Below are 115,343 nucleotides of genomic sequence, written 5' to 3'. Positions count from 1 at the left end.
GCATCGTTGTAACCGTAGGAGATGTTTTCACTCCAAGTATGAGGATACAAGCCCTGTTTATGGATTCGTTCTCCTGTATTCCCGTGTCCGACCCCGCCGCCCGGTCCTTGTACGTTAACCCATTCTTTTGCCGCAAGCGTTAGTTTTTTGCTGGGTTGCAGCGCTTTTAGTGCTTTCGTATCTTTCATTTCAATGATGCATTCTTTCATAGCTTCGCTTGCGCTGCCGTCTTTAACAGAAGGCAGCAAATACAGCGCGGCATAGGCGCGCGGATCGGTACGAGCTTTATTGATTTCAAGAAGGACATCTTTTTCCAAAGTAGAAAGATAATCTACCGTACGGGCGGTGTCGACAGTATTTAAGTTCCATGCAGTTGCTTCATTATAGGTTCCCAAATCATCAAAATTATATTCCGCCATATTTCCGCACGATACCGATATCGCCGCGAGCAGCAAAGCGGCAGTAGAAATTTTAATAATTTTTACGATATACGCAGTTCGCATCTTTTTTATAAACATATACATATTTCCTCCATGTATTTTATTTTTTTATTTTCGAGGCGATCATCGCACCGCATGCGAGTACAAATAAAAGCGCAAGATAGATGACGACGATGTATGCCGCCGCGTCGGGTGCAATAAAGAACATGATACCCGTTGCGATAGTGAGAACCCCGAGCGCGAGCGATGCGCGTCCCGCAGCTTTTCCGAGCCGCTTTTTGTCGCCGAGGGACGCGAGGTATTTTTTCGAAAGCATATAGGCTCCGGTTACGGTAAACGCCGCTCCCGCTCCGATAAAGAGCACGAAGAACACAAGCAGTTTCGTGTGTGATACAATCATACTGTTACTATATAGTATTTTCAGCTGAGACGCCATATCGGACGGAATTTACACATACTCTTTGAGCACGCTTTGGAATATTGCAAGCCCTGCGTCCATCTCTTCGTCCGTGATCGTAAGCGGCGGCAAAAAACGGATCACGTTTGCACCCGCCGTCGATACGCACAATCCTTTTTCAAGGCAGCGCTTTTCCACATCGAAGGGTTTTATCGTTCCCGCAATTTCCGTGCCGATCATGAGGCCGAGCCCGCGCACGTCGGTGACGATCGGAATCTTCCAGCCGGAAATACTGTTTCTGATATAATCGCCTTTCCGATTTACGTCGTCCAAAAATCCGGGAGCGGAAAGCGTTTTGAGCACGACACGGCCTGCACTGCACGCAAGCGGATTTCCCGCAAAGGTCGATTGATGGTCGCCTGCGGAAAACACTTTGTCGGCTTTACCGCGGAAAAGACAGGCACCCATAGGAATACCGCCTGCGATTCCCTTTGCAAGCGTGACGACGTCGGGACAAAAGCCGAGCCGTTCGCTTGCCAAAAGCGTACCGCATCTTCCCATGCCGGTTTGCACTTCGTCGGCCATAACGATCGCTCCTGCTTTGCGCGCGGCGTCGGATGCTGCACACGCCCATTCGGCATCGACGAGGTTTACGCCGCCTTCGCCCTGCACGCATTCTATGAGCAGCGCGGCTGTCGTATCGTCGAACGTCGTTTCGACCGCGCTCCAATCGTTCGCTTTGATCGTTTTAAAATCGGCGACATAGGGAGCAAAATACGGCGGATGAAATTTTTCCTGTCCCGTCGCAGTGAGCGTCGCAAGCGTTCTGCCGTGAAACGATTGTTCAAGCGTATAGATCGTGCGGCGCTTCTCCCCGCCGTTCATATAGCCGTATTTCCGCGCAAGCTTGATCGCAGCTTCGTTCGCTTCCGCGCCGCTGTTGCCGAAAAAGCCTCCGGAAAATCCCGTTGCCGAAAGCAGTTCGTCCGCAAATGCGACACCCGCATCCGACAGATAATAATTCGAAATATGGATTTCACGCGCAGCCTGTTTTTGCACGGCTTCGACGAGCGGCGCGTAGTTGTGCCCGAGAGAGTTTACGCCGATGCCTGCGATAAAGTCGATATATCGCTTTCCTTCCGCGTCGAAGAGAACCGCCCCTTCGCCTTTTACAAAGACGACGTCAAAGCTTCCGTAATTATTAACAATTTTTTTCTCCATAATCCGCTCCTCAATTTACTATTATCAATAAATCATTGTGCCGATACCGCGGTCGCTGAACATTTCGATGAGGAGCGAATGCGGCACCCGTCCGTCGATGATATGCGTCCGTTTTACTCCTCCCGCGAGCGCCGTTATGCAGCACTCCACTTTCGGTATCATGCCGCCGGCGACGGTGCCCTCATTTACAAGTGCTTCGACTTCCGCCCTCGATACGCGGGCGATGAGAGAAGACGAGTCGCCGGTGTCGCGCAAAATGCCGGGCACGTTCGTAAGCTGTACGAATTTTTCCGCATGCAGCGCGACGGCGATTTTGGCGGCGGCGGTATCCGCGTTGATATTGTATCGAATCGTGTCCCCGTCTTCTCCGACCGCGACGGTCGAAATGACGGGGATAAATCCTTGAGACAAAAGGGAAGCGACGATGTCGGGACGCACTTCCGTCACTTCGCCAGTATAGCCGTAATCGATTTTATCGTTATTGATTTTTTTTGCGCGGATCAAACCGCCGTCAACGCCGCTCAAACCGACGGCTTTACCGCCTTCGCGCAGCAGCATACCGACGATCTCTTTATTGAGTTTTCCGGACAGAACCATTTCGACGATTTCCATCGTGTCGGCGTCGGTACAGCGCAAGCCGTCGACAAATTTGCTTTCTTTTCCGACGCGATCGAGCATTTTGTTGATTTCGGGACCGCCGCCGTGTACGAGTACGACGTGTACGCCGATCGTATTGAGCAGCACAAGGTCTTTCATAACCGCTGCTTTCAGTTCGTCGTTGAGCATCGCGTTGCCGCCGTACTTTACGACGACGACTTTGCCGACCCACTTTTTAAAATACGGCATAGCCTGTACGAGCACATCCGCCCAGTGCGCATTGTCGAGCGGGCGCTCGCGATTTTCACCGTACTGTCGTTCATCTGTCGAATTGTTTGCCGTATCGGTCGTCATAGCTTCCTCTCTTTCACCTCGCGTGCGCACCGTCGGGTGCACCGCGCTTTCGTTTGCGGCGTTTGAACTGTACCGCGCATTTTCGCTCATGTCCGATAATCGCCGTTTATTTTAACATAATCGTAAGTTAAGTCGCATCCCCACGCGCGGCCTTCGGCTTTTCCGTCTTGCAGTTCGACGAGGATTTCGACTTCTTTTTCACCGAGTATTTTTTTTGCGAGCGCTTCGTCGAAGTTTAAGGGAACGCCGTTTTCAAATACGGCGATCTTTCGGCTGCCCCCCGCTTCGCCGCCCGCCGCATCACATTCGCGCGGATTCGATGAGGATTTTGCGCCGGGCGCGCTCGAAAAATATACCGACGTTTTTTCCGCCGTAAATTCCGCGCCCGAATAGCCGAGCGCGCACAAAACCCGCCCCCAATTCGCATCGCGGCCGAACATCGCAGCTTTTACGAGATTCGATGAAATCACGCTCTTTGCGAGCGTGCGCGCCGTATCGACATCTTTTGCGCCTGTAACCGTGCATTCGATGAGCCGGCTCGCCCCTTCGCCGTCGGCTGCAATCTTTTTTGCCATAACCGTGTTCAATGCGGTGAGCGCCGAATAAAATACGTCGTAATCGCCGCCCTCCCGTTCGATCGGAGCGTTGCCCGCCATACCGTTTGCCAAAATCGCAAGCGTGTCGTTCGTACTCGTGTCTCCGTCGACGGACACGCAATTATACGTTGCGTTCGCGCTTTCGAAAAGCGCTTTATGAAGCATCGCTTGAGAGACGGCGCAGTCGGTCGTGATAAAGCCGAGCATCGTTCCCATATTGATATGAATCATGCCGCTGCCTTTACACATGGCGCCGATCGTCACCGTTTTTCCGCCGAGTGTAAATTGTACGGCACATTCTTTATACTGCGTGTCGGTCGTCATAATCGCTTCGCGCGCCTTTTCGTGATTTTTTTTCGAAAGACCGTTTTTCAGCTCATCGATTTTCGCTTCGATTTTTTCGACGGGAAGCTGCCTGCCGATAACGCCGGTCGAACACACGATCACGTCGCGCACCTCAATGCCGAGCGCATTTGCGGCGGCTGAAGCCATGCACTGCGCGGCTCTCGCACCCTGATCGCCCGTGCACGCGTTCGCGTTTCCGCTGTTTGCGATCACCGCCTGCGCAAACCCCGAAGCGATATGTTCTTTTGTTAATTTTACACATTCGGCCTGCACGCGGTTTTGCGTAAAAACGGCGGCGGCAGTGCAGCGCGTTTCGGAAAAGATAAGCGCCGTATCGGGAGTTTTGCGGCTCGCTTTTATGCCGCACAAAACGCCGTTTGCCGTAAAACCCTGCGGAGCGGTCACTCCGCCGTCGACAAAACACATATCGCTCGGTTGGTTTGATTGCATATTTATACACTCCTAGTACATAAATATACAATCAGTATAGCACCGCGCAGCGATTAGAGCAAGCGTTTTTTTATACGTTTTATTGGATGAATGTGCGAGATTTATTCGTGCGGAGGCTTTAATACCCCGGCGCCTTGCGTCGTAATAAAGGGTATTAAAGCCGACTGCAACCACCTTATGAGAACAACATACCCCGATGCTCTGCGTCGGGGTATGTTGATTCAACGGCCTTTTGTGCCGCAAGCTGCGCGTGAATTTTCGCGGTATCGAAAACGGGAATATCCGAATCTTCCTGCGAAATAAGCAAGCCTATTTCGGTGCAGCCGAGGATAACGGCTTCGGCTCCGCGCGATTTCAAATCGGCTATGATATGGAGATACTCTTTTTTCGATTTTTCGGAAACGATGCCGAGACACAGTTCATCGTAGATGACCGCATTGACCTGCTCGATTTGCGCCGGCTCGGGAACAAGCACATCCAAACCTTTTTCAGCGATGCGGTCTTTATAAAAATCCTGCGTAAGGGTGTATTTCGTGCCGAGAAGGCCGGTTCGTTTTATTCCGTTTCGAATCAGCGCTTCCGCCGTCGCGTCGGCGATATGCAAAATCGGAACGGAAATACGCGCTTGAATCGCGGGAGCTGTTTTGTGCATCGTATTGGTACAGATGACAATAAAATTCGCGCCCGCTTTTTCAAGCGACGCAGCGGCTTCGGCAAGTATTCGACCGCTTTTTTCCCAATCCCCGTTCGCCTGACACGCTTCGATTTCCGCAAAGTCGACGCTGTACATGACGATTTTTGCCGAATGGAGGCCTCCGAGTTTTTCTTTGACGGTTTCGTTGATTATACGGTAATACGTTACCGTACTTTCCCAACTCATTCCGCCCAATAATCCGATCGTTTTCATTGTATCTCCCGCAGCGATTTTATTAATAGAATGTGTGCCCGACCAAACAATACGGCACTCTTATGGAAACCGTATAATCAACACCCCCGACGCAAGCGTCGGGGTATTAAACCCTCCGCACGAATAAAATATCACGATAACGAGCACATGTCCATCGACAAGTTTTACGACAGGGTACGTAAAAACGAGCACCGGCGAAGAATGCCGGAAAGCGCACTTGCGGGCAAGGGAAAACACATTATGCGTTGTGAAAAATTATTAAAAGGTTCAATTTCGAGTTTTTTAAAACTCGAAATTTTCCATCAGTTTCGTGTAATACCGGAATGGCGAGTTTTGAAAAACGAATAAAAATGTGCGAAGGCGAGGTTCCGGCTGCGTGCCGTTTCGAGCGTTAGGCTTGCGGAAGCCTGCTCTAAAAGCTCGACCGCGGCTAAGCGGACGGGTTCTCGCCGAAAGCATAGCTTTATTCACGCATACTTTCAAAACTCGACATTCGACCTAAAAAATATATTTATTGTACGCGATCCGCGTACGCCCGCGTGGAGCACCGCGAAGCGTCCGCGCGAGAGCGCGGATGAGGGTTACCGAAGTGCGGAAGGCGGGTTCTTCCGATAAGCTCCGTCCGAAAAAAGAATGTATTTATTATAATAAAAAAGCGTCGGCTTCCCTTTCAGCTGCCGGCGCCCTTTCTGCATAGCGTTCTTTAATCCGAAGATTTACTCGCCGTACGATTTTAATGAAGTTTTTTGTGGCAAAACCAGAAGTCGTAGCCGTCGTATTCGGAAAGGCGCTTGTCGGCTTCGGCTTTGCTTCCCGGCGGCGGAATGATGACGCTGTCGCCGATCAAACCGTTTTCAGGCCAATCGGCAGGCATCGCGACACCGTTCGCATCGGAAATCTGGAGCACTTTGACGGCGCGCAAAACTTCTTTCATATTGCGGCCGACTTCCTGCGGATAATAGAGGACGAGGCGCACTTTGCCGTTGGGATCGCCGATAAAGACCGCGCGCACGGTGTTCGTGCCTTTTCCGGGATGCAGGAGTCCGAGTTTATTCGCAACCGTATCGTTCGCCGCGATGACGGGGAAGGTGATTTCGATTCCGAGTTTTTCTTTGATCCATTCGATCCACTTCAGATGGCTTTGCAGCTGATCGATTGAAAGGCCGATCAATTTGACGCCGAGCTTTTCAAACTCGGGAACGAGCTTTTGAAACGCGGCAAATTCGGTCGTGCAGACGGGTGTAAAATCGGCGGGGTGGCTGAACAGCACAAACCAGCTGCCTTTCAAATCGCCGGGAATATTCATTTTGCCCAGCGTCGTCGTTACGCTCAATTCGGGAAAATCATCGCCCAAGAGGGGCATGTGCATTGTCGTTTGTTCCATAAAATCTCCTAAAATTATGATAATATAAATTAAAGTAATTATATAATTGTAATAATTACATAAATGAAATATAGGCTATAAATTGAGTTTTGTCAAGAGGGAAAAGTGAAAAAAATGGAAGAGAATACGACAGCACTGAATGGGCGCAGTGTCGAATTTTGTCATAAAAATAATTATCATTGCATTATAACTAAAGGCGGTACCGGCCGCACAAAATAAAAACTCCGAAATTGCAACATTTCCGCGATATATATACGGAGGTATTTCATGCCAAAATACAATCGCCGGTATAAAGACTCGGTCTTTGTCGATCTCTTCGGAGAAGACAAAAATGCGAAAGAAAAGTTCCTTTCGCTCTACAATGCGCTTCACGGCACAACGTTTGATGCGGCTACAAAACTCGAACCGCTTCGTCTCGAACAGGTCATGTACATGGCATTTTGCAACGATGTCGCCTGCCTCGTCGACGGTAAAATCATCATACTTGCGGAGCACCAGTCTACAATCAACGCAAATATGCCGCTAAGATTTTTGCAGTACGTTGTACGCCTCTACGAGCGCATCCAAAACCCGCGCGACCGCTATCTGAGGCGTCTGAAAAAGATTCCGACACCTGAGTTTTACGTGTTCTACAACGGCGAAGAAGAGTATCCCGAACGGGTGACATTAAAACTGTCAGATGCTTTCGTACAGCCTGCAAAACCGAGCCTCGAACTCGTTGTCAGCGTGATAAATATCAATTATAATAAAAGCAGTAAATTGCTGAGTGCCTGTAAACCGCTGAAAGAGTACACGCTGTTCGTAGAAACCGTGCGGAAACATACGAAGCTCGACAGCGAAAACGGTTTTAAGAACGCGATCAAAGAATGCATACAAAACGACATCCTGCGGGAATACTTGCAAAGAAAAAGCAGGGAGGTGGTGAATATGTTAATTGCCGAATACGATTACGACGTGGACATCGCCGTACAGCGAGAAGAAGAGCGGGAAATCGCATTGAAAGAAGGCGAAGCACAAGGATTTTCCGCCGGTGCGCATCAAAAAGCGCTCGAAGATGCACGGAACTTCAAGCGGCTCGGTGTTTCCGTAAGTATTATCACGGAAGCTACCGGTCTCTCAAAAGAAGAAGTCGAAAAACTGTAAGCCGACTGTAACCACTTTATGAGAACATACAGTGCGAAATGTTGAGCACTGTACCCGATGCTTTGCGTCGGGGTTGTTGATTAAGCAATATTATTGATATCCATATTTCTAAATAAGGCGGCGCGTTTTTCAAATACGCGCGGCAGCCGCGGCCGGCGGCCGTCAACCGAGCGCTTCCCGTATCATATAACAGGCGCCGAACAAAACGACGCGGTCGTTCATAATCGAATAGCGTACCGACTCGTCGTCTATCGGCTGGATGGAATACGCGCGCAAAGTCCGCATCAGAGCTTCGTGAAAATAGCGTTTTGATTTTGTGACGCCGCCGCCCAAAACGAAAACGTCGGGATCGAAAAGGTTGAAGATATGAGCGATGCCGAAGCCGAGCAGTTCCCCTTCTTTTTCGAACAGTGACAGCGCATACTCATCGTTTTCGGCTGCAGCCCGGTCGAGGATTTTTCCGTTGACTGCGTTTTCATCGTATTCGGCAAATTCGAAAACGCGGCTCCGTATACCCTTGCGCATATCTTCTCTCATGATCCGATTCATCGCGCTCCCCGATGCATACAGTTCAAAGCATCCTCTGCTGCCGCAGGGACAGGGTAGGCCGTTCTTGTCGATAGAAACGTGTCCCACTTCTCCGGCACCGTCGTGTTTGCCGTGATGGATTTTTCCTCCGATAACAAGCCCGCCGCCGCAGCCGGTGCTCACGGTCATATAGGCGACGTTTTGCAGTCCCTTTGCGACGCCGCAGCGCTGTTCGGCGAACGCACCCAAGTTGCCGTCGTTATCGATCAAGACATCCGTATGAAAATCGTTTTTTAATCGAGCGACGATCGGAAAATTTTTCCAACCCATCAGCGGCGCATGGATAATGATACCGCGCTTCGAATCGAGCGGGCCGGGACTTCCGACGCCGATGCCGCGGACGTCGTTTACGGACAGTGAAAAATGTTCGAGTACCGTTTCCAAAACGTTTTTCGTATTTTGATAGACGGCTTCTTCGCCCTTAAACGTTTGGGACGGAGCGGTGTATACATAGTCGTCTACGAGTTCGCAGTTTTCGGTAAACAGCGCGCCCGACGTTTTCGTACCGCCGATATCGAGTGCAAGAAAATACGCGCTCATAAGCTTACGCGTTCTTTTTCTTCTGCGCCATATCGAGGATGACGGCGAGCAGGATGATCGAGCCGATAACGACTTTTTGCCAATACGACGAAATGTGCAGCAGGTTCATGCCGTTGTTGATGACGGCGATGATGGCAACTCCGAACATGGCGCGTCCGACGGAACCGCTGCCTCCGGTTAGACTCGTACCGCCCAACACGGTCGATGCGATCGCATACATTTCGTAGCCTTCGCACGCGGCCGGCTGACCGTTTTGCAGTTTGGAGGCGACGAGTACGCCGCCGAGCGCCGCCGTGACGGAACACAGGATATAGCCTGTCAGCGTTACCCGCGCGATATTGATGCCGCTCAAATGCGCGACGTTCACGTTCGAGCCGACGGCATAGACGTGGCGGCCGAAAACGGTTTTCGACAACAGCAAGTGAAAGATGACGACGACGACAATCGTAAAAATCGAAACGATAGGGATGATACCGTTCGGGTTGCCGATCGATTTAAACAACCGCCCCGCGCCGAGCCACGAAAAAGACGCTGGCAAACCGAACACAGCGACTCCTCCGGTGATGATGTATGTAATACCGCGCGCAATCGTCATCATCGCAAGGGTTGCGATCATCGGCACGACTTTGAATCTCGTTATCATGATGCCGTTGAATGTGCCGCAAACACCGCCGATAACGATCGCCGAACCGAGCAGAACGATGACACCCGAAGCGGTGTTCAAGTTCGGAATCCGCAGACCTATCATCGCAGCGCATACGCCGGCGAGAGCGGCGACGGAACCGACGGAAATATCAATACCGCCTAAGATGATGACATAGGTTAGACCCGTCGCAAGCAGCGCGTTGATTGACATCTGCGACGTTAAGTTAAATATGTTTTTCGACGTCAAAAACGTTTTATTCAACAGACCGAACACCGTACACATAAAAATCAAAAATATAAAAACGATATTCTTTTTTATCCACGATTGCACTTTGACCTTATCCATCTTTTGCCCCTTATTAAAAACTTTGTATTGCAGCCGATACGTCTGTACGGTTTTTTATGCGGTTTGCATACCGCCTTTTACGCTCGCAAAAGTCATGATCTTTTCTTCCGTCGCTTCCGTATAATCGAGTTCGCCGCTCACATGCCCCTCGCACATCACCAAGATTCTGTCGCTGATGCCGATGATCTCCGGCAGCTCTGAAGAAACCATGATGATCGCGCCGCCCTGCGCAACGAATTCGTTCATCAAGCCGTAGAATTCCGACTTCGCGTTTACGTCGATGCCGCGCGTCGGTTCGTCGAGAATAAGAATTTTCGAATTGGCAAGCAGCCATTTTGCCAAAATGACTTTTTGCTGATTGCCGCCGGAGAGCGTCGATATGACCGTATGAATGCCGGGTGTTTTGACGGCAAGTTTGTCGACGTATTTTTTACTCGATTCCGTTTCCCACTTCAAATCGAGGATGCCGAATTTTTTGTGGTGCGCGGGCAAACTCGGCAGCACCGTGTTGTCCTTTATCATCGCGTTGAGCATCAAACCCGTCCTGCGGCGGTCTTCGGTAACCATGCCGATCTTCGCATCGATCGCCTGTTTCGGCGAAGTAAACGCGCACTCTTTTCCTTCGACGAATATTTTCCCCGATGTAGGTTTTCGCGCGCCGAAAATCGTTTCCATCACTTCAGTACGCCCCGCGCCGATAAGCCCCGAAATGCCGAGTATCTCTCCGGCATGCACGGTAAACGAAATATCGGAAAACTCTCCGTCGCGCGACAAGTGTTCGATCCTCAAAAGTTCTTTTCCCGGCGTATGCTTTTGCCGGTTGTAGTAATCTTTCATTTCGCGCCCGACCATACTCGTCACGAGCGTTTTTTCATCGACGTCTTTCATCGAAAACGTGTTTACTTTGCAGCCGTCGCGCAGGACGGTTACGCGGTCGGCGATTTCAAACAGCTCTTTCAGGCGGTGCGTTATATATATGATCGCGATATTGTTTTTTTGCAGAATCCGTATCTGCTTAAATAGCGCGTTGATTTCGTGTTCGGAAAGCGATGAAGTCGGTTCATCCATGATGACGACTTGCGCATTTTTTGAAATGACTTTTGCTATTTCGACCATCTGCTGCTGTGCGGCGGTCAAATGCCGGGCGACTGCCGTCGAGCGGATATCGACTTCCATAAAATCGAGGATGGCTTGCGCATCGGCTTCCATTTTTTTCCTGTCGAGAAAAAAACCGTTTTGTATCCGCGGTTCGCAGCCGAGATAGATATTTTCGGCGACGGTTAAATCGTTTGCGATGCTCAGTTCCTGATGTATGACGACGATGCCCCGATCGAGCGCTTGGCGCGGATTGTGAAAGCGGCACGCTTTGCCGTCGAGCAAAACGGAACCGGAGGTCGGCGCGTATACGCCGGAAATTATCTTTATCAGTGTCGATTTTCCCGCTCCGTTTTCGCCGAGCAGCGCGTGAACTTCGCCTTTATTAAAATCGATCGAAATATCGGTCAGGGCTTTAACACCGGCAAATTCTTTCGAAATGTTTTTTACCTGTAAAAAAGGCGCCATACATTTTCTCCCTTGCAAGCCGGACGGATCGCATTCGTCCGGCTTTGCAAAAAAATCAATATTCCGCTATACGGTTATGATATGCGAGAACGCACACGTTCCCTTATTTACCGACATTTTCTTTGGTAATGATATACGGAGCGATCATGATAACCGGCTGATCGACTTTGCCCGTCGTCAAATACTTCGTAATCTGTTTCGTTATTTCGGAACCGATTTTTTCGGGATTTTGCGCAATTTCGGACACCCAGAATTTTCCGTTGGTCGCATCGCGGATCGCGTCTTTCGCTTCGGGATTTCCGTCGAATCCGATGATCTTCGTCGAAGCACCGGCAACTTTGATTGCGGCAAGCGCGCCCGCAGCGGCAGGATCGCCGACGCAGAACACGACCGCCAAATCGGGATTCGCCGTCAAAGCGTCCGTCATCAGCTGTTCCGCTTTCGACGCATCGCCGGCGTAATTTCCGATTTCAACGATTTTAAGTTTTTTATCCGAAGCTTTGACGATTTCTTCCCAGCCCTTTCGCCGATCGATGCACGACTGCGGTTCGTCGAAATTGATAAGGCCGACTTTATCGCCCTTGTTCGCAAGGCGCACCGTTTCTTTGCCGCCGAGCCGTCCGCCTTCGACGTTGTCGGTACCGACAAAACATTTGATGACTTTCGTCGTCCGGCTTGTGCAGTCGAACGTAAATACCGGCACTCCGTCTTTATCGGCCGCTTCCATCGCCGGCGTCGTTCCGCCCGGATCGTTGCACGAAAGCGCGATCGCTTTGCAGCCTTCGGCGACGAGATTGTTGATGTGATCCGACGTAACGTTTCCGTCCAATTCGCCGTCGAGGACGATCGCATTGATACCCTGCGCCTGAGCTTCGGCTTTTATACCTTTTTCGATCAGGGTATAAAAAACGTGCTGGCGAGAACCGACGATAAACCCTACCTTTTGCTTATCGCTGCCGCCTGATGCAAAGACAGAGGAAGAGGCAAGGGTTAATCCTAAAAGAACAAAAAAAACTTTTACTGCGTTTTTCATATTCTTTCCTCCTGAAAATAATCTGGGGATAACATACGTTATCCGCCTATAAATTCGGCACCGCTGCCGATTTATCACCGTTCATCAAAGCCGCTGTACCGCTGCGCGCGGAAACAGCTCGTCGAAATCTTTTTTCAAACACAACTGCGTACCCGGCAGCATGATCGAAGCGCTCGCAGCAGCCGTCGCATAACGGAGATAGTCCTCTTCGGCGGCTCCGTCCGTGATCGCCGCGCACAGTCCCGCCACAAGGGAGTCGCCCGCGCCTTGGATCCCCGCTTCTTCGATATCCATCGCAGGAGCTTTAAACGCGCGATTTCCGCTCACGAGGATGCAGCCCTCTTTTCCGAGCGAAACGCACACATAGGCTATCCCCGCTTCGCTTATCTTTTTCGCTTCGGCGATGACCTCGTTTTCGCTTTCGATTTTTTTTGCCGCGATAGTCTGCAATTCGTCGATATTCGGTTTTATTAAAAAGGGTTTTTCGCGTATCCCTTCGAGCAAAAATTCTTTCGACGCATCAAGGATAACGCGCACTCCCGCATCGCCGCACTTTCGTATAAGCTCCGCGTATATCGTTTTCGGAAAGCCCGGCGGAACGCTGCCGCTCAGCACGACAAGGGATGACGACGCAACGGCGCTTTCGATTTTTTTCATAACCGCCCGCACGGTTTCTTCGGCGGCGACGCTTCCTTTTTCGTTGAACTCGGTCATCGTTTTTGCGCTTTCGTCGAATATCTTTATGTTTTCCCGAACGCTGCCCGGCACTTCGACAAAATCGCTTCGGAGTTTTTCGTCGGCAAAAAATTTATTAAAATCCTCTTTGCCTTTCGAATACATGAGTCCCATGCATACAGTATCGTAGCCCAAGTGATTTAAGACGGTACTCACGTTGATTCCCTTGCCCGACGTATCCCGCTGAACGGACAGCACCGCATTCGTTCCGCCGTATTCGAATCGTGCGATGTTCACCGTTCTGTCGTAACACGGATTTAAGGTAACTGTGATAATCGGTTTACGCTGCATAGTTTTGTATCCACTCGCTCATCGCTTGAAAAATTATCCGAACGGACACGGCGCCCGGATCCTGTAAGCCTATCGATTTGTCGCCGTAATATTTTGCGCGGCCGAATTTCGCTCGAACGGTTTTCGTGTATTCGGCACCCGCTTCCGCTTTTTGTGCCGCAAGCGCAAATCCGTCGGCGAGGCTCCGCCGTTTTGCCGCCGCTTCTTCCAATCCGCAGACGGCGGGTTCGAACGCGTCGATCATCGTTTTGTCGCCGACCTTCGCTTTGCCTCGCTTTTTGAGCGCGTCGAGCGACTTTCTGAAAATTTCTGCAAAATCGCAGAGATCGAGCGTTTCGTGTTTTTCGCGATCGACAATCCCGCTGATGAACATCGTGCCGAACAACACGCCCGAGGCGCCGCCCATCGTATCGATCAAAATCAAACCTACGGAGGAAACGACGTCTTCCGCGCTCTCGCATTTTTTTTGCGGCAGCTCTTTGATGACGTACGAAAAACCGAGCGCCATGCCCGTGCCGTGATCACCGTCGCCGATGACCGAATCGATTTCCGTCAAATACGGTTCGCTGTCCACGATCTTTTGCGCCGTAAAGAGGAACATCTTTTTGAGATCGGCCGCGTTCAAATCGTTTTTCATATTACCGGCTCCGTGCAAATGCTTTATAAAACGGCGAACAGGCAGGCATCGCATACAGCGCTTTCAACTCGTCGTCGAGTTTTAAAATACTCACCGAAAAACCGCCCGTCCCCTGCGGGCAAAACAATTCGTCGATGAATATATCGTATATGCGCACGCCGTGCTCGTCCAAAAGCCGCTTGATCGCCCGCCCCGCAATGCACAATTCAAGGCGCGACGTAAAACCGAAACCGTTGACCATCACCGCAACTTCATCGCCAGCTTCGATTTCACCCGTAAGGTACGACATCAGCGTACGAGCGGCTTCGTCGGCCGTCGGAAGCGGCGTCTGCAGCACGGGAGATTCCCCGTTGAATCCCATGCCGTACGCGACTTCTCCGTCGGGCAAATCGCACATCGCTTTGCCGGTCGAAGGCATATAGCCCGGGGACGTCGTTAAACTGCACGTCGACAGATTGCGTACCGCTTTTTCGGCAACGCGGTACACATCGTCGAGCGGCGCGCCGCTTTCGGAAGCCGCACCCGCGATCTTTACCGCAAGCGCGACTCCGGCAACGCCGCGCCTTTCATCCCGCTTTTCTTTCGGAGCCGTCGTCACGTCGTCGCAGACAAACACGCACTTCGCATCGATACCCTCCATGCCGGCAAGTTCGCGGACGAGTTCGAAATTGAGCACGTCGCCTGCGTGATTCGTCGCAACGTACACGATACCTTTCGCATTCGGCACGCAGCGCGACACCGCCAAAACCGCATTTGCCGCAGGAGCCGTATACACTTGACCGAGCGCCGCACCGTCCGCAAGACCCGGCCCGACGTAGCCGATGATCCACGGTTCGTTGCCGCTGCCGCCGCCCGTGACGACGGAAACTTTATCTTTGCGCTCTTTTACGGTCAATCCCAAATAGCGGCCGGAATTGTCGGGTATCTTTTCGTACAAACCCGGGTACACGGCAAGATATCCGTCGAGCATTTCCGAAATCATATCTTCCGGCTTATTGATAAGCTTATTCATGTTTCCCCGTTTCGACAACGACGACGTCCAAACCGATCGCTTTGCATCGCTTTGCAAACGATGAGGAAATCCCGTCGTCGGTGATCAGCAATTCGAATCTGCCGAGCGGACAAATTTTCGCCATCGACGTGGAATCGAATTTCGACGAATCACACAGCAAAATGGCCCGTTTGGCGGAATCGACCATCTTTTTTTTAATCGTCGCTTCGAATAAATTCGGCGTCGAAATTCCGTCTTCGATGCTCACCGCGTTCGCTCCGATAAACGAAATATCGTAGCACAGCGATGTGATGATATCTTCCGTAATGGAGCCGACGCACGACATCATTTTGTTGCGTACGCAGCCGCCGGCGAACACGAGTTCGATATCGGGACGGCGCAGCAGTTCGTTGATAATTTTAAATGAATTCGTCACGACGATGATGCCGCGCCTCGTACCCCGGCAAATGCAGCGCGCAAGTTCAAACGTCGTAGAACCCGCGTCCAAAAACACCGTCTGCGAATCCTGAATCATCTCGTATGCGCGCTCTGCGATCGCGCGTTTTTGTGCGCTGTTGAGCTGCTCCTTTTCGATTTCCGTATACTCGAGAACGAGCGAAGAAAGACTCACCGCGCCGCCCCTCGTCCGTCTGATCACGCCTTTTTTGTCGAGGGCTGCGAGTTCTTTGCGCACCGTCACTTCGGAAACCTGTACCAAATCTTTGATTTCGGAAACGGATGCGGATTTCTTTTTGTTTACAAACTCGACGATCTTTGTAAGTCTTTCTTCGTACAGCATGGTTTCATTTTTTTCCGATTGCTTTCGATTTCTTTCGTTAATGGAATGCTAGCACGAGAATTTCGATCTGTCAAATAAATTTTTTAATATTCAATTCATTGTATTATAAATAATTACACAAATATAACAAAAAATTATATTTAGACTGAATATCGATTGTATCGGGACGACAATAGAAGCGATATCGTTTATTCGAAATTCGCCTTCCCCGATACGCCGAGTCCGAACAACGCAAAATCGCCGCGGCAGGGATCGTCCGGCCAAATCCGTTTCAGCGCATCGGTCAGTTCGCGCGCAGTCTTTTCCGTTGCGGTGCTCCGTTCGGAGATGAGACCGAGCTTTTTCGCTTGGCGGAGCACGTGCGTGTCGAGCGGAATGAGCAGATCTGCAGGCGAAAACCACGTCCACAGTCCGGCATCGACGGGAGACCCCGTGCGCACCATCCAGCGCAAAAACATATTCGTACGTTTGTTCGCCGAAGCGCCTTTTCGCGGAACGGCGCGGCACTGCGGAAACCCGTCGGCGATAACGTATAAAAGCGCGGAAGAAGCGGAAACGGATTCGGCTTGACGGGTTTTGCGATTTGCGGCTTTTATGCCGATGCCGTTTACTCGGAAGATTTCCCGCCGAACGGCACATTCCGCTTCGTACGCTTTTTTTACATACGCACCGAACGATGAGTGCTTTTCCAATATGTTTTGCAGCGCGGCGAAAAGATCGCGCATATCGTCGTATGAAAAAAATCGATAAAATTTCCGAGTACCGCGCGGAAAATCGCTTTGCCACGAGCCGCTTCGTATCCACTGCGCAGGATGCTTTCCGGCAAGCACAAAAATCGTCTGCACTTTTTGCAAAAACTGTTCGCGCTTTCCGAAGGACAGCATTGCCGTGATAAACGCGGCGACTTCCACATCTCGCGCGGAACGGTACTGCCGCACTATGCGGCTCGGATCGCCTGCGGAAAATTCGCGGGTTTCGTATGTGTCCGCCAGTTCGCGCAAAAGTTTTTTTATTCGAGCGGAAACTTCAATACTTCGCTGCCGCTTGAAACTTCGCTGCGAGTCTGCGGCAAGATTGTGTATTTCGGAAGCGATTTTTACATTTGCCATCGGTGCGATTATAATTTTTTTTCCGCTTTTACAAAAGCCGGTAAAAGCAGCAGGGATTGAAGGAGCGGCGGAGCCGTTCCGAAGGAATGGAGCCGAAAGGCGGAACTCCGAAAAGCCCGGTTTTTTCGATGCAATCGAAAAAAGCCGCCCCTGCCGCATACATCCGACTGCCGCATAATTTTAAAAAACGATATTTTAAACTTGCTTTTTCGTTCCATATTTGTTATCTTTTCATACATGAAACATTTAAAATCTTTTTTAATCGCATCGGCGATTGCGATCGCCGCAGCATCTCCGATCTTTGCGCAAAGCGTCAAAGAAGGCAAAACGGCTCCCGATTTTTCGCTCACGCTCTCGACGGGACAACAGGTAAAGCTCTCCGACTACAAAGGAAAAGCGGTGTTGCTTCATTTTTGGGCGACGTGGTGCGGACCCTGCCGCGTCGAATTGCCTGAAATGAACGCATTCGCTTCAAAACTCGACTCGTCTTCGCGCATCGCATTCCTTGCAGTGTGCATTTCCGACACGGAAAAATCGCAGAGTGCTTTTATGAAAAAGAATAATTATACGTTTCCCGGCGGTCTCGACAAAGACGGTTCCATCGCAGGTTCGTATTTTATTCAAGGTATTCCGACGAGCATATTGATTTCGCCGGACGGAAAAATCGAAAAAATCCGCGTCGGTGCGATGTCCCCCGCGGAATTACAGCGTTTTGTCGGAAAATATGCAAACTGAAAAAAAGCTTTCCGTAAAAGACGGCCGCTCCGAAAAAAAACATACGCTGCTGTGCATCGCTCTGATAGCCGCGGCGGTCGTATTTATTACCGTCGGCGTTTTTCGCGGAGACAACGATTCGATTTTCCGCAAAGCCGTTTTTATCTGCATGGAGTGTATCGGCATTGGATAAAAAACAGACGAGACGCAGAAAGGCGATTCAATTTATCGCGATGCTTATATACAACGCGGATGTCAAACGCTGGTTTTCAGGCGGCATTTCGCATTCGCCGTTGAAAACCGTATGCGTACCCGGTTTAAACTGCTATTCGTGCCCCGGCGCGATCGCAGCCTGTCCGCTCGGGTCCCTGCAAAACACGCTTGCAAACGGACAACTGCCGTTTTTTATTACCGGCTTTTTTTTGCTCATCGGAACGCTTTTCGGGCGCGTCGTGTGCGGATTTATCTGCCCCGCAGGATTGGTGCAGGAACTGTTGTATAAAATCCCGTCAAAAAAAATAAAAAAGACAAAACGAACGTTCGCGCTTACGAGAAAGCTCTCGCTTTTCAAATACGCGCTTTTGCTCGTTTTGTGCATTGCGCTGCCGCTCGCGTTTTATTTTAAAGACGGACTCGGCGCGCCTTTTTTTTGCAAACTCGTGTGCCCCGCGGGAACGGTCGGAGCCGGCGCACCGCTCGTTTTGCTGAACGAACAGCTTCGAAGCGCGGCCGGCATGCTTTTTACGTGGAAAGCTGCAGTCGCCGCCGTATTTATCGCGTGGTCGGTTTTTATGTTCCGCCCCTTTTGCAGATTTTTTTGTCCGCTCGGCGCCGTCTATTCTTTTTTTAATAAATTCGCGATTTTCGGAATCCGCGTAGACGAATCGAAATGCGTACACTGCAACGCATGCGTCGCTTCGTGCAAAATGGATACGTGCACAGTAAACGACCGCGAATGCATCCGCTGCGGGGAATGCCGCACACGGTGCAGGTACGGCGCATTGAAATAGGCGGCGCTAATTGCGCGGCAAACGAATGCGGCGGATATGCCGATCAAAATCCGAAGAAAGCAACCGAGCGGCGAGTGGATACGCCGTTCGGTTGCGTTAATCGCGCCGCGTAATGACGGCGGTAACACACGTGTCGTTCCACTTTTCGCCGTTATACACGTCTTTAATCGTAAAGCTCACTTTGGAAACTTTCGCAGGAAAATCGATCTCCGCAAAATGCACGAAATCTTCAAATCGATATTCAAATTCGAACGGATTGCCTTCATCGAGCGATGCGATAACGGCGGTTTTGACGCGGTTGTTCGCTTTGTAAAGATAGCGCTTTTCCAAATCGACGTATCCGTTCAAAACGACGATATTATCTTTCGGTTCGGCAAATTCGATCGTAAGCGATTCTCCGATACCGGCAGCATCTTTTTCCTTTCCCGGAACCCACGGATTGCGGAGAAGGAAATGTGTAGTATCGATATCACAAAAATGAAAAATCATATTCAAATATTGTGCTTCATATGATATCTTTGTTCCATTCCTTAATGTTTCTGTGTAATATGATGATGCATTTATATTTGCAATTGAAAATGATGGAATGCTGTTTATACTTTCTTTTGCATCAGGTATAAAGCCTAGAATCTGCTGTAGAAATACATTAAAATTTTTTGGAATCTTTTCATACATCATTGCGCCGAACGGATAGCTTTGTTTTGATGCATCGGAATATCCAAAAGTACAAAAAAATATGCTGCCGCCGATCATCAATACTTTTTGACGATCAAATAAAAAATATCTGAACCCGTAGTCATCCGTTTTTATATCATTAGAATACAGTTTTATTATCGCATCGTGATTAAACCAATCTTTGATTATGATAAAATCATCGCTTTTGGCGATCGCAACCTGTTCGGAGAAATGATAGCATTGGGAACATTTATCAAACTCAGCATTTAATTTCTCAATACTCGAATTTTCACTCGTCCATATTGGAAGAAAAATTATAAATCCGTACAATATACATATAAATCTTTTCATGTTATTTCACCCCGTTATATCTTCTGTATTTTCGTTCCACTATGGTACCGGCTATTTGGTAACCTCCTGCCAGACCCCATCTTTGTAATTTTTCCAAAAGCCTCCTTTGATTTTCACGCGTAGTTACAAAACAGCCGTCGGAATATTGAGTAGGAATATATTTATGATTAGTAAAGAAAGTTGTTGTAATCCAGTTATTTGTTGTTTTATCCTTTTTAGAATTATCGTGCCCAAGCCATCTGTCTTCGTATGAGTTGTCCCTGCCGCCGTTATTGCCGATCGCTATACCGGAAATCGTAGTCGCATTGTTTAATACGAGCACATTGTTTTCAAAACATGACATACTTCTCCAATCGGTATAATAACCCATATTAAACGAAGAATTTACCGTATTGCCTTGAATCCACCTCTGTGTCGCAGTATCATAATACGATTGGTTTCTATTATTATCTTCACTTGTCAAATTATCGACGGTCTGATAATGTCCCAAAAGCAACGAATCGTATCCGTCGTAATTTATGCCTTGCTTTTCGTATAAAATATAATCGCGTCCGTACAATTCCGTATGCGTTTGCCATTTTCCTTCGTCGTTTTTTGTAACGGATCCCCATGAAGCGGGATCGCGGTATACGGTAGCATTTATTGTAGAATACAGATATTTTCCGTTTCGTACCTCCGCCATAATATTGCCGCCGACCTTGCCGTCTACAATCGTTATCGCTATATTCGACGTGTTTTGCCAGCCTTTACCCGCTTCCCATGACACGCCGGCATTTTTCATCAACACCTCCCCGAGGAGATTTTGTTTTTGCGAATCCGTCAGTTTTATCGCCTTGAGTGATCCGCTTCGGCGTATGCGCGCTATTTGAGCATCGGAAAGATTTACAATGTCTTTCAATGTCTGCGTACTGTATAAGTCGGAATTAAGATAATTACTGCCGAGCAGCTGTTCCGTACGCTCTATACCCAATATCTTTACCAACGAACCTGCCATGCCGACATCGCTCATATCCTGGCCGTCGGGTTTCATCGTACTGATTACTTCTTCTTTTTCATTTAAATAATCGATACTTAATTCTTTTTTGCCGTCGAATATAATTTGATGCGAACCGTTCGCGTACATTTTCAGCTTCCAATAATCCCCGCTCGAATCATACGCCGCATCCGTATATGCCGCATATTGCTCGTACGCTTTCCTCTGTTTCGCCTCGTCTCCTCCGGCTCGCGCCATCGCAAGCACATATCGATTGTAGTTTGCGATATCGCTTTTCAGTTCCGGCATATATGACACTACATCGTTCATCATTCTGCCGGCCATACCGTCACTCGCCATTCGAAGCGCCATCTCCGTGTGCTTGTAGACGGACTGCACTGTTTCCGCTTGTTGTGCCGCACTCGGTCCCGTAATCCCGTCCCGATACGCTTCGTGCTGCAACGTTATGCCCATCGCAAGCGCGCTTTCTATTGTTCCGTCAAAATTGTTCCCGTTTATATATATTTTGCGTTTGCCGTCAAACACGGTTTTTGCACGGCCTCCGGCCGTTACGGTATCGGCGTTATCTCGTATCAATTCGGCTCTGCCGTGCAGAATGTCATCCGCTTGTTGCTGCGCTTTTTTATCTCCGAATCCGTATTGACTGCGAAGTGCCGTTCCGGTACCGCTTCCGTTTTTCCGTTCATACGCATTCGTTCGCAGCGCAATGCCTGCCGCTTTTGTACCGCCTATCGTATTCGCTATTTCCGTAATACTGTAATTGCGTCCTGCCGTACTTATTTCCGTATGAACACCGTTGTTCCCGAACGTCAATGCAAACAAGCCGCTCGATGCTCCTGCTAATTTCGTATTCCTGAACAAGTCGCTCGTATTCAATATATTTATCGTCGTTTCGCCGTTTATGCCGAGTTCTATCGCGCTTGCGGTAATATTGCCTGCCGTCCCTGCAAGCGTTTTGATCTGTCCGATCTGGGCGCTGTTGAATCCCGACACTTTCGTATAGCCGCTTATTCTTCCGTCCCTTGTCATCGTGTTTCCGAGCATCGCCGTTTCCATAGTGTTCGTCACCGCACTTCCGGCCGTATCTATTACCGTCTCTTTCCAATCGTCCCAATCATCCCACTGTTTTCCCATCTCGCTCCAATTCCAGCCCGACGCGATTCCGCCGGTAAGAAATTTTCCCGTGAGTCCGCTCGATACGCCGATGCCCGTTTTCAAAACCGCGCCCGCCGCACCGCCCAATAATCCGGCGGCTGCTCCCGCTGCTCCGCTCGCCATACTCAGCGCACTTGTAAGTGCGCTCATCGCAAGGCTCTTTCCAATGTCTTCGGCCGTTTTATAGCCGCCGCTTAAATCGAGTGCCGCAAACAGCAATTCGTTGCTCATCGTTATCGTACTTGCAACTGCAGCGGAACACAGAGCCGCGACTACTGGCGCCGCAGAACCCCACGTACATACGGCACTTACGACAGTAGCGACGACGGCTGCCGCCACAGTTGTCACCGTTCGTATACTCGGCGGGTCCATGCCGAAAAGCGAAGAACCGCTCCACAGCTTTTGATCCCAATCGGGCTTTGCGAGCTCGGCCCATCCGTAGCTTTCTTCTACATCATTCCATAATACGTCGAGCATGACAAGTCCGATTTCGCCGCTGCCTTGTTTTTTTACATTTCCCTCTCGTCCCCGTTTTATATTGATATCACCGCCGCTTTTCAATTCCGGCGCTTCACCTGTGTGTTTTTCAAATTCACCGCCCGTACCGAACACACGCTCATACCACAGCGACAAATTTCTCTGTGCCGTCGCCATCAAATAATCTGCGGTATCTTGATTCGCAACGGCGAGCGCCTTCACATCTATGCCGATATCAGGTGCTGTCGTTACATACCATTCATACGGGTGTACGGTTTGTGTTTTACGTGTGACTTTCCAAAAATTCGAATCGACGACAACGCGTCGTTTAATAATTTTTTGACTCCACGTGTATCCGGAACCGAGTACCGTTTCTTTTACATAATCTTCGATGCTTTGATTTTGTTCCCCCACGAGCGCATAGTATCGATCGCGGCTGTTAATAAGACTTTGTTCCGCCTGTTGCACTGCAATCCTCACAGCCCGATCCTGCAAATCTTTGTTCGTCACAGCGAGCACTTCAGCCGCCCGATGTGCGATTTCGATATCCGATCGTATCGAATCGTGACGAACGGCGGCAAATACGGCGGATTCGATACGATTTTGCAAAACGCTGCTTTGCTTTTCGAGTTTTCCCAACAGCGTTTCGCCGAGCAAGGCTTCCGTATATTTTTCGTTGTCGATAATCGCTTTCGGAAGCGTTTTTCGGGCAACGCTTCTGGCTTCCATAAGTTTTTCGGCCGCTTCGCGTTCCCCCGCATCTTGACGCAATTCGGTTTCCGCCGCCGCGTCAAGATACATACCGTTTATCCATTCCTGCTTTTGCGTCAAAAATACGCCGTAATTCGATTCCCATTCGCTTTGCTGCAGCGCGTATTCTTCAACGAATTCGCGCCGCCACGTGTTGTGCCGGACATTCATCTTTTCCTGCGCTTTTCTCCACTCCACCGCCGACAACAACGCAATATCGTTAAGCTGCCGCAATGCGTTTTCATGTTCCGTCTTTGCCGCATTCATATTTTTCATCAATTCGATTTTATACGCGTCGTACAAACTCGTATTCTTTACTTTTGTCTTTTCTCCGATAAAATTCAGCAGCTGTTCCTGTACATACGCGTCATAGGTTTCCGTCGAACGGGTAAAATCGCTGCAGCTGTTTCCGTTGTAGTAATCTCCGTAATACGCTCCCATACTTTTAATAAATTGTACGGTATCGTAGGTACCGTTTCCCCATGCGCTTTCCGCATACTCTGCAAACAAACGTTTTTCGGCGGCGGAAATGCCGAAGTTTTCATTGTATAATTCCGTATATTTTTCAGCCGCTTTTTTCCGGGCTTCCGTACTTGCCGTCACGTCAGACGATTCAAGGGCAAGCTTTCGCAATTCGACGCGTACACTTTCATCGAGTATTTTGCTCTTTTCAACATATACGTGATACGCGGCAGCAGCGTTCCGCTGTGCGGCAAAAAGTGCTTTTCGTTTTGCATCGAGCGCATCGGCGGCTTTATCGCGTTTTGCTTTATATACGTCCGCCGCTTCATCGATAAAACTGCGCGTATTTACATACGTTTTGCCGCCGTCCGCCGTACCGATAATTTCATTGAGCAGCGATTTCGATATAAGGCTGTTATCAATAAGCGCAGTCCGCAGGTTTGCCGCAATCTCCGTTCCGCTTCGCTCGGTATCGCCGAACAGCGCAGTGTAATCGTGTACCGCGTTTTCCCGCGCGGACTTCGCTTTACTGAGCGTATCGAGCACGAGTCGAATTTTTTCGTCTCTATTTAAAGCAGAGGCTGCCGCATTTTTTCGATACGCATGACATTTATCGCAAACCGCTCCGGCATATTTTCCCGTCGCGTCGGTACGTTTAAACCAGCCCCAAAAAATGCGCTTGAAATACGTATGCCGGCTTTCGATCCGATCCATCTCGTCGGCAAGCCGTTCGAGGGCACGGGTTTTTAAAATATCGACTTCAAATCCCTCGAGTTCCGCACCGAGTATATTGCCGCCGTTCCTAAAGATAATGCACTTCGCAATATCGTTTTCTCCGCCGGCTTTAATAACCGCCTCGTATGCATCCCACAGAACGGCTTCACGGTACTGTTTATATTTTGCATAAACGTCGATTCCGTGTTCGCTGTTGACGTTCGGCATCTGAAAAACAGCTTCGGCATCGGCTTGCAGGCTTTTGATTTTATCGTCGCTGCACCGGTACTGCAAATACATAGCGGCGAGTATGACGTTTTCTCTGTATGAGTTTTTTTTCTTCCACAGCGAATCGAGCCAGTCTTCCGCCTCTTTTTCCGCCGCAGTCCGTTTAATCTTTCCCTGCGTTATCGTCTGCAGTACCGCGGCATCGTCATCGGTAAAATAATTTTTTTGCTCGGCAGTATTGTCGACGCCCGTGTATTCGCCCGGATATACGTTATACTCCGTCCATTCCCGCGTTTTGGCAATCGTATTGCCTTGTTCATCCGTTTCATAATATGTTTCGCTTTTATGATCCGCAACGACTTTTTGCGTCAGCACGTAATTCCAACTGTCGTCTCCGTTTTTTTCGATATGTACAAGTTGTTCCGCTGCAGTGTAATCGAACGGCATAGTCAACGTGATGCGCGCATTCCGTTCAGCGGATTCCGCGGCCGCAAGCATTTTTTCTTTTTCGCGATACATCATCGATATTTCATGCTGTATAACGAGCGTTTCATAATAAGCGCGATCGATTTTTTTATACGCTTCAAGTTCCGCGTTTTCGGCAAGCGTCGCATTTACATTTTGTTTTTCGGCAATCAAATTTTCCAGCACCCGTACGGAAAGCAGTGCCCGCTCTCTTGTATATGCCGCTTCCGAAAGTTTTTCTTTCGGCGTTACATAGTGTTCGTTCGCATTTATTCCGATATTTTCAAGATATACGCTCGACGCCCAATCGAACACGGCTTGTGCACAGCGCTTGGCAATACGGAGCTGCTCAAGTTCCGTATACGCGGCATTGCACGTATCGACTTTTTGCATATACGCGTCTTCGGCGGCTTTCAATTCGCCGATCGATTCCGCATAGGCGACGGTTGCCGCTTCGATATCGCGCTGCAAGGCCGCCGCTTTTTTATTATTTTCTGCAATCCGCGCAGCTATGCCGTCGGCATCGGACAACAAAAACAATTCCGCATACAGATCAAGTTTTTTCGTCGATTCGTTTTTGTTTTCAAGCGCCTGCGCCAGCACGGCGTATAATTCGCTCGACGTTTTTTCGCCCGCAGTATAACCCTCTTGTAAAAAGAATCGCGCCGCTGCCGTTACCATACCCTCTCTCGTGCGCATTTCGGCGGCGTCCGCACCGGTAAATACATTCCGTATTTTTTCTTTTTCTTCCGACGAAGCGAATATCGACGAATTTAAATAGCCGTTTTTTAATAATTTTTCACTCCAAACACAGTTCGTTTTTTTTGCATATTGTATGACACTTTGCAAAAACCGATACTCAAGAGCAAACGTGCTCAATTCCGCTTCCTGCTCTTCGGTAAGCGTTTCAAGTGTTGCTTCGTTTTCATACAGCGCAAGTTTTTCACGGCATAGCGCAAGTCTTTCCGCCTCTATTTTTCCGTCGGTATCCGAAAGCGCGGCATAACGGTAGGCTTCCGTATCCAAATACGTCTGAATATATGCTGCAAGCGCCTTGCTTGCTCCATCCAAAAGTCCCGTCGAAAACGGCGTAAACTTTTTTATATAATCGATAACATTATCGTATGAATTTTTTCCCGCTCGTACCGGCGATGTATCGTTTTCCCGTATCGTTTTTGCAATCGCAGCCTTTGCATCCGCATACTGCTGCAGTATCGCATTTGTATCATCTCCGTCTATATTCTCAAAATCCCGCTTTTCAAACTCCGAAAATTTTGCTATATAGTAATCGTAGGCCGACCGGGATATCGCATCGTTTTTTTCGGAATGCGTGCCGGCAAACAACAAAATCGTTCTTTCGATCGTTTCACGCTGTACCGTCGGCTGTATGGATATCAGCGTAGCGTTTTCCTTATCGGCATCGGCAAACGCCTCTTTTGCACGTTGTAGATTTTTATACGCGGCATGCAGTTTTTCTTTTGCACGCGTTATGTCGACATCCGTAAGTTCGCCGCATAAAACGCGGTATGCATCGTATGCGATTTTATACGCGTACTCCGCATCCTGCAAGCGTTTTTCCGTTTCCGCCTTTGCTTCACGAGAAGCGTCCGTGACCGATGCATATTCGTCGACCGCTTTTGCAATTTCATAATTTTCATCCGCTGCCGCAGCAAATACTTTCGCTTTGAACAGTTCAAGCTCCGCTTCACCGTACCCGTATTCTCCTGCTATTGCAAGTTGAAAAAGATTTTTAATCGATTTGTCGAGGCGGACTTTATCGTATAGGGCAATCCGATGCCACTCCAGCATCGTTTCACCCGCCGAAAGTGCATCGGTAAGCACGACAAAATTATCGTTTTGCAGCAAAACGTCATCGCTTTCTTTCAATGCAGTGAGATACGCTTTCAGCTGCGCCGTATAATCGTCGCCTGTAAAATTGCCGCCGGCAGCTTTTTCCTTTTGTGCCGCAAGCTGCTTTTTCAAATCCGCGATATACGCTTTTATCGCTTTGTCGGATGAAAATTCATCGCCGTTAACATACGCCTGAAGCTCTCGTTCCAAATTCTTGACATTTTCCGCAGCGACAAGCGCAGATAATTTTTTCCCCACATCTTCATATTTTTTCAACACAGCGATTTTATCGTAATAAGAAAAAAAATCGTCTCTATTGCGTTCGACAATTCTTTTTTCCCGACCCGACTCATACGATGTACAAGTAAGGACAGCTTTGTTATATTCTCTTGATTTTGTATAATCGAGTTTACCGAAAGACATTATATTTTTATTAATTATATTCTGCAATCGCAGAATTTCGGACACGTACTGCTGCAAGACGGCATCGTATTCCCGTATGATCTGCCGTATGTATTTATCCTGCCAATCGTATATATTCGCACGAATAATCTTCAACGTTTCCGCATCGATTTTTATATCGCCTTTTCCGTTTACCATATCGTATAAAATATTGTTCGGATCTTCCGTCTTCCAATACGAATACACACCCTTGTACTTGGAGCCCCATAATGCGATCCAATTTTCGATGCCTTCCCGTGACATCGCAAACATATCGCGTATATCGTTGTATACGGTCTCCTGCATCCGCGCCGCATCGTAACGGTACGATGCATTTTCATTAAGCACCGCCCGATAATTTTCGAGCAAGCCGTTTATCTCGTTTTCATAATCTTTGTTTTTTTTCGCGATTTCCCGCTCAAGTTTTTTGATGCGCGCATCGATGCTCTTTTCCCATTCAGCACGCTTATCGGAAAGCGTTTTTTTCGCCGCTTCCCAAATCCGTTCGCTCTCTTCATACGTCCGCTGCGCTTCGTTTTCCCATGCAAGCCTGTCGCGTAAAAATTCACGTTCCGCATCTTCCCACTTTGCAAGACCTTTGGTAAACACTTCTTTAAAGCGCGACAAAAACGCATCTTTGTTAATTTCGTTATCGACGGGAGAGTCAATCGTTTTTTCAAGCGATGCGAACAGTTCGTTCATATCCCGTTCCGTTTCCGTATACGTTTTTTTCGTCAAATCGTCCGCGATCGCGCTCGCCGCTTCTTTCGCTTTTTCCGCTTTAAGCGAATACGTATCTTTTATAAAATGGGCAACAAAGCGTTTTCCTTCAATCTGCGAAAGCATTTCCGATTCGCGCCGCATCGCTTCGCGTGATGCTCCCGCATCGTATTCGTCGAGATACCGGTCGATGACATTCCGGCTTTCCGTAAGCCACGCATCGTAAAGCGCACTCGCTTCGGCAAGCGTATACTGCGACGTGTCAAAATCGTTCATTTTTTCTTTGAGTTTGAGAGCGAGTTCCGACGCCGCTTTTTTTTCGTGCGCCCTCGTATAGCGTGTACAGATCCAATCCGCGTATTTTTTTGCGATCGTATTTTCATAATACGCTTTCGCATCCGCACGCGAAGCGCTCCACGCATCGGCATCCTGTTCTTTCAGCGCTGTCATCGCGTACTCCCACGCCGAAAGCGCCGTAAGCATACCCTCGTCGGCGATCCGCTTCCATTCGTTTTCGTCGCGGGCTTTTTCCGCGCGATTCAAATAATAATCGATGCGGATCTTTCCCGATGCGAGACCGGATGCGATCTCCTGCGCCGGAACGATGCTCACGCCGTACGCGAACATGAGCACGGCGGCCATCACTCTTGTTAATTTTTCATTCATACCATACCTCCGAAATGCGATTTTTTTAAACTCCGTGCCATACAGCCCGGAAACAATACAAACGATACGACGAGCGCATCGATGATTCCGAAAATCATAAAAAACGAAAGACCTCTCGAAAACGAATCCCCGCCGAACAGGTAGAGCGGCACGGCGCCGGCCGCCGTCGTGAAAGAGGTAACGAGGATGCTGCGCGCTTTTTCCCGTATACAAAATTCGATGCGGCTTTTTTTCGATTCCGTTATATAGATCGCGTTGTTGACGGTGATCCCCGACAGCACGACCATCCCCGTAAGGTCGCCGAGTTCGAGCGGCACGCCGGACGCGAAACGTATCGCAAGCGGCAGTACAAAAGACGCCGGAATGACGGAGACGATGAGCGCCGCAAGCTTCAGCCGTTCGTTCAGCGCCGCAAGCAGGATAAATATCCCCGCAACGCAGAGCACAAGAGCGGAGACGGCAAGCGTATAATCGGTACGCAGTTCGGCGATATCCCGTTCAAACGAAAAACAATAGCCTTTTTCAAGCGGGATCTCCGCGAGCCGGCCGCGCACAAAGTCCGCCGCTTCGCTTGTACTCAAGCCGCTCGTTTCCGCAGTAAAATACGCGCATCGCCTTCCGTCCTTTCTGTAAATTTTATTAATCTTTTCCGCCAGCCGTATTTCGCCGAGCGCGGTCAGCGCAATGCTGCCCGACGGAACCGGCAGATGAATGTTTTGTATCTGCGAAAGGGAGGCGTTTTGCAGATTTTTTCCTGCGATACGGATATCGTATTCCCTGCCGTCCTGCAGCCACTTGTCCGCAACGGGACCGAACATGAGCCAGCGCAGATTCGATGCGACTGACTCGACGGTCAATCCGTTTTTGATAAGCATCGTTTTATCGGGGACAAACGCATATTCTTTTTCCGCTTTTTTAAAATTGAGTACGACGGAATCGATATGCTTTAACGGAGCAAGCGCAGCTGCCGCCCGTTCCGCATATATCCTGCACTGCGTTGAATCGTCGCCCGAGGCGGCGAGCCGAAAACGCGCGAATTTTTTCCGCTTCTTTTTTTGCAAACCGGGTACGTATAAAAATCCGTCGGGTACGATATGCGCCGAAGATGCGGCGATTTTCCGAACGCGTCCGACGTCGGCCTCGCGCACACAGCCGATTTCGATATCCGCCGAACCGCGCTTCGCTTCGGTGCGTACAAACGAAACTCCGGAGTCTTCTTTTAATCGCAGCGCAAGCCGCCCTACGTTTTCATCGATGTACGCCGCACTCGTTTCGGGTTCGTAATCGACCGAGGCGAAGATGATGCGGCTTTTTTCGTCGGGTAAAAGATTTTTTCCGCTCATCAAAAACAACAGCGGCGGAAGTGCCGTACAGCACGCATACAATGCAAAAACGACGCGGCCGTGAGCAATGCTCGAAGATGCCGCCCTGTACGAAAAGCGCACATACAGCGATTCGATTTTTTTATACAGCTTCCGTTTTTGCCTTGCCTGTGATCCGCAGCGGATGCAGCACGGAACGGATACCGCCGACAAAACGACGGATGCCGAAATCATTATGCTCATAGCGGCGGCCGTATTTTTCGTACCGGGTACGACGGCATCGAGAAAAAAAAGCGGGATCACCGCAAGCAGCGTCGTACAGCCCGCCGCCGTAAGAGACGCGTGCAGCCGCCCGACCCGATCAAAAAATACGCCGTTCGACGGACTCGTTTCGGCGCACGCGACGATAATCAGCGCCGAATCCGCAATGAGACCGAGCGCGATCGACATACCCGCAATCGTGCGGCGGTTCAGCGTAAATCCGAAAAGCTGCAAAAGCCCGACCGTCCATACGCTGTCGGCAATCAACAGGAGTAAAATAAGGACGGCCGCCGAAAAGGATTCGTAAAAAAACGGCACGATGACGGCGACACAGATAAAGCTCTGCACGAATGCAAAGGCGACCGAACGGATGAGTTTCAGCTGTTCGCCGCCGGTGTCGTATAAAATCGTATACGGGATGCCTTGTAGATCGGCGGCTGAAAGAATCTTCTTGCACGCGGATGAAACGGCGATGCTGTTCCCGTCCGATGAACACTTGACGTTCAGCGCAATGCACTCCTTCCCGTCGATGCGCACGATCCCGTCCTGTTTCCGCGGCCGCATTTCTACGTCCGCCACATAGCCGAGCGTCGAATAATTTTCTCCCGTCTTTATCGGAAGCGCGCGAAGATCGTCGAGATTTTTCAGCTTCGTGTCGAATACGATCGATTTGTTGTACCGCGAAGTCCGTATCGTACACGCGGGACTCGCCGTGTTGCCGTCGCGCACGGCTGCCGAAAAGTCGGACGGATTTTGAATCGCGCTCGATGCTTTTTCCGGATCGAAGGATACGAAGACTTCGTTTTGTGCGCCGCCCGTAACGATCGCTTCGGAGACGCCTCGCACGCTTTCGATTTTTTTCTTTAAAGCCGATTCTATCGTCTCGCGTGTGCGCTCGTCCTTTTTTTCAAAGGCGACGCACAGGACGCTGCCGGAATGCGCGTCGGACGCGTATATGCGCGGTTTTTGCACATCGCGCGGAAGAAGCGCATACAGAGTATCGACGACGTTTCCGATCGAAAGGTAGACGTTTTTTGTGTCGACCTTTTTATTAAAATATGCCGTCGTCGTCGATTTGCCGTTTTCCGCAGAAGAGTCGAGTTCAACGAGCCCCGCAAGCGGTAAAATTTTTTCTTCGAGCGGGATCGTTATGAGCCGTTCGATTTTGTCGGCATCGACTCCGTAATAATCGAACTCGACGCTGAACACCGTATAGCGTCCGTCGTACGATTCGCCGATCTCTATACGGAGCGCACACGTGATAAGGCAAACCGTAACGGCAGCGAATACGAAAAACGCGAGCTTCGGACGCTCATACCAAGAACGCAAGGTCACGACAAACGCCTCCTTTTCAAAACGGAAAAGAGCAGCGGCGGCATAAGGACAAGCACAACGACAAACGACGCAACAAGCCCGCCGACGATCGCAATTGCCATCGACGACTGCTGATTTTTGCGCAGCGGATCGACGGCAAAGGGAAGGACGGCGAATACGGTTGTCAACGTCGTTATTAAAATCGGACGGAGTTTTGCGACGCTTGCGGCGATGACGTTTTGCTCCGTGATATCGTTTTGCCTTGTTATACTCTCGTATAAAATGATCGCGTTGTTGACGGCCGTACCGAACAGTACGACAAGGGCGATCACGCTGTGTATATTGAGCGAGCGATTGCACAAGAGAAGCAGTGCAAAGGCTCCGGCAAACGCAGGCGGTATAGAAACGAACATGAGCAGCGGGATAACGAAGGATTCGAACTGAGCACCCATAATGCAGTAGAGCAGCAAAAACACGACGGCAAGCAGCACCGCCGCGCTTTTGAAAAACTCTTTCATCTGTATATCGCGAAGCGAAACGATGCCGCCGGAATTTACTGATTTTTCTTTCAGTACGCCGCTTATTTTTTTTGCGTCTTTTCTGTTCCAACGATGCAGCGTCTTTTCGTTTTCAACCGCTTCGACCGTACCGAGAGAGGACAGCGGTATATCGGTTTTACCCGCAACGACGCCCGTGCGCATAAGCTGTTCTACGGCGGTAAAGGTCCCGTCGGCAAACGACACGCGAAGCGGTATCTTTCGCCCGCCCGTATAAAAGGCATTCGACTCGACACCTTCGAGGGCAGCGTAAGCGGCGGCGGCAGTCTGCGATGCGGAAACGGCAAACCGCGCGCATGCGCTTCTGTCGGGGATAAACGCCGCTTCCTGTAAAATATCGTACGGCGCGATATCCCGCTCATCGCAGAGGGCAAGCGCCGTTTCCGCTGCCGCTTCGGGCGAAGAAGCGGTCACGATGAGAGGCGCTGCATCGGAAGCAAGCATCTCTTCGAGCAGATTGCGGCTCGTTTCAAGCGTATATCGCATATCCGTATTTTGCAAAATCGCATCGAGTGCGGCCGCGATTTTTTCGGGATTCTTCCCGCTGCACGTGATGCGCATCGTTTCTTTTTTCGCTTCCGGAGCGGCGAGCTGTTCGTAATCGTCTTTTTCTATGCCGCCCGATATGCACACCGCATCGATAAAATCCTCCGCCGACAAAGCACGGTTTATAAAATCCGCGTCGGAGAACAGCGCATCGAGCGAAGGCGCAGTGCCGTAACGTATGGTCGCGCCGACCGTGCCGCTCGGAGATACCGGCAGCAGCTCTTTTTTTAAAAGCAGTACGTACAGCGTTCCGACGCATAGGCAAGCGGCGAGCAAAACGGGAACCGCATATTTTTTTTCGAATATCGTTTTTAAACAATCGCCGTAGAGTTTTTCGCCGCACGAAAGGGCAGGTACACGGGCGTATGATTCGATTCGTGTTGAGCGTTCAATGCCCCGCTGCCGTTTAAAGCTTCGCTTCGAGCTTCCGGCGAAGTTGTCGATCAATTTTTTCGATTGCAGCGACATCGCTGCGGGAATATACGTCATCGCAAGCACAAAAGAAAACGCGATCGAAGCGATGACGGCGAGCGCCATATCGGAAAAGAGTTTGCCGAAGAGTCCGGGGAAAAAGAAAAACGGAACGAAGGCGGCTATCGTCGTTACGGCCGAACCGGAGGAAGAAAGGGATGTTTCCGCCGCGCCGTCGACAATCGATTCCGCAGCGGAAACATCCGGCTGCCGCTTCAGTTTTTCCAATACGTTTTCTATCGCTACGGCTGCCGGATCGATCACCATGCCGATTCCGATCGTTATGCCCGACACCGACAAAATGTTGACCGTTTTGCCGCACAGCGCGAGGACGAATACGGAAAAGAGTATCGAAAGCGGCATAACACTCGCGGCCAAAAGCGATACGCGCAATGTGCGCAAAAACAAAAACAGCACGATCGCCGTTATCACGGCTCCGACTGCGGCCGACACGCACAGATTTCGTATCGATGCCGTAAGTTCGTCCGACAAATCGAACACGATTTTAAACGTAAAATTTCCGCCGTACGAATTGCGCAGCAGGTCTATCTCTCTTGTTAATTTTTTCGATACGGCGAGCGGACTCGCGTCGGTTTTTTTATAGATTTTCACGCATATCGCTTCGCGACCGTTGTACGTAAAAAAGCTTTCCTTTTTTTCGGTACCGAGCGACACCGTTCCGACGTCTTTGATTTTCAGCACGCCGCCGCTGCCGTACAAAAACGGCACATCTTCGATATCGCCGAGCGTCGTAAATAAACCGGAGGTTCGAAAAAGCAATTCCTTGCCGCCGTCGCTTACGCTTCCCGACGGGTATTCGAAATTCGCCTGCGATAAAATTTCCGCAACGCTCTGCAAAGATACGGGAATCGATTCGAGCTTCGCTTTATCGAGTACGACTTTCACTTCAGGTTTTTCGCCGCCCGTAACCGAAACGGAACCGACACCTTTGACGCGCTGCAGATGCGGCCGTATGTCCGTGTCGACGATATGACGGCCGTACTCCAAATCGTTATCGTTCGGAAAAACGACAAGGGTCAGCGTTTCTCTGTGTACCGGATTGAAAAAAGCGACGTTCGGTTTTGCGCAGCCGTTCGGCAGCGCTTCGTAACACTGATCGATGATCTGCCGGCATTCGACGATCGCAATGTCGGCGTCGACATTCCAGTGCAGTTCGACAACGACGAGCGAAAGACCGTAGCGCGTCACCGATGAAATATTTTTTATGCCCTTGAGCGAGGCGGCTGCGTCTTCGACGGGGATCGTAACGAGCTTCCGCATATCCTGCGCGCTCACTCCGGTAAAGTCGGCTGAAATGAGCAAAAAGCGTTCGCTCATTTTCGGCATAAAATCGAGCTGAACCGTGTACAGAGCGATACAGCAACAGAGCAGCAGCGCAAGGTGCAGCATCAATGCGGAGACGGGATGATAAACCGAAAACGAAACGATTTTCTTTATCATAGTGTCCTCAGTCTTACCGCCTGCCCTTCGCGCAAAAACGGCGAAGGCTTATCGACGATGAGGTCTCCGGCCGAGAGCCCGTCTTCGATCCACACAAAACCGTCGCGATGCGCTTTTATTAAAACGGCTTTTTGTACCGCGCATCCGTTTACGATGCAAAAAACTTTTCCGGTTTTTTCGTCCGATAAAAGCAGCGCGCTGTCGGGTATACACGGAACGTCTTTTGCCGCCGCGCGTTCGATTTCGCAGCGCACGAACATACCCGGTTTTATCGCGCCGTTTTTATTGCCGATTTCCGTTTTGACGGAAAAATTTCCGCTCTGCGGATCCGCTGCCGGCGATATTTCGGCGATAACGGATCGATACGACGCGCCGAGCGACGGCAAAAAAAGCGAAACGCGCGTACCCTGCGCAAAGCCGACCGCATCCTGTTCCTGCACGTGGAGCACCGCATACACCGACGACGTATCCATGAGCGTCGCGATCTTTTCGTTTTCTTTTACATATTCGCCGTTTTCGTAATAGCGCGCTCCGACGATGCCGCCGGAAGGAGCACGTATCGTAAGTTCGTCAATGAGCTTACGTACCGACGCGAGCTGCCTGTCCGCCGCCTGTACTTGCGCCTGTACGGAAGCAAGCTCGGCTACCCCCGATTTCGTGTTGAGCGCTGTGAACTGCTTTTTGCGCACGTCGGGATCGCGTGAAGGAGTGATTCCTTCTTTTAATAAATCTTCATCGCGAAAACCGAGCAGCAGCGTATCGAGTTCTTTTTTCATCATTGCAATTTCCGTTTCCGCCGAACGCACTTGCAGTTTCAGCTGTTCGAGCGACGAATCGGTAACGCCGCCGAGTTCGTGCAGCCGCGACTTATTCGAAAACATATCTTTTAACAATTCCAATTCGAGCTCTTTTTGCACGATATGTATTTTCGATTTTTCTACGGCGAGCAGACGGCCTTCGGCTGCGAGCGTTTCTTCGCGGAGCTTTACGCGGGCAAGCTCGAGCGATGCGTTTGCCGAATCGAGCGCGTTCATACATTGTTCTCTCTGCAGTTCGAGCTGCACGTTGCGCAGCTGCGCGAGCTTTTGTCCCTTTGTTACGGTATCCCCTTCTTTTACGAAAAACGCCGTCACCGTTCCGCTGACCGTACACGTAACGTCGGTTTTCGTTTTATATGAAATGGAACCGAAGCTTTTAAGCACGTCGTCGAGCGCTCGGTTTTCCGCCCGTACCGCGCTCACTTCGACCGGCAAAAGCTCCCCTTCGTTTTTTCCGCCGGAAGGAGCGCACGCACAAAAGAGGGCGGCAAGCAATACGACGCACGAATATTTCATCAACGGTTTTATTAAAAACATTTTTGTAAACCTCCGAACGGAACGCACAGCAATATTTCGATATCGCGGAGAGCCGCCCGTACCGCCGTTTCCGTAGCGATGCGGTCTATCTTTTCTTCCGCGAGTTTTATCAATTCGACGAGGTAATCGATCCGCTTCATCTCGCCTTTTTCGACTTGTTCGGCGCTGACGGCAAGACGCTTTTCGCGCAGCAAAATCGATTCCGAAATCCGCTCGATCGAATCTTTGCCGTCATCATACGCGGCGGCTCTTTCAAACAATTGTTCGTGCACTGCGTTTTTTTGCAGACGGAGCTGCTCTCCTTCCCGCTCCAGCGCAATTTTATCGACGTTACGTTTAATAAAATAATTCGTATCGGGTACGATGCCCGCCGAAAGTGAATTGTCGAGGCCGACGAGCTGTTTTTTGTTAAAACCGTAACCGTTTCCGATCGTCGTCGGCACGAAAGGTACGTTCTGAAAATTCAACGACAGCTTCAGCGAATACGAGGGCTTGTTCAACGGGTAGGCCGTACCGGAAAAGGATACGCCGCCCTCGACGGCGACTTCCGGGAGAAAAAACAATTTCGTGTACTTATAGCGCTGTTCGGCATACTGCAGCGCCGCTTCCGATTTTTTTATCGCAGGATTGCGTTCGTCCGTCATGCGCTGCAGATCGGCGATGTGCGGTTCAAGATACGGAATATCGGTACCGCCCGTAAGCGCGTTTTCGAGACGCAGTTCTTCATCGGCGGCCATATCGATGATCGATTTCAGTACGCGCATCTGCGTCCGCAGTTCCCGTTCGGCTTTCTTTTTATCGTTTTGAATTTTCCTAAACGAAATAAGGTATTCCAAATAATCGTTTTCAAGCGCAAGGCCGAGACGATATTCTTCTTTAATAATTTCAAGCTGCGCCGCAGCATTCTTTTCCAAATCGTTTTTTATTTTAATAATTTCCTGTTGCCGCAGGCAAAGACAATATTGATTTATGACGGACGATTGAAAAGCCTGCAATTCCTGTTCGTAGGTTTTTACCGCATAGTACGCATTCGTCTTATTCATCTTGTACGCAACGATACGCTTGCCGCCGTCGCCAATGACTTGACGCGCGGAAAACTGCAGCGATTTACTGTGCGAATCCGCTCCGCCGATTTTAATCGCATCGTTTTCCGACCACGACGCATTGAACGACGGTAAAAATTCCTGCAGCGCAAAACGGGCCGCTTTGTAAGACGCTTCGACGTGCAATTTTTTCAACCGGTATTCTTTCGAATTCGAAACGGCGAAGGTTGCAGCTTCTTCCGGCGAACGAAAAACGGTTTCCGAAAACGCAAGCGCCGCGCAGCAAAAAAGAAGCGGTATAACGGTTTTTTTGCCGATCGATTTCATCGCCGTATCCTCATCATTTCGTAAACGTAAAAACGTTTTTCGATCGAATCGCATTTCCGAGCGAATCTTTTACGCCGTCTCCGACCGTCATCGTCACGATGCCCGGATTGCTGTTATTCGTGATTTCGAGCCCCGCTCGGACGATACACATACCCTCCTCAAGCACGATCAATTCGTTCAGCGGAAAAGCCGCAGAACTTTCCGGCGGTACGGCAAAAAGCGTTTTTATCACGATAGAGCAGCATCCGTTTGTCGCCGAAAACGCAAGGGAATCGAAGAGCGAAAAAATATCGAGGCCTGCCGCCTCTCGCGAAACGGCAAACGCGAGATAGAGCGCGGCAGCGGTATCGGATGAAGGCGGGAAAAACACCGGGTCGAAAAGCAGCGCCGAAAAATTCGTTTCCGCCGCTATCGTCTTATAGTTTACGCCGTCGGAGAGATTTCCCTCGCTCCACTCGCCCGTCTGCAAAAATCCTTTAACAAATTCGACCGGTCTGTCACTTTCGGCGTCGAAGCGGATATCGAATACCGTATCGCGTTCAGTCCCGTTTCCCGCCACGGACTGCACGCCTTTGCGCATCCGAAACGTGTATGTCTTCCCCCACGCCGGCGCGTCGAAAATGACCGATGCATGCGTTTTATCGAACGCGTTTGTCTTTACCGAATACGATACCGTCGGTACGACGGAGATATACGACGACAACGTATCGATATTCATCTCTTTTGAAAAATCGATATCGACAGCGCAGTCTTTCGGAACGGCTTGATAGCTTTTGCCATTTTCCGCCGCGGTTTGAAAGCCGTTTTTATTTTTAATAATAAACGTACAGTCCGGCATCTCCGTATCGTATCGATAATAAAACGATGAGAGGTATTCTTTTGCGAGCGCGTTCCGCGCATAATCTTCGAGGCTTTCGGACAGCGTAATTTTATACAGCGTATTCGCTTTGAGGCTTTCCATCGGCACGATGCGCACGATTCGGTCTCCGTCTGAAAAAACGCGCGCGTACGAAAAAGGCGGACTGACGGAAACGGCGGCTTCGAAAGATTCGCGCGTAACCGGTTCGGAAAAGCGAATCGTTATGGCGGACGCTTCATCGACGGCGCTGGCGTTTTGCGGTACGACGGAAATTATTTCCGGCCGCACTTTGTCGTTCCGTGTCGAAAACGTTTTGCAGTAATCGCCTGCAAGCGAATATCCGTTTTTGCTTTCGGCGGACGAAGTGACGGTGACGACGTAATCGTAATTTATTTTGATGCCGCCGGTCGGAAAAAAGCGCACTTGTTTTCCGGCGCACAAAAAAATTCCCGATGCGGGATGATCGTCTTCGGTCAGCGTAAACGCTTTTTCAACCGACATCATATCGGGTTCGAGTGAAAACACGATCGAAACGCCGTCGTCATCCCACGTACACGAATCGACGCTCATTTCGGAGAACAGCTCGGAAGCGCAGCCGACATACAAGAGGCAAAAAATTATTAAGACACAGATCATTGTTTTGCCAAAACGGTTATACATAGGTCTTTCTCCATATAGCTTCCCTCCCCGTCGTTTATCCCCGCAGGTCCGCCGGCAATTTTTAATCGATAGTACGAGCGCACATCGTCCGTGCTCACCGTAAAGCGCGTCCACGTTACCGTAAGTCTCGTTTTCTCTTCGTTCCAAAAGACGCCCGTCTTTACGGGGCTCGCCGACGTAAGCGGAAAAAGCAATGATGCCGTTACCGCGTTCGCAGCTGTTGTAAGAGCGCCGTCGGCGATCGTATGCGAAAATAAAATCCGCGCGGTCAATTCGTAGTTGCCGTCCGCATCTTTATGCAGTGAGTGTTCTATGCACGGCGCCGACAAATCGGGAACGACATCGGCATCGAGCGATAAACCGGCAACCGAAAGCCATGCATCTGCCGCGTAAAAGCGCTTGACGATCTTTTCGAAAAGCGGCGTACCGTTTTCATCCGCAGCTGCCGTTGAGACGGCGAGCGTATATTCGGCTGCGACTTTGTAGTATTCTTCCGGCACAAATAAAAAGTGCGTACGCCCGTCGCCGTACGGCACCATATAGCCGGACAACGAAGGCGAAATCGAAACGGCGTCTTTTACCGCATCGAAATCCATCGGCTTTGAAAACACAAAACCGATCGGCTGCTTTCCGGAAATATTTTTATCGAGCGCGATATCGGTAAACCAGTGCGCATCGGGCGACGTATCGCTTACGGGACAGAGGCTCACGAGCGCGGGGTTTTCCGCATCTTCCCTCGTCGAAAACGTATTTGAAAGAACATCCTGCATTTCCCGGTCGTCCGACGACAAAAGCCGTTGTACCGTCCACGCATAGGTCGTGTTCAGCTTCCACTTAGGACTCGGCGAAACGGTAATCGTCCGCTCATCCTCCGAGAGCGCAATCGAATACTCCGCCGACGGAAAAATCGAAAACGCTTTTTCAAACCGTGCCGCTTCGATTTTTTTATTAAATGAAAACACGAGCTTTTGCCGTACATCGGCGCCGATGCGTTTTTCGGGAAGCGCAAGCGCATAAAAGCGTTCTCCTTCGCTGCCGTATATAAACGTGCATATCGTATATGCGTGAAAGGCCGCACTGTTTTCCGTATGCATGAGACCGTCGATGCTTACCTGATACGGCTTTCCCCGAATCCATCCGCCTGAGGGCTTTACGTACAGCGATCGTCCGTCCCACATATATTCGGCTTCACACTGATGCGTACCCGATTTTATCGTCACGGCTTGCTCGGCATAATGACGGACGACATCGCAGTTGAACGAAAAACCGATGTACTCGCCGTAGAAGTATTCCTCTGCCGGACTTTGACTGCAGACGACTTCATATTCGTCGAACGAAATCATATTGCATGAAAAGAAAAGCGATATCGCCGCTAAAGTGCAGGCTATGCGTTTCATCGTATGTCATCCCCCCGCTTAACAAAATGTATTATTTCCGCAACCGCATCTGGATGCGCGGAAACGGCATAGGCTTTATCGAGTGCGTCGAGCGCATTCGATCGGACGCCGAGCGTGAGCCATATATCCGCCGTTTCGATGTACACTTTTTCGCTGTCGCAGAGCGCCTGTTCCGCCTTTCTGCACAGCGAGAGACGTTTGTCGGCCGCGTTTTGCTTTTGCGCCAAAAGCGCATATTGATAATAAAAACGCCAGTCCGTTTGATTGAGCGCGAGTTCCCGTTCGAGCAGCGTTTCCGCCTTATCGTATCGCTCCGTCATAATCAAAGCGCGTACATACCACAGCCGCGCTTCGGTAAATTCGGGATAGCGTTTGCACAGCGCGCGCAAAATCTTTTCCGCATCTCCTGTTTTTCCCGTAAAGATCAACAGCTTCGCTTTGAGGAGCCGCGCTTGGAAAAAATCGCCGTCGGCACGGACGGCCTCATCCGCAAGTGAAAGCGCATTCGAAAAATCTTCGCGTATGTACGCATCAGACGCACGCGCATACAGCCGCTCCGCCGCCGCGGAATCGCTGCAGGAAAGAGCGAGGAAACCCGTACTCAGCAAAAACAATATAAAACCGCAGCGCATAGTACCTCACGATAAAATAAATGCGAGCCGGTCCTGTAATCTTCCGGTAGCGTGCAGCTTTTTTTTCGTAAATGCGGCGCGGACGATCGGATCTTCGGCCGAACGCTTTGCCATGTCTACGCCTGCATACACGTATGCGCAGTCGGGAAGATTTAACAAGGCGTAGAGCGGCGAAAGTTTTTCATCGTCTCCGCTCGACATAAAACCCTCGATCGCGGCTTTTACTTCCGCAGGAACGAGCACGTTTTCGGCCTCCCCGGCCGGCAAACCGATACAAGAGGCCAACTCGCTTTTTGCGCGCGATGCGTAAAAAGACGAAGGAGCGAGCGCGATCGTCTTTTCGAGTACAGGGATCCAATCGTTTAATCCGTCCCGCTGCAGCGCGCGGACGGCAAGCCACACCGACCAATAGTACGAAGGAAAGCGTGAAAAATATTTTTCGAGCTGCAAAAGAGATGAAAGATCGCCGGACGAAATATCGCCGCGCAGCAGTTTCGCTTTGCACCGGATGTAGTCGGAAACGAAAAATGAAGAAGTCTCCGGCACTTCACGCTTCATATCGAATAAAGCTCTGATGCTTTCCAAAGCAGGAGAATCGCCGCCTGTGGGAAGTAAGGCTTCAACCGATTGCAGATTCGTTAAAAACGCATCGTCTTTTTCTTTGCCGTCAGCCGCATATTCGTAATCGAGAAAAGCGCACAACACCGCTTTTTCGGTATCGCCGATTTTTTCATACACGCCCGACGCGAATACGCCGAACCCCGGGAAAAAACCGCCGGTTTCAAAACAGCGTTCGACCAATTCGCTGCATTTTTGAAATTGCCCCGCATCGGCGAGGAGATATACGTACGCGCGCAATTCGTCCACGGAAATGCGTTCGGGATAGAGCGCGTAAGTTTTATCGAAGAGGGCGAGCGCTTCGCTTTTGTCGTCCTGCAGAAGCCGTATCTTTGCGTACAGATAGCCGTATTCCGCACCGCGTTCGGGCGTTTCGTAGGCTTTTTTCGCATAATCCGCCGCGCGCTCTTCATCGCCGTCCGCCGCATACAAGCCCGAAAGCAGCGCGCACAGCAGCGCTTTGTGCTGCGCGGAAACGCCTTTTTCGGACGCAAGCAGCGATTCCGCTTTTAATAAATACTTCCATGCCTCTCCGTAGTGTTCGGACACAAAGCAATACGAGCCCAAATCGAGCTTCGACTCGAAGTGTTCGGGATGTTCTTTTTCAAACGCGACGAGTTTTTCATACAGCGCGTTTCCCGCCAAACCGGAATTTTTAATCGCCGCATAAGCGTCGGTTTTTTTTACCGGACAACCGCTTAGGAGCGCCGCAAAAAACGGCAAAAAGATTATTAATTTTTTCATACTGCACCTCAAACGAAATGCCCCGCGTTTCGCCCGATGCGGCGCGTTCCGCGTACTGGTCGCACGGCTTTGCAATCATAAGATGTACTCTTCGTGCAAATTCGGAAACATATCGTTCGACCTATATATCGCGTGCAAATGCATTTTTTACGCGGATTTAAAAATATTTTTTTGAGAAAATTGAATGACGGATTTTGAAATGATGGAAGTTATATAATAGGTTCAATTTCGGGTTTTGAGCACAAATAAAATTGTACGTAGGCGACCTTCCGGCGGCAATCCGTTTTGAGCGATATGTTTGACTATTTACAGGATTATATTAAAGAGCTGCTTTTTCGATTTTACGGAAGACGAATTTTTACGTGATAAATTAACATTTTCAGAGATACGGGTCGATGCCTTTTTCACTAAGAAAAAATTGATAATTATTGTAAAAATATATCCGTTTAAGAGGAATCCGTAAATATTATGCAGACAAGGTATAAAAGAATTTAGCAACGCATATCGAAAGCGTTCTGCAACGATGCAGGAGTTGGATACGGTGTAGGGCAGCATTTTGCCGTTGCACATCCATTGTCGAGCAGTATTTATCGCCGGTTGTCACGGGAGCGCTTTTGATTTAGACTGCATACCGACAGTATGGAATCGATTCTTTTATCGCTCAACGACGAACAGAAGGCATCCGTCATGCAGACGGAAGGGCGCGTGCGCGTCATCGCGGGAGCGGGTACGGGCAAAACGAGAGCGCTGACGTCGCGCTACTGCTACCTCGTCGACGAAGCGGGCATCGCTCCCGGCAATATTTTGTGCGCGACTTTTACGAACCGTGCCGCAAACGAAATGAAACAGCGCGTGCGTAAGCGGCTCGGAGATGTCGATTTGGGATATATCTGCACGTTCCACGCGTTTTGCGTTCAGCTGCTCAAAGAAGACATCAGCGTTTTAAACTACCCGAAAAATTTCGTCATCATGGATACGGAAGATGAGCGCGATATTTTGCTGCGCATCTTTTCCGATATGCACATTACGATGCGGGAGATGACGGTGCAAAGCGCGATCGACGAAGTGCTCGAAGCGAAAAAAATGCGTGCCGATACGTATATCGACGATATCTACCGCATGAACAACGAACAGCTCCGCGAACGTTTCAATTTTATCAAAGACCGCCGCGATGAAATTTTTGCACGCTATATCTACGAGCAGAAAAAAATCTTCGGTCTCGACTTCAATGATTTAATAAATTTTACGACGTACATCCTCGACCGTTTTCCCGCCGTGCGCGAAAAATGGCAGGCACGCATGCAGTACGTCATGGTCGACGAATTTCAGGACGTGAGCAAAAAGCAGTACAAAATCGCACAGATACTTTCCGCAAAGCACGAGAATCTCTACATCGTCGGCGATCCCGATCAAACGATCTATTCGTGGCGCGGTTCGCACGTAAAACTCTTTTTCGATTTCGATAAAACTTATCCCGGCGCGAAAACGTTTTTGCTTTCAAAAAATTACCGCTCGACGCCGGAAATCATCAAGACGGCCGATACGCTGATCGCAAAAAATACCGTGCGGTATCAAAAGACGCTTACGGCGGAAAAGGCGGCGAGCGTCAAACCGATTTTTTGCCATTGTAAAAGCGAAGGCGAAGAAGCGCTTTGGATTTTTAATAAAATCGATGAGCTTGCAAAACGCGGCGTACCCTACGGCGACATCGCGGTTTTATATCGCGCGCACTATCTTTCCCGTGCGATCGAAGAAACGTTTATCGATAAACGCGTACCCTATAAATTTTACAGCGGTATAGAATTTTACAGCCGCAGAGAAGTCAAAGATATCGTGTGCTACCTCCGCATGATCACGTCCGGCGACGACGTCGCGTTTTTGCGCACGGTCAATATGCCGTCGAGGAAAATCGGCAAAGCGAAAATAGATGCGCTGCGGACTCTTGCCGAACAAAACGGTACGGCGCTCTACGACGAACTCAAAAAAAATATCGATACGCCGCTTTTTGCAGGTACCGGAGCGCGCGCATACGTCGAAGCGATAGAAACGCTTCGCGCATCGTATACCGCCCTTCCGCTCGGTACGCTGCTGCAGGCGGTTATGGACAGGTCTGGCTACGAAGCGTACTTGCGTTTGCAAAACGACCAGGACAGGCTCGACAATGTCGCCGAATTCCGCCGTGCGGTAGAAAAAGCGGGACAGGACGACGACGCGAATCTGGAAGACTTTCTCGCGCACATAGCGCTCTTTACCGATTTGGACAGAGAAGAAAATCGAAGCAATGTCAAACTCATGACGATCCACGCGGCGAAAGGTATGGAGTTCCCGTATGTGTTTGTCTGCGGTCTGAACGAAGGCGTGTTTCCATCGCGCAAAACGCTCTCGCTCGACGATATGGAAGAGGAACGAAGGATCGCGTATGTCGCGATGACACGCGCGAAAGATGCGCTCTTTTTGTCGGATGCGGAAGGGACGGCGAACGACAACCTCTTTAAACAGCCGTCGCGTTTTATTTTCGACGCGGGACTCGAAAACCTCACGCTTGAAAGAGAACTCGACGAATCGCTTGTCGTGCAGACGAAAACGCTCATCGATTACAGCGAAGCGCAGCTCAAACGGATCGGCACGCCGTACGAAGAAGGCACACGCGTGCGTCATCCTATTTTCGGCTGCGGCACCGTCGTTTCGGTAAACAAAAAAGCCGGCTGTTACGGCATCGCGTTCGATTCGATGCAAACCGAGCGGAACATCCGCTTCGGTGCGGAATTGAGCGAAGTGGAGTAAAGGACGCGCGTTGCTCGTCCGCTCTTCGATGCGGGATTGTGCGGGGGCGAACGCTATGATGAAAATATCACTCTAAAGGGAGTACGATACCTGTTAATATTTAAACAAAAAACGGATATTATCGATAATACTCGGATTGATACATAATGATAATAGATTTAAAATAGACAAGGAGAAAAATAATACATGGCTAAAGGAAACAAAAACAATACGGCGACTATCGGTTTCGAACAACAGATTTGGGCCGCTGCCGATATTTTGCGCGGCAATATGGATGCGGGACTCTATAAGCATGTCGTTCTCGGGCTTATCTTTTTGAAATTCATCTCGGATAAATTTGATGCACGGCGGCAAGAGTTGCTTGCGGCCGACGACGATGCGGAAGATAAAGACGCCTACACCGAGGTGAACGTATTCTTCGTGCCGCCGTCGGCACGCTGGAGCGTTATTTCCGAAGCGGCACATAAAGAGGAAATCGGCACGGTTATTGATGATGCAATGCGAGCAATTGAAAAAGAAAACAAACGGCTGAAAGATATCCTTCCCAAAAATTATGCCCGCAGCGAATTGGATAAGCGGCGTTTGGGAAACGTGGTAGACTTGTTCACCAATGTTCAAATGGCCGAACACGGCACCGATAAAGATATTTTAGGCCGTACCTATGAATATTGTCTTGCAAAATTCGCCGAGAAGGAAGGTAAACGCGCGGGAGAATTCTATACGCCGGCCTGCGTAGTACGGACACTCGTTGAAGTGTTGCAGCCGTTTAAAGGACGCGTATACGATCCGTGTTGCGGTTCCGGCGGGATGTTCGTACAGTCCGCCGATTTTGTAAAACATCACTCCGGTAATATCAACAACCTCTCAATCTTCGGACAGGACGCCAATCCGACTACGCGCAAAATGGCATTGATGAATCTCGCTATCCGAGGGATCGAAGCCGACCTCGGCGATTACAATGCCGATACATTCCACCACGACTTGCATAAGACGCTTAAAGCGGATTTTATCCTCGCCAATCCGCCTTTCAATCTTTCGGATTGGAACGACGGCAGTTTAAACGATGATCCGCGCTGGAAGTTCGGTTTGCCGCCTTCCGGAAACGCCAATTTCGCGTGGCTCCAGCATATGATTTCACATCTTTCGCCGAACGGAAAAATCGGCATGGTGCTTGCCAACGGTTCGCTTTCTTCCCAAACAGGCGGAGAAGGTGAGATTCGCAAAAGAATAATTGAAGACGATCTCGTAGAGGGCATTATCGCTATGCCTACACAGCTGTTTTATACGACGCAGATTCCGGTATCGCTTTGGTTTATCAACCGTAACAAAAAACAAAAAGGAAAGACACTGTTCATCGACGCTCGCAAAATGGGAACGATGGTCAGCCGGCGTCTGCGCGAATTAACCGCTGAAGATATCGGCAGGATAAACGCTGCCTTTCAAGCTTTTAATGCCGGGACACTTGAAAATGTACAAGGTTTTTGTTCCGCCGTCACTACTGCCGAAATAGCTAATCAGAATTATATTCTTACCCCGGGACGCTATGTGGGCATCGAAGCGCAAGAAGATGACGGCGAGCCGTTTGAAGAAAAGATGACACGATTGACCGGCGAGCTCTCGGAGTTGTTCAAACATTCACGCGAATTGGAAGATGAAGTCCGTAAAAAGCTGGGAGCGCTCGGGTATGAAATATAAACTTTCCGATATTTGTACTTTTACTGATGAGCAAATTGTTGTCACCGATTTGGATTTAAATAATTATATTTCTACGGAAAATATGCTTCAGAATAAAGAAGGCGTTATTCGTTCGGCCCGATTACCGACCGTCAATCAAATACAAGCCTATCAACCGGGAGACGTGCTGATTTCCAATATCAGACCATATTTTAAAAAGATATGGTATGCCGACCGCAGCGGCGGATGTTCAAATGACATACTGATATTGCGGGCAAAGGAAAATACGTATCCCGGATTTCTTTATTATTTACTTTCGGATAATGCTTTTTTTAATTACGCTACAGCCACGGCAAAGGGAACAAAAATGCCGCGCGGCGATAAAGATGCAATAATGAAGTATGAAGTTCCCAATCTACCGATTGGTATACAAATTAAAATTGCGGATATACTATCCGCATTGGATGCTCAAATTTCCAACAATAAAGCAATAAACAATCATTTATCGGCTTATTGTGTGAATATATCCAAAAATTGACGCGGCGTTACGACAAAAGGATTTGCAGGAAAATGTTTTATATTACCCGTAATCAAATAGGTTTCAAACTGCTTCCGTGCATTCAATGTAACTGCATAAAAAACAATATCTTTCGGATCGGGTATCGGCTCTGTTATACTTATGCCGTCAAATTTTAAGCCTATTTCTTGTATCGCATTCACTGCAATATCGACCGATTCCGTTGGAAAGCAAAATTTCGAACGATGCAACACGGCGGAATATTCGGCAATGATTTCCTCATTGTAGACAGGGATAATTTTTCCGGCGTACATATAGTCAATAATATAACGGGGAACGGAATTTTCTTTTAAGAATGCGGAAACAAGAACATTCGTATCAATGACGGCGTACAAAGGCACCCTCACTATCGCTTGCGAGCGGCATCGATTTCGGTATTGATTTCTTCAAGACTCATGTCGGAAATGCCGTTTGAAGCTGCGCTTTGTGCCATTGCCTGCATTGCCGATAGTACGTTTTGCGGAATCCGTGCTCTTACGGCATCCCGATCATAGTTTCCCAATTTCATACTGAACGGAATACCGTTTTCGGCAACGCTGCGCTTAAAAAAAATACGTACCGCTGTCGATAAATCAAGCCCCAGATTTTCATAGACGGCAGCCGCATCGTCTTTCAGTTTTTCATCAACACGGATTTGAACCAATGTACTTGCCATACTCAACCTCTATTATAGTATTATATCACAAAACTCTATTTTTGCAAGTACATTGTAATGACGATGCAGCAGGTTAGTTTTGTCCGTTTTAATCCGTTTTGAGATGTGAAACATCAATTTCTCCCGACATAAGGCGGGGTAATAAAGCGTCTCGGAGAGCAGATAGATATATATTTTGCTCTCGATTTTCAATTAATAGATTTCGTATAATTTCAAAATATATAGAATATCTTTGATAATCATCGGGCACACATATTGATAATTGCAATACATATTGTTTATCAACATGAGGAATTGCGGAACCCGTTATATGATCTCTAATATTATTTTCGAAATATTTTAATGTTTGATATATAATTTCCTGCATTGATAGATTTGAAACGGTAATCTTTGCAAGTGTAGATCCTACTATTCCCCTTTTTCCAAAATATACAGTACCAGAACTGGCACCATCCATTACCATTAGGATATCTCTTGTATGTGCTATTAATGAATTTTTAGACACCGCATATGTTTTTTGGGTACCTGTAAGACTATCTATGGTTAAATAAGGCTCACTTCTATTTTGATAATTATCAATTAGTATAGCAGGTTTCTTTCCTTTTATAAACTTACAAAAATTTAATAATGAAATACGATCCCCTTCTTTTTTTATAAACATTTCTTTAAAAATCGCCTGCGCTATCTGCTCTAAATGATTGTTTATCTTTGTATTGATAGCAATTTTATTGTCCAACGTCTGAAGAATTCGCCCGATTTTGATTTGCTCTGCAAGAGGCGGTGCAAAGAACTCCATATCGTTTATGACGCCTTGCTGAACACGTTGCCGCCCAGAACTGCCGACCATCGATTTTATAGCTTTCTCGCGTAAAATCGAACTTATAGTTAAATAATAGATAAAGTTTTTATCGCTTACATCAGGTATTGCCCGAAGAACAATAAACTCTGTTGAGCCAAAGCCAACTTCACCGTCATTAAGAATATTGACTTGTGCTGTCTTTCCATTTTCAAGACATGGAGTAATTCTGGCCATCAGTGTGTCACCATTACGAAATTTGGATCCCCCGGTAAATGGTACAATCTCATAAGAAAGAATATCTCTTGCAAATGGCTGCAGCTGCTCCATTCCTACTTTTTTTGTCATAGCACCTTTTTCAATATGTTCGTACGGATTGAAATCGATAAAATCTGCAGCTCTTACAAGTTTCCAATTACTCATATCATCCCTCTCCTCAGCCGATAAATTTTCTATGCGAATTTTTTACATTCGCCTGATTGACCATTGCATAGGTCATTGTCGTATCTATTTTCACATGGCCGAGTAAACGTTGTACTTGTTCAATGGGCATGCCTTTATCGATTGCCCGCGTGGCAAGGGTGCGCCGGAATTTGTGTGGATGAACCTTTTGTATATCCGCACGCTTACCGATTTCGCGAAGCCTTGTCTCTACACCGCCTATTAATAAGCGCTTATACGGCAGGGCAAGCGATACAAAAAGCGCAGGATTGTTATCGGCACGGCAATCGAGGTAGTTTTGCAGATGAATTTTTGTTCGCGCATCGAAGTAGACCAATCGTTCAGTTTTGCCTTTGCCGAACACGACGCATTCCCTTTCATGAAAACTGATGTCTTCCCGATTCAAACCGACCAACTCGCCGACACGCATCCCCGTAGAAGCAAGCAAGTCGATCATTGCCAAATCGCGAACTTCGTCACAGGCATCACGAAGCAGTTCCAATCCTTCGTCGGAAAAAGTATCTTTGATTATTTTATCCGCCTTTATCTTATGGATTCGACGGACGGGGCTTTTGAGGATATAATCCTCGTCCTCCAACCATCCGAAAAAGCTGCTGAAAATCCGCCGCATATTGTCTATTGTTACTTTACTTGATTTTCGTTCTTTTTGATAGTCGGCAAGATAGACTCGCAGATCGTCGGTAGTAATCTCCCGTACGGGTTTTTTGACGCTGTTTTGCATTTGTCGTATAGTTGAATCATAATATTTCAATGATTTTTCCGAACAGCCCTCTACCCCCTTTGCCGCAATAAACATTTCAAGCAACCCTTCTTTTTCCTGTTGATCGGAAGCTTGCCGCTCAATAACATCCACATCGTGAAAGTAGTATGCCAGCACCCGCTGCAGTTCTGCCTGCTGTGCTGTGTCGAGCAGCGGTGCCATACGCATTTGTATCGCCGTAATCAGTTTGTCCTTCATGTATTCCCCCTGTCTTTCGGTAAGTAATTGATTTATAATGACAGCAAGGGGAAAGATAAACAATCATTTATCATCCTCAAGGTCAGTTACCGATAATTCGCCGGACATTAGATGAGGTAAGAGAGTATCGCGAATTACTGCGAGGTTTTCATTCGCAAGACTATTCGAAAAGATCATGTCAATAAGAATACCGACTGCTTCGGTAAAATAAAAGGCAACTTTTATAGGAGGGATAATAATCGGCTCTATTTTAAGGAAATCAGAAATATTAAGGTTTTTAATACCAGTCGTACCATTTTCATAGGAAAACATTATACCCCGGTCATAAAGGTACTTCCAGTAAAAGTAGACGAAGGATGAATACCCTTGCAGTGGTTTGATAGCTCGGCAGAAATTGGTACATACCATTCCGAAATCGTATCGGTCAAGAAGAGACTGTGTTATCAGTGCACAGCGTCCAGTTGATTGTGTAGGACTTCCACCAGAAATTTCAACTACAATATCTCCAACGCTTAACTGTTTATCAGCATAATTTTTAGGAAAGATATAACGAATAGGCATTTTGCCTTTATTACCAGCATTAATGTTGTCAATATCGGTACCACGAATACAATATACTTTTTGTGTGTTATTACTTGTCGAAGTGTCCTTGCCCCAATCTCCGCCAATGATCGTAGAAAGAAGGTCACTAAAAGTACCTTCCCGCCAATCCTTCGGCATCTTTCCGCCAAAAGGCTCAAAATCCACAAACCACGATTTAAAAATCGCTTGCGCTATCTGCTCTAAATGATTGTTTACTTCTTGAGGGGTTTCGATATAGAATGTGAAAAAGGGGTATTTCTATGTCGTACACAGAGGCAGACTATGAAAAGGCGGTAATCGCGGTGTTCCGCGACATATTGGGTTACAACTATGTTTACGGTCCCGATATCGAACGCAACTATGCCGACCCTTTATATGTAGACGAGCTTATGCCCGCTTTACGGCGCATAAATCCCAGATTGCCTGAAAATGCCCTTGGCGAAGCGGTTTATAAGCTGCGGAGTCTTGAAAGCGGTACGATAGTACAAAAAAATATACGATTTATGGACTACCTCCAAAACGGCGTAAGCGTAAATTACTTCCATGAAGGCGAACGGCTATCCGCTTTGGTACATCTTGTCGATTACGAAAATGAGAATCGCAACGCTTTTACCGTCGCCAATCAGTGGACAATCACCGAAAACAGCGAAAAAAGGCTGGATGTTATCGTATTTTTGAACGGTTTACCCGTTGTAGTATTCGAGTTGAAGTCACCCAGTCGAGAAGAAACCGACGCTTCGGAAGCATTTCGGCAACTTCGCAATTACATGAACGAAATACCGTGCTTGTTCGCCTATAATGCCTTTTGTGTAATGAGCGACCTTGCAACGTCAAAAGCAGGGACAATCACCGCCGACGAAGATCGCTTTATGGAGTGGAAAACAAAAGACGGCAGCTACGAAAACACCCGATATGCCCAATTCGACACTTTTATTGAAGGAATATTCGATAAGACACGCCTGTCGGATATCATTAAAAACTTTATTTGCTTTTCAGGCGACAGAAAAATCCTCGGAGCCTACCATCAATATTTTGCCGTAAAAAAGGCTGTCATCTCTACCGACAAAGCAATCAAAACGGACGGACGCGCCGGTGTGTTTTGGCATACTCAAGGCAGTGGAAAATCTTTATCGATGGTATTTTATGCACACTTGCTGCAAGAATCTTTAAAATCGCCGACGATCGTAGTGCTTACCGATCGCAACGACTTGGACAATCAACTTTTCGGGCAGTTTGCCAAATGTTCCGATTTTTTACGCCAGAAGCCCGAACAGGCTGAAAGCCGCAAACATCTGAAAAACCTGCTTGCTGCACGGGCTGCAAACGGCATTATCTTTACCACAATGCAGAAGTTTGAAGAATCTTCCGAACCTCTTTCCGTGCGCCGCAACATTATTGTAATGGCTGATGAAGCTCACCGCGGTCAGTACAGCTTGGAAGAAAAAATCGATACGACAACAGGCCGAATTATCCGCGGTACCGCACGGATAATCCGCAACAGTCTGCCTAATGCGACTTATATAGGCTTTACGGGAACGCCTATATCCGCTAAAGACCGTTCCACTATCGAAGTTTTCGGCAACTACATTGATGTCTACGATATGACCCAAGCCGTAGAAGACGGTGCGACCCGTCCTGTCTATTATGAAAGCCGCGTTATCCATTTAAAACTGGACGAAGATGTTCTGCACCTTATCGATGCGGAATACGAAATCATGTCCGAACATGCCGAACCGTATGCCATCGAAAAGAGCAAAAAAGAACTCGGCAGAATGGACAGCATTCTCGGTGCGGAGCAGACCGTTACCGCTTTATGCGAAGATATTGTTAAACACTATGAGGAAAACCGGCAGCACGAACTTACGGGCAAGGCGATGATTGTCGCTTATTCTCGCCCGATTGCGATACGTATTTATCGAAAACTGCTTGAAATACGCCCCGAATGGATCGAAAAACTCGGCATAGTGATGACTTCGAGTAATAACGATCCTGAACAATGGCACGAACTAATCGGAAACAAACGTCATAAAGATGAGATGGCGAAAAAGTTCAAAGACGATAATGATCCTTTCAAAATTGTCATCGTGGTGGACATGTGGCTGACCGGTTTTGATGTGCCGTCTCTTGCTACGATGTACGTCTATAAACCGATGGCAGGGCACAATCTTATGCAGGCAATCGCTCGTGTCAACCGGGTTTACAAAAATAAAGAGGGCGGCCTGGTAGTCGATTACGTCGGTATTGCAGGGGCATTAAAACAGGCAATGAATGACTATACCAATCGCGACAAGCAAAATTACGGCGAACAGGATATTGCAAAAACCGCATTGCCCAAATTTATCGAAAAGCTCGAGATTTGTCGTGACCTTTTTCACGGTTTTGACTATTCCGGCTTTATAAAGGAATCCGCAACCGACCTCACCCGCGCAAAATTGATCAGCGGTGGAGTAAACTTTTTGACCGCTGTAAATATTCCTTTGCATCCCGCCGAGTTGAATGAAGACGGCCGTAAAGCGGCTTTAATGGTTGCTGAGCCCCCAATCGCTTACGGCAATGTAACGAATCGCAAAGATACTTTTATCAAAGAGGCAATGCTCCTCCGACAAGCTTTATCACTTTGCCGATCGCTTCTTACGTCTTCACAGCGGTTTGAAGCAGCTTACTTTGAAGCGGTGCGTACCTTACTTACCCGTATCACCGGAGAAAACACACCTTTATCTCTAAAAGAAATAAATGCCCGCATCAACGAACTATTAAAGGCAAGTATTCGGAGTGAAGGTGTTATCAATTTGTTTTCGGGCGCCGATACGGATTTTTCTCTCTTTGATCCCAAATTCCTTGAAGAAATCGCCAAAATGAAAGAAAAAAATCTCGCTGTCGAGATTTTGAAAAAACTGCTGGCCGAGCAAGTATCTCTCTACCGCAAAACGAATCTCGTCAAAAGTGAAAAGTTCTCCGAGATGCTCTCGCGCGCGATGAAAGCGTACCTCAACGGAATGCTCTCAAACGAAGAAGTTATAGCCGAACTGATGCAAATGGCGAAAGAGATGGCGGAAGCTTCGGCCGAAGGGAAAGCAATTGGGCTGACCGAAGAAGAGTCGGCGTTTTATGATGCCCTGACCCGCCCCGAAGCCGTTAAAGATTTCTATGCCAACGAAGAACTCGTTGCGATGACCCGCGAACTTACGGATATGCTCCGTAAAAACCGCACTATCGACTGGCAGAAAAAAGAATCCGCACGCGCCGGTATGCGCCGGATGGTAAAAAAATTATTAAAAAAATATAAATATCCGCCCGAAGGTATGGAAGATGCAATCGCAACCGTTATCGGCCAATGCGAACTGTGGGCGGATAATTAAGGGAGAATTGAACAATGAATGCTTTTAAAAGCACTATCTACAAATATCTTGGCGGAACATGCCAATACCTGATACCGCTATATCAAAGAACATACAATTGGGAACGCGAACAATGTACCCGTCTCTGGAACGATATCGTAAATCTTCATACTACACACAAAGAGGGACACTTTTTGGGCTCGATTGTCCGTATCGATGAAGATGCGGCAGCAGGTTCTACCCGGGCGATGCTTATTGACGGACAACAGCGGCTTACAACGGTAACGCTTCTTCTTGTCGCCTTGCGTGACTACGCGGCGGAACACCCGGACTGCGGGACAAATCCCAACAAAATAACGGACACGCTGCTCATAAATCAATATGAAACGGGCGACGCTAAATACAAGCTGCTTCTCACACAAACCGACAGGAAAACCCTAATAAAAAAGATCGAGGGCTCCCCGATTCCCGACTCACTCAAATCCCGCGTAGTGGATAATTACACTTTTTTCTTCGACAGAATTAACAAAGCTGAGGTTGCACCGGCCGACCTCTACAACGCTATCGGGAAACTGCAAATCGTAGATATCGTTCTCGATCGTCAGTACGATGATCCGCAGGCGATTTTCGAGAGCTTGAATTCTACCGGTATGGATTTGAAAGATTCCGATCTCATCCGTAATCACTTGCTGATGGGGGTTGATTCTATCACTCAGTCGGATATTTACAATAACATCTGGCAGCCGATTGAGCAGCTTTTCGATTACGAACACCAGAGTGAATTGCTGGATAATTTTTTTCGCGACTATCTTACAATAAAATTAGGCAGAATTCCCCGGAAAAACGAAGTATACAAGGAGTTCCGTGCCTACCATCATGCCGATAAGCTGAGTGTTCGCGATCTGTGCCGAGATATTTACAGATTCGCAAAATACTATACGGATATGTATTTTGTCAAAAGCGACGATCCCGTACTGAAATCGTTGTACGGCGATATAAAATCGATTCGCATGGAAGTTGCTTATCCGTTTTTGCTGAAAGTACATGAAGACTGTGACAATGGTTTAATAACAATTGAAGAACTGCGAGAGATTCTACAGCTTTGCGTGAGCTACGTCTTACGCCGCGCAGTTTGCGACATTCCGACGAATTCGCTGAATAAAACCTTCGCCACAATGAAAAATGACATCAAATCGGACGACTACTTGAACTCGGTAAAAGCGTTTTTTATTTTGCTCGACTCCTACAAAGAGTTTCCGGACGACGAGCACTTCTTTGATGCTTTCCTAAAACGCGATATTTACAATATGAGTCGCTGCCGCTATATCCTTGGACGACTTGAAAATTGGGATAACAAGTCGGCCGTTGTTCCGGAAAATTTGAGCATTGAGCATATCATCCCGCAAAACCCTCACCTTTGTGCAGAGTGGGTATCCGCGCTTGGCGATAGATGGAATGAAATTCAAAAAAAGTATCTGCATACAATCGGTAATCTTACATTGACGGCATACAATTCCGAAATGAGCGATTTACCGTTTACCGACAAACTGACAATAGACGGCGGTTTCAGACAGAGCGCACTCCGTCTGAATAAGTATGTCGTCGCTCAGACCTCTTGGGGCGAAAGACAGATCAATGAGCGCGCGGTTCTGCTCGGCGAAATTGCCAAAAAGGTGTGGCCTTACCCGACACTCACGGAGGTTGAACTTGCTCCTTACCGTAAGCAAAAAGATAGCGTATCGGAATATACCCTTGAAAGTTATCAGCACTTGAATGCGTTTAACCGTATGCTTTTTGAAAAAGTTAACATCCGAATTCTCAATCTCAGTACCTATGTGAGAAGAGAATTTAAAAAAATGTATATCGCATACAAACTCGATACCAATTTTGTAGATGTGATTATTCAAAAAGCGCGACTCACTCTAACAGTGAATATGAAATTTTCCGATGTCATCGATCCGAAAGGAATTTGTAAAGACTTATCAAATGTCGGCAAATGGGGTAATGGTGATGTCGAAGTCAGTTTAAGCAGTTTGGATGAACTTGATGATGTAATGGCTATCGTCGAACAGGCGTTCATGCTGCAAGACGAAGAATAAATTCATCAAATTTTCAGATAATATCCTCGATACCCGATTCCCCCTTCGTTGACAAAGCTTCCTTTCGGTGATAGTGTTTTTATCCGGTGAGATACGGTAAACGACGGCATTCGAGAGGCTGCCGTCGCTTTTATCAAAGCTTGCGATTTTCCGCAAAAATTACAGAGGCTTAGTATGAAAAAAGATTTAGGCGTTCATCCCTATGTGTTTCCCATGCCGGTGCTCATGGTTGCGACGTACAACGAAGACGACAGCGTCGACGTTATGAATATGGCGTGGGGCGGCATGTGCGCGGAAAATATGGTCGCGCTCAATCTCGACGAATCGCACAAAACGTCCGAAAATATTAAAAAGAGAAACGCCTTTACGTTGAGCGTGGCGGATCTCGACAACATTGAAGCGGCGGATTTTTTCGGCATCGCGTCGTGCAATACGATGCCCGACAAATTCGAACGTACGGGACTTCACGCGTATAAAAGCCGGAAAGTGGACGCTCCCGTCGTCGAAGAATTCCCGCTCACGCTCGAATGCAAAGTTGCGGCGATCGAACACGGTGTCGGCGGTTTTCGCGTCGTCGGTGAAATCGTCAACGTCATCGCAGACGAAAAAATTCTCGACGCAAAAGATAAAATCGATCCTGAAAAACTCAACGCGTTCGTATTCGACCAATTCCAAAACGGCTATTACCGCATCGGTGAAAAAGTCGGGCAGGCGTGGAAGAGCGGCGCCGATCTGATGAAAAAATAAACGCGGTTCGAAAGCTCGCGTGCCCGTTCGGAGTCCGCGATTCCGATCGCCCGGGACAAAACACGATTAACAATTAATAATTATTAATCGTTAGGGCGTGTCCCTCGCTCCGCTCGGGCCGGGCTTTTCGGCGTTCCGCGCTCATGCGCTCCATTCCTCCGCTCGCTCATCGCTCGCTTCGGAACGGCTTCGCCGCGCCTCCAATCCCTCACGCACGACGAACGAAAGCGGCGTCGGCCTTCGTGTCCGCTGCGTTTCGTTCAATTTGAAACGGCTCTGTCGTTTTCCGAATCTTGTGCCGTATCGATATCGCCGCATTGATTTTGCGTTTTGTTACGCAGCGTTTTGACGCCGAAAACGAAATAGACGATGTGGCATATCCACACGACAGCAAGACAAATTCTGCCGACAGGAACCCGCTTCATCATGATAAAGCCCGTAAGCATTACCGCCGTCACCGTAGCGATAACCGAAATTTTCGTTTTCAGCGTCATCGCTTTATGCTCGACAAAACTTTCCAAATGCTTTTTATACAGCGATGTGCCTATAAACCAGTCGTGCAATCTCTTCGAACTTTTGGCAAAGCAAAAAACGGTTGCCAAATAAAAGGGTACGGTCGGAAGAATCGGCAGCGCGATGCCGACGGTACCTAATCCCAGTGAGATAAAACCGAGTATTATCCACAAGATGCGAATCGGGTTTTTCATTTCAACTCCTATCAACTCCTATAAAAACTTTTCCATTTCAAAAACGGTATGTGCGATATTCAGCGTCGACATTCGATGCGATACGATGACGACGGTTTTACGTTTTGATTTTTCGTTGAGCGATTTTAAGATGATGCCTTCGTTCAGCGAATCGAGGTTGCTCGTCGGTTCGTCCAAAAACATGATCGGCGCATCGTGCAAAAAGGCGCGGGCAAGTCCTATGCGCTGCCGCTCTCCGCCTGACAACGTGCTCCCCAGTTCGCCGACTTCCGTGTCGTATCCGTCGGGAAGCGAAGAGACGAATTCGTCGAGCGACGCTTTTTTCGCCGCGTCGATTATCTCTTTGCGCGTCGCGCCGATTTTGCCGATTGCGATATTGTTTGCGATCGTGTCGCGGAAGAGGGACGTTTCCTGCGTTACGTAGGATTCTGCTCGGCGGAGGGATGCCGTATCGATCGTCCGTATGTCTTTTTTCGAAAGCGAAATGCTTCCCGACTGCAGATCCCAAAAGCGCATGAGCAATTTTAAAAGCGTCGATTTGCCGCAGCCGGACGGCCCGTGAATGCCGAATATTTTCCGTCCGGGAATTTTGAGCGAAAAATTCGTCAGGATGTTTTCCGCGCCGTAAGAAAAATCGGCGTTTGCAATATCGATGCCGTTTACGGCAAAAGCTTTTTCGGCGGTTTCATCGTTCATATTGCCGCTTGTCACTTCTTCGACGACAGGCTTTTCATCGAGCAGGGAGAGGACTCTTTCTCCGCTTGCAAGCGTCTGCATCAAATTGTTCGAAAGATTCGACAGGGCGACGACCGGCCCGAATGAGCTCATCAAAGCGGTCGTCGTTACGATGACGCTTCCGAGTGAAACGCTGCCGGCAAAAAAAGAGCGGAGCATCAGGTAAAAAACCGCGGCGTCGAAAGCGATGATGACGAGATTGGTAATGGCGCGCTGATAGGATTCAAGCGCTGAAAGTTTTTTTTGCGTAGCTGTCAGTTCCTGCGATTTCATTTCCAATTCGGATAAGCGTTTTTTGCCGCAGCCGTATTGTATCGTTTCGTCGAGGCCGCGAAGCGAATCGAGCACGAAGGCGCTCAAATTTCCGAACGCGTTTCGAAACTTGAGACCCTCCGCACCTCCGAGCTTTGCATTTACAAGCGGGATGACGGCGCCGACCGTTATATACGCGCATAAAGCGATGATGCCGGCCGCGGCGCTTCCGTGCCATATAAAGACGGTCATGCACGCCGACACGATGAGCGCGATCGCGACCGGAGAAATCGTGTGCGCGTAAAAGACTTCGAGCAGTTCGATGTCCGATGTTATTATCGAAATGAGATTGCCTTTGTCTCTGCCTTCGAGCTTTGCGGGGCAGAGTTCGCGGAGTTTTGCAAAGATGCGGTGCCTGATGACCGCGAGCAGTTTGAATGCGATAAGATGATTGCAGTACTGTTCCGCATAATGGAAGATACCGCGGCACACTGCAAACGCGATCAAAAAGTACGGCAAAATCCGAAGCGGCAGCAAGGGCGCGCTTTGTCCGGCGATGCCCGCGATTCCGGAAGCCGCCGATACCGTTACGGCGATCGCGCACAAGTGTCCGATACTGCCGAAAAAAATCGCAAGCAGCATGACGGGGATGAGCGTGCGTATGAGGACGATGAGGCGCGCCATAATTAAAAATGCGTTTTTCTTTTCGACTTTTCGCTGCGCTGTGTTGCACTTCATCGTTTTGCCTCCTCCGCATAGGTTTCGAGTTTATGCTGTGCGTTGTACATGGCAGCATAGTTACCCTTCGCTTTTATCAATTCGTCATGCGTACCCGATTCAATGACATGTCCGCCGTCGAGCATGTATATGCACGAAGCGCCGGTGATATTCGACAGCTTGTGCGAAATGACGATAACGGTTTTATTTTTTGCCAAAGCTTTGACGACGTCCATGATCATCGCTTCGCTTTCCGCATCGACATTCGAAGTGGCTTCATCGAATACGTAGACGGCGCTGTCGTGAAGCAATGCGCGGGCGAGCGCAAGCCGCTGGCACTGTCCGCCCGAAAGATTGCTGCCTTTTTCCGCAAGCTTCGTTTCGAGCCCGTTTTGCGTTTGCAAAAAATTCCACAAATTGACTTTTTGCAATGCGCGCTGCATATCCTTTTCCGAAGCATCCGCGTTTCCCATGCGGAGGTTATATTCGACAGTTCCCTTAAACAGATAACTTTCATGAGTGACGAGCGTCGCCGCGTTCATAACGGCGTCTTCGTGTATCGAAGCGAGTTCCGTTTTATTAAAGCTGATGCTGCCGGAATACCCCTTGTTCCGCGTCATGATGAGAGAAGCGATCGTGCTTTTGCCGCATCCCGATTTTCCGACGATCGCCGTGAGCGACTTCGGCTTGCATGAAAGCGAAACATCTTTCAATATGTTCCGCTCGGGAGAATATGCGAACGAAACGTCCGAAAACTCGACGGCAACGGAAGGGCCTGAAAGGACGGCGGGACCTTCCTCTTTTTCCGGCAGATCGAGCAGCGCGAATATTTTATCGGATGCCGCCATACCGTTCATCGCAACGTGAAAAAAAGAGCCGAGCAGTCTCAACGGAATAAAAAATTCTGCAGCGAGCAATACGATCATAAGGCAGCCGCCGAGCGTAACTTCTCCGCGCGCGAATTCGCCGAGAGCGATGATCATGCCGATTGCCGCTCCGCCGTACGCCATAATGTCCATAACGCTCGTGCTGTTCAGCTGCATGGAAAGCACTTTCATCGTAATCCGTCGGAAGTTTTCGGCCTCCCTGTCCATTTCTGCCGCCTTTTGTTCATCTGCGCGGTAGATTTTTAAAGTGGTCAGTCCCTGCAAATTTTCCAAAAAGCCGTCGCCGAGCTTTGCATAGAGCGCCCAGTATTTTCGCAAAAGGAATTTTGCGATCTTCATGATGAGTACGATCGAAAGGGGAATAAGCGGTACGCACAGCAAAAGGACGGCGCACGCTTTTATACTCACGAACGACAAAAAGGCAAACAGCGTTAAAGGCGCAAGCAGACTGTATGCAAACTGTGAAAGATATTTTCCGAAATAGATTTCAAGCTGTTCGACGCCGTCGGAAGCGAGCTGTACGATTTCCGCAGTAGGCGCGGAGCTCCGGTATGAGGCGCCCAAGCGCAGGAGTTTTTCGTACATGTGCTTGCGCAGCGTTATTTTGACATCGGCACTCGCATTGTACGATGCGGCGACGTAGAAGCGGTCGGATACGAATCGTACGGCAAAGCAGCACAGTGCCGCACCGGCGTACAGCGGGGCGAGAGGGGCGATCGACTCATGAACGAATAGTTTCTGCACGATATCGCTTATAAAAAAGACGATCGCTGTTTGGCAGAGCAGCGAAACCCATTGGCAAAGCACTTGCAAAAGTACGAATTTTTTTGCGTGCGACAGTAATCGTATCAATCGAATTTTAATCATGCGTTTTCCTTAGTTTGCATACCGACGATTATATGCTTTATAACGAGGATCGGATGATATAACAGCATCCGCGGTCCTGAAAAGCGCATAACCGTTTTGATTTTATTTCCCATTTCCTGTCCGTAGCAATGAACTTTACATGCCGAGCAAAACGTTTTTTCTTTCATAAACGGACACTTGTCGATTTTTCCGAGCGCATACGCATAAAGCGCGGCGCACTCGGCGCACAGCGAGTTTTTCACCCCGTGCTTTTTCCGGCAGTACAGCCGTATCATCTCGCCGACGATTTTCTTTTCGTGCGCCGTTTTCGTTTCGATGGAGTTACCCATTGCTAACGATACTAGCGGATAAACGTTTCCGCGTCAATCAATATTTCCTATTGACATATCCCGATTTAAATAATAGCATAAGCTAACTATGATTAGTATGTGATAACCGTATAGATTTTTTATCTTCTGCCGTTATGTTTATTTGAAACCGCTATGAAATATCTGTTTGACGAAATACTTGCATCTTTCAAAGAAAAGGGGATGCGCATAACGAATCAGCGCAAACGGCTGCTTTCGATCATACTGCAAAACCCCGATGTATCGCCGAAAGAGATATTATACATCGCGCATAAAAAAGATACTTCAATCGGGCGGGCGACCGTATACAGAATGGTACGTTCGCTGCAAGAGCTCGGATATGTTCGGCAGCAGTATGTTAAAATAATACCGAAACGGCGAAGCGCAGATACTCAGATCGCCGTATCGAGCTCTCCTTAAAACGCAGTGTACATAAGCAAATTTAACAATAAGGAATATCAGGTAGCAGTATGAGATTGATTGAATTTATTAATTTGGGCGGGCCTATCAATTGGGTACTCGCCGTGATCTTGTGCTTTTGTTTTTGCCAATGCCTTGAACGCAGCATGTATTTTTTTCAAACGCGAAAGGGTTCGAAAAACGATGTGCTCAAGCGCCTGCAGGAAAAGGCGGCGGCAGTCGCCGCATTGCCGGAGGGGCAGCGCCGTACCGAACTTACAAAGGAAAGCACGCTTTTGTATTACGAAATGAACCGCGGACTGTGGCTGCTCAATTTTATCAGCGCGGTGTCGCCTTCGATAGGGCTGCTCGGTACGGTTACCGGTCTTATCGGTTCGTTTTCCAAGATGGCGGAAGTGGGCGCTGCGGTGAATATTCAGGATCTGTCCGGAGGCATTTGGGAAGCGATGCTCACGACGGCGTTCGGCATGATCATTTCGATACCCGCGCTTTTGTGTTATCGTACGTTTAAGCGCATTATCGAAAAGCGCATGATGTTTATGCAGCTGTACGGCGAAGAAACCGATCGGAAAACGTCGGAGGGTAAATAATGTTTGCTCCCGATTCTTTTTCCCGTTACGACGAAGAGCTTGTCGTAAACATCACGTCGCTCATCGACGTCATCTTTATTTTGCTCATTTTTTTTATGGTATCGACCCAATTTAAAAGAAGCTCGCTTCCGCTCGACTTGCCGAGAAGCGAAGACGCGACGCAGGAGCGCAATACGACGAAGGTGCTTGCCGTCACTGCCGACAGGATGGAATTGGACGGAGACGCCGTAACGCTTGAAGCGCTCGAGGATACGCTTTCGTCCATGTATGCGCGGGAACCGGAGCTTGCGCTTTCGCTCGAATGCGAGCGGACGGTCGAGTTCGAACGGATCGTGCAGATATTGACAAAAGTGCAGGCCGCGGGGATCAGCCGCATAGGTATCGTGCATGAGCCGCTGGATTAGCTCCGCTCTGTGTACGCTCGCAATCGTCGCAGTGCTGTTTTGCCTGCCCTTTTGGGGTATACGGAGCGCTTCGTCGTCTCAAGCGTCGATCGTATCGGATACGACGGTGTCGAACGTGCGCATCGTACAGCGGCCGGCAAAAAAAGCGCCGGCAGCCGTGCACAATAAAAGCGTTCCCGCAGTTCCGGCAAAACCCGCCGAAACGATCCCTTCTCCGAAACCGGAAACGCCGGCCGAAGAACTCGAGCAAGCCGAAGCGGTCGATGAAAGCCCGTCGGCGGATGCGAGCGAAAGTACGGTAAGTGACACGGCGAATGCGGGCGGCGCCGTAGATTCGTTTTCTCATACGCAGGGAGCGAAGGCGGCGGCAACGTATAAATCCTATGTGCTCGGGCGTATCGCATCGAAAAAGACATATCCTTATGCCGCTCGTTCAAGCGGCTTGGAAGGCAAAGTGCGCGCGCGCATCACTGTCAATCCCGACGGAACGCTTGCGGAAGCCGTCATTCTCGAGCCGTCGGAATACGAGCTTTTAAACAGTGCATGTCTCGCCGCGATAAAAAAATCGGCTCCGTTCAGAAAAATGACGAGCGGGGCGAACGCGATGACGCTCTCATTCGTTATGGATTTTTCGCTGCACTGAGTGCAAGCGGAACGAGCGGTAAATTTTATTAAAAGCATGCCTTATTGATATTTTTTCTCAATAAGGTCGAAATTTTATTGCATAAAATAAGAAAATCCTTTACATAGTGGGTTAGCTACATCTAACTAAAATCGAGGCATATTTTTGAAACGGTATATTTTTTTCTGCATCATATTCTTTTCGGCACAGCTTTTGTTTTCACAGGAAACGGAAGACGATGTTATCGTCGTCGATGCGGAAAAGATCGAACAGACTATCGACGACGCCGTCGAACAAAAAAAGACAATCACCGGAGAAGACATACGGAAGTCCGGTTCGAAGACCGTCGGCGAAGCTTTGAAAACGCTTCCCGATGTTGCAGTCAGCACCGCTACGGCCGGAAACGCCAACGAATCCGTCACAATGCAGGGACTCGGAAACGGTTACGTGAAGATCATGATAGACGGTGTGAGCGTTTCGACCGATATATCCGGCTCGACTCCGATCTTTCAGATTCCCGTCGAAAACATCGAACGAATCGAAGTTATCAAGGGCGCGGATTCCGTTTTGTACGGAAGCGATGCGATGGGCGGCGTCATCAACATCGTAACGAAGCGGGGGGCGGCGGATTCGGAAAAGGAAGACACGCAGGGTACGGAAAAAACGAAGCTTAAAATCGGCGGCGGCGTAACCGAAGAAGTCGGGTTCATGCCGTTGATACTGGGATGGAAAAATTATGCGGCGGGGAATCTCACTGTTTCGGGAAAGCATCTTTCGAATACGCTGATCGGCAGTTTCGATTTTAATCCGGGCAAGGAAAGGATGACGGAGGACGCTCTTGCCGGAAAAATCAAGTATTACGAAAATACAAAAAAAATACTCGGCTTTGTGCGGGATACGTTTGCGTGGAACGATGCATGGGGTTCCGTCGGCACATACGGGCTGTATACGATTTCGCATCAAATAAGCAATTATACGAAAACGGGGCTCGATAAAGGCGCGGATATGACGTACACCGCTCACCGCGGGGAGTTCGGTTTTACGGGAAAATATATCTGCAGCGAAAAGTTCTACGTCGACGGCTTCCTTGCGGGAAAACTGTATTTTATGGATACCGTTTACAACGTAAAGGCCGGTGCACACTCTTCGTCGACGGGGACGCATTCGAATTCTTTCGACGTGGAAAGCGATACGAGGGCGCACTGGAAGCCGAATACGATAAACGATATCACGTTGGGTGCAAACGCAGACCTCGAATCGATGAGCGGTACGTCGTTCGAAAAGCGAAAATATGCTTTGGAAACCGCGCTCTTCGCACAGGACAGCATTGCACTTTTCGACGCAAAGCTGACGCTCGTTCCCGGCGTCCGCTTCGACGTTTCACCGAGCGTTCAGGGAAGCAGCGCGCTTTTTATGGCGACGCCGAAGTTCGGCATAAAATACAATCCGACCGAAAAGACGGCGCTCAGGCTCAGCTACGGCATGGGGTATAAAATTCCTTCGCTGAAAGAAAAACACTGGATTTTCAGACACAGCTACGCACCCGGCGCCGGAAACTTTATCCTCTACGGAAATCCGAATCTCGTTCCGGAAAAATCGCACAGTTTCAATATCGGCGTCGAGCAAAACGTAAAAAATCTTTTTAAAGTTTCCGCCGGCGGCTATTTCAATTACATACTCGACCTCATCGACAGCGTCGTCACCGATGCGTCTTCGTCTCCGCAGAAACGCGAATATCGAAACGTGGATAAGGCGATGACTTACGGAGGCGATATTTCAATAAGCTCGGATATGGACAGGCTCAACGTAAAAGTCGGCTACGCATACACCGGAGCGAAGTTTTTTGATAAAGATACCGCCGGATGGGAAAACCTCGCGCTGCGCGTTCCGCACCGCCTCACCGCACACGTCGCCTACCGCATTCCCGTCATCGAAACGACGGCCTCTTTGAACGTGCAGTGGAATTCGCCGCAGCTTTTGACGGCGAAAAGCGGTTACTACACGCCCGATTACTGTATGGTCGGCTTCGACGTTTCGAAAAAGTTTTTGGATGAAAAACTCGAAGTATATGTCGGCGTGGACAATATGCTGAACAATATTCACTTTGTAAAAGGGACGAACGGAGAAACGCAAAAAAAATATTACGGGCTTGCCGACGGTATCGGTGTGCGTATCGGCGGTAAATATAATTTCGGGAAGTGAGGTAAGCGTCGCTTGTCGATTTCCTGAAAAAGTTTTTATAGGAGGTTTTATGAAAAAAAACATGCGATATTTTTTTAAGGGAGGGACTGCGGCAATTTCGGCGGCGCTGATTTTGCTGTCGGTTTCCTGCTCGCAAAGCGCGGATGAGCTTAAAGATCACGACATCAGCGAGCTGTACGGTTATACGTACCACGGAACCATTACCGCTTCAAGCGGCGAGACTTTAGTGCCGTCGCTTATTTTATATAACGATAAGCGGGCCGATTGGAATATGAGCATCAACGGAATGACTGTCGTTCAATTTTATTATTATACCGTTAAGAATTCCAAAAGCAACTACACGATGTATTGGTTCGGCGGCGCGGATCTGGCGGCGGCGGAATCTCACGACAAGTCAAAAGCTGCGATGACCGTTCAGCTCGGCATAAACTCTTTGGATGAAGTGGTCATTTTGCTTACCGGCGACGCACTTACCGGCATCGGACCTATGCAAAACACACGTGTTACCATGAAAAAGAAAAAGAATATTCCGCACAATACCGATGCGCCTACAATAGCGTTTGATCCGAATATTAAAGATGAACCGGTTATTGAAGTTCCGTCCGGTGCACCGCAAGCGGACTGGAACGGGACAACTTCGTATACCGGAACGTTCGACTATTTGGTCGGGGAGGGGGGAAATGTCGCACGCGGGCACGGAACCTGCGGCGACGGAAGTAAGCCGACAATTACCGTTAAGCCTGGTGCCGCCGGTACGCATACGGTAACGCTCGGCATGCACCGCTTTGCCAACGGGGCGGTGATGACGATCGAAGCTTATGATATTCCCGACGTGCAAGTGTTTAAAGACGGGAGCGATTATTATCTCAAGTACGATGCGCCTGATCCCGAACCTAAGCCCGAAGAGGGCGGAGGTCTTCCTGTAAAGAAGGCCGACGGAACGATTATCAAATTAATGAAGCTGTCGGTCCGCGGAAAACTTACAGGCGGAAAACTGATGCTGCGCGTTTCGTTTAATCCGGGAGCGATGCCGCTTCCCGTTATTGAAAGATTTAAAAGCGAATGATGCTTACCGTACAAGGAATCGGGCGGTCGGACTTTCCGTTTGCATAATCGTATAAGAACTTCATAAAAAGTGAAAGGAGGTTTTTATGAAAAAAACATTGTTTGTTCTGACGGTTTTGGTAATCGCTCTTGTCGGATTTGCCGGATGCAGCAACAGCTCATCGGACGACAATACGCCGACAGTCGTTCCGCATAGCGATCTGTACGGTTCGTACTGGGGAACGTGTACCGTCGGAGGGACACAGTATGAGACGTGTGTAATGCTGGCTGAAAAAGGTCTTGCAGTATACAGCGATCCGAAGTCGTTTTCGTATCCGCAAGTAACCTATGCCGACAATGGCGACGGAACGTGGCTCGTATCCGCGTATGAGGAGGGAAAGACGCCCGGTACGGATGCTGCGAATGTGACGGTAACCGTCAGCAAGACGACAGAGCCGTATACTGCAAATGTTGCGATCGCCGCAATGGGAGCGCTTTCCTGTACAAAAGGGGTCGACTATGACGGGCGTTTTACGAAGCAGACCGATCTGTGCGGCTCGTACTGGGGACGGGCGTCGGTTGCCGGTGCCTACCATGATATGTGCATCGTCGTAAAGGCAGACGGAGCCGAAGTGCACAGCGATATGATGGGATTTACCTATGAAGTCGTAACGTATGAAAACGAAGGCAACGGAATATGGATGGTAGGATGCTATCATCCGGGAGACGATACAACAAAGCCTTCGACTCATGTCAGAATTCGGATCAATACGAAAACGCTGCCGTTCAGCTGTAAGCCGAATATCATTCCAATGGGCGCCATAGCGCAGTTTTTAAACTGTACGAAAGGGAAACCCTATAACAACGAATACGCACATTAAAGGGCTGTCTCAAAAGGCGATTGCTTTTTCGGCAGCTTGTAGAATTTGGAATTAGGAGAATACAATGAAGACGATTTATATGACACGGAAAGTGAAATTATTCGGCTTTGTCTTGCTTGCGTTTGCCGTACTGTATTTTGCCGGCTGCAATAATGCAGCCGAAGATGAGGTAAAAGAACAGGTTATAACTTATGACGCTACAACCGGCGTAGGGTCGATAAACGGTGAGGCGAGCTTTAAAATGATACCGATAGATTCCGTAACAAACGGCAGTATCGGCCATGCCGATTTCGGAGATAACGATGTGCATACGGTGAGTTTGACCGCGTACAGTATAGGTGAAACCGAAGTGACGCAGGAACTGTGGAAAGCGGTCATGGGCAAAAACCCAAGTCTTTTTAACAATACCGGAATGCAGTATGCAGAGGAACCCCACGAAGAAGATGATCTGAAATTTGATACGGATCCCGCTTCGGGCGAAGTACAAAAAAATCGTCCGGTAGAAAGGATAAATTGGTATCAGGCGATATCGTTTTGCAATAAGCTCAGCATTAAACTCGGTCTGGAACCCTGCTATACGGTAACGGTGGGCGGTATTCCAGTCGATTTTGCAACCCTCGCGTATGACGATATTCCGAAGGCAAACAACCTTGCATCCGCAGCTTGGAACGATGCCGTATTGGATATGAGCAAAAACGGTTTCCGCCTGCCGACCGAAGCCGAATGGGAATGGGCTGCAAAAGGCGGTGTTGACGACAAATGGGCGGGAACGAATGACGAAGACAAGCTGAAAGAATATGCATGGTATAACAATGATAGCGGCGGCGATGCCGGCATGAAAACCCATGAAGTCAAAAAGAAAAAACCGAACGGCTACGGTTTATTCGATATGAGCGGAAACGTGTTCGAGTGGTGCTGGGATTGGATGACAACCGAAACGCCTGCAGGCGGTTTAACCGATCCGACCGGAGAAGTTCCGGCCGAGAGCAGCTATCGCGAAAAACGCATCGCCCGCGGCGGTTGTTGGGTGCTCGAATCGAATGCGATGTCCTGCGCATATCGCTTTGCGCCGTATTCGGACGATATGACTCCTCTTACGGGATTGCGTTTGGTAAAGCGATAAGTTTTGTAACCGGCGGAAAATCGTACAGGCGTGTACAGTAAGACAAGCCCTTTGTAATTTAAGACAATGGGAAATGTTTAAAAAATATTTTTTTAGGAGGTTTTTATGAAAAAAACATTGTTTGTGTTGGCGGCTTTGGCGGCCGTCCTCGTCGGGTTCAGCGCATGCAGCAACGGCTCGTCGGACAACAATACGCCGACAGTCGTTCAGCAGAGCGATCTGTACGGTTCGTATTGGGGTTCGTTGTCGGTCGCAGGGGCAAAATTCGACATGTGTATGGAGATAAAAAAAGACTTTGCCGGTATACACAGCGATGAAATGGGTTTTCCGTATCACGTGATAACCTTTACGGACAACAAAGACGGAACATGGCTTGTCGGCTGTTATGAAAAAGGCGAAGACACGTCACAGCCGTCAAAGCATGTACGTATTACCGTCGATACGACAAAGAATCCGTTTTCCTGTAAACCGTACGTCGTGCCGATGGGGGATTTTACGAAATTCGGCGACTGCATAAAAGGCGAGCCGTATGACGGCAGATTCAAATACTGATCCAATAATGTAGGAGAAAAACAATGAAGACAGCTATTTTGAGACGGAAAGCGATTGCTTTCCTCGGATCGGCGGCGGTTTTGCTCGCTGCTGCGGCCTTTACGACGGGCTGCAATACGAATGCAGGCGGAGACAGCGGCGACGATATACCGTCTGCGGAATACACGAAGGTTGCTTTCGGCACGAACGGCGAGGGTTTAAAAAACTACCTCGAAACGAAGGCGTCGGCTGCCAGCATAAACTACCTGGAAGTGACCGGTCTGACTGCAGCAGACATTGCAATTACCGCAGATGGTGCCAACATGCTCAGCAAGATATTGAGCGCCAATGAAACAAAAAAGGTTGCGTTCAAATTCGGCAACGGCCTCACCGGTGTTACGGATATGAGTTACTGCTTTATCGAGTGCAAAAATCTTGTGCATGTGTCCGGAATACCGGCCGGTGTCAAGACTATGCAGTTCTTCTTATACGGCTGCAAAAATATTAAAAAAGCTCCGGAGATACCGGAAGGCGTTACGGATATGAGCTTCTGCTTTAATCTCTGTAAAGGTCTTACGCAAGCGCCTGTGATACCGGCGAGCGTTAAGAATCTCGAGGGCTGCTTTGAAGACTGCACAAGCCTGACGCAGGCGCCTGTGATACCGGAGGGCGTTACGAATATGTACGAGTGCTTTAAAGGCTGCACAAGCCTGACGCAGGCGCCTAAGATACCGGCCAGCATTAAGGGCATCGGGGGCATAGACGGCTGCTTTGAAGACTGCACAAGTCTTACGCACGCTCCTGAGATACTGGCAAACGTTGAGCAGATGAAGGCCACCTTTAAAAACTGCACAAGCTTGACTCAAGCGCCTGTGATACCGGCCAGCGTTAAGGCTATGGAGGATACCTTCCTCGGCTGCACAAGCCTTACGCAAGCGCCGGTGCTGCCGACAAACGCTACTATGGTAGGCGGCACTTTTGAAGGCTGCACAAGCCTGACTCAAGCTCCTGAGATACCGACAACCGTTACGAGTATGATCGGCTGCTTTAAAGGCTGCACAAAGCTTACGCAAGCTCCGGTAATACCCGCAAACGTTATATATATGGGATGGTGCTTTGAAGGCTGTACAAGCCTGACTCAAGCGCCGGTACTGCCGACAAAGGTTGAGCAAATAAGCAGCTGTTTTAAAGGCTGCACAAGCCTGACACAGGCTCCTGTAATACCGGCAAAGGTTACGACGATGTACAACTGCTTTGAAGGCTGCACAAGCCTGACGCAGGCGCCTGTAATACCGAAGGACATTACGGCGATGCCCAGCTGCTTTGCAGGCTGCACAAAGCTTACAGCTGCAACGCTCAAGTGCAATTACAATCCTGCAGTGCTGTATAAGGACGAGGAAGGTAATGAGGTGAAGGCTTTTAAAGACATGTTCAAAGGCTGTACAAGCTTAAAAAACAACAGCGTAAAAGTTCCTGCGGCACAGGTGGCTGCGTATAAAGCCGGTGCAGGAACGATGGGTGCGAACGAGAACTGGTTTGCAGCGGAATAAGTAGGTTAAAAGCGCCGCTGAAATAGCGCGGTGCTTTTAACTTCGAGTTTTCTTCGAAAACTCGCTCATATACGTGTGCGCGCACGCGCACTAATTGCCCGGCTCCTAAATCTGAAGATTTACTCGCCGGGCAATTTTACGGTAGGTTAAAAGCGCCGCTAAAATAGCGCGGTGCTTTTAACATGGAATGATTAATAAATATGTTTAAAAATATTTTTTTAGGAGTGTTTTATGAAAAAAACATTGTTTGTGTTGGCGGCTTTGGCGGTCGTCTTTATCGGGTTCAGCGCATGCAGCAACGGCTCGTCGGATGACAACGGTGGTGGTGGGGCACCGTCCGATCAGCATAGCGATCTGTACGGCTCGTATTGGGGGACGTTGACGATGCCCGGGACAGGCACCTTCCCTCTGTGCCTCGTCATAGAAGCCGATAAAGTTGCGCTGCACAGCGATGTGATGGGGATGCCTTATACTCTCGTAACATATAAAGACGAGGGCAACGGAACATGGACGATCGGCTGTTACGGTGATGGAGAAGATACGACGAAACCTACGAAACATACAACTGTTTCAGTCGACACGAAAGCATCTCCGTTCATCGCTAAGGCGACCATTATACCGATGAAGTGTACAACAGCGCCCTTAAAGAAGGGAAAAGCTTACAACAACGAATACGCACACTGAAATAAAAGAAGCTGTGCAAGATATGTAAATACGTTTGCCGCAAAATTGCGGGAGGCGTTGTAAAACTCCCGCGTTTGTAATATACGCATAAGCTGCCTGAAAAGGCAATCGCTTTTTCAGGCGGCTTTTTAATTATTAGGCCAATTCGTTACTACCGCATTAATTAATAATTATACCGCACTTTCATACGCGGCACATGACGCGCCTTTTTTGACGACCGCTTCGTAGACGACGCGCTGCAGGAGAACGTCTTCGAAAAGTGCGCCGCTTGAGCGGATTTCCATGTCGGCGGCCGCGATACCGGCGAGGATCGCCGCAGTCTGTCCCGCCGTCCAAATCGAAGAGGCGCGGCTGTACTGGGCTTTCGCTTTTTTGCTCGAAAAGCCGTGCGTCTTTAACGTAAAATCATCGCTTTGTCCCGACGACGCGAGTGCGTGCCACAGCGCAAGTCGGCGGAAACACGAAGCAAGTCCCGCGAGTATCATCACCGGAGAAGAATCTTTTGAAAGGCGGATTTTTTGCAGTACATCGAGGGAAAGTTCGAGCCTTCGCGATGCGCTCTCACTTGATGCCATCGCTGCAAACAGCGTAAAGGCGCTTTCGGCTCTGTTGTGCGAAAGTACCGCTTCGACGTCGGCGGATGTGATTTCGTGCGATTTCGGAAAGAGCAAAAAAAATCGTGCGCATTCGGAACGGAGCGCCTGCGTGTTGTTTTCGATCATGTCGAGGATATCTTCGGCGGCTTCTTCGCCTATGCGGTATCCGTTTTTGCCGAAAAAGTTTATGAGCCACGGCACTTTCCGGTCTTCGAACATTTCCCAAAATATTTTTTTGTGCACGGCCGGTACGACTTTTTCGAGCTTTGCGTCGACTGCGATTTCATCCGACACGAGGACGAGCGCGCTCGTCCCTTCCTCGGCCGTCTTTACCCATGCGGATATCGTACCGACGTCTTCCTTTTTTTTGATCGATTCCGCGGAACGCACGACGACGCACGTTGCATTTGTAAAGAGGGAGCCGCTTTGTAAAATCGTCACTATCTCCGAAACGGGCGTTTCGTTCGCATAAAAAAGGTATTCGTCGAGCGCACCGTGCGCTTTGCGCATCGCGTCTTTTACGGCGGAAACCGCGTCGTTCCGTTCGCCGAATTCGGGGCCCGTGTAGAGATAAATCGGAGCATCCATATCAATACGTGCGGACGATATTCGATAAGATTCCGACGACGCGGACATCCTGACTGTAGATCGCTTTGAATGCGGGGTTTTCCGGCTGCAATCGGATGCGGTTTTTTTCTTTATAATACCGTTTTAATGTAATCGCTTCATCGATGACGGCGACGACGATCTGTCCGTTTTCCGCATCCGACGTCTGCTCGACGACCGCCAAATCGCCTTCGAGAATGCCCGCGTCGATCATGCTCTGCCCGCGCACGCGAAGCGCAAAATACCGCTTTCCGGGATGTACGAACGGTTCGGTCAAATTGACGTAGCCGTCGAGATTTTCCGCTGCGAGAAGCGGCTTTCCCGCGGCGACCGTTCCGAGGAGCGGTACTTTGTCGATGTAGGGGCGCGAAGCTTTGGGCTCGCCGTCGACGAGCACGCGGATCGAGCGCGAGCGTTTTTCACACAGCGATAAAAATCCTTTGCGCTGCAATGCGGCGATGTGATCCTGCACGGCGCGCAGCCCTATGCCGAAGTGATCGCTTATTTCGCGTACGGTCGGCGGATACGAATTCTCTTCCGTAAAACCTGAGATAAACGCTAAAACCTGCTTTTGTCTGTCGGTGATTTCCTTCATGTTATTCTTCCGCAAATTTCGAATCGAACAGCGCTTCGATCGCCTGCGCCGCTTCTTTTTCGTCGGAGCCGTCCGCTTTCAGCGTAATGCCCGTATTGTAACCCGCCGCCATCGTGATGACGCCCATAATCGATTTTGCATTCACTTCCGTATCGCCGAGAATGAGCGTGAGCTCGCAGTTGAATTTGTTCGCGGTCTGCGCGATGAGCGCCGCCGGACGCGCGTGAATGCCCGCTCTATTTTTTACGATCAGCGTTTTTTCAATCATATTGTCATCCTTTAATAAAAACAAAATTAATAATTAATAGGAATCATCGCTGCTGTTGTACGCAGTCTGCGCTTCTCCCGTTTCGATCCATTTGAGTACGTTTTGATTGAAGTCGCGCGCGGAATTGTAGCCCATGCGCTTTAAGCGTTCGTTCATCGCCGCCGCTTCGATGATGATCGGCAGATTTCGCCCCGGGCGCACCGGTATTTCGAGCACCGGGATTTTGACGCCGAGGATGTCCATGTATTTTTGATCCGTGCCGAGTCGATCGTACACTTTATCGGGATCCCAATCTTCGAGTTCGACGACGAGCTGCACTTCTTTTTGATCGCGGATGGCGCCGACACCGTAGAGCTGCGATACGTTGATAATGCCGAGTCCTCGTATTTCCATGTGGTGGCTGATAAATCGATTTGCGCCCTGTCCGAGCAGGATGTTGCCGTTGACGCACCGCAGTTCGATAATGTCGTCTGCGACGAGGCGGTGACTCCGTTCGATGAGTTCGAGCGCCGTTTCGCTTTTGCCGACACCGGAGTGTCCGACGAGCAGAATGCCGATACCGTACACTTCGACGAGAACACCGTGCATCGTTTTTTTCGGCGCGAACGTGTTCGATAAGACACGGATGAGACGGCTTGAAAATTCCGTCGATTCGAGCGACGTCTGCAAAACGGGGCAAAAGGCTTCTTCCGCTATCGAAAGAAAATCCGCAGGCGGCTGTATACCGTACGAAAAGACGCAGCATGGAATATCGTATTTGAAAATCGCTTTCAGCGATGAAAGATTATGTTCCGTATGGAGCTTTTGCAAATACGCGCTTTCACCGCGGCCGAAAAGCTGTACGCGCTGATAGGCGAAGGATTCGTAAAAGCCGGTAAGCGCAAGACCCGGCCGGTTGATGTCGGGGGCCGTCATCGCGCGGGGCAAACCGCGCCTTCCGGCGATGCACGTCAGATACAGCGCATCGTGTCCGGGCAGATCAAGTTCAAGCAAATCAAGAACGGTGAATTTCTTATCGGCCATGATTATACTATACACATATATCGATGAAAGGGCAAGGTTAAAAACGGCTGGGCAGGGGCAGCCAGATCTGCCCGTATGGTTGTTGTGCTCTGTTCGGTTTGTCTTTTGCCCGGGTCGGTATCGTAGACAAAGACAGGAGCATCGCTATACAATCTATAAGCGAGGTAAGAGATGAATCATAGGGTAAAGTTATCGAACGGTGCGGTTGTGCCGGCGATCGGACAGGGTACGTGGTATATCGGAGAGACGGCATCGAAACGCGCACAGGAGATCGATGCGATACGTGCGGGCATAGAAGCGGGTATGACGCTCGTCGATACGGCGGAAATGTACGGCAGCGGTTTAAGCGAAAAACTCGTCGGAGAAGCGATTTCTTCGACGGATCGGAAAAAACTTTTTATCGTATCGAAAGTGCTGCCGTCGAATGCCGGCAAAAAAAATATGGAGCGCTCGTGCGATGCGACGCTCAAACGGCTCGATACGGATTATCTCGATCTGTATCTCTATCATTGGCGGGGAAGCGTGCCGCTTGCAGAAACGGTCGCATGCTTGGAAGAACTGAAGACAAAAGGAAAAATCCGCGCGTGGGGCGTTTCGAATTTCGACACGAGCGATATGGAAGAACTTTTTGCGCTTCCGTCGGGGAAAAATTGCGCCGTCAATCAAGTGCTCTATCACTTGGGTTCGCGCGGCATCGAATTCGATTTATTGCCGTGGATGCGGCGGCACGGCGTCGCACTTATGGCGTATTGCCCGCTTGCACAGGCAGGAACTTTGCGCCGCGGTTTATTTGAAAACAAAACGGTCGCCGCCGTTGCGGAAAAACACGGCTGCGATGCGACGCAGGTACTGCTTTCATGGTGCATCCGCGACGGCAGCACGATCGCGATTCCGCGCAGTTCGAAAAAAGAACACACGCTTTTAAACTCGGGAGCGGACGCACTGAAGCTTGACGAAGAAGATTTTATTAATTTGGATAAAACTTTTCCGCCGCCTTCGCACAAAATGCCGCTCGACGTAGAATAAGCTATTCGGTGTATAAAAACATCGCCGCAAACTTGTCGTGCGAACGCGCGCCAGCGTTATTTGCAGTATTTTTTTTCTATGTCCGAAATCATCCGCACGCGCTCGGCGTGCCGGCCGCCTTCGAACTTCGCATCGAAAAAAGAGTCGACGATCATCTTTGCCAATTCCGACCCGACGACGCGCGCGCCCATCGCGATGATATTCGCGTCGTTGTGCTCGACGGTGAGCTTTGCCGTGTACGGTTCGCTGCACACCGCGGCTCTGATGCCCGGCACTTTGTTTGCCGCAAGCGAAATGCCGACGCCCGTTCCGCAGACGAGCACGCCTTTTTCGATTTCATTCGATTTTATCGCTTCGGCAACTTTCAAACCGAAGTCGGGATAATTCACTCTGACATTCGGATCGGACGCGCCGTAATCGACGCATTCGAATCCTCGCTTTTGCAAGTGTTCCATTAAAATACGTTTCAATTCGATCGCCGTGTGATCGCATCCGAAACCGACTTTCATATACGCCTCCTTTTGGGCATGTATTGATAACAACTTACCCCGATGCTTGCGTCGGGGTAAGTTGATTATAGCGGAACGGATCCGCTCGTACAATAAATTTACTTCAAAAACGATTTGACATTATCTTTCGTAATCAAAACCGATTCGACGGGCGTTTTCGCAGGGATTTTGCCGACGACGCCTTTCGTACCGTTTTGTACCGCTTTTACGAGCAGGTTAAAACTCGTCGCGCCGATTTGAGCCGAGTCTTGTGCGACGGTCGCACTCAGCTGTCCGTTTGCAACCGAACGCACGGCTTCGCTGTCGCCGTCCGTTCCGACGACCATGATTTTGCCGAGCTTATTTGCGTTTATGACTGCCTGCACGACGCCGAGCGCCATACCGTCGTTGCACGCGTAGATGCCGGCGAGGTCGGGGTTTTGTTGAATGTACGTCGTTGCGACATCGAGCGCCGTCTGGCGATCCCAATCGGCCGCCTGGCTTCCGACGATATTCAATTTGCCTGCGGTAAACGCCGCACGAGCACCGTTCTTTCTGTCTTCGCTCGATTGGTTTCCCGATTTGCCTTCGATGATCAGCACTTTCGCGCCGGCAGGAACGTTTTTGACGATATATTCCGCGCCCTTTTTTCCGACCGCGACATTGTCCGTTGCAACGTATGCGACACAGGCGCCTTTGTTGTTGGCGAGTTCTTTTTCATTGAACATTTCGTCGATATTTACGATCGTGATACCCTTCGCCGTCGCTTTGCCGATGCCCGACAATACGTTTACGCCGGAAAGAGGCGCAATACCGATGCCTTTGTATCCGCGGTTGATGCACTGTTCGAGGATCGAAAGCTGACCTTCCAGATCGTCTTCCGACTGTGCCGAATACAGATCGACTTTTATGCCGAGCTTTGCGGATTCGGCTTCCACGCCCTTCCACATCTTTACCCAAAAGTCGCTCGCTTGCGTTTTAAGGATGACCGCGTAATCGGCGCGTTCCTGATTTTCGTTCGAGCCGGCTGCGGCCGCAAACGACACGGCGATCAGAGCCGCCGCCAAAAAAGCCGTTAATTTTTTCATATAACCTCCTAACTGCATTTCGAGATACACGGCAGCGGCGATATTCCCGACATTGCCGTATATCACATTTTATATTTTTAAAGTTCACACGAACTTTAAATTACTCTTTAATTTTTCAAACGCGAGCAGCGCGCCTCCTCTTACGCCGCTTTCCTGCGTATGCTCAGGGTAAATAAATTCGATATTGTCATGCGGATACGGAGCACGTATGTGCCGGCGCATAAAGGTCATGAGCGTTTCCATCGGAAACCCCTGCATCGCAAGCACTCCCCCTGAAAGAATCACGTAATCGGGATCGATGATATTGATTTCCGTTGCGATGACATACGCAAGCGTTTTTAGAAAATCCTGTACGAGCGGGTGAGCATTTCGCTTAACAAAAATTTCTTTTATATCGATTTCGGGGAAATTTTCTTTGCACATTTTTTCAAGGTATCGTCCCGATGCGACCGTTTCCGAACAGCCGATATTTCCGCAGCCGCAGACGGCCTGTGAGCCGAGCATCGGAATATGTCCCAATTCTCCCGCGACGCCGTTTTTTCCCGTGTAAAATCCGCCGTTGATATACAGCGCGTTTCCGATGCCGGTTCCGACATAGATACCGATAATGTTTTTTTCTTTTGCTTCATCGAGCTTGTATTCCCGGATGTCGTTGTTCAGCAGATAATTTACGTCCCTGTCGATAAATACGGGAAGCCGTAAACGCTCGTGCAAAATCCCGCCCAAATCGATATTGTTTAAGCCCGGCAAGTTCGGCGTCGAATAGATAAAGCTTTTGTTTTTGCTGACCGAAGACGGTACGCCGATCGCGACGGCGCGGCAGCTTTTTTGCAAATCGTGCTGCCGTATATATGCGGCGATTTTTTGTTCCAAGTCGGAAACGATATCTTCTTTTACGACCGCACCGATGAATTTTTTTTCGAATCCGAAAATCGTTCCCGCTTCATCGACGTACCCGATCCGTAAATTCGTTCCGCCTATATCGATGCCGATGACCGTATCCATTTACGCTTTGCACCCCGTCTCTTTATAAAAAGCATCCGTCATGATATCCCACGCTTTTGCCAAATCGGGATCGTTGTTGAAAAGCCCCGATGAGCCGACGATGTACACTTCCGCGCCCGCGTCGTACAGCCGTTTAAAAGTTTTCGAATTGCACGAACCGTCCACTTCTATGAGATACGAATATCCTTTTTCGGCTTTTAAATTTTTAAGTTCCGTTATTTTGGGAAGCACTTCGGGAATAAACGGCTGTCCGGCAAATCCCGGATCGACGCTCATCACCGTGATTTTATCGAGCCGGTGAATGTAGGGCAGCAACACGGAAACGGGAGTCGCGGGATTGATCGCAACACCCGCCTTGCACTTATGCGAATGAATCATGTCGATGATCCGAAACGCTTGAGCGTTAATGGTTTCCGTATGCGGCACGATGTAGTCGGCTCCGGCTTTTGCAAGAACGGCGACGAAGTCTTCGGGGTTCGTCACCATGAGATGACAGTCGATCGGCAGTTTGCACGCTGCACGGATCGATTCCACGAAAAACGGAGAGAGCGTAATGTTTTTTACGTAGTGTCCGTCCATGATATCGACATGAACCAAATCCGCTTTTTCGTTGATGATTTCAAGCTGCGCTTTCAATTCCATGAGATTCATACACATGAGCGACGGATTGAATAAGACTTTCATATTTCCTCCAAATCGAATAAAAATTGTATGCTGCCGGTTCTCTTTATATTTTTGCAGCCGTGCTTTCCGACCGTTTTGCGGTTATCGGTTGTTTTTCGCGCCGACAAAATGATCTATCGTCACCGCGATAATGATCAGCATACCCATGACGATTTTTTGATAGCTGCTCGGAATCGTCAGCGCTGTCATTCCGTAATTGATCACGCCGATGATCAAACCGCCGATCACGACGCCGAGCACTTTTCCCTTGCCGCCGAAAAAACTCGTTCCGCCGATAATCGCAGCGGCGATCGCGTAGGTTTCGTATCCCGTTCCGGCCGTCGGAGCTGCAGCGCCGAGCCTTCCGAGCAGTACGATACCCGCGATGCCGGAGCAGGTGCCGGAAATCATAAACACGATGAGACGGTGCAGATCGACGTTGACGCCTGAAAACCATGCGCTCTGTATGTCGCCGCCGAGCGCGTAAATATTTCTGCCGGCTTTCGTCTTTGTCGTAAAAAACCAGCAAAAAAGCGCGACGACGAGTGCAATGACGACCGGCACCGGTACGAAGAGGAGGCTCGCATTCATCAGCGTGCTGAAAGAAGCCGGAAAGCCGAACACGTTTCTCGAATTCGATACGACGAGCATGATGCCGAAAAAGATCGATTGCGTGCCGAGCGTGATGATAAACGGATGCAGCCCCGTTTTATTGACGAGCGTACCGTTGATCCATCCGATTGCAGTCCCTGCAAGGATGCACACGAAGATCGCCGCTCCTACGGGGATCCCTGCGACCATGAGCTTCGCCGCGATCATGCCTGTCAATCCCGCAACCGCGCCGACCGACAGATCGATGCCCGCAATCAAAATCGCAAAAAATTCTCCGAGACTTAATAATATGTTTACCGCGCTTTGCCGCAAAATCTGTACGATACTCGACGGAGTAAATACTGCGCTCGGTTTTATAATCGTCAGGATTATAATCAAAAGCAAAAATATTCCGATCGTGCCGTACCGCTGCCACAGCATTTTAAAATGCTGCAAAGACTTTTCGTTTTTCGTATTGTCTTTCATATTGTATGCTCCCTTATGCACCTTGTATTATTCGCCCGTCGCGACCTTCATGATATTTTCCTGCGTCGCATCTTTGTTTGTAAACTCTTTTCGTATTTTCCCGCCGCGGAACACGCAGATCCGGTCGCACACGGAAAGCAGCTCCGTCAAATCCGAAGAAACCATGATGACGCCTTTGCCTTCTTCGGCAAGTCGGCGCATGAGGATATAGATTTCGCTTTTACTCCCGACGTCGATACCCTTTGTCGGCTCGTCGAATATGAGCGCTTTCGAATCGGCGGCCATCCATTTTCCCAAAATAACTTTTTGCTGATTGCCGCCTGAAAGCTCGGTGATGTTTTCGTGTATGCTGCTGCATTTTATCGAAAGCTTTTCTTTTTGCACGGCCGCATCGTCGAGTTCGAGTTTCAAATCGATTAAGCCCCAGAGCCCGCGCAGTTCCGACGTCTTTATAAACGGCACGATGGAAATATTTTGTTTTATGTCGAAGTTGTGCATAAAACCCGTTTCCCGTCTGTTTTCCGTAACCATTGCAAGCCCGTTTTTTATCGAGTCGTAAGGAGTTCGGATCGAAACCTCTTTTCCGTTGATAAAAATTTCCCCCGATTCGCGCTTATCCGCTCCGAAAATCGCATTCATCAATTCGCTTCTGCCCGAACCGATGAGACCGAAAAAACCGAGTATTTCTTTTTTGTGAACTTGAAACGACACATCGTCCGCTTTTTTGTCTTTCCGCGAAATGTGACGCGCTTCAAAGACTACCGGCTCTTTCGATAAATCCGCACCGCTTTTATCCAAGTATGTGCCGTATATTTCCCTACCGACCATCATTTTAATAAGATCGTCGACGGTAACGTCTTCGACGCTGCGCGTACCGACCGATTTTCCGTCTTTTAAAACCGTAACACGGTCGCCGATCCGTTTGATTTCTTCCATCTTGTGAGATATGTAGACGATACCTTTACCTTGTTTTTTCAAATTGCGGACGATGTCGAAAAGTTTTGCCGTTTCGGATAATGTCAGCGATGTCGTCGGCTCGTCCATGATGATGACGCGGGAATCGGCGACGATCGCTTTTGCGATTTCGCACTGCTGTTTTTCCGAAATGCTTAAATTTTCAACATATTCTTTCGGGCTTCGGTTTAACCCGACCGTCGCAAGCGCTTCGGAAGCTTTTTTGAGTATGAGTTCGTAATCGACGACCGGTACGCCGAATTTTTTTATCGTAGGAAGCTTTCCGACGAACATATTTTCCATAATGGAAAGCTCGCCTATAAGACTCAGTTCCTGATAGATGATGCTGATTCCCAAATCCTGCGATTCTTTCGGCGTCAGCTTTTCATAGGATTTTCCGTCGATATCGATTTTGCCGCTCGTCGGCTGAAATACGCCGCTCAATATTTTCATGAGCGTCGATTTACCCGCGCCGTTTTCTCCGAGCAGAACGTGTACTTCACCGGCACGGATGTCAAAAGTTATATCGCTCAGCGCTTTGACACCCGGAAAAATTTTTGTAACGTGCTCGATTTGAACTAGCGTTTCCATGTTATCCGTCCTGTATAATTTCTCATACGTCCTCCTAGTGTGCGGCGGCAAAATGCGCTATGTCGTCTTCCGTCTTTCCAGCGTGACGGGAATCAATATATGCGTATTTTTAATAAATTTACGGTGCAGCTTATCTATGATAAGCGCGCCTGCCGTGTATGCGATCGCGTGCGAATCCTGCGTTATCGTCGTTATCGGCGGGTTGCAGAATTTGCTGAGGGAAACGTTGTCGAAGCCGACGATCTTTACGTCGTCGGGAACACGATAGCCGGTTTCCTGCAATGCGTTGACGCAGCCGAGTGCTATCATATCGGTTGAGCAAAAGATGCCGTCGAAGTCGAGTGCTTTTGCCGTAAGCCGCTTTTTCAGCGACCTGTGTGCCGCCTCGTATTCGGGAGATGTATACAGTTCCATCGTTGGTACATACGGAACGCCGTATTCTCCGAGCGCTTTTAAATAGCCCTCCCTCCGTTCGACGACGATCGAAACGTCCCTCCTGTCGCGTGCAAAAAGAATTTTTTTGCAGCCTTTATCCAAAAGCTCTTTCGTCGCAAGGTAGCCGCCGCTTACGTTATCCGATTGCACTAAGACGGACGCATTTTTCGGACAGCGGTCTATGTATACGATGAACGGACACGAAGATGCATTTATTTTCGGAATACGGTCTTGCCCCGAAATATAGATGATCGCATCGACGTTCCTCGAAATCAAATTTCGCAATTGCGTTTGTTCTTTTTTTTCGTCTTCGTTCGTATCGCAGATAAGCAGCGTATATTTTTGCGTAACGAAAAAATCATCCAATTCGCGGATGAGCCGCGCAAAATATTCGTTCGTTATGTCCGGCACGATGACGCCGATGCACATACTTTTGTGCGTGCGAAGCGAAACGGCGTTGAGGTTAGGGGAATAACCGGATTCCCGTATGGCTTTTAAAACTTTTTGTTTTGTCTTTTCGCTGTATCCTTCGGCGCGATTGATGACGCGGGAAACGGTAGCGATCGAAACATTTGTCCGTTTCGCTATTTCAACGATGGAGTTTTTCTTTTCAGCCATTTATTATCCCGCTCGAAATGCCGCCGTATCGTTTTTCCCGGATGTACGCAAGAGAAAATCCATCGTTCAAAGCATTCGGGTGATATGCCTACGTAAACGTTTACGTAAGTGCTACAATCCAAAACTTTATTTATACATTTTACTATATATGTAAGTATACAACATTTTGAGCATCTGTCAACAAATTTTTTTTGATGATTTTTCGGCAAGCAAAAATACGAAACGATTTAAAACAGCAAGGCGAATCAACATGAGGTTGTCGAAAAAACGAATTTTAACAATTTATTAGATAAAGCGCAGTGTCAGCTTCAGCCACGTCGTCACCGCGATATCCGCTTTGTGTCTGTCGTTTTGCGCGATATGACCGAGTATCGAAATGCCGCTGTTTACCGTCGAATGCTTAAACATACGGCGGAATACGCGGGCGGTTCCTGCCATGCCGCTCCCTTCATGCGTACAAAACGGAATGATCATCTTGCCGTCCATATCGTGCTCTTCGATAAACGTATACACGACCGGCGGCAAATCGCCCCACCAAATCGGATAGCCGATAAAGATCGTATCGTACGGAGAGATGTCGATGCCACCCTTATACGCCGGACGTACGTTTTTCCGTTGCTCTTCTTTCACGTAGGCGATGCAGCTTGCATAATCGGCGGGATACGGTTTTTCCGGTACGATTTCGAATATGTCGGCATGCATTTTTTGTGCGATGAGCTTTGCGATGATCGCGGTATTGCCTTCGGCGACGTAGCCGACTTTGGAATTTTCATCCGCGCGGGAAAAATAGACGACGAGCGATTTGCGTTCTTTCGGCTGCGCCTGTAGTATGCCTGCCGCCGCAAAGACGAGCACAAAAGCGGCGATGATTTTTATTTTATTCATACCGTACTCCCGAATGCGATGCGCGTGCATCGATTCTGTTCACATATCCCGCTTCAGTAGGGAAAACGACGTATACAAGGATACCGACTATCGGGACATTACACAAGCGATGAACTTGAAACAAAACGGGAATACGACGGATATTTTTGCAGCATAAAAGGCGCGGTTATCATCGTGATTTATCGAAGCTGCCTTTGAACGGTATTATATTCCGCGCTCTTATGAGTCCTCATGAGTTATTACCGCTTTTAAGTAAAACTTGATTTCCGTGTATACGGTATACTTTCCATTGTCACGCTTCCGTTTTTGCGTTACAGTAGCGTGCAAGCGGGGTGTTCATGGTTGAGCTGATTACGGGGCCGATGTTTTCGGGAAAGTCGACGCTATTGTTTCAAAAGATGGAGCGTTACGTATACGCGCATAAAAAAATCATCCTCGTCCGTCCCGACCGCGATACGCGGAGTTTTTTTTCGCATTCGCCGCTCGAAAACGGCTTGCGCCGGCTCGCAGAATCGAAAAAGATCGACACGGTTTCGCTTTCCTCGTTTGACGGCGGCACGCGTTTCGATGAATACGACGCCGTGTTCGTCGACGAATATTTTATGATAAAAAACTGCGCCGCGCTTGCGATCGAGTGCCGAAAAGATCAAGACATTTATTTCGCCGGCTTGCTCGCGACATCGGAATGTACGCTTTTTACCGAAGCGGCGCAGCTCTTGCCGTATTGCGATTCGATCATCAAATTGAACGGCGTGTGCACGCAGTGCGCGAGCCAAGTCGGCAACTATTCGTATTATATGCAGGGCGCAAAGACAAGCGATATCGTCGTCGGCGACAGCGAATACACGTGCCTTTGCCGCGACTGCTATTTGAAAAATCAAAAAGAAAAAGAAACGCAGCTCACGCTCGAATAAAGCGTCTTGGTTCGAGCACATCGCATTCTCAAAGTTACCTCTGAAAATTGCAGCTTTTAAAGGTAAGCTATTGAATGCTTTGTATGCTTTCCCACGTGCCCTTGCCCCATTTCGCTTCGAACATAGGTGGCAGCGTTTTCAGCGTTGCCACCCGAAAGCTTTCGACATCGGGCGTGATAATCGTAATGCCCTGCAATTTCAGCGTCGCGATCAATTCGTTTTCCTGTTTGATGATTTCGTCGTTTTGCCATTCGATGTTTTTTGCGAGCGACGCTTGGACGATTTCCCTGTCGGCCGGATCGAGCTTTTGCCACGTGTTTTCGTTGATAACGATGAGCAGCGGCGTCATAACGTGCCCGGTGAGGATGACGTATTTTTGCACTTCTTGAAATTTTGCGGATGCAAACGTCGGCAGCGGGTTTTCCTGTGCATCGACGATATTGTACTGCAGCGCGATGTAGAGTTCGCTGAACGTAATCGGCCGTGAATTCGAGCCCCATGAGTGCGCCATCGCGACGAAGATATCGTTTTCCGGGACACGGATTTTCATGCCCGCGCAGTCGGCGACCGAATGCACCGCTTTCGTAGACGTCGACAGATGGCGCGTTCCGTAATACATTGCACCGAGCAATCGCATACCGCTGCCCGCGAGTTCTTCGCTTATTTTTTGTCCGAACGGGCCGTTGAGCGCTTTTTCGAAATGGTCGATATTACGCCAAATATACGGCGCTTCGGCGATCGTCACCGACGGCGCATAGAGCCCGAAGTTTGCGGCTCCTTCGCTGACCATGTCGATGCTGCCAGCCTGCGTACCGCGAATCAAATCCATACTCGCACCGAGCTGAGCGGCGGGAAATCCTTTGATTTCTACGCGACCGTTTGTCTGCTCCGATACTTCTTCTGCGATCCGCGCCATCATTTGCGATGCGGGATGAGCGGTCGGGTGAACCGACGCCCACCGTATCGTTACGGTTTTACCGTTTGCAAGTTTTTTGGAACCGTTTTTGTTTATTTTTGCCGCTGCGAGTGTACAAAGCAACAAAACCGATACTACCGTAGAGACTACTTTTTTCATGTCGTTTCCCCAATTTGAAATATTGTTTTGTATATAATTTTTATCAGTATAGTAGCACGAGTTTTTAGAGCTGTCAAATTTTTTTTGATGATTTTTTTCGATAATTTTTTACTTAAGAACGACATACCCCGATGTTTTGCATCGGGGTATGTCGATTCCGCTGCGGTTATCCGACCGCTTGCACCTGACCTTATTTATACATCGGGCCGTACGCTTTGCACGCGCGGTAATCCTGTCCTTCTTTGTCCATGCCGTACGCATTCCAGCACGCCGGACGGAAGATTTTGCTTTCGTCGACGTTGTGCATGCACACGGGGATGCGCAGTATGGAGCAGAGCGTGATTATATCCGCACCGATGTGTCCGTACGAAATCGCACCGTGATTTGCGCCCCAGTTGTTCATAACGTCGTACGCGTTTGTAAACGGAGCTCTGCCCGTCGGACGCGGAGCGAACCACGTGCACGGCCACGTGTAGTCGGTGCGTTTCCAAATCGCATCGGCGACGTCGTCCGGCAGTTTTATCGACCAGCCTTCGACGAGCTGCAGCACGGGACCGATTCCTTTGACGATATTGATTCGGGCCATCGTCATAGGCATTTCGGCTTTTGTGATAAAGCGGGAGGAAAATCCGCCGCCGCGGAAATACCCCTGATCCGACGTACACCATTCGGTCGCTTTGAGACACGCGTCGATGTCCGCTTCGGTCATCTCCCAAAACGGCTTCATAACCGCGTTTCCGTTTTTATCTTTGACTTCGCCGCACGCATCGATCGTACACGCGCCGCTGTTTATCAAGTGGATAAAACCGCCGGCATCTTTTGCCTTTCCTTCGAGCGCATAGCCCGTTTCGTTTTTGACGCTTTCGGTTGTCCAGCACGTGCGCACGTCCGCAAACATTTGAGAGCGGTTCGTGAGCAGTTTTAAAAGCAGCATCGTCGCTCCGTTCAACGTATCGTTTTCCGTTGCGAAGACGTAGGGTTCGCGCGCGCCGTTCCAATCGAAGGGCGTGTTCAAAATCGCTTCGGGGAAATCGGTGTCGGGGAATATATCCGTCCACTGGCGCTGTCCTTGAAAGCCCGCCGCGATCGCGTTGTGTCCGAGCGCTTCTTCGCCCCAGCCGATTTCTCTGAGTTTCGGATTGCCGTTCATCAAATCTTTAATGATAAGCGCGCACTTGACGGTAAACTCCCAATCCGCGTCGATCTGCGCGGGAGTTTTTTGCGCTTCTTTAGGATTTTTATCGAATCCCGTCGGACAATTTTTGCGCGTCCATTCGAGCGCACGCTTGTATTCGTCTTTGTCGTAGATCTCTTTTTCGATGCGGCGATACACTTCGACTTCATCGACGGACTCGACTCTCATACCGAGATATTCTTCAAAAAAGTCGGGATCGATTTGCGAACCGGATATCCCCATGCACGTCGCTCCGATCTGCAGATAGGATTTGCCGCGCATCGTGGCTGCGGCTACGGATGCTTTTCCGAAACGTATCAATTTTTCTTTTACGTCGTCGGGGATCGTTTTGTCGTCGAATTTCTGTACGGTGCTGCCGTAGATGCCGAACGCGGGAAGGCCTTTGCGCGCGTAGCCGGCGAGCACGCTTGCAAGGTATACGGCACCCGGGCGTTCCGTCGCGTTTAAGCCCCACACGCCTTTTATCGTCATGGGATCGTTATCCATCGTTTCGGAACCGTAGCACCAGCACGGTGAAACCGACAGCGTGATATCGACACCGGCTTTTTTGAATTTTTCCGCACATGCGGCCGATTCGGCAACGCGCCCGATCGTGCTGTCCGCGATGAGCACTTTTACCGGCTCTCCGTTTGTGTAGAACACGTTTTGTTCGAGCAGCTCTTTTGCCTGATGCGCCATGCGCATCGTCAGTTCTTCCAGCGAAGCGCGGACGTTGAGCATGCCTTCTCTCGCGTCGATGATGGGGCGGATACCGATGATCGGATACTCGCCGATTAACCTTGATTTTGCCATTGCATAATCCTCCTGATCGATACGATCATATATTAATTGTAACCTCTGTTTTGTTCGCCGCAAATATTTCCACGTTGCGTTTCGATGCGGCGATGTGTTCGTTCATCGCGACGACGGCGTCGGTCGTATTGTGCGCTTCGAGAGCGTGCAATATTTTTTTGTGCCGTGTAATCGCATCGTCTATGCCGCCTGCGACGAGGACGCCTTTTCCCATGTAATCGGTAAGCAGCGAAATCAGCACGTCGTTGAATATTTCAAGCAAGGCGTTGCCGGACGCTTTCGCTATGAGATTGTGAAAGCTGCAGTCCAATGTGACACGCTCTTTCGGCGAAAGCGTTTTGTCCGAAAACTCTTCGATGTTGCTCCGCAGCGCTTCCAGTATGTCGTCGGTGATATTCGCGGCTGCAAGGCGCGCGGCGTTTACTTCGAGCATGGCGCGCATCTGCGTCAGATCGTCGTCGGAGATATTGTTCATCTGCATGATTCTGCTTACCGCGGAAAACACCGTTGAATTTTTCGGCTTTGTGACAAAAGCGCCGAGTCCGTTTTTCAATGCGACGAGCCCGCGTTCCTGCAAAACTTTCAGCGCTTCACGGACTACGGGACGGGACACGCGATACTGCTCGGCGAGCTGCTGTTCCGACGGAAGTTTTTCGTTTACGGGAAACGCATCCGAATTAACAATAGTGTCTTCCAAGCGATCGGCAATCTGTACGCTTAAGTTGTCTCTTACCAAGGTGAAACTATTGTCAGTCATATTGCATTATCCTGCAAGACCGAGTTCCGCACGGATGTCTTTTTCCATGCGGATAAGGCTTTCGATTTCGTGCCGCGCATTTTCGTTCAATACGGAAACGTCTTTGCTCCTCGTCACAAGCGACATGGGAAGGCCGGTAAGACTGTAGTGGAACTTCGCGTTTACCGGATACGCGCGCGCTTCCGATACCGCCGCGACCGTTAAAAAGTCGCTGATTTTGCGCGCCTTTTCCGGCTCGGTTTTAAAGTGATCGTACATCCATTTGTAGATGTCGATGTGGAAATTCGCCATGACGCCGTTGTAGCCGTCGTAGCCCGCGATGAGTGAATCGAGCAGCGTCGACGTATTTGCGTTGAACAGCGAAAGCTTTGTGCCGGCGGTAAGTTTGACGCGGCGCGCTTCTATTTCGTTCGAACAACTTACGTCTTTTAAAAAGACGAGTTTGCCCGTGCGCGCGCAGTCGGCGAGGAAGTCGTCGGTAAGCAGGCGCAAGTACGGATACGGACACTCGTAGAGACCGAGCGTAACGCCCGAAAGCTGGCGGAAAATATCTTCGGCATTTTTGTTGAAGACGGCTTCTTCTTCGTTTTGTTTTGCCATGCGGTTTGCGACGAGAACGACCGCATCGACGCCCGTCTTCGCCATGGCACCGAGTTCGTCGATTTGTTCCGCATGGTCGTCAGACGTGTGTCCCGACGCGATCACTTTGATCCTGCCGGCGTTGGCGTCGACGACGGCTTTCGCTATGTCGAGTTTTTCCTGCTTTGAGAGAAAAAACATTTCGCTCGATTGGCAGACGGCAAAAATTCCGTCGGCGCCGTGAGCGATATACCATTCGACGAGTTTTTTAATCGCGTCGAAATCGACCGTATTGTTTTCCATAAACGGCGTGATCATCGTTGGCCAGCAGCCGTGATATTCTTTCATATAATTCCTCTTTATTAATTAATAATCGGATTACACATATGCCGCTTGTAATAAACAAGAGCATACCGAAAGGCGGTGTGGAAAGTCCGATCATCATGTTGAACGTTACGACCTCATAGCGTTATATGCGCCGGCAGCATACGCACCGGTTTGTTTCCACAGTTTACAATTCCGGCCCGAACAGCAGGTTCGGAATCCATGTCGTGATGCCCGGGATGAGCGTAATCAAAAGCAAAACCGCGATGAGCGGGATGAGAAACGGAATCGTCGCTTTTGTAACGCGTTCGAACGAAACTTTTGCGACATTTGAAACGACGTACAAAACGATTCCGACCGGCGGCGTCAATAATCCGATCATCAAATTCAAGATCATCATGATGCCGAACTGCGTCGGGCTGACGCCGAGCGCGTGCATGAGCGGAATAAAGATCGGCGTTAGGATCATGATGGCGGCATTCGCTTCCATGAACATGCCGACGAAAAGCAGGAACGCGTTGATGAGCAGCAAAATGACGACGGGATGATTCGAAACGGACATGATACCCGATGCGAGGATCTGCGGCACGTTTGCGACCGAAAGCGACCAGCCGAACATAACCGCCGTCATGACGAGTGCGAGGACGACACCGTTCGTTTCCACCGTCGCAAGGATGATGCGCGGTAAATCTTTAATGCTGAATTCTTTGTAGACAAAGAGACCGAGGATGAGCGAATAGAACGCCGCAAATACGGCCGCTTCAGTCGGCGTAAATACTCCCGACACGATGCCGCCGAACAGCAGCACCGGAGCCATGAGCGCCCAAAATGCGTCTTTAAACGCCTGCCACAAAACTTTTTTTGTCGGGCGCGGAGAACGCGGATAGTCTCTGCGCTTTGCGTACCAAAAGACCATAATCATGAGCGTTCCCGCCATTATGACGCCCGGCAAAAGCCCGCCCATAAAGAGCCGCCCGACGGACGCTTCGGCGAGAACCGCGTACAGTACCATCGGCAAGCTCGGCGGAATGATAGGCCCTATCGTCGAAGAAGCACCGGTAACTGCGCACGAAAAGTCATCGTCAAATCCGGCGTCGCGCATCGCTTTGATTTCGATTGTACCCAAGCCCGCCGCGTCCGCAACCGCAGTGCCGCTCATGCCTGCAAACAAAACCGATGCGACGATGTTCGCGTGACCGAGACCGCCTGGCATGTGTCCGACGAGCACGTTTGCGAAGTTGAACATGCGTTTCGTCACGCCCGACGTATTCATGATATTGCCCATGATGATAAAAAACGGCGCGGCCAGCAGCGGAAACGAATTCGCAGCCATCGTTATGCGCTGCACGACGGTAAGCGGTGTAAATCCGTTTGTCAGGCAGTAGAGCAGGGAGCAGATTCCGAGATTGACATAGATATTCGTTCCGACGATGAGCAGGACGATAAACAGAATGAAGATAATGCCCATGTTCATACGGCAGCCCCTTTGTCCGCATCACGTTTCCATACGCTGTTTTTGAGATGCAGCAGCTCGTATATGATGACGAGCGTATTGGTAAACGGCACGACCGCGTACACAAAGCTTATCGTAATCGGAATGGTGATCGCCGGAAGCATCGTGCTCGCTTTCGTCATCTGAACGCCGTATACGATCATGTATGCCGAAAACACGATGAGGATAAGGCTGTTGAGCGTATCGATCATCTTGTGCAGTATTTTCGGAAGCAGGTTGACGATAATCGTAATCTGTATGTGGCTTCTGTTTCTTGTGCCGAGAACCCAGCCGAGATAACAGATCCACACAAATGCGTATCGTATTAATTCTTCAGACCAGACAAGCGGCTTGTTCAAAACGTAGCGCATACATATTTGACACAGCGCTAAAATAAATATGATTAAAAAGAGAACGACGGAAAGCCAATCGACACATTTGTTGACGGCAGCCGTTACTTTTTTCTCTACGCGATTCATTTTTTCTCCCATGTTTTTGCAAACATCCGGCGAACATTGGGACTGTCGGTTTTTCGGACAGCCCCGATAGTTCGGTCAATCGGCGATCCCTCGTTATTTAATGTTTTGGATGCTGTCCCACATACCCTTACCCCATTTCGCTTCGAACATCGGCGGTACGACTTTCAGCGTTGCCTGCCGGAAGCTTTCGACATCGGGCGTGATGACCGTGACGCCCTGCGATTGGAGTTTTGCGATCAAATCTTTTTCCTGCTTGATGATTTCGTCGTTTTGCCATTTGATGTTTTTTGCGATCGACGCTTTGACGATTTCCTGATCGGCCGGAGCGATTTTCTGCCATACCTTTTCGTTGATGACGATGAGCATCGGTGTCATAATGTGTCCGGTGAGGATGATATATTTTTGCACTTCCTGGAATTTTGCGGATGAAAAAGTCGGCAGCGGGTTTTCCTGACCGTCGACGATATTTTGCTGAAGCGCGAGATACAGTTCGTTGAACGTGATAGGCGTAGGATTCGATCCCCACGAGCGCGCCATTGCGACGAAAACGTCGTTTTCCGGAACGCGGATTTTCATGCCCGCGCAGTCCGAAACTTTGCGCACTTCTTTTTTCGACGTCGAAAGGTGGCGCGTTCCGTAGTACATCGCGCCGAGCAAACGCATGCCGCTGCCCTTGATCAGCTCTTCGTTGATCTTTTGCCCGAATGCACCGTCGATCGCTTTTTCAAGATGTTCGACGTTACGCCAAATATACGGGGCTTCGGCGATCGTCACCGACGGCACATACTGTCCGAAGTTCGCCGCTCCTTCGCTGACCATATCGACGATGCCGGTTTGCGTACCTTGAATCAAATCCATGCTGCCGCCGAGCTGTCCGCCGGGGAAACCTTTGATTTCCACGCGGCCGTTCGTCTGCTTCGATACTTCTTCCGCGACGCGCATCATCGTTTGAGATGCCGGATGTGCCGGCGGATGAACCGATGCCCATTTTATCGTTACTTTTTGACCGCCCGCGGTATTGCCCCCTTCACTGCTTCCCGCCGCCGTCGCAAGTCCGCAGAGCAGCAAAACCGCCGTTAACGTGCAAATCAGTTTTTTCATAAAAACACCTCGTTTAAGATATTACCTGTCAAACAGGTTGATAGGTAATATGGTAGCACGAGTTTTTAGCGCTGTCAAATTTTTTTTGCAAAAAACCGAACCGATTTTTTCAATTATTTGCGCATCTATTACATGGCTGCATGGCGAACCTTGCTCATAAATAACAGTATGCGGTGACGAAGTGCCGGCTGTATGTTTACATTGCGAGCTTAAACACGATTTTTCGCACGGTTTCCGGATTTTTAGCCGAAATGCAGGGTTCGTGGCCTTCTCCGGGAAACAAAACGATGAATTTTCCGGGTTTGGCGATATAAGTTGTTGCCAATTCGCCGTCAAAAAATTGAATATCGCTTTCGACATCGTATTCGCTCCGCGCTTTCATGCCGGCACTTTCGCATACATCGATGATCTCTTCGCCCGACACGATGCACTGCACGTCAGCCGCGTGCCGGTGCGTTTCGTAGCCTTTCGTGCCTTTTGTCCGCGTTTGATATTCGCTTACGGAATAGCGCACCGATGCGTCGTCCGTCGTATACGAACCTGTCATTGCCGTTTCCGCTTTTCCCGAACGGAGCACTGCGGCCACCGTTTTGAGCTGCGGAAAGGCGGCTGCATACTTTTCGATGTTTTCAATCGTATCGATAATCATAATTAATTCCTTGCTATTCTATTAGGTGCAATTTTATTTAATGCTTTCCGAACTCGGTATTCGACCTATTACCGTACGATGCCTTTACGCAGGATGATGTTTGCGTACAGCGCTTTTTCGCCCGTCGCGATGATCGCATAACACGATTCGGTGCGCTTGTAAAATTCGTTCCGCTCGATAAGCGAGTACCGCGTATATGCGGCGTCACCCGCGCGGCATATCGCGTCGAATTCCTGCCAAATAGGCGTTTCGACGGGGTCATTTTTTGCCACTTCCATGAGCAGCGCGTTTTCCTGCATACGGTCGAGCGGAAAAAGCGAAAGGACGGCTTTCAGCACTTCGCATACGCCGTGCCCGTCCATGCGGATAAGCCTGCGCGCACGCGCCGCCGCGGGGTAGTTTCCGTCGACGATCGCGATTTCATCGCCGTGCCCCATTTCCATCAACGTTTTCAACAGATCCGGTCCGATAATCGAAGGGATATTTTTTAACATACGCGTTTTTATAAAAAACGACGGCGACAGTTCTATCGCAGACGGCGCTTTTTATCGTACCTCCTTTTGTAAAATTTTTCATCCGTTTCAAGCTATTTATAATAGAATGTCGGGTATGGCTTGTCAAATAAAATCGCTGAAAAAAGCCATAAAATTTTTCATTTTCCCTGTAGCAAATCTTTTGAAAATTTGTTATATTTTTGCGATTATTGATATGAAATGCACGTGCATCAAACGATGTACGTGATGACGCGAAACTTTTTCGGAAACCAGGAGTTTACTTTGAAAATGCGTTGCACATTCCTACAAAAGTTTTATATGAATTTTACACAAGGAACGGAAGCATCGTATGACACCGATGATTAATAACATTCTCACCTATATCGTGGTGGATGTCCTCTGTATTGCATTTTCAGTGTTTATCATTAGAAAGTTAACGACGGATATAGGCAGCGAACTCGAAATACACCTTTTAAAAAAGATGTTGTGTATTTTCCTTACATATTCGTTCGTCGATGTTGTATGGATATTGGGTGAATACGACTATATGCCGTACTATAAACGCATCGTAAACGGCATCGTTTGTTTTTTGTCAATTTTTTTAATATCCGTGCTTGCCTTTATGACCTTTATCTATACGGAAATCAGATTAAAAACGGCGTTTACGAAAAAACGCGAACTATGGATTGTCTCTGCGATACCGTTGGCATTTTCGCTGTTTATGTGCATCGCATCGTATTATACGGGATGGATTTATTACATAACTCCTGACAATAAATACGAGCGCGGATCGTATTATTGTTGGCAGCTGGCAATCGTGTTTTTTTATTTTGCCGTCGCCGCATTTCGTGCGCTGTACTGCGGTTCGAAAGAACGCTTGCCGATGCGCCGGCACGCTACATTCAGCCTTGCGTTTTCCATTGTTATTGCGGTTCTTATCGGTTCGCTTCAGATTTTTATACGGGGAACGCCGCTTATCGGAATTGCAATTTTTTCGGCATTTTTTATTACCTTTATCAATTTTCAGCAGGCGCAAATTTTCAGCGATGCCCTTACCGATTTAAATAACCGACGACGTGCGAATCAATACCTCGAAACGAAATTCAACAGTCCGCTGACCGAGTGGCCGTTGTACCTGTTTATGTTCGATATCGATGCATTTAAAGAGATAAACGATACGTACGGCCATATCGAAGGGGACAAAGTGTTGCGTACCGTTGCACAGGCGCTGAGGATGACGAGCCAAAAATACAGCGCTTTTGTCGCGAGGTTCGGCGGCGATGAATTTTTGCTGGTCGGAGAATCCTTGTACGTGTCGAATCCCGACGAGTTGATAAATCATTTTAATAAAGCGCTTGAAACGGAAGTCACGGCGCGAAGGCTTCCGTATAACATTACGCTGAGTATCGGCTATGCAAAAACCGACGGCGAAGAAATCGATGCGATTGAACTTATTAAAAATGCCGATAATATGCTCTATAAAAACAAGCGCCGTTCGCAGTCCGTCCGTTACCCCCCCCCCCCCCCGAAAACCGGAGTATAGTCCCGAGCAGAAACGGGAAAATGCCGCTGCCGCTTTTTTAAAAGCATAAAGGCAGTCCAAGGGGCCGAAGCTTTGAAAATCCTCTGCGGGATGTATCAAGGTTTCGTGTTATGGCAGTTGTAATTTTGTTAATTAATAAACATATTGAATTGTTGCCGGCCTTTAAAAAAGCAAACCGCAAAACATCGTAATTTAAATCTAAGGAAAGCTTCGAAACACTGAAGTTTTTCTAAACTTCTATGCCGCCGAAAAAATCGCCGCAGAAATCGTTCTACACATACAGCAAAAAGATTGCCGGTATTTTATTAATTTCGGGAAGCGGCGACTTTTTCCATTCGGAAACGGGCTTCGTGTGGATGTATTCTTCTCTGCAAGTAATGCCCGCCGCTATGCACAGTTTCGTTTCGCCTTTAAGCGATGAGAGGAGCGATGAAAGAAGCTGCATATTGCGGTACGGCGCTTCGATAAAAAGCTGCGTCTGCTTTTCTTTGTAAACGCGGCTTTCAAGCTGCTTGATCCTCTGTGCACGCGCATCGGGTTTTGCCGGAAGATAGCCGTTGAATGCGAAGTTCTGTCCGTTAAAACCGCTTGCCATAAGTGCCATGATGATCGAAGAAGGGCCTGTAAGCGGCGTGACGCGGAAGCCTTTTTTGTGTGCGAGCGCGACGATTGCGGCGCCCGGATCGGCAACTGCGGGGCAGCCCGCTTCCGAAATGACGCCGGTTGCAAAGCCCGCTTTAAGCGGCGCGAGGAACGGCTCGATTTTCGTCACATCGGTGTGTTCGTCGAGCACAAAAAACGTGAGTTCGTCTATGTCGATCGAAGCGTCGATTTTTTTGAGAAAGCGCCGTGCGCTCCGTACGTTTTCCACGATAAAATATTTTATCGCCGAGATAATGCTCCGGTTGTATTCCGGTATAACGCGTTCGGTGTCGGTGTCACCCAGTGTCGTCGGAATAAGATATAACGCCGTTTCCATAATCGTAATCCTCCGATTATTACACTTGTCGGCCGTCCCACGATTTCGAATGCGCTTTTTCATACGCGACTGCTTTATCAAAGTCGGCTTCAGGCGAACAAAATCGTTCGATCTGCAGCTGTGTCGCATACAGCCGTCGCAGGCATTCGGTTTTATCGGTGTCGCCGAGTTTCGATTTTTCGATGCCGTCGCCGAGCACACGGATCGTTTCATCGTAAATCCTGCACGGCACGGGAAAGGGATGCCCGTCTTTTCCTCCGTGTGCAAACGAAAATCGCGCGGGATCGGTAAAACGCGACGGCGTTCCGTATACGATTTCGCTTACGAGCGCAAGCGACTGCAGCGTGCGCGGCCCGAGACCGGGAGTGAGTAAAAGCGATTCGAAATCTTCCGGAGGGCTTTCGTATGATAGCGCGAGCACGGCGCCGAGCCTTTTTAAATCGATGTCTTCGGCGCGTACGTCGTGATGCGTGCTCATCGTTATGGAGCGCGATGAGTACGAAATGCGAGCCGTTTTTGCGACATCGTTCGAGTGCGGGGCGGGCGAGGGGCAAACGGTTTCCGCAGCTTTGACTGCGTTTTCGGTGAGGTCGGGAAAAAGTTCAGGCTCTCTCGGCACGACGATTGCCGCAGAAGGGGATGCGATATGCGAGAGTTCGCGCACGATACGGTCTGGATTTTCATGTGCGATTTCGACGATCGCAGCGCGCGTCCTTTGCGCCGCCCGATCGGTGAGGTTTAAGATTTCGTCCCGCTTTTCTCCGACGACGCCCGTATGCGGTTCTTCGACAAAAGAGCGCAGTTTCGGTGAACACCAGTGATATCGCCTCGCCGTGCGCGACGCGGCATTCATGCCCTGCTGTACGACCGCCCAATCGCCTTCGTCGGTTACAATAAAATTATGCTGATACAGCTGAAATCCGTCCTGGACGGCGTTGCTATCGACCTTTGCGCAAAGTTTGCTTGCGCGTACGAGCGAGGCACCGTCGAGTCCTGCGGCATCGGATAAAAATAATAATTCGTTCGGTGTATTGCGCGAATATTTTCCGCGTCCGCCGCACACACAGATGCCGAGTTCCCGTCCGCGTTTGTTCAGTCCGCGCTTGAGCGCATACATGACGCTCGTCGTGATGCCCGACGAATGCCAGTCCATGCCGAGCACCGCACCGAAGGACTGAAACCACATCGGATCGCTCAATCGCACGAGCACTTCCCGTTTGCCGTAATTTTGAATGATCGATTCGACAATCAGCGTTCCGAGATTTTTCATGTGCTCGGCGAGCCACGTCGGAACCGTGCCCCGATGCAGCGGCAAATCCGCGCATCCCGTATGCCGTACGTTCAAGCGCGGCTCCGCTTTGCGATGATGCCGTCGACGGCAAAATTGAGTATGTCGCGTATGTCGCCGATGTTTTCCTGTGCGAGGACGGCGAGGCGGAAGATTGCGGATTCGATCAAACCGTAAAACATATCGTTTACGACTTTGACGTTTATCTTTTTGAATTCACCCGATTTCGCGCCGCGGATGAGCAGCGTCGTCATGATGTGCCGTAATTTGATGACTCGACGCATAACGCGCTTCCGCGGATCGACGCCCGATTTTTGCAGCTGTATCAAATACAAAAGCAAAACACTGAACAGCTTTTTATTTTCTCCGATTGCATCGACGATACTCATGAGCATTTTGCGAAAACAGTTTTCCGTGTTGAACGACGTATTGTTGACGATCTGCATGATCGTCGTTTCGATTCCCGATACGAGCTGCTTAATGCTCCATAAAAAAATCTCGCGCTTGTTTTTAAAATAGATGTACAGCGTCGTCCGCGTAATACCGCATCGGTCGGCGATCTTTTGAAAGGTGACGTCTTCGTAGCCTTCTTCAACGAAAACGTCGAGCGCTTTTTCGAGTATCTTTCGTTTACGTTTTTCGTGTTCGACGATGATCGCCATGAAAGCCCTCCGCCTACGCTTTTTCTTTTTTGCCGAAAGATCCGGAATACATATAAAAATGCGTATCGAGATTTCCGGCTTTAAAACTTTTCAGTTTGTCCGCATAATGCCCCGAGCATTTTTGAAACTGCCTGCTCGCTGTGATGACGCCGATTTGCCAATTCGGAAAATTCGTCCACAGCGCACCCATCTTTTTATAGAGCGCTTCCGCTTCCGCCTCGTCTCCGAGCCGCTCGCCGTACGGAGGATTGCACAGCAAAAGCCCTTCATCGTACGGAGCCGCCAAGTCGATAAAATCCGACTGTATGAAATCGGGGCGCGGAATGCGGTTGTCTTTTCCGATGGACTGCAAAGCGCGGCCGGCCGCAACGCATGCGTGTTCGGCGTTCGCTTTTGCACGGTTTACCGCCTCTATGTCGATATCGCTTCCGGTAACGCGCACTTCGACATCCGTTCTAATCCGTTCCGCTTCCTGCGCACGGATTTCGTCCGCGCGTTTTTTATTAAAAACGGCAAGGTGTTCGAGCGCAAAGCGCCTGCCTGCCCCCGGTGCGATATTGTGCGCAAAAAGCATCGCTTCGATCGCGATCGTTCCCGAACCGCAAAAGGGATCGTGCAGCGGCGTTCTTCTGCGCCACAGCATTTCCTGCAGCAGCACGGCGGCAACCGTTTCGCGAAGCGGCGCCGTCCCTCCTCCCGTGCGGTAACCGCGTTTGTACAGCGGCTCTCCCGAAAGATCGAGCAGGACGTTTACCTTATCGTTGTCGATATATACGCGCACATCCGCCGTCTCTCCCGATTCGGGGAGCGTCGTCATGCGCCACTTGTCGCCGAGTTTTTTGTAGATCGCTTTTTGCACCATGCTTTGAACCGTGTGTTCCGAGTTCAATTTCGAGTGATGCGAGCGCACTTTGTCCACGACGACGCGCACGTCCTTTTTTAATAAATCTTGCCAGTCGGCCGCATAAGTGCCGGCAAAAAGCGAATCGAAATCGGCTGCCTGAAAAGAAGCCGCCTGTAAATATATGCGGTCGGCCGTACGCAGACAGAGGTTCGCGCGGAAAAGCGCATCGTCGTCGCCGGTAAAAAAAACCCGTCCGGGCGCGTTTCCCGCGAGCTTGTAGCCGAGATGTTTGATTTCATTGCCGAGTATTTTATCCGCGCCGACGGCGCAGAGCGCAACGAGGGTATTCATACGGATTTAAAAATAACATTTTTACGGATTTTGTGCAATTGTCGTATTTTGCGATTTTGCACGCCGAAAGCGCCGCCGGCGGAAATTTTTAATAATTATTAATTTTTTTTAGGACGAAGCGGATCGGAAGATCCCGCCTTCCGCACTTCGGTAACCCTCATCCGCGCCCCGGCGCGGACGCTGCGCGGTGCTCCACGCGGGCGTAAGTCTTTCGTAAGCGCAGGTGATATTGCGAGTTGAAGCGAATGTTATCATTTTTACCTTTTGGCGCTTTTTATGCTTTTTGTAAACGCGTGCGCCGTTACAGCTTAGAACTCCGTTACCGCTTTTCGAAAAATTCCCGGATATCATCGAGCCGATCGAGCGCATCTTTTCGTCCGATATCGTACAGCGCTTTGATTTTTGTACCGTCTTTTTCCGTACGCCCGACACCCGCGGTGTGCTTCGGACGGATGAGCAAAACCGACCCCGCTTCCGCCCTTCGTTCGATATCCGCGACTTCCTCGTTGTATACGATATGGCGCATTTCCATCGCACGGATGAGCGCGGGATATTTCCGCATTGCAATGCGCAGCGCGGGGAGCAGCGGATTTTTTCCTTTACGGTATCCTTCAGGCTGCGTCAAAATGACGATGTTTCGCGTATAGCCGAGCCGCTCGAATGCGCCGAGCGGAATCGAATCCGCAATGCCTCCGTCGAGCATTTTACGACCGTCCGCGCATACGATGTTCGAAGCGAGCGGCATGGACGCCGACGCCTGCAGCCATTTCATTTCATCGCCCCGGAGCGTTTTGCACCGGTGATATACCGGCTCACCCGTTTCGACGTCGGTACACGTTACGTAAAATGCGACAGGAGAAGATTCGAGCGCGTCGTTGTCGTAAGGATCGAGTTTTTCCGGCAGTTCGCGCCAGCAAAAATCCGCGTTGAATAGATCGCCCGTCCTAAGCCATGAGTGGAAACTCATATAGCGTTTGTCGCCGCAGTATTTCATCGTATAGCGGACGGAACGCCCGATTTGGTGCGACGCATAACTTGCTCCGTGAACGGCTCCCGCCGACACGCCGAGCACTCCGTCGGCTTCGATGTCGTTTTCGCACAACACGTCGAGTATGCCCGCCGCATAGATACCGCGGTGTCCTCCGCCTTCGATTACGATTCCCGTTTTCATCGATATATTTCCGCCTTTTCCGTATTTCGATTATGTAATCAGTTTCCACTCGCCGTCGATCAGCAATTCGTGCGGCTTGAAATTCGATTTGTATACCATCGACTTGCAGTCTTTAAGCCAATAGCCGAGATAGTACCGTTGCAGATGAAATGTTCGGCACAATTCGATTTCCCTCAATATGCTGTACGTGCCGATGCTTCTCTTTTTCGTTTCGTCCGACGTGTCATAGTAAAAATAATTCGACGACAGGCTCGCTTTTCCCGTGTCGATGATGCCGACGCCGACGAGCTTTCCGCCGTACCTGTAATCCATATTTATCGTACCGGAATAAAACGATTCGTATCTGCCGTCTTCCGCCGTGCGGCAGATGCCGTTCATATCGATAAGCGTTTTTTTCGCTTCGTCAAAACTTTTTTCCGAGTCGGGATTGTGCCGCTTGTCATAGGTGCGGAAAAGCGCAATTTTTTCGTCGGTGACGAATTCGTCCGCTTTCGTCGTGAGCGTTACGGCAAGATCGCGGTTCTTTTCAAGTACGCGCCGCTGCGATTTCGACGGTTCGAATGCGTCCGGAAAAATTCTGATCGGAATACACGCTTTGCAATCGGGACAGTCTGCGCGGTATACGTACGATCCTGCCCGGCGGAAACCTTCGGCGAGGATGATGTCGAACAAAATTCGCTGACAGAGTGCGGGATCGTTTTCGGTGCGCACAGGCTCTTCATCGTGCAGCAGCATATCTGACGCTTCTTTCAGTGACGGAATGCGGTAAATCGTTTCGTGCGACGTGCGGCCTTCAAAGTAACCGCAGTCGCCGGCATACAGATTGTTAAAAGCATCGCCCCGTTCGTCGGATCGGATATCGCCGGCCATCGTTACAGTCCCGTACCCTCGTCGATTCCCATCATGATATTCATACACTGCACCGCAGCTCCCGACGCTCCCTTGCCGAGATTGTCGAAGCGTGCGGAGATTACGATGCGCTCGTCGTTTCCGTACACGAATATCTGCATATCGTTCGTTCCTGAAAGCGTATTTGCCGCGATAAATCCGCCGTCGATCGTATCCTGCAGTTCTATAACCTTAATAAATTTTGAACCCGCATAGCACGACGTAAACATCTCCCGCACGTCAAGGGCGGAAACTTTTTTTGCAAGCAGCCGCACGTGCAGAGGCACGGTAACCGTCATACCCGAAAAATAATCGCATATATACGGAGTAAAGGCGGGCGGAAAATCCAAACCGCTTATCTTTTGCATTTCCGGCAAATGCTTGTGATGCTGCGTGAGCGCGTAGAGGCGCGGGGAGGCGAGTTCTTCGGGGCGGTTTTCCGATTCGTACTCGGCGATCGCTTTTTTGCCCGCGCCGCTGTAGCCTGAAACCGCGTGGCATACGACGGGATAATCGCGCGGCAAAACGCCCGATGTCGTAAGCGGAAAGCAGATCGCGTTAAAGCCGCTCGCATAGCAGCCGGGAACCGCGACCCGTTTCGATCTTTCGATGCGGCGCCTGAAATCGCTTGAAAGTTCGGGAAAGCCGTAATCCCAGCCGGGAGCCGTACGGTGCGCAGTCGACGCGTCGATGATACGCACGGCGGGATTCGTGCACAGCTCTGCGGCTTCGACGGCAGCGGCGTCGGGGAGACATAAAAACGTAAAGTCGGAATTATTAATTAATTTTTTTCGTTCGTCCGCGTCTTTTCTTTTGTCGTCGTCTATGCGCAGCATTTCGATGTCGCTGCGCTTTGCAAAGCGTTTGTATATCTTTAAGCCCGTCGTACCTTCTTGCCCGTCGATAAAGATCGTGTATGCCATACGTCTACTATAGTGCAGTGAAAAAAACTGTGCAAGGAAAGATGTCCGTGCCGTTGTCCGTGCTCTGAATAAAGATCTGTTTGGGTGAAAGCGATTTTCCCGCTATTGACGAAGCGCAGAGTAAATGGGAAAATCGTATCATGAGCAAATATATACTCGTGACGAGCGGCGTGTGTTCCAGTCTCGGCAAAGGGGTGGCGTCTGCATCGCTCGGAAGTCTTCTTGAATGCAGCGGGCTTTCGATTTCCATGATAAAATGCGATCCGTACATCAACCTCGACGCAGGCAATATCAGTCCGTTTCAGCACGGCGAAGTATATGTTACCGAAGACGGCGCGGAAACCGATTTGGATTTGGGCAATTTTGCGCGCTTTACGAGTGTCAATGTTGCCGAAGACAACTGCATTACGATCGGAAAAATCTACAACCAAGTGATTCAAAACGAGCGCGCCGGCAGATACAACGGGCGCACGGTGCAGGTGATCCCGCACATCACCGATGAGATAAAACGCAATATCCTCTCCGTCGGCGAGCGCTCGGGTGCGGACGTCGTTATCGTTGAAATCGGCGGTACCGTCGGAGATATCGAATCAATTCCGTATCTCGAAGCCGCTCGGCAGCTCATTCACGAACTCGGAAAAAACGAAGTGTGTGCCATTCACATAACGCTCGTGCCTGCGATCATCGGCGGCGAATTGAAAACGAAGCCGACGCAGCATTCGGTGAAACAGCTGCAGGAAGCGGGTATCCAGCCGGATATCCTTTTGTGCCGCACTGCAAACGAACTCGATATGCCGCTCAGAAAAAAAATCGCGCTGTTCTGCAACGTTGCCCCCGATGCGGTTTTTTCTTCGGTCGACGTACAAAAATCGGTGTACGAGCTTCCGGTTATCTTTCACAAAGAAGGTTTTGACGCGCGGGTGCTCAAAAAACTCGCGCTCACCGCCGAGCGCTGCAATATCCGCCCGTGGACGACATTCCTTGAAAAACTCAATACGAGCGGACCTGCCGTGTGCATCGCCGTCGTCGGCAAAAAAGATTATCTTGACGATTGCTATAAATCGGTACGCGAATCGCTGTTTCATGCCGCGGTTACGCAATACGGCGCGGAGCTGAAACTCCGCAAAATCGACGCGGAAACGCTCGAAAGCTGCAAAAACGAAAAAGAGATAGCGGCAGCGTTCAAAGATGTCGACGGTATCGTCGTGCCCGCGAATTACGGGCAGCGCGGATTTCTCGGTCTCCTCGTTGCGGTAAAATATGCGCGCGAAAACGATATACCCTATCTGGGTATCGATTTGGGTATGCAGCTCATGGCGATCGAAACGGGACGTTCGCTGTGCGGCTGGGCGGATGCGGACAGCACGGAGTTTATACAAAACAGCACTCACGCGATCATCAGTTTGCCGGAAGAGCAGACGGGGCTTTCGGCTGCCGGCACGATGAAGCTCGGCGCGGGAACCGTCCGTATCATTAAAGATACGAAGCTTGCGGGCATCTACAAAAAGCTCACAATCACCGAACGGCACCGCAACAAGTACACGTTCGATAAAAAATACACCGCCGATATGACCGAACACGGTCTCATCACGTCCGCGATTTCCGAACCGGACAGCAGTACCGAAGCGTTCGAATGGAAAGATCACAGGTGGGGCATCGGCGTGCAGTATCATCCCGAATTCGTTTCCCGTCCGATGAAACCGCATCCGCTTTTCGTTTCGTTCATCGGAGCGGCGCTCGGTAAAAAACAATGACGCCGAACCTTTTTACGGCCGGTGCCGTTTTGTGCTGTTGGCTGTTTTTTTCGGCCGGTTGTTCGCTGAAATATTCCGACGGAAAAAAAAACGTCGAATCGGAAGTGCCCGAATTCGTTTTTGCAAATGCAGACTTTTCTCGGTGGGAAAAAAACAAAAAGACGCTTTCGATGCGCGCGCGGACGCTCGAACAGTATAAGGGCGGCAGCACCTATGCGGATTCGGTTTCGTTTACGGCCTATGCGGACGACGGGAGTGCCGAAACCGAGGGCTCGTGCGGATTGGTCGCATTCGATTCGAAGCAAAAAATCTATTCGCTTTACGACGGGATCGAACTTACGAATGAACCGAGGGGCGTAACGATTTCAGCGGACGAACTGCGCTGGGACGGAAATACCGAACAGCTTACGAGCCGCCGCACCGATACGATCACGATGAAAAAAAACGGTACGGTCGTCCGCGGTTCGGGATTTTCCGCAAGCGGCGTAAGTAACCGTTTTGTATTTACCGGCGCCGTGTCGGGAACGGTCGAAACCGACGAAGATGCGGAGGAAGGCGGCGATGCGCAGAGCCGGCAGTAAAATACGTATAATCGTATTATTAATTTTATACGTTGTCGCTTCTATGCTCCCCGCGTGGTCCGAGCGTATTACGTTTTCCGCGAACAGCATGACGGGGACGGCCGGCAATTCATCCGATACGACAACTCTTTCGGGCAGCGCCTATGTGCTCACGTCGTCCATGGAAATCGCCGCCGATTCGATTACGATGAGCGGAAAAAATTTCCGCTACATCGAAGCCGACGGAAACATCACCGGAAAAAATATCGAAGCGAATATGGAATTCACGTGCGGGCGTCTTTCCTACGATCGCGAAACGAAGATCGCGACGCTGAAAGACAACGTACATCTTGCCGATACGGAAAACGGCGTATCGGTCGACGCGCAGCTTATCGAATACAATCAAAATACCGACATCGCGCGAATTCAAATCGGTATAACGATCAAACAAAAGGACAATGTCTGTTCGAGTGCGTATGCCGTATACCGCAAAAAAAATCAAATGCTCGAAATGAGCGGCAATTCGCAGATTACGCAGGGCGAAGACACGTTCCGCGCTCAGGAAATTACGCTGAATCTCGATACGCAGGAGATAAGGCTCGACGGCCGCGTCAAAGGTTCCGTCGTCGACGATAAAAGCGCCGATCAGGATACAGGTATAAAAAAGGATTCGGCGGCACGCGATGAAAGCGATCCGTCAAGGGACGATGGATCCGGCAAAGACGATGGATCCGGTAAAAACGAAGTGCCGGCGGACGGAACGGCCTCTCCCGGTAAATCACCCGACGCGGGGCAAGGCAAAGCTGCAAGCGGCGCGGAAGGGGCAAACGCTCCGCCCGATACACTTTCGCGTGCGAAGACAGGCGGCGGCAAACGGGGGACGGATGACTGACGAAATGCGGCATGTATTGCGGGTTTCAAGTTTATACAAATCGTTCGGCAAAAAACGCGTCGTGCAAGGTATCGATTTTTCGATGCGTACGGGCGAAGTGCTCGGGCTTCTCGGACCGAACGGTTCGGGCAAAACGACGACGTTTTATATGATTGTCGGATTTTACCGTCCGACTTCGGGCGATGTGTTTCTCGACGGAGAGCGGATTACGGTGCTGCCGATGTACGCTCGCGCGCGGCTCGGTATTTCGTATCTGCCGCAGGAACCGTCCGTATTTAAAAAGTTGACGGTCGAAGAAAACATTTGGGCGATCCTCGAAACGCGGCGCGACCTTTCGGCCGGCGAAAAAAAATTGCGGCTCGAACAGCTCATAAGCGAATTCGATATCGGAAGGATCAGAGGCCAGCAGGCGATTACGCTTTCGGGAGGAGAACGGCGGCGTACCGAAATTGCCCGATCGCTCGCAATAGAGCCGAAGTTTTTGCTTCTCGACGAACCCTTTGCGGGAATCGATCCGATCGCGGTTGCAGATATCAAAGGCATGATAAAGCTGCTTTCCGAGCGCGGTATCGGCATCCTCATTACCGATCACAACGTGCGCGACACGCTCGAAATCACGCATCGCGCAATCATCATCAACGCCGGACAAATTATGATGCAGGGCACGAAACAGGAAATCCTCGATTCATCCGTTGCCCGCGAAATCTATCTCGGCAAAGATTTTTCGATGTAAGCGCTTGTGAATTTATTGTGAAAATAACTGTAAACTATCGCCGTTTCGTTTGTTTAATAGGTTGAATGTCGAATTTTGAAAGTATCAGCTGTTAAATTTATTAATAAAAGTATCGGAAGTGTTTTACGGGAGTTTATTGCAACAGCAAGGACAAGGAGTGTACGATGAAAAGAATTGTGATGACGACAGCGGCTCTGTGTTTTGCCTCTGTGATGTTTGCCTATAATCCGCCGATCGGCGGAGAAAGTCTCGACAGACTTGTAAGTCCGACGCAGCTCACCTATGCGTCGTCGAGCGCGGGCGGCGGAATCTTTACCGCGGGTCCCGATGCGATCGTTTTCAATCCTGCGCTTATCGCGTATGAGCAGCGTATCACGCTCGACGCTGCATATACGGCGCTTTTTTCTTCGGACGGCGGATCGAAAACTTTCGGCAGCGCGTTACAGGGAGGATTGCTCGTTCCGTGGAAATACTTTGTCGCGAGCGGCGTCGTTAAAGGCGTATTTTTACCGATCGATAAAATCGACATCGGAAATACGCTCGGTACAAATGTCGGCATCGCAAAAGAGGTGAGCGAACGGCTGTCGGTCGGTGTCGGTATGTACGGCGGCTTATATTGGGGACACGGCAGCGATTGGTCGTTCGGCGCGAATATCGGCGCGCTCTATCGCATTCCGCATCTCGGTTTTATGAAGGATTTCAGGCTCGGTGTGTCGGTGCTCAACCTCGGCAAAAATTACACGTCGACGGATCTCATCGGCATCGACGGTAAAAACGAAGCGGATATATTTCCTATGCTCGGTACGGTGCACGCAGGCATCGCAGCCCTTTTGTTCGCAAACGATTATGTAAAGGGCGGCGCTTCGTTTGAATTGATAACGCCGGGATTTCAAAATCTCATCGTCGCGACGGGCTTTCAATTTTCCGTAAACGATGCGCTCTATTTGCGCATAGCGGAAGAGATCAATATCCGCGAAGCGATAAAACTCGGCGATTACGATAAGTACGGCAATTTTATGCCGGCAGTCAGCATCGGCTATCGCTTTACGTTTAAAACAAAACGCAACGAATATATGAAACGCAACGGCTGGGGCGAAAGCGATATGACGGTCAATGCGGGGTGGCAGCAGCTTTACGAAACGGTACACGCCGTTTCGGGCAATGTCAAATTCAATCTCGGCATGAAAGATACCGATCCGCCGGAAATCGAATTGTGGGCAGGGGAGGATAAATAATGAAACGGATATCTGTACTTATTGCGGCGGTACTTTTTTTGTTTTCCGCCGCTTCAGCGTTTGCGCAGCGGCAGCCGAACTATATTTCACCGAACAACGACGGCGTTCAAGATTCGCTCGACATTCCGCTCCGTATTTCCGACAGACGCTACGTCGTTTCGTGGAGTTTGGTCGTCGAAAACGAGAGCGGTAGCGTCGTGCGCACAATCGGAAACAAACTCGCATTTATCGAAAAGCTGACGTTCAAATCGTTTTGGAAACAGCTTTTTTCCGCGAAAAAAACGATTCCCATACCTTCGGTCGTTTCGTGGAACGGCGTTATGGATAACGGAGAGACGGCTCCCGACGGAACCTATTATTACTATTTTACGGCGGCGGACGATAACGGCAACGTCGGCAAAACGGATAAGTATACGGTCGTCGTCGATACGACGCCGCCTTCCATCGCGCTTACTCAGCCGGCCGATAAGATTTTCGGTGAAGGGTCAAAGGCGACCTTTGCCGTGCGCCAGTCCGGCTCGAAAGAAGACGAGTGGAAAGGCATCTTTGCGGGTACGGACGGAACGGCGGTAAAAAATTATTCGTGGAAAGACACGACGCCGCCCGAGTTCAGCTGGAACGGAACGGATGATTCGGGTAAACCCGTCGCGGACGGTGTCTATTCGTATACGGTTACGGCGACGGACAGAGCGGGAAATACTTCCCCTGCCGCTTCCATATCGAATATCATCTTTTCTGCGGAAAAACCTGCGACGAATATCGCGATTTCGGGTTCCCGCTATTTTTCTCCGAATACTGAAAGTAAACAAAAAGCGGTTACGTTCAACGTGACGATTCCCGTTCCTGCGGCGAGCACCGGCAACAAGCTCACCGAATGGGCGGTGACCGTTGTTGATGCGAACGGCAAAGTTTGCCGCACGTTCGATCAGTCGACGTCGGCTTTACCGCCGGAGACGATCGTGTTCGACGGTACGGGCGCAAACGGCAAAACGCTCCCCGACGGACGCTATCAAGCGCGCGTGACGGCAAAATATCTCAACGGCTATGAAACGACTCCGATAGTGTCGCCGGTGTGCATCATCGACACGAAGCAGCCGCAGGCACAGCTGCGCGTTTCCGATAAAGTATTCGGTGCGGGTTCGAAGAGCACGATTACGATAAACGAAGCAATCGTACCGAAAACGCTGGCGGCGATTCCTGCGTGGACGGGACGCATATATGCTTCCGGCGATACGAAAAAGGCGGTGCGAGAATATTCGCTCGGCGAATTCCCCCCCGAAACGATTTCGTGGGACGGTCTCGACGACAGCGGAAAACTTGTGCCTGACGGATCATACGTATACGAGCTTTCGGCAACCGATTTGGCGGGCAACAGCGTTGCCGTCCGTTCGGACGCATTCAATTTCGACACGACGAAGGCGACGCTGCTTCTTGCAATGCAGGATACCGCATTTTCGCCGAACGGCGATAAAGTCAAAGATACGATTTCGTTTACACCCGTTACCCACGCGGGAAGCGGCGGTATCGTAAAATATGTGTTTAAAATCGCTGCAGCGGGTTCGAGCGCCGCATTGAAAACGATGAGCGAAAATAAAAGCGTTCCCGCATCGTTTGTATGGGACGGAAGAGACGACAAAGGCGCTCTCTGCTCCGACGGACAGTATATCGCCTCTCTTGAAATAACGTCCGCAAACGCTTCGACGGCATCGGCTTCGACGCAAGCTTTTGCCCTCGATACGAAAGCGCCGTACCTTGCTGCGGAAATCCCGTGGACATCCTTTTCACCGTCAGGCGATTCGACCCAGAGCGCACTGCCGGTCGGCGTCCGCGACTGCACGACGGAAAAACTGTGGACTGCCGAAGTGCGCAATGCGCGCGGTACCCTTGTTCGGAAATACACGTGGGCGGGCACCGTACAGACGGACGGCAAAGCGGGATTCTCATGGAACGGCGCCGACGAATCGGGCAACACGGTTTCCGACGGCACGTATACGCTTGTCATCGCTTCGACGGATGAAGCAGGCAATGCGTTCAGTACCGCATTGAACGGAATCGCGATCGATACGCGAGATGTAAAAGCATACGTGACGACGACGTACGACGGCATCTCTCCGAACGGTGACGGCGTGCTCGATTCGCAGCGCTTCGACATCCGCACGTCGGTCGGCGATACGATTTCGTCGTGGAATTTCGACGTGTGCAGAGAAGACGGAAAGGCGGTGCGCAGCCGGTCGTCGAAAGACGGGGAAAGCCTTCCCGCATCGATTGCATGGGACGGTTTTGATGCCGCGGGAAAAGCGGGCGAGGGCACCTTTACCGGAAAGCTTCGCATCGCGTATCGGAACGGACGGAACGTCTCCGTGTCGTCTTCTCCGTTCGTGTGCTCGGCTACTCCTCCCGAACTCAGCGTTCGTACGACGCCTGCCTACTTCAGCCCTGACAACGACGGCGTCGATGACGATTTGTTTATCAAGTTGAACGGTTCGACAAAGGGAAAAATCACCGAGTGGTCGTTTACGATCGACGATCCGAACGGACGCCGCTTTTGGCAGACGGGCGGAACATCGGCGATTACGGAACGCATCGTGTGGGACGGTTTAAGCAATACGCAAAAGACCGCGTCGGGGGCGGCCGAGCGCGTGCAGTCGGCCGTCGATTATCCGTGGACATTTACCGTCAAAGACAATCTCGGCATGATGTCGACGGTCAAAGGGATCATCCCCGTGGACGTGCTCGTCATCCGCGACGGCAACGTGCTCAAAATGGCCGTTCCGTCCATCATCTTCCGCCCCGATAACGCCGACTTCAAAGTCGAAACCGCTCCGGGAAAACGCGACGGCGTTACGGCCGAACAGGCTGCAAACAACGAGCGCATCCTCAAGCGTATCGCGGAAATCCTCAATAAGTTCAAGGAGTATAAAGTAACCGTCGTCGGACACGCAAACCGTACGACTGAAAACCAAGCCGAAGAAACGCAGGATAACCCGCGTCTGTGGGGGCCTGCGCTCATTCCGCTGTCGCAAAAGCGTGCGGAATTCGTAAAATCCTATCTCGTCGATAAAGGCATAAGCTCATCCCGCCTCGCAACTCAAGGTAAGGGCGGTACGGAACTCGTTGCCGATTGGCGCGATAAAGATCACAATTGGAAAAATCGCCGCGTCGAATTTATTTTGCAAAAATAAGTGATAAAACGCAGCACCGAAAGACGGGCCTGTCGGAAGACGGGTCCGTCTTTTTTTATGTCTTGCAGAGAATGTTTTTTCAGAATGCAGCCGCATTTTGTAAAGGCGTAAAAATAATCGGCATAAACCCCTCCGTATAAATGAAGTAAGTTGTGTCTAACTTTTTTTTGCAGTGCATAGTTTACAGTTGTGAAAGAATATCATACAATACGGTTTATGCGTATGTTTACATTTAAGGGCGGAGTCTATCCACCCGACCGAAAGGAGCGCACTCGCGACGGAACCATCACGGATGCGTTTCCTTCCTCTAAGCGAGTGACGATTCCCGTCACGATGGGCGGCTCTCCGAACGAATGTACCGTAAACGTCGGCGACCGTGTTGTGAAAGGTCAGGTTATTGCGGCGTCCGACAAATATATGTCCGTTCCCGTACATGCGTCGATCACGGGAAAAGTCGCGCAAATCGCACCGCACGCCGTCGCAGGCGGTGCCCAAGTTCCCTGCGTTACAATCGAATCGGACGGAAGCGATGAGACGGCGTATATGAGTCCGCTCGATCCGTTTTCCTGCGATGCGAAAGACGTTCTCGAGCGCATCAGACTTGCCGGTATCGTCGGTATGGGAGGCGCGTCGTTTCCGACCTATGTAAAACTTTCGCCTCCGGACGGCACGAAGATCGAATACGTCATCGTAAACGCATCCGAATGCGAACCCTATCTTACCGTAGATTATCATACCGTAAAAGAATCGTGCAAAAAGATGATCGACGGACTTGCGATCGAAATGCATATTTTCGGCTGCCGCGGTATCGTCGCGCTTGAAAACAATAAGCTCGATCTGATGAGCGGCATCAACGAAGCGATCGCCGAAGCGAATCATACGAACGATATCGAAATTAAAATCGTTAAAACGAAGTATCCGCAGGGCGGCGAAAAAAATCTTATCGCCGCGATTTTAAAGCGCGAAGTACCCGCGGGAGGGCTTCCGGCACACGTCGGCTGTATCGTTTCAAACGTTTGTACGGTCTGCGCGATTTCGGATGCGTTCCGGCTCGGCAAGCCGCTCATCGAGCGCGCGTTTACCGTAAGCGGCGGGGCGTGCGAAAATCCTGCAAACATACGAGTTCCGGTCGGCACGCTTGTCGAAGATTTGCTCGGCGATGTCATACGCATAAAAGACGGCGACCTCGCGCAGATACTTTCCGGCGGTCCGATGATGGGTATCGCTTCGGCGGATGCCGCGTTTCCCGTCGTAAAAGGCACGAGCGGCGTTTTATTTTTAACAAAAAAAGAAATCCATATCGGCGAAGAAGAGCCGTGTATCGGCTGCGGCAGATGTATTCCGTCCTGCCCGATGCGGTTGTCGCCGGTTATGATGGCGCGTTCGCTGAAAGCGAACGACTACGATGCCGCCGTAAAATTCGGGCTTACGGACTGCATCGAATGCGGCAGCTGCGCATACGTTTGCCCTGCGCATGTCCGTTTGGTGCACCGATTTAAACTCGGTAAAGGCGTCGTGAAAACGCGCGCTGCAAAGAAAAACGCTGCGGGTAAAGCAGCTGGAGGAAAATAATGAGCGAACCGGTGAAAAAAGAAATGTACGTGTCTCCCGCCCCGCATTTTGTCGAAGGGACGTCGACGCGTTTTCTTATGTGCATGCTTATTTTGGCGCTGCTTCCCGAAACGATATACGGCGTTATGCTGTTCGGTTTCCGCGCGCTGTTTGTCGTGCTCGTTTCGGTTGCGGGAAGCGTCGTCTTTGAAGCGGCGTTTCAAAAACTGACAAAACAGAATATCACCGTGAGTGATTGTTCGGCCGTCGTGACGGGACTTTTACTCGCGCTCGTACTGCCGCCGACGGTTCCGCTGTGGCAAGTGCTGCTCGGAGATCTCTTTGCGGTCGTCGTCGCCAAGGGATTTTTCGGCGGACTGGGGGCGAATGTGTGGAACCCCGCTCTTACGGGACGCGCGTTTTTATTCGTCAGCTTTTCCGCCGCGATCGGCGCGTCATGGCTCGCTCCGGGAACGGATGCGGTAAGCGCCGCGACGGTGTTGTCAAAGCTGAAAGAGGGTGCCGTCGCCGCAAACGCGGATACGTATCTCGAAAGTTTTTTGGGTAATACGGCCGGCTGTATCGGCGAAACGAATGAATTGCTCATTTTGATTTCATTCGCATTCCTTGCCCTCACTCAGGTGATCGACTGGCGTGCACCGGTTACGATGGTCGGGGCGGTTGCTCTTTTGACCTTTGTTTCGGGCGGAGACGTCATCATGGCGCTTACATCGGGAGGCCTGCTTTTCGGTGCAACCTTTATGGCGACCGATTATGCGACGACGCCGGTTTCAAAAGCCGGCCGCGCGGTGTTCGGCTTGGGCTGCGGACTTCTCACGTTTTTAATAAGAAGATTCGGCGGCTATCCTGAAGGCGTTATGTTTTCAATTTTATTTATGAATTCGCTTTCGACATTCCTTAGTAAATTGACGACAAGAAAATACGGCTGGGGCAAAGCGGCGAAAAAGGAGGCGGCAAAATGAAACATATTTTAAAACTCGGACTTACGCTTGCGATCTTTGCATCCGTTTCGTGTTTTTGCCTTGCGCTCGTCAATCATATTACGGCTCCCGTCATCGAGCAGCGTCAGGCCGATAAAGCGAGTTCCGGCATGAAAACGGTATTCGCCGACGCCGATTCCTTTGAAGAGGTGACGGATTTTAAGGCGAGCTCGGTTCAGGCGATCAGCATCGACAAAATGTATCTTGCCAAAAAAGGCGGGAACGTCATAGGCGCCGTCGCGCAAGTGACGGGTCCGACCTACGACCGATCGACGATCATTTTCGGTATAAAAAAAGACGGCGTGCTTACGGGTATGCAGTTTCTTTCATCGAGCGATACGGCGGGGTTCGGCTTAAAAGCGAGCGATCCGAATTATACCGTTTCGAGCGGTAAAACATTTTACGGTCAGTTCGAAGGCAAAAATGCGAACGACGGTTTCGTTTCCGGTCAAACCTTCGAAGCGGTATCCGGTGCGACGATTACAAGCAAAGGTGTTGCCGAACTTTTGACGCAGGGAACGCAGAGCGCGCTTGCCTGCCTCGCTGCGAAATAGGAGTAAAAGCGAAATGCAAAAAAAACAAAACAGATTATCGATTTTTACAAACGGGCTCGTAAAAGAAAATCCGCTGCTCGTCATTTCGATCGGTTTGTGTTCTTCGCTTGCCGTTACGACAAACGTGTTTAACGGCATCGGTATGGGCTTTTCGATGATGTTCGTCCTCGTTATGAGCGAATTAATAATCGCGATCTTCCGCAATATCATCCCCGAAGATATACGCTTGCCCATTTTCATCATAGTCATCGCCGCGTTTACGACGATCGTACAGCTTTTGCTTGAAGCGTACATTCCGTCGCTGTCCGCATCACTCGGCGTGTTTTTGCCGCTCATCGTCGTCAACTGCATCATCATGGGGCGCGTCGAATCGTTCGCGTCGAAAGAAGGCCCGCTCAATGCCGTAGTCGATGCATTCGGCATGGGCTTCGGTTACACGTGGGTGCTTTGCGCCATTTCGATCGTGCGCGAACTTTTGGGAAGCGGTTCGCTGTTCGGCAAAGCCATCATCCCCGAAGCGTATACCGTAAAATTTTTGTCGGATGCTCCGGGCGGATTTTTCGTGTTCGGTTTGCTTTCCGCAGTGACGCTCGCCGCAGAACGTGCGGCAAAGATCAGAAAAGCGAAAGCGAAAGCAAAAGGAGGCGCGGCATGAACAACTTACTCAGCATTTTTATTAAATCGATGCTCATCGACAACGTCGTTTTTATTCAATATCTTGCAATCTGTCCGTTTATCGGCATGACGACGGAAACGGATAAAGCGACCGGCATGGGGATTGCGACGACCTTCGTTATCGTGCTTGCGACGGCCGTTACCTATCCGCTTTATTACGGAATCATGGTGCCGCTGAAACTGCAGTATTTGCAGACGCTCATGTTCATTCTCGTCATCGCCGCGCTCGTACAGCTCGTCGAATTTTATCTCAAAAAATCGATTCCGGGATTGTACAGTGCGATGGGCGTATATCTCGCGCTCATCACGACGAACTGTGCGGTTCTCGCCGTTACGATTACGTGTATTAACAAAAATTACAATTATATCGAGTCGATCGTGTACTCGCTCGGTGCGGCGATCGGTTTTTTAATTGCGCTCGTGATTATGTCCGGTGTGCGCGAACGGATTAAAAGCGCTCCCGTTCCGCTTTTTGTTAAAGGAAAGCCGATTCTGTTTATCACTGCGGGTTTGCTTTCGCTGTCGTTTTTAGGCTTTAAAGGCTTGATCTGAAAAGCAAGGGGTGGACTATGATTGCTATACTTACGGCCGTTATCGTTTCGTTTGTGCTCGCGTTTGTCATCGGCGTGCTGCTCGGTATTTTCAAAAAGATATTTTATATTCCGGTCGATGAGCGCGTCGGAAAAATCCGGGCGGTGCTGCCCGGTGTAAATTGCGGCGCATGCGGCTATCCGGGCTGTGACGGTTTTGCGGCCGGCGTTGCATCGGGAAAAGCACCCGTAAACGGCTGCCTTGTCGGCCGCGCACCCGTTGCGCAGGCTATCGGCGAAATTATGGGCGTGCCTGTTCCCGCCAAAAAATAAGAGCGGCTCTTTGGGGCTTTAAATTTACGATTTTAAAAGACTGTCCTTGAAGTTATTAAACACTTCATAAAGGGCAGTCTTTTTTTATGCGGAGAGAGTTTACGAATGTGCGGGGGCTGTTTTTTGTGCGCGGGTTCGTGTGCAAAGTGTACTGCGGTGGTAAAAAAAAGTGTAAAAAACGGTAGGATAGGTACTTGACAGGGTTTGGGAAAAAGTAGTAAATTATTAGCTACCCGCTCAAATCACGGGTGCGCTGTTTGACAGGTAGAGGGAAGGAAAGAAAGCAAGACGCATGCGGAGATATACAAGTCTCCCGAATAAACTTAAGCGAGAGCAAAA

General features: G+C 49.6%; 100 protein-coding genes (1 of these 100 running past the window's edge). 37 read left to right on the top strand and 63 right to left on the bottom strand.

The window, feature by feature from the left end; all coding sequences use genetic code 11:
• The 6 genes from IZU26_RS10010 to IZU26_RS09985 form a co-directional block, all read right to left on the bottom strand.
• A protein-coding gene (locus tag IZU26_RS10010; protein WP_433278749.1) for a CAP domain-containing protein crosses the window boundary here: on the bottom strand, nt 1-419 show its 5' portion. Its footprint begins 154 nt before the window's first position; only the first 419 of its 573 coding nucleotides appear in the window; it begins with the start codon at nt 417-419; its stop codon lies beyond the left edge, outside the window.
• Between the two features lie 121 nt (nt 420-540).
• Nucleotides 541-840 (bottom strand): hypothetical protein, encoded by a 300-nt coding sequence (locus tag IZU26_RS10005; protein ID WP_433278747.1) that lies wholly within the window; start codon nt 838-840, stop codon nt 541-543.
• Nucleotides 841-888: 48 nt separating this feature from the next.
• A complete protein-coding gene (locus tag IZU26_RS10000) occupies nt 889-2,058 on the bottom strand; it encodes an aspartate aminotransferase family protein (protein WP_433278745.1) in 1,170 nt (389 codons plus the stop codon).
• 24 nt (nt 2,059-2,082) lie between these two features.
• On the bottom strand, nt 2,083-2,904 hold the full coding sequence (gene argB / locus IZU26_RS09995) for an acetylglutamate kinase (RefSeq protein WP_433279013.1): 822 nt from the start codon (nt 2,902-2,904) through the stop codon (nt 2,083-2,085).
• Between the two features lie 191 nt (nt 2,905-3,095).
• Entirely contained in the window at nt 3,096-4,400 is a 1,305-nt protein-coding gene (gene argJ, locus IZU26_RS09990; protein WP_433278743.1) for a bifunctional glutamate N-acetyltransferase/amino-acid acetyltransferase ArgJ, read from the bottom strand.
• A 175-nt stretch (nt 4,401-4,575) separates the two neighbouring features.
• Nucleotides 4,576-5,307: an aspartate/glutamate racemase family protein gene (locus IZU26_RS09985; RefSeq protein ID WP_433278741.1), complete on the bottom strand. Its 732-nt coding sequence runs from the start codon at nt 5,305-5,307 to the stop codon at nt 4,576-4,578.
• A 574-nt stretch (nt 5,308-5,881) separates the two neighbouring features.
• Between IZU26_RS09985 and IZU26_RS09980 the strand changes: the two genes are divergently transcribed.
• On the top strand, nt 5,882-6,004 hold the full coding sequence (locus tag IZU26_RS09980) for a hypothetical protein (RefSeq protein WP_433278739.1): 123 nt from the start codon (nt 5,882-5,884) through the stop codon (nt 6,002-6,004).
• Nucleotides 6,005-6,040: 36 nt separating this feature from the next.
• Here IZU26_RS09980 and IZU26_RS09975 read toward each other — a convergent pair whose 3' ends face one another.
• Nucleotides 6,041-6,691, bottom strand: coding sequence for a peroxiredoxin (locus tag IZU26_RS09975; protein ID WP_187385594.1), 651 nt, complete (start codon nt 6,689-6,691; stop codon nt 6,041-6,043).
• Between the two features lie 267 nt (nt 6,692-6,958).
• Here IZU26_RS09975 and IZU26_RS09970 point away from each other — a divergent pair, with 267 nt between their 5' ends.
• The gene (locus IZU26_RS09970; RefSeq protein ID WP_433278737.1) at nt 6,959-7,834 is read left to right on the top strand and encodes an Rpn family recombination-promoting nuclease/putative transposase; all 876 of its coding nucleotides are present in this window, start codon (nt 6,959-6,961) and stop codon (nt 7,832-7,834) included.
• 162 nt (nt 7,835-7,996) lie between these two features.
• Here the strand turns inward: IZU26_RS09970 and IZU26_RS09965 are convergent, their stop codons facing one another.
• The 9 genes from IZU26_RS09965 to IZU26_RS09925 all read right to left on the bottom strand — a co-directional run bounded on the left by IZU26_RS09965 (nt 7,997) and on the right by IZU26_RS09925 (nt 17,111).
• Nucleotides 7,997-8,962, bottom strand: a complete 966-nt coding sequence (locus tag IZU26_RS09965) for an ROK family protein (RefSeq protein WP_205076284.1) — start codon at nt 8,960-8,962, stop codon at nt 7,997-7,999.
• 4 nt (nt 8,963-8,966) lie between these two features.
• Nucleotides 8,967-9,953 (bottom strand): ABC transporter permease, encoded by a 987-nt coding sequence (locus IZU26_RS09960; RefSeq protein WP_433278735.1) that lies wholly within the window; start codon nt 9,951-9,953, stop codon nt 8,967-8,969.
• Nucleotides 9,954-10,007: 54 nt separating this feature from the next.
• On the bottom strand, nt 10,008-11,516 hold the full coding sequence (locus IZU26_RS09955) for a sugar ABC transporter ATP-binding protein (protein ID WP_433278733.1): 1,509 nt from the start codon (nt 11,514-11,516) through the stop codon (nt 10,008-10,010).
• Nucleotides 11,517-11,619: 103 nt separating this feature from the next.
• A complete protein-coding gene (locus IZU26_RS09950) occupies nt 11,620-12,549 on the bottom strand; it encodes a substrate-binding domain-containing protein (RefSeq protein WP_021331559.1) in 930 nt (309 codons plus the stop codon).
• Nucleotides 12,550-12,633: 84 nt separating this feature from the next.
• The gene (gene pfkB, locus IZU26_RS09945) at nt 12,634-13,575 is read right to left on the bottom strand and encodes a 1-phosphofructokinase (protein ID WP_021331564.1); all 942 of its coding nucleotides are present in this window, start codon (nt 13,573-13,575) and stop codon (nt 12,634-12,636) included.
• Nucleotides 13,565-14,212: a dihydroxyacetone kinase subunit DhaL gene (dhaL, locus tag IZU26_RS09940; RefSeq protein ID WP_433278731.1), complete on the bottom strand. Its 648-nt coding sequence runs from the start codon at nt 14,210-14,212 to the stop codon at nt 13,565-13,567. The genes pfkB and dhaL overlap by 11 nt, the downstream gene beginning before the upstream one ends.
• A 1-nt stretch (nt 14,213) precedes the next feature.
• Nucleotides 14,214-15,224, bottom strand: coding sequence for a dihydroxyacetone kinase subunit DhaK (locus IZU26_RS09935; RefSeq protein ID WP_433278729.1), 1,011 nt, complete (start codon nt 15,222-15,224; stop codon nt 14,214-14,216).
• Nucleotides 15,217-16,002, bottom strand: coding sequence for a DeoR/GlpR family DNA-binding transcription regulator (locus tag IZU26_RS09930; protein ID WP_433278727.1), 786 nt, complete (start codon nt 16,000-16,002; stop codon nt 15,217-15,219). The genes IZU26_RS09935 and IZU26_RS09930 overlap by 8 nt, the downstream gene beginning before the upstream one ends.
• A gap of 188 nt (nt 16,003-16,190) precedes the next feature.
• On the bottom strand, nt 16,191-17,111 hold the full coding sequence (locus IZU26_RS09925; protein WP_433278725.1) for a TIGR02757 family protein: 921 nt from the start codon (nt 17,109-17,111) through the stop codon (nt 16,191-16,193).
• A 237-nt stretch (nt 17,112-17,348) separates the two neighbouring features.
• Between IZU26_RS09925 and IZU26_RS09920 the strand changes: the two genes are divergently transcribed.
• From IZU26_RS09920 to IZU26_RS09910, 3 genes are read left to right on the top strand one after another with little or no spacing between them, the layout of a single operon-like run.
• The gene (locus IZU26_RS09920) at nt 17,349-17,846 is read left to right on the top strand and encodes a TlpA family protein disulfide reductase (RefSeq protein ID WP_315325703.1); all 498 of its coding nucleotides are present in this window, start codon (nt 17,349-17,351) and stop codon (nt 17,844-17,846) included.
• Nucleotides 17,836-18,018: a CD1871A family CXXC motif-containing protein gene (locus IZU26_RS09915; protein ID WP_433278723.1), complete on the top strand. Its 183-nt coding sequence runs from the start codon at nt 17,836-17,838 to the stop codon at nt 18,016-18,018. Before IZU26_RS09920 ends, IZU26_RS09915 begins: the two co-directional genes overlap by 11 nt.
• Nucleotides 18,011-18,835, top strand: coding sequence for a 4Fe-4S binding protein (locus IZU26_RS09910; protein WP_433278721.1), 825 nt, complete (start codon nt 18,011-18,013; stop codon nt 18,833-18,835). The genes IZU26_RS09915 and IZU26_RS09910 overlap by 8 nt, the downstream gene beginning before the upstream one ends.
• A gap of 96 nt (nt 18,836-18,931) precedes the next feature.
• Here the strand turns inward: IZU26_RS09910 and IZU26_RS09905 are convergent, their stop codons facing one another.
• The 10 genes from IZU26_RS09905 to IZU26_RS09860 all read right to left on the bottom strand — a co-directional run bounded on the left by IZU26_RS09905 (nt 18,932) and on the right by IZU26_RS09860 (nt 42,351).
• On the bottom strand, nt 18,932-19,324 hold the full coding sequence (locus IZU26_RS09905) for an NADase-type glycan-binding domain-containing protein (RefSeq protein ID WP_433278719.1): 393 nt from the start codon (nt 19,322-19,324) through the stop codon (nt 18,932-18,934).
• A gap of 538 nt (nt 19,325-19,862) precedes the next feature.
• Nucleotides 19,863-28,784 (bottom strand): hypothetical protein, encoded by an 8,922-nt coding sequence (locus tag IZU26_RS09900; protein ID WP_433278717.1) that lies wholly within the window; start codon nt 28,782-28,784, stop codon nt 19,863-19,865.
• Entirely contained in the window at nt 28,781-31,702 is a 2,922-nt protein-coding gene (locus IZU26_RS09895) for an efflux RND transporter permease subunit (protein WP_433278715.1), read from the bottom strand. Before IZU26_RS09895 ends, IZU26_RS09900 begins: the two co-directional genes overlap by 4 nt.
• Entirely contained in the window at nt 31,699-34,716 is a 3,018-nt protein-coding gene (locus IZU26_RS09890; protein ID WP_433278713.1) for an efflux RND transporter permease subunit, read from the bottom strand. The genes IZU26_RS09895 and IZU26_RS09890 overlap by 4 nt, the downstream gene beginning before the upstream one ends.
• Nucleotides 34,713-36,071 carry an efflux RND transporter periplasmic adaptor subunit gene (locus IZU26_RS09885; protein ID WP_433278712.1) on the bottom strand — a complete coding sequence of 453 codons (1,359 nt, stop codon included), beginning with the start codon at nt 36,069-36,071 and terminating at the stop codon, nt 34,713-34,715. Before IZU26_RS09885 ends, IZU26_RS09890 begins: the two co-directional genes overlap by 4 nt.
• Nucleotides 36,062-37,441 carry a TolC family protein gene (locus tag IZU26_RS09880; protein WP_433278710.1) on the bottom strand — a complete coding sequence of 460 codons (1,380 nt, stop codon included), beginning with the start codon at nt 37,439-37,441 and terminating at the stop codon, nt 36,062-36,064. Before IZU26_RS09880 ends, IZU26_RS09885 begins: the two co-directional genes overlap by 10 nt.
• Before the next feature lie 13 nt (nt 37,442-37,454).
• The gene (locus IZU26_RS09875; RefSeq protein WP_433278708.1) at nt 37,455-38,960 is read right to left on the bottom strand and encodes an Ig-like domain-containing protein; all 1,506 of its coding nucleotides are present in this window, start codon (nt 38,958-38,960) and stop codon (nt 37,455-37,457) included.
• A complete protein-coding gene (locus tag IZU26_RS09870; RefSeq protein WP_433278706.1) occupies nt 38,933-40,357 on the bottom strand; it encodes an Ig-like domain-containing protein in 1,425 nt (474 codons plus the stop codon). Before IZU26_RS09870 ends, IZU26_RS09875 begins: the two co-directional genes overlap by 28 nt.
• The gene (locus IZU26_RS09865; protein WP_433278703.1) at nt 40,354-40,989 is read right to left on the bottom strand and encodes a tetratricopeptide repeat protein; all 636 of its coding nucleotides are present in this window, start codon (nt 40,987-40,989) and stop codon (nt 40,354-40,356) included. Before IZU26_RS09865 ends, IZU26_RS09870 begins: the two co-directional genes overlap by 4 nt.
• Nucleotides 40,990-40,995: 6 nt before the next feature.
• Nucleotides 40,996-42,351 carry a tetratricopeptide repeat protein gene (locus IZU26_RS09860; protein ID WP_433278701.1) on the bottom strand — a complete coding sequence of 452 codons (1,356 nt, stop codon included), beginning with the start codon at nt 42,349-42,351 and terminating at the stop codon, nt 40,996-40,998.
• A 639-nt stretch (nt 42,352-42,990) separates the two neighbouring features.
• On the opposite strand from IZU26_RS09860, the gene IZU26_RS09855 reads away from it, so the two are divergent.
• From IZU26_RS09855 to IZU26_RS09845, 3 genes are all read left to right on the top strand, one after another.
• On the top strand, nt 42,991-45,135 hold the full coding sequence (locus IZU26_RS09855; RefSeq protein ID WP_433278699.1) for an ATP-dependent helicase: 2,145 nt from the start codon (nt 42,991-42,993) through the stop codon (nt 45,133-45,135).
• Between the two features lie 186 nt (nt 45,136-45,321).
• Entirely contained in the window at nt 45,322-46,830 is a 1,509-nt protein-coding gene (locus tag IZU26_RS09850) for an N-6 DNA methylase (protein WP_433278698.1), read from the top strand.
• Nucleotides 46,820-47,347 carry a restriction endonuclease subunit S gene (locus IZU26_RS09845; RefSeq protein WP_433278696.1) on the top strand — a complete coding sequence of 176 codons (528 nt, stop codon included), beginning with the start codon at nt 46,820-46,822 and terminating at the stop codon, nt 47,345-47,347. Before IZU26_RS09850 ends, IZU26_RS09845 begins: the two co-directional genes overlap by 11 nt.
• Here the strand turns inward: IZU26_RS09845 and IZU26_RS09840 are convergent.
• The 5 genes from IZU26_RS09840 to IZU26_RS09820 form a co-directional block, all read right to left on the bottom strand.
• Nucleotides 47,320-47,727, bottom strand: a complete 408-nt coding sequence (locus tag IZU26_RS09840; protein ID WP_433278694.1) for a putative toxin-antitoxin system toxin component, PIN family — start codon at nt 47,725-47,727, stop codon at nt 47,320-47,322. The genes IZU26_RS09845 and IZU26_RS09840 overlap by 28 nt on opposite strands.
• A gap of 5 nt (nt 47,728-47,732) precedes the next feature.
• A complete protein-coding gene (locus IZU26_RS09835) occupies nt 47,733-48,041 on the bottom strand; it encodes a type II toxin-antitoxin system RelB/DinJ family antitoxin (RefSeq protein WP_016524325.1) in 309 nt (102 codons plus the stop codon).
• Nucleotides 48,042-48,129: 88 nt separating this feature from the next.
• On the bottom strand, nt 48,130-49,260 hold the full coding sequence (locus tag IZU26_RS09830; RefSeq protein WP_433278691.1) for a restriction endonuclease subunit S: 1,131 nt from the start codon (nt 49,258-49,260) through the stop codon (nt 48,130-48,132).
• Between the two features lie 13 nt (nt 49,261-49,273).
• Nucleotides 49,274-50,257: a site-specific tyrosine recombinase/integron integrase gene (xerA, locus tag IZU26_RS09825; protein ID WP_021495572.1), complete on the bottom strand. Its 984-nt coding sequence runs from the start codon at nt 50,255-50,257 to the stop codon at nt 49,274-49,276.
• Between the two features lie 63 nt (nt 50,258-50,320).
• A complete protein-coding gene (locus tag IZU26_RS09820; protein ID WP_433278689.1) occupies nt 50,321-50,977 on the bottom strand; it encodes a hypothetical protein in 657 nt (218 codons plus the stop codon).
• A gap of 122 nt (nt 50,978-51,099) precedes the next feature.
• Between IZU26_RS09820 and IZU26_RS09815 the strand changes: the two genes are divergently transcribed.
• From IZU26_RS09815 to IZU26_RS09805, 3 genes are all read left to right on the top strand, one after another.
• Nucleotides 51,100-54,198, top strand: coding sequence for a type I restriction endonuclease subunit R (locus IZU26_RS09815; protein WP_433278687.1), 3,099 nt, complete (start codon nt 51,100-51,102; stop codon nt 54,196-54,198).
• Between the two features lie 14 nt (nt 54,199-54,212).
• A complete protein-coding gene (locus IZU26_RS09810; RefSeq protein ID WP_433278685.1) occupies nt 54,213-56,276 on the top strand; it encodes a GmrSD restriction endonuclease domain-containing protein in 2,064 nt (687 codons plus the stop codon).
• A gap of 174 nt (nt 56,277-56,450) precedes the next feature.
• Nucleotides 56,451-57,023: a flavin reductase family protein gene (locus tag IZU26_RS09805; protein WP_433278684.1), complete on the top strand. Its 573-nt coding sequence runs from the start codon at nt 56,451-56,453 to the stop codon at nt 57,021-57,023.
• A gap of 260 nt (nt 57,024-57,283) precedes the next feature.
• Here IZU26_RS09805 and IZU26_RS09800 read toward each other — a convergent pair whose 3' ends face one another.
• Genes IZU26_RS09800 through IZU26_RS09785 form a run of 4 tightly spaced genes read right to left on the bottom strand, consistent with a single transcriptional unit; the run spans nt 57,284 to nt 61,517 of the window.
• Nucleotides 57,284-57,730, bottom strand: coding sequence for a YbaN family protein (locus IZU26_RS09800; protein WP_433278682.1), 447 nt, complete (start codon nt 57,728-57,730; stop codon nt 57,284-57,286).
• A gap of 18 nt (nt 57,731-57,748) precedes the next feature.
• A complete protein-coding gene (locus IZU26_RS09795) occupies nt 57,749-59,455 on the bottom strand; it encodes an amino acid ABC transporter ATP-binding/permease protein (protein WP_433278681.1) in 1,707 nt (568 codons plus the stop codon).
• Nucleotides 59,452-61,188 (bottom strand): ABC transporter ATP-binding protein/permease, encoded by a 1,737-nt coding sequence (locus IZU26_RS09790; RefSeq protein ID WP_433278679.1) that lies wholly within the window; start codon nt 61,186-61,188, stop codon nt 59,452-59,454. Before IZU26_RS09790 ends, IZU26_RS09795 begins: the two co-directional genes overlap by 4 nt.
• Nucleotides 61,185-61,517, bottom strand: coding sequence for a nitrous oxide-stimulated promoter family protein (locus tag IZU26_RS09785; protein ID WP_433278677.1), 333 nt, complete (start codon nt 61,515-61,517; stop codon nt 61,185-61,187). The genes IZU26_RS09790 and IZU26_RS09785 overlap by 4 nt, the downstream gene beginning before the upstream one ends.
• Before the next feature lie 153 nt (nt 61,518-61,670).
• On the opposite strand from IZU26_RS09785, the gene IZU26_RS09780 reads away from it, so the two are divergent.
• The 11 genes from IZU26_RS09780 (at nt 61,671) to IZU26_RS09730 (ending at nt 71,586) form a co-directional block, all read left to right on the top strand.
• Nucleotides 61,671-61,955 carry a transcriptional repressor gene (locus IZU26_RS09780; RefSeq protein WP_021331515.1) on the top strand — a complete coding sequence of 95 codons (285 nt, stop codon included), beginning with the start codon at nt 61,671-61,673 and terminating at the stop codon, nt 61,953-61,955.
• A 50-nt stretch (nt 61,956-62,005) separates the two neighbouring features.
• A complete protein-coding gene (locus IZU26_RS09775; RefSeq protein ID WP_433278675.1) occupies nt 62,006-62,545 on the top strand; it encodes a MotA/TolQ/ExbB proton channel family protein in 540 nt (179 codons plus the stop codon).
• A complete protein-coding gene (locus IZU26_RS09770) occupies nt 62,545-62,949 on the top strand; it encodes an ExbD/TolR family protein (RefSeq protein WP_021331539.1) in 405 nt (134 codons plus the stop codon). The genes IZU26_RS09775 and IZU26_RS09770 overlap by 1 nt, the downstream gene beginning before the upstream one ends.
• Nucleotides 62,933-63,592, top strand: a complete 660-nt coding sequence (locus IZU26_RS09765) for a TonB family protein (RefSeq protein ID WP_433278672.1) — start codon at nt 62,933-62,935, stop codon at nt 63,590-63,592. Before IZU26_RS09770 ends, IZU26_RS09765 begins: the two co-directional genes overlap by 17 nt.
• Nucleotides 63,593-63,736: 144 nt before the next feature.
• Nucleotides 63,737-65,773 carry a TonB-dependent receptor plug domain-containing protein gene (locus tag IZU26_RS09760; protein WP_433278670.1) on the top strand — a complete coding sequence of 679 codons (2,037 nt, stop codon included), beginning with the start codon at nt 63,737-63,739 and terminating at the stop codon, nt 65,771-65,773.
• 49 nt (nt 65,774-65,822) lie between these two features.
• Nucleotides 65,823-66,839 (top strand): calycin-like domain-containing protein, encoded by a 1,017-nt coding sequence (locus tag IZU26_RS09755; RefSeq protein ID WP_433278669.1) that lies wholly within the window; start codon nt 65,823-65,825, stop codon nt 66,837-66,839.
• An 85-nt stretch (nt 66,840-66,924) separates the two neighbouring features.
• Complete coding sequence (locus IZU26_RS09750; RefSeq protein WP_433278667.1) at nt 66,925-67,698, top strand: hypothetical protein; 774 nt, start codon at nt 66,925-66,927, stop codon at nt 67,696-67,698.
• 64 nt (nt 67,699-67,762) lie between these two features.
• Complete coding sequence (locus IZU26_RS09745) at nt 67,763-68,821, top strand: formylglycine-generating enzyme family protein (protein ID WP_433278665.1); 1,059 nt, start codon at nt 67,763-67,765, stop codon at nt 68,819-68,821.
• A 105-nt stretch (nt 68,822-68,926) separates the two neighbouring features.
• Nucleotides 68,927-69,373, top strand: coding sequence for a hypothetical protein (locus IZU26_RS09740; protein WP_433278663.1), 447 nt, complete (start codon nt 68,927-68,929; stop codon nt 69,371-69,373).
• 23 nt (nt 69,374-69,396) lie between these two features.
• A complete protein-coding gene (locus IZU26_RS09735) occupies nt 69,397-70,902 on the top strand; it encodes a leucine-rich repeat protein (protein ID WP_433278661.1) in 1,506 nt (501 codons plus the stop codon).
• 231 nt (nt 70,903-71,133) lie between these two features.
• On the top strand, nt 71,134-71,586 hold the full coding sequence (locus IZU26_RS09730; protein WP_433278659.1) for a hypothetical protein: 453 nt from the start codon (nt 71,134-71,136) through the stop codon (nt 71,584-71,586).
• 170 nt (nt 71,587-71,756) lie between these two features.
• Here IZU26_RS09730 and holA read toward each other — a convergent pair whose 3' ends face one another.
• From holA to hprK, 4 genes are read right to left on the bottom strand one after another with little or no spacing between them, the layout of a single operon-like run.
• On the bottom strand, nt 71,757-72,770 hold the full coding sequence (holA, locus tag IZU26_RS09725; protein ID WP_433278657.1) for a DNA polymerase III subunit delta: 1,014 nt from the start codon (nt 72,768-72,770) through the stop codon (nt 71,757-71,759).
• Nucleotide 72,771: 1 nt separating this feature from the next.
• Nucleotides 72,772-73,383 (bottom strand): transcriptional repressor LexA, encoded by a 612-nt coding sequence (gene lexA / locus IZU26_RS09720; protein WP_433278655.1) that lies wholly within the window; start codon nt 73,381-73,383, stop codon nt 72,772-72,774.
• Nucleotide 73,384: 1 nt separating this feature from the next.
• Complete coding sequence (locus tag IZU26_RS09715) at nt 73,385-73,651, bottom strand: HPr family phosphocarrier protein (RefSeq protein ID WP_021331558.1); 267 nt, start codon at nt 73,649-73,651, stop codon at nt 73,385-73,387.
• Nucleotides 73,652-73,684: 33 nt separating this feature from the next.
• Complete coding sequence (gene hprK, locus IZU26_RS09710) at nt 73,685-74,674, bottom strand: HPr(Ser) kinase/phosphatase (protein ID WP_310823527.1); 990 nt, start codon at nt 74,672-74,674, stop codon at nt 73,685-73,687.
• Between the two features lie 171 nt (nt 74,675-74,845).
• Between hprK and IZU26_RS09705 the strand changes: the two genes are divergently transcribed.
• Nucleotides 74,846-75,700, top strand: coding sequence for an aldo/keto reductase (locus tag IZU26_RS09705; protein ID WP_433278653.1), 855 nt, complete (start codon nt 74,846-74,848; stop codon nt 75,698-75,700).
• 56 nt (nt 75,701-75,756) lie between these two features.
• Here the strand turns inward: IZU26_RS09705 and rpiB are convergent, their stop codons facing one another.
• The 8 genes from rpiB to IZU26_RS09665 form a co-directional block, all read right to left on the bottom strand.
• On the bottom strand, nt 75,757-76,209 hold the full coding sequence (gene rpiB / locus IZU26_RS09700) for a ribose 5-phosphate isomerase B (RefSeq protein ID WP_021331584.1): 453 nt from the start codon (nt 76,207-76,209) through the stop codon (nt 75,757-75,759).
• A gap of 98 nt (nt 76,210-76,307) precedes the next feature.
• Nucleotides 76,308-77,276, bottom strand: a complete 969-nt coding sequence (alsB, locus tag IZU26_RS09695) for a D-allose transporter substrate-binding protein (RefSeq protein WP_433278651.1) — start codon at nt 77,274-77,276, stop codon at nt 76,308-76,310.
• A gap of 84 nt (nt 77,277-77,360) precedes the next feature.
• Nucleotides 77,361-78,281, bottom strand: coding sequence for an allose kinase (gene alsK, locus IZU26_RS09690; RefSeq protein WP_021331536.1), 921 nt, complete (start codon nt 78,279-78,281; stop codon nt 77,361-77,363).
• A complete protein-coding gene (gene alsE / locus IZU26_RS09685; RefSeq protein WP_433278649.1) occupies nt 78,282-78,965 on the bottom strand; it encodes a D-allulose 6-phosphate 3-epimerase in 684 nt (227 codons plus the stop codon). It abuts the gene before it with no gap.
• Nucleotides 78,966-79,046: 81 nt separating this feature from the next.
• Nucleotides 79,047-80,021 (bottom strand): D-allose ABC transporter permease, encoded by a 975-nt coding sequence (alsC, locus tag IZU26_RS09680; RefSeq protein WP_021331582.1) that lies wholly within the window; start codon nt 80,019-80,021, stop codon nt 79,047-79,049.
• 27 nt (nt 80,022-80,048) lie between these two features.
• Complete coding sequence (locus IZU26_RS09675) at nt 80,049-81,566, bottom strand: sugar ABC transporter ATP-binding protein (RefSeq protein WP_433278647.1); 1,518 nt, start codon at nt 81,564-81,566, stop codon at nt 80,049-80,051.
• Between the two features lie 57 nt (nt 81,567-81,623).
• Complete coding sequence (locus IZU26_RS09670) at nt 81,624-82,619, bottom strand: LacI family DNA-binding transcriptional regulator (RefSeq protein ID WP_433278645.1); 996 nt, start codon at nt 82,617-82,619, stop codon at nt 81,624-81,626.
• 285 nt (nt 82,620-82,904) lie between these two features.
• A complete protein-coding gene (locus IZU26_RS09665) occupies nt 82,905-83,504 on the bottom strand; it encodes a flavodoxin (RefSeq protein WP_433278643.1) in 600 nt (199 codons plus the stop codon).
• 338 nt (nt 83,505-83,842) lie between these two features.
• Between IZU26_RS09665 and IZU26_RS09660 the strand changes: the two genes are divergently transcribed.
• Nucleotides 83,843-84,418, top strand: coding sequence for a hypothetical protein (locus IZU26_RS09660; protein ID WP_310823513.1), 576 nt, complete (start codon nt 83,843-83,845; stop codon nt 84,416-84,418).
• 67 nt (nt 84,419-84,485) lie between these two features.
• Here IZU26_RS09660 and IZU26_RS09655 read toward each other — a convergent pair whose 3' ends face one another.
• The 9 genes from IZU26_RS09655 to IZU26_RS09615 all read right to left on the bottom strand — a co-directional run bounded on the left by IZU26_RS09655 (nt 84,486) and on the right by IZU26_RS09615 (nt 93,355).
• Nucleotides 84,486-85,493 carry a sialic acid TRAP transporter substrate-binding protein SiaP gene (locus tag IZU26_RS09655; protein ID WP_433278640.1) on the bottom strand — a complete coding sequence of 336 codons (1,008 nt, stop codon included), beginning with the start codon at nt 85,491-85,493 and terminating at the stop codon, nt 84,486-84,488.
• Between the two features lie 190 nt (nt 85,494-85,683).
• Nucleotides 85,684-87,480 carry an L-fucose isomerase gene (locus IZU26_RS09650; protein WP_433278638.1) on the bottom strand — a complete coding sequence of 599 codons (1,797 nt, stop codon included), beginning with the start codon at nt 87,478-87,480 and terminating at the stop codon, nt 85,684-85,686.
• 25 nt (nt 87,481-87,505) lie between these two features.
• Entirely contained in the window at nt 87,506-88,237 is a 732-nt protein-coding gene (locus IZU26_RS09645) for a FadR/GntR family transcriptional regulator (RefSeq protein WP_021331528.1), read from the bottom strand.
• A gap of 6 nt (nt 88,238-88,243) precedes the next feature.
• On the bottom strand, nt 88,244-89,164 hold the full coding sequence (locus tag IZU26_RS09640) for a dihydrodipicolinate synthase family protein (protein ID WP_433278636.1): 921 nt from the start codon (nt 89,162-89,164) through the stop codon (nt 88,244-88,246).
• A 163-nt stretch (nt 89,165-89,327) separates the two neighbouring features.
• Complete coding sequence (locus IZU26_RS09635) at nt 89,328-90,614, bottom strand: TRAP transporter large permease (RefSeq protein ID WP_021331576.1); 1,287 nt, start codon at nt 90,612-90,614, stop codon at nt 89,328-89,330.
• Entirely contained in the window at nt 90,611-91,111 is a 501-nt protein-coding gene (locus IZU26_RS09630) for a TRAP transporter small permease (RefSeq protein ID WP_162146983.1), read from the bottom strand. The genes IZU26_RS09635 and IZU26_RS09630 overlap by 4 nt, the downstream gene beginning before the upstream one ends.
• A gap of 93 nt (nt 91,112-91,204) precedes the next feature.
• Nucleotides 91,205-92,212 carry a sialic acid TRAP transporter substrate-binding protein SiaP gene (locus IZU26_RS09625; protein ID WP_310823507.1) on the bottom strand — a complete coding sequence of 336 codons (1,008 nt, stop codon included), beginning with the start codon at nt 92,210-92,212 and terminating at the stop codon, nt 91,205-91,207.
• 196 nt (nt 92,213-92,408) lie between these two features.
• Nucleotides 92,409-92,861, bottom strand: a complete 453-nt coding sequence (locus tag IZU26_RS09620) for a YhcH/YjgK/YiaL family protein (RefSeq protein WP_433278633.1) — start codon at nt 92,859-92,861, stop codon at nt 92,409-92,411.
• A 68-nt stretch (nt 92,862-92,929) separates the two neighbouring features.
• Complete coding sequence (locus tag IZU26_RS09615) at nt 92,930-93,355, bottom strand: RbsD/FucU family protein (RefSeq protein ID WP_038081919.1); 426 nt, start codon at nt 93,353-93,355, stop codon at nt 92,930-92,932.
• Between the two features lie 349 nt (nt 93,356-93,704).
• Between IZU26_RS09615 and IZU26_RS09610 the strand changes: the two genes are divergently transcribed.
• On the top strand, nt 93,705-94,898 hold the full coding sequence (locus IZU26_RS09610) for a GGDEF domain-containing protein (protein ID WP_310823505.1): 1,194 nt from the start codon (nt 93,705-93,707) through the stop codon (nt 94,896-94,898).
• Nucleotides 94,899-95,169: 271 nt separating this feature from the next.
• On the opposite strand, the gene IZU26_RS09605 is transcribed toward IZU26_RS09610, so the two are convergent.
• From IZU26_RS09605 to argC, 7 genes are all read right to left on the bottom strand, one after another.
• A complete protein-coding gene (locus IZU26_RS09605; RefSeq protein ID WP_433278630.1) occupies nt 95,170-95,877 on the bottom strand; it encodes an SAM-dependent methyltransferase in 708 nt (235 codons plus the stop codon).
• Nucleotides 95,878-95,896: 19 nt separating this feature from the next.
• Entirely contained in the window at nt 95,897-97,222 is a 1,326-nt protein-coding gene (locus IZU26_RS09600; protein ID WP_433278628.1) for a DUF763 domain-containing protein, read from the bottom strand.
• Nucleotides 97,219-97,827 carry a TetR/AcrR family transcriptional regulator gene (locus IZU26_RS09595; protein ID WP_021329549.1) on the bottom strand — a complete coding sequence of 203 codons (609 nt, stop codon included), beginning with the start codon at nt 97,825-97,827 and terminating at the stop codon, nt 97,219-97,221. The genes IZU26_RS09600 and IZU26_RS09595 overlap by 4 nt, the downstream gene beginning before the upstream one ends.
• A gap of 13 nt (nt 97,828-97,840) precedes the next feature.
• Nucleotides 97,841-99,022 (bottom strand): THUMP domain-containing class I SAM-dependent RNA methyltransferase, encoded by a 1,182-nt coding sequence (locus IZU26_RS09590; protein ID WP_433278626.1) that lies wholly within the window; start codon nt 99,020-99,022, stop codon nt 97,841-97,843.
• Nucleotides 99,023-99,341: 319 nt separating this feature from the next.
• Entirely contained in the window at nt 99,342-100,193 is an 852-nt protein-coding gene (locus IZU26_RS09585; protein WP_433278624.1) for a patatin-like phospholipase family protein, read from the bottom strand.
• Nucleotides 100,194-100,223: 30 nt separating this feature from the next.
• Nucleotides 100,224-101,063 carry an arginyltransferase gene (locus IZU26_RS09580; protein ID WP_433278622.1) on the bottom strand — a complete coding sequence of 280 codons (840 nt, stop codon included), beginning with the start codon at nt 101,061-101,063 and terminating at the stop codon, nt 100,224-100,226.
• A 2-nt stretch (nt 101,064-101,065) separates the two neighbouring features.
• Entirely contained in the window at nt 101,066-102,004 is a 939-nt protein-coding gene (gene argC, locus IZU26_RS09575) for an N-acetyl-gamma-glutamyl-phosphate reductase (RefSeq protein WP_433278620.1), read from the bottom strand.
• A 140-nt stretch (nt 102,005-102,144) separates the two neighbouring features.
• On the opposite strand from argC, the gene IZU26_RS09570 reads away from it, so the two are divergent.
• From IZU26_RS09570 to IZU26_RS09515, 12 genes are all read left to right on the top strand, one after another.
• Nucleotides 102,145-103,758 (top strand): CTP synthase, encoded by a 1,614-nt coding sequence (locus IZU26_RS09570; RefSeq protein WP_433278618.1) that lies wholly within the window; start codon nt 102,145-102,147, stop codon nt 103,756-103,758.
• The gene (lptC, locus tag IZU26_RS09565) at nt 103,755-104,339 is read left to right on the top strand and encodes an LPS export ABC transporter periplasmic protein LptC (protein WP_187385300.1); all 585 of its coding nucleotides are present in this window, start codon (nt 103,755-103,757) and stop codon (nt 104,337-104,339) included. The genes IZU26_RS09570 and lptC overlap by 4 nt, the downstream gene beginning before the upstream one ends.
• A 43-nt stretch (nt 104,340-104,382) precedes the next feature.
• On the top strand, nt 104,383-105,210 hold the full coding sequence (locus IZU26_RS09560; RefSeq protein WP_433278615.1) for an LptA/OstA family protein: 828 nt from the start codon (nt 104,383-104,385) through the stop codon (nt 105,208-105,210).
• Entirely contained in the window at nt 105,203-105,943 is a 741-nt protein-coding gene (gene lptB / locus IZU26_RS09555; RefSeq protein ID WP_021329545.1) for an LPS export ABC transporter ATP-binding protein, read from the top strand. Before IZU26_RS09560 ends, lptB begins: the two co-directional genes overlap by 8 nt.
• 164 nt (nt 105,944-106,107) lie before the next feature.
• Nucleotides 106,108-107,178 carry a hypothetical protein gene (locus tag IZU26_RS09550; protein ID WP_021329563.1) on the top strand — a complete coding sequence of 357 codons (1,071 nt, stop codon included), beginning with the start codon at nt 106,108-106,110 and terminating at the stop codon, nt 107,176-107,178.
• Nucleotides 107,178-110,360: a FlgD immunoglobulin-like domain containing protein gene (locus IZU26_RS09545; protein ID WP_433278613.1), complete on the top strand. Its 3,183-nt coding sequence runs from the start codon at nt 107,178-107,180 to the stop codon at nt 110,358-110,360. The genes IZU26_RS09550 and IZU26_RS09545 overlap by 1 nt, the downstream gene beginning before the upstream one ends.
• Before the next feature lie 222 nt (nt 110,361-110,582).
• On the top strand, nt 110,583-111,932 hold the full coding sequence (rsxC, locus tag IZU26_RS09540) for an electron transport complex subunit RsxC (RefSeq protein ID WP_433278611.1): 1,350 nt from the start codon (nt 110,583-110,585) through the stop codon (nt 111,930-111,932).
• Nucleotides 111,932-112,894, top strand: coding sequence for an RnfABCDGE type electron transport complex subunit D (locus IZU26_RS09535; protein ID WP_021329562.1), 963 nt, complete (start codon nt 111,932-111,934; stop codon nt 112,892-112,894). The genes rsxC and IZU26_RS09535 overlap by 1 nt, the downstream gene beginning before the upstream one ends.
• Nucleotides 112,891-113,466, top strand: a complete 576-nt coding sequence (locus IZU26_RS09530; protein ID WP_021329550.1) for an FMN-binding protein — start codon at nt 112,891-112,893, stop codon at nt 113,464-113,466. The genes IZU26_RS09535 and IZU26_RS09530 overlap by 4 nt, the downstream gene beginning before the upstream one ends.
• Nucleotides 113,467-113,479: 13 nt before the next feature.
• Nucleotides 113,480-114,121: an electron transport complex subunit RsxE gene (gene rsxE, locus IZU26_RS09525; protein WP_433278609.1), complete on the top strand. Its 642-nt coding sequence runs from the start codon at nt 113,480-113,482 to the stop codon at nt 114,119-114,121.
• Nucleotides 114,118-114,693 (top strand): electron transport complex protein RnfA, encoded by a 576-nt coding sequence (locus IZU26_RS09520; protein ID WP_310823492.1) that lies wholly within the window; start codon nt 114,118-114,120, stop codon nt 114,691-114,693. Before rsxE ends, IZU26_RS09520 begins: the two co-directional genes overlap by 4 nt.
• Nucleotides 114,694-114,710: 17 nt before the next feature.
• Complete coding sequence (locus IZU26_RS09515; protein WP_021329554.1) at nt 114,711-115,004, top strand: (Fe-S)-binding protein; 294 nt, start codon at nt 114,711-114,713, stop codon at nt 115,002-115,004.
• The last annotated feature ends 339 nt before the right edge of the window (nt 115,005-115,343 follow it).

It is taken from the genome of Treponema sp. SP13, assembly GCF_050938355.1.
GTDB lineage: Bacteria > Spirochaetota > Spirochaetia > Treponematales > Treponemataceae > Treponema_D > Treponema_D socranskii.
Note: the sequence above shows the minus strand (reverse complement) of the source record. Positions and strands in the feature narration are given on the sequence as shown.

What these genes read in the sequence shown, in the direction of transcription:
- IZU26_RS10005 (WP_433278747.1), bottom strand. Translation starts at nt 840, where the DNA reads ATGATTGTATCACACACGAAACTGCTTGTGTTCTTCGTGCTCTTTATC.
- IZU26_RS10000 (WP_433278745.1), bottom strand. Translation starts at nt 2,058, where the DNA reads ATGGAGAAAAAAATTGTTAATAATTACGGAAGCTTTGACGTCGTCTTT.
- argB (WP_433279013.1), bottom strand. Translation starts at nt 2,904, where the DNA reads ATGCCGTATTTTAAAAAGTGGGTCGGCAAAGTCGTCGTCGTAAAGTAC.
- argJ (WP_433278743.1), bottom strand. Translation starts at nt 4,400, where the DNA reads ATGCAATCAAACCAACCGAGCGATATGTGTTTTGTCGACGGCGGAGTG.
- IZU26_RS09985 (WP_433278741.1), bottom strand. Translation starts at nt 5,307, where the DNA reads ATGAAAACGATCGGATTATTGGGCGGAATGAGTTGGGAAAGTACGGTA.
- IZU26_RS09980 (WP_433278739.1), top strand. Translation starts at nt 5,882, where the DNA reads ATGAGGGTTACCGAAGTGCGGAAGGCGGGTTCTTCCGATAAGCTCCGT.
- IZU26_RS09975 (WP_187385594.1), bottom strand. Translation starts at nt 6,691, where the DNA reads ATGGAACAAACGACAATGCACATGCCCCTCTTGGGCGATGATTTTCCC.
- IZU26_RS09970 (WP_433278737.1), top strand. Translation starts at nt 6,959, where the DNA reads ATGCCAAAATACAATCGCCGGTATAAAGACTCGGTCTTTGTCGATCTC.
- IZU26_RS09965 (WP_205076284.1), bottom strand. Translation starts at nt 8,962, where the DNA reads ATGAGCGCGTATTTTCTTGCACTCGATATCGGCGGTACGAAAACGTCG.
- IZU26_RS09960 (WP_433278735.1), bottom strand. Translation starts at nt 9,953, where the DNA reads ATGGATAAGGTCAAAGTGCAATCGTGGATAAAAAAGAATATCGTTTTT.
- IZU26_RS09955 (WP_433278733.1), bottom strand. Translation starts at nt 11,516, where the DNA reads ATGGCGCCTTTTTTACAGGTAAAAAACATTTCGAAAGAATTTGCCGGT.
- IZU26_RS09950 (WP_021331559.1), bottom strand. Translation starts at nt 12,549, where the DNA reads ATGAAAAACGCAGTAAAAGTTTTTTTTGTTCTTTTAGGATTAACCCTT.
- pfkB (WP_021331564.1), bottom strand. Translation starts at nt 13,575, where the DNA reads ATGCAGCGTAAACCGATTATCACAGTTACCTTAAATCCGTGTTACGAC.
- dhaL (WP_433278731.1), bottom strand. Translation starts at nt 14,212, where the DNA reads ATGAAAAACGATTTGAACGCGGCCGATCTCAAAAAGATGTTCCTCTTT.
- IZU26_RS09935 (WP_433278729.1), bottom strand. Translation starts at nt 15,224, where the DNA reads ATGAATAAGCTTATCAATAAGCCGGAAGATATGATTTCGGAAATGCTC.
- IZU26_RS09930 (WP_433278727.1), bottom strand. Translation starts at nt 16,002, where the DNA reads ATGCTGTACGAAGAAAGACTTACAAAGATCGTCGAGTTTGTAAACAAA.
- IZU26_RS09925 (WP_433278725.1), bottom strand. Translation starts at nt 17,111, where the DNA reads ATGGCAAATGTAAAAATCGCTTCCGAAATACACAATCTTGCCGCAGAC.
- IZU26_RS09920 (WP_315325703.1), top strand. Translation starts at nt 17,349, where the DNA reads ATGAAACATTTAAAATCTTTTTTAATCGCATCGGCGATTGCGATCGCC.
- IZU26_RS09915 (WP_433278723.1), top strand. Translation starts at nt 17,836, where the DNA reads ATGCAAACTGAAAAAAAGCTTTCCGTAAAAGACGGCCGCTCCGAAAAA.
- IZU26_RS09905 (WP_433278719.1), bottom strand. Translation starts at nt 19,324, where the DNA reads ATGATTTTTCATTTTTGTGATATCGATACTACACATTTCCTTCTCCGC.
- IZU26_RS09900 (WP_433278717.1), bottom strand. Translation starts at nt 28,784, where the DNA reads ATGAATGAAAAATTAACAAGAGTGATGGCCGCCGTGCTCATGTTCGCG.
- IZU26_RS09890 (WP_433278713.1), bottom strand. Translation starts at nt 34,716, where the DNA reads ATGATAAAGAAAATCGTTTCGTTTTCGGTTTATCATCCCGTCTCCGCA.
- IZU26_RS09885 (WP_433278712.1), bottom strand. Translation starts at nt 36,071, where the DNA reads ATGTTTTTAATAAAACCGTTGATGAAATATTCGTGCGTCGTATTGCTT.
- IZU26_RS09880 (WP_433278710.1), bottom strand. Translation starts at nt 37,441, where the DNA reads ATGAAATCGATCGGCAAAAAAACCGTTATACCGCTTCTTTTTTGCTGC.
- IZU26_RS09875 (WP_433278708.1), bottom strand. Translation starts at nt 38,960, where the DNA reads ATGTATAACCGTTTTGGCAAAACAATGATCTGTGTCTTAATAATTTTT.
- IZU26_RS09870 (WP_433278706.1), bottom strand. Translation starts at nt 40,357, where the DNA reads ATGAAACGCATAGCCTGCACTTTAGCGGCGATATCGCTTTTCTTTTCA.
- IZU26_RS09865 (WP_433278703.1), bottom strand. Translation starts at nt 40,989, where the DNA reads ATGCGCTGCGGTTTTATATTGTTTTTGCTGAGTACGGGTTTCCTCGCT.
- IZU26_RS09860 (WP_433278701.1), bottom strand. Translation starts at nt 42,351, where the DNA reads ATGAAAAAATTAATAATCTTTTTGCCGTTTTTTGCGGCGCTCCTAAGC.
- IZU26_RS09855 (WP_433278699.1), top strand. Translation starts at nt 42,991, where the DNA reads ATGGAATCGATTCTTTTATCGCTCAACGACGAACAGAAGGCATCCGTC.
- IZU26_RS09850 (WP_433278698.1), top strand. Translation starts at nt 45,322, where the DNA reads ATGGCTAAAGGAAACAAAAACAATACGGCGACTATCGGTTTCGAACAA.
- IZU26_RS09845 (WP_433278696.1), top strand. Translation starts at nt 46,820, where the DNA reads ATGAAATATAAACTTTCCGATATTTGTACTTTTACTGATGAGCAAATT.
- IZU26_RS09835 (WP_016524325.1), bottom strand. Translation starts at nt 48,041, where the DNA reads ATGGCAAGTACATTGGTTCAAATCCGTGTTGATGAAAAACTGAAAGAC.
- IZU26_RS09830 (WP_433278691.1), bottom strand. Translation starts at nt 49,260, where the DNA reads ATGAGTAATTGGAAACTTGTAAGAGCTGCAGATTTTATCGATTTCAAT.
- xerA (WP_021495572.1), bottom strand. Translation starts at nt 50,257, where the DNA reads ATGAAGGACAAACTGATTACGGCGATACAAATGCGTATGGCACCGCTG.
- IZU26_RS09820 (WP_433278689.1), bottom strand. Translation starts at nt 50,977, where the DNA reads ATGCCGAAGGATTGGCGGGAAGGTACTTTTAGTGACCTTCTTTCTACG.
- IZU26_RS09815 (WP_433278687.1), top strand. Translation starts at nt 51,100, where the DNA reads ATGTCGTACACAGAGGCAGACTATGAAAAGGCGGTAATCGCGGTGTTC.
- IZU26_RS09810 (WP_433278685.1), top strand. Translation starts at nt 54,213, where the DNA reads ATGAATGCTTTTAAAAGCACTATCTACAAATATCTTGGCGGAACATGC.
- IZU26_RS09805 (WP_433278684.1), top strand. Translation starts at nt 56,451, where the DNA reads ATGAAAAAAGATTTAGGCGTTCATCCCTATGTGTTTCCCATGCCGGTG.
- IZU26_RS09800 (WP_433278682.1), bottom strand. Translation starts at nt 57,730, where the DNA reads ATGAAAAACCCGATTCGCATCTTGTGGATAATACTCGGTTTTATCTCA.
- IZU26_RS09795 (WP_433278681.1), bottom strand. Translation starts at nt 59,455, where the DNA reads ATGAAGTGCAACACAGCGCAGCGAAAAGTCGAAAAGAAAAACGCATTT.
- IZU26_RS09790 (WP_433278679.1), bottom strand. Translation starts at nt 61,188, where the DNA reads ATGATTAAAATTCGATTGATACGATTACTGTCGCACGCAAAAAAATTC.
- IZU26_RS09785 (WP_433278677.1), bottom strand. Translation starts at nt 61,517, where the DNA reads ATGGGTAACTCCATCGAAACGAAAACGGCGCACGAAAAGAAAATCGTC.
- IZU26_RS09780 (WP_021331515.1), top strand. Translation starts at nt 61,671, where the DNA reads ATGAAATATCTGTTTGACGAAATACTTGCATCTTTCAAAGAAAAGGGG.
- IZU26_RS09775 (WP_433278675.1), top strand. Translation starts at nt 62,006, where the DNA reads ATGAGATTGATTGAATTTATTAATTTGGGCGGGCCTATCAATTGGGTA.
- IZU26_RS09770 (WP_021331539.1), top strand. Translation starts at nt 62,545, where the DNA reads ATGTTTGCTCCCGATTCTTTTTCCCGTTACGACGAAGAGCTTGTCGTA.
- IZU26_RS09765 (WP_433278672.1), top strand. Translation starts at nt 62,933, where the DNA reads ATGAGCCGCTGGATTAGCTCCGCTCTGTGTACGCTCGCAATCGTCGCA.
- IZU26_RS09755 (WP_433278669.1), top strand. Translation starts at nt 65,823, where the DNA reads ATGAAAAAAAACATGCGATATTTTTTTAAGGGAGGGACTGCGGCAATT.
- IZU26_RS09750 (WP_433278667.1), top strand. Translation starts at nt 66,925, where the DNA reads ATGAAAAAAACATTGTTTGTTCTGACGGTTTTGGTAATCGCTCTTGTC.
- IZU26_RS09745 (WP_433278665.1), top strand. Translation starts at nt 67,763, where the DNA reads ATGAAGACGATTTATATGACACGGAAAGTGAAATTATTCGGCTTTGTC.
- IZU26_RS09740 (WP_433278663.1), top strand. Translation starts at nt 68,927, where the DNA reads ATGAAAAAAACATTGTTTGTGTTGGCGGCTTTGGCGGCCGTCCTCGTC.
- IZU26_RS09735 (WP_433278661.1), top strand. Translation starts at nt 69,397, where the DNA reads ATGAAGACAGCTATTTTGAGACGGAAAGCGATTGCTTTCCTCGGATCG.
- IZU26_RS09730 (WP_433278659.1), top strand. Translation starts at nt 71,134, where the DNA reads ATGAAAAAAACATTGTTTGTGTTGGCGGCTTTGGCGGTCGTCTTTATC.
- holA (WP_433278657.1), bottom strand. Translation starts at nt 72,770, where the DNA reads ATGGATGCTCCGATTTATCTCTACACGGGCCCCGAATTCGGCGAACGG.
- lexA (WP_433278655.1), bottom strand. Translation starts at nt 73,383, where the DNA reads ATGAAGGAAATCACCGACAGACAAAAGCAGGTTTTAGCGTTTATCTCA.
- IZU26_RS09715 (WP_021331558.1), bottom strand. Translation starts at nt 73,651, where the DNA reads ATGATTGAAAAAACGCTGATCGTAAAAAATAGAGCGGGCATTCACGCG.
- hprK (WP_310823527.1), bottom strand. Translation starts at nt 74,674, where the DNA reads ATGGCCGATAAGAAATTCACCGTTCTTGATTTGCTTGAACTTGATCTG.
- IZU26_RS09705 (WP_433278653.1), top strand. Translation starts at nt 74,846, where the DNA reads ATGAATCATAGGGTAAAGTTATCGAACGGTGCGGTTGTGCCGGCGATC.
- rpiB (WP_021331584.1), bottom strand. Translation starts at nt 76,209, where the DNA reads ATGAAAGTCGGTTTCGGATGCGATCACACGGCGATCGAATTGAAACGT.
- alsB (WP_433278651.1), bottom strand. Translation starts at nt 77,276, where the DNA reads ATGAAAAAATTAACGGCTTTTTTGGCGGCGGCTCTGATCGCCGTGTCG.
- alsK (WP_021331536.1), bottom strand. Translation starts at nt 78,281, where the DNA reads ATGGATACGGTCATCGGCATCGATATAGGCGGAACGAATTTACGGATC.
- alsE (WP_433278649.1), bottom strand. Translation starts at nt 78,965, where the DNA reads ATGAAAGTCTTATTCAATCCGTCGCTCATGTGTATGAATCTCATGGAA.
- alsC (WP_021331582.1), bottom strand. Translation starts at nt 80,021, where the DNA reads ATGAAAGACAATACGAAAAACGAAAAGTCTTTGCAGCATTTTAAAATG.
- IZU26_RS09675 (WP_433278647.1), bottom strand. Translation starts at nt 81,566, where the DNA reads ATGGAAACGCTAGTTCAAATCGAGCACGTTACAAAAATTTTTCCGGGT.
- IZU26_RS09670 (WP_433278645.1), bottom strand. Translation starts at nt 82,619, where the DNA reads ATGGCTGAAAAGAAAAACTCCATCGTTGAAATAGCGAAACGGACAAAT.
- IZU26_RS09665 (WP_433278643.1), bottom strand. Translation starts at nt 83,504, where the DNA reads ATGAATAAAATAAAAATCATCGCCGCTTTTGTGCTCGTCTTTGCGGCG.
- IZU26_RS09660 (WP_310823513.1), top strand. Translation starts at nt 83,843, where the DNA reads ATGGTTGAGCTGATTACGGGGCCGATGTTTTCGGGAAAGTCGACGCTA.
- IZU26_RS09655 (WP_433278640.1), bottom strand. Translation starts at nt 85,493, where the DNA reads ATGAAAAAAGTAGTCTCTACGGTAGTATCGGTTTTGTTGCTTTGTACA.
- IZU26_RS09650 (WP_433278638.1), bottom strand. Translation starts at nt 87,480, where the DNA reads ATGGCAAAATCAAGGTTAATCGGCGAGTATCCGATCATCGGTATCCGC.
- IZU26_RS09645 (WP_021331528.1), bottom strand. Translation starts at nt 88,237, where the DNA reads ATGACTGACAATAGTTTCACCTTGGTAAGAGACAACTTAAGCGTACAG.
- IZU26_RS09640 (WP_433278636.1), bottom strand. Translation starts at nt 89,164, where the DNA reads ATGAAAGAATATCACGGCTGCTGGCCAACGATGATCACGCCGTTTATG.
- IZU26_RS09635 (WP_021331576.1), bottom strand. Translation starts at nt 90,614, where the DNA reads ATGAACATGGGCATTATCTTCATTCTGTTTATCGTCCTGCTCATCGTC.
- IZU26_RS09630 (WP_162146983.1), bottom strand. Translation starts at nt 91,111, where the DNA reads ATGAATCGCGTAGAGAAAAAAGTAACGGCTGCCGTCAACAAATGTGTC.
- IZU26_RS09625 (WP_310823507.1), bottom strand. Translation starts at nt 92,212, where the DNA reads ATGAAAAAACTGATTTGCACGTTAACGGCGGTTTTGCTGCTCTGCGGA.
- IZU26_RS09620 (WP_433278633.1), bottom strand. Translation starts at nt 92,861, where the DNA reads ATGATTATCGATACGATTGAAAACATCGAAAAGTATGCAGCCGCCTTT.
- IZU26_RS09615 (WP_038081919.1), bottom strand. Translation starts at nt 93,355, where the DNA reads ATGTTAAAAAATATCCCTTCGATTATCGGACCGGATCTGTTGAAAACG.
- IZU26_RS09610 (WP_310823505.1), top strand. Translation starts at nt 93,705, where the DNA reads ATGACACCGATGATTAATAACATTCTCACCTATATCGTGGTGGATGTC.
- IZU26_RS09605 (WP_433278630.1), bottom strand. Translation starts at nt 95,877, where the DNA reads ATGGAAACGGCGTTATATCTTATTCCGACGACACTGGGTGACACCGAC.
- IZU26_RS09595 (WP_021329549.1), bottom strand. Translation starts at nt 97,827, where the DNA reads ATGGCGATCATCGTCGAACACGAAAAACGTAAACGAAAGATACTCGAA.
- IZU26_RS09590 (WP_433278626.1), bottom strand. Translation starts at nt 99,022, where the DNA reads ATGAATACCCTCGTTGCGCTCTGCGCCGTCGGCGCGGATAAAATACTC.
- IZU26_RS09585 (WP_433278624.1), bottom strand. Translation starts at nt 100,193, where the DNA reads ATGAAAACGGGAATCGTAATCGAAGGCGGAGGACACCGCGGTATCTAT.
- IZU26_RS09580 (WP_433278622.1), bottom strand. Translation starts at nt 101,063, where the DNA reads ATGGCCGGCGATATCCGATCCGACGAACGGGGCGATGCTTTTAACAAT.
- argC (WP_433278620.1), bottom strand. Translation starts at nt 102,004, where the DNA reads ATGGCATACACGATCTTTATCGACGGGCAAGAAGGTACGACGGGCTTA.
- IZU26_RS09570 (WP_433278618.1), top strand. Translation starts at nt 102,145, where the DNA reads ATGAGCAAATATATACTCGTGACGAGCGGCGTGTGTTCCAGTCTCGGC.
- lptC (WP_187385300.1), top strand. Translation starts at nt 103,755, where the DNA reads ATGACGCCGAACCTTTTTACGGCCGGTGCCGTTTTGTGCTGTTGGCTG.
- IZU26_RS09560 (WP_433278615.1), top strand. Translation starts at nt 104,383, where the DNA reads ATGCTCCCCGCGTGGTCCGAGCGTATTACGTTTTCCGCGAACAGCATG.
- lptB (WP_021329545.1), top strand. Translation starts at nt 105,203, where the DNA reads ATGACTGACGAAATGCGGCATGTATTGCGGGTTTCAAGTTTATACAAA.
- IZU26_RS09550 (WP_021329563.1), top strand. Translation starts at nt 106,108, where the DNA reads ATGAAAAGAATTGTGATGACGACAGCGGCTCTGTGTTTTGCCTCTGTG.
- IZU26_RS09545 (WP_433278613.1), top strand. Translation starts at nt 107,178, where the DNA reads ATGAAACGGATATCTGTACTTATTGCGGCGGTACTTTTTTTGTTTTCC.
- rsxC (WP_433278611.1), top strand. Translation starts at nt 110,583, where the DNA reads ATGTTTACATTTAAGGGCGGAGTCTATCCACCCGACCGAAAGGAGCGC.
- IZU26_RS09535 (WP_021329562.1), top strand. Translation starts at nt 111,932, where the DNA reads ATGAGCGAACCGGTGAAAAAAGAAATGTACGTGTCTCCCGCCCCGCAT.
- IZU26_RS09530 (WP_021329550.1), top strand. Translation starts at nt 112,891, where the DNA reads ATGAAACATATTTTAAAACTCGGACTTACGCTTGCGATCTTTGCATCC.
- rsxE (WP_433278609.1), top strand. Translation starts at nt 113,480, where the DNA reads ATGCAAAAAAAACAAAACAGATTATCGATTTTTACAAACGGGCTCGTA.
- IZU26_RS09520 (WP_310823492.1), top strand. Translation starts at nt 114,118, where the DNA reads ATGAACAACTTACTCAGCATTTTTATTAAATCGATGCTCATCGACAAC.
- IZU26_RS09515 (WP_021329554.1), top strand. Translation starts at nt 114,711, where the DNA reads ATGATTGCTATACTTACGGCCGTTATCGTTTCGTTTGTGCTCGCGTTT.